Consider the following 113,326-nt stretch of genomic DNA (forward strand, 5'->3'; position numbering starts at 1 on the left):
TTGCAAGATGATCGACCTGTTCAGCGACACCCAGACGCGGCCCACGGCGGGGATGCGGGACGCCATGGCGCGGGCCGAGGTGGGGGATGAGCAGTCCGATTCCGACCCGACCACCCTGGCGCTCTGCGAACGGGTAGCGGACCTCCTTGGACAGGAGGCGGGCGTCTTCATGCCGTCCGGCACGATGTGCAACCTGGTGTCGATCCTGGTGCAGACCCGACCCGGCGACGAGATCATCGTCGACGACCAGTCCCACATCTACAACACGGAGGCCGCCGGCTCGGCCGCCATCGGGGGCGTCTCGGTGATGGCCCTCAGGACCCCGGCGGGCGTCTACACGCCCGAGGCCTTCGCGGCGGCCATCCGCCCGCCCGCCCGCACGGCGCCGCGTTCCGCCCTGGTCTCGATCGAGCAGACCACGAGCTTCTCCGGCGGTTCGGTCTGGGCGCTCCCGGACATGCGGCGCATCCGCGACATCGCCCACGAGAAGGGTCTGCGGGCGCATATCGACGGGGCCCGGCTGCTCAACGCGGTGGCGGCCACCGGCATCGCCGCGAAGGACTACGCCCAGGGCTTCGACAGCGCCTGGATCGATCTGAGCAAGGGGCTCGGCTGCCCGGTCGGCGCCGTCCTGTGCGGGACGCAGGCGTTCGTCACCGAGGCCTGGCGCTGGAAGTACCGCCTCGGCGGGGCCATGCGCCAGTCCGGGATCCTGGCGGCGGCCGGCCTCTACGCCCTCGATCACCACAGCGAACAGCTCGTCCGCGACAACGCCCACGCGGCCCTGCTCCGCGACCGGATCGCGGGGGCGCCCGGCCTCGCCATCGACGCCGGTGCGGCGCAGTCCAACATCCTGTGCTTCTCGGTCGAGCCCCTCGGCGTCACGGCCGCGGCCTTCGCCAAGGCCTGCCTCGCCCAGGATGTCCGGGTGCGGGCGATCGGGGCCCATCAGATCCGCGCCACGACCCATCTCGAGGTGGACGAAGCCGGCATCCTGCGGGCGGCCGAGGTAATCCGCGCCGAGGCCGAGCGCCTGTCGGGACGCCTCGCCTGAGCCGTTTCGCCAAGATTCGGGTGGCCCAGGTTCGCGTGGCCCAGTTTCGCTTTGGGACGATTCGGAGCGGACCCCATCGCGGCCATCAGGCGCCGGCCGCCGCGGTCTCCCGCACGGCGGCCGCCCGGCGCTTGTTGCGCAGGTGACGGAACAGGATGTCGCTGAGTTCCGAGCCGGCCCGGCGCCGCAGGGCGTCGAGGATCTCCTCGTGCTCCCGCATGGCCTCGCCCCAGCGGTCGCGGTCCTTGTCGAGATTGGCGGCGTACCGCACCCGGCGCAGGCGCCCGGCGAAATTGGCGTAGGTCGTCCGCAGGGGCTCATTGTCGGCGGCCTCGACGATGCGGTCATGGATCGCCTGATTGCCGGTGAAGTAGCCGTGCAGGTCGCGGCGGAGGTAGGCCGCGTACATCGCGTGGTGCAGGCGCTCGATCTCGGAGAAGCCCGCCTCGGTGATCTTCTCGCAGGCGAGGCGCCCGGCCAGGGCTTCGAGACCGCCCATGACGTCGAACAGCGCCACCATCTCGTCGGGCCCGAGCTGGCGGACCCAGGCGCCCCGGTTCGGCAGCAGGTCGATCAGCCCCTCGGAGGCCAGCACCTTGAGGGCTTCCCGCAGGGGCGTGCGCGAGATGCCGAAGCGTTCGCAGAGGAGGCGTTCCGGCACCCGGGCACCGGGGGCGAGGTTGCCTTCCACGACGTAGTCGCGCAGCTGCGCCAGCAGGGTCCCGTGGAGCGAGGCGGCCCCCGTGCCGGCGATCCGGGGCAGGGACGCGGCCTCCGGTTCGACCGCGGAATCCGGGACGGAATCGAGCATCATCATTCCAGAATTATCAGCCGCCGCGGCCGCGGTCGAGGGTGATCGAGCGCAAAATAATGCTTGTGTCTTCCAAAAATGAATGCAAATTTTTGGTCGACTGAACCGGATGCGGATCGTATCGACGACAATCCAGCGCCGTTCGCCACCGTAGGCCGTGGCGCTGCCCTTGTCCCGCGACCTGCCAGCGTCGCCTGGCGCACCCGCCCGCCAGCTTCGCCTGGCACACCTGAAACGCCTGCGAGGCCCCCGATGACGACACGGACCGGACGCCACTTCCTGCACATCCCGGGCCCGAGCCCGGTGCCCGAGCGCGTGCTGCGCGCCATGGACATGCCGGTGATCGACCATCGCGGTCCGGATTTCGCCAAGCTCGGACGGGCGGTGCTGGAAGGCGCGCAGGCCGTGTTCCAGACCCGCGCGCCGGTGATCCTGTATCCCGGCTCGGGCACCGGGGCCTGGGAAGCCGCCATCGTCAACACGCTCTCGGCCGGCGACCGGGTCCTGATGTTCGAGACCGGCCACTTCGCCACCCTGTGGCGCCAGATGGCGGCCCGCTGGGGGATCGAGGTCGAGTTCGTCCCCGGCGATTGGCGCCGGGGCGTCGATCCGGCCAAGGTCGAGGCCATCCTGGCCGAGGACCGCGCGAAGGCGATCAAGGCCGTGATGGTGGTCCATAACGAGACCTCCACCGGCGTCACCAGCCGCATCGCCGAGATCCGCAAGGCCATCGACCGGGCCAACCACCCGGCCCTGTTCCTGGTCGACACCATCTCGGGCCTCGGCTCGGCCGAGTATGCCCACGACGCCTGGGGCGTCGACGTCTCGGTGAGCTGCTCGCAGAAGGGCCTGATGCTGCCGCCGGGCCTCGGCCTCGTCGCCCTCTCGGACAAGGCGCTCGCCGCCACCAAGACCGCGACCCTGCCGCGTTCCTACTGGGACTGGCAGGAGATGCTGAAGCCGAACGCGGCGGGCTACTTCCCTTACACGCCGGCGACCAACCTGCTCTACGGCCTGCGCGAGGCCATCGCCATCCTGATGGAGGAGGGCCTGCCCCAGGTCTTCGCCCGTCACCAACGCCTCGCCGCGGCCACCCGCGCCGCCGTGGAGGCCTGGGGCCTGGAGGTCCTGTGCCAGGAGCCGTCCGAGTACTCACCCGTGCTCACCGCCGTGGTGATGCCGGAGGGCCATGACGCCGACGCCCTGCGCACCCTCATCCTCGAGAAGTACGACCTTTCCCTCGGCACCGGCCTCGCGAAGGTCGCCGGCAAGGTCTTCCGCATCGGCCATCTCGGCGAGACCAACGACCTCATGCTGATGGCCGCGCTCTCCGGCGTCGAGATGGGCCTCAAGGCGGGCCGCGTGCCGCACAAGGCCGGCGGCGTCCTGGCGGCCATGGAGACCCTGCGCTCCGGCCTCGACGACTGAGCGATCCCTCCGGCGGACCCGACGGATCGGGTCCGACACGCCGTCGTTCCGGGACGCCGCCGGCGCGCCCCGGATCCCGATCCGCCGACGGTGCCGGACGCGATGAGACCGATGGTCCCGAATCCCGGGCTCCGCTGCGCGGCCCCGGGCTGACGGAGGGCCTAGGACGACGAAGACCTCGAAGAAACCAAAGCCCGTCACGTCAGCCGATCACACCGATCCTGCGTGCCCCCGCAAAGAAGCCCGGCGATCAGACCGGGCGGGGTGTCGCGTTCAACTGGAGGAAACCCCGATGACGCCAGCAAGTGGACGCGTCTCCGCGTCAGGCCCTGCCAAACGACGCGTCTCCGCGTCGAACATGGTCCTGTTCCTGCTCTGCCTGATGTACTTCGTCACCTATCTCGACCGGGTGAACATCGCCACGGCGGGCGGCGAGATCATGAAGGATCTCGGCATGTCGAACACCCAGTTCGGCCTGATCCTGTCCGCCTTCGCCTACCCCTACGCCATCTTCCAGGTCATCGGCGGCTCGGTGGGCGACAAGTTCGGCGCCCGGCGCACGCTCCTGGTCTGCGGCCTAATCTGGGCCTCGGCCACGATCCTGACCGGTCTCGTCGGCGGCTTGGTCAGCCTGTTCCTCGCCCGCGTCCTGCTCGGCTTCGGCGAGGGCGCAACCTTCCCCACCGCCACCCGCGCCATGCAGAACTGGACGGCGCCGGGCAAGCGCGGCTTCGCGCAAGGCATCACGCACGCCTTCGCGCGACTCGGCAACGCGGTGGCGCCGCCCATCGTCGCCGTCCTGATCTACCACGTCGGCTGGCGCATCGGCTTCGTCGTCCTGGGGGTCGCGAGCTTCGCCTGGGTGGTGGTCTGGTACCTGTATTTCCGCGATGACCCCAAGGACCACCCCGCCATCACGCCGGAGGAACTCGCGGTGCTGCCCGAGCCGCGCAAGGTCGGCGCCAAGCAGAACATCCCCTGGAGCCGCCTGACGATGCGGATCCTGCCCGTGACCCTGACGTACTTCTGCTACGGCTGGACGCTGTGGCTGTTCCTCGGCTGGCTGCCGAGCTTCTTCAAGCTCAATTACGGCCTCGACCTGAAGAACTCGGCGCTGTTCGCCTCCGGCGTGTTCTTCGCCGGCGTCGTCGGCGACACCCTGGGCGGCGTCTTCAGCGACCGCATCCTCAAGAAGACCGGCAACCTCAAGCTCGCCCGGCTCAGCGTGATCGTGGTCGGCTTCCTCGGGGCGGCCGCGAGCCTGACGGGCGTGTTCTTCACCAAGGACCTGACCCTGGTGGCGCTGCTGCTGAGCTCGGGCTTCTTCTTCGCGGAGCTCGTCATCGGGCCGATCTGGTCGGTGCCGATGGACATCGCGCCGACCTACTCGGGCACGGCGGCCGGGCTGATGAACACCGGCTCGGCGGTGGCGGCGATCATCTCGCCGATCGTCTTCGGGATGATCGTCGACATGACGGGGAGTTGGACCCTGCCCTTCGTCGGCTCGATCGGCCTCTGCCTGCTGGGCGCCGGCCTCGCCTTCACCATGCACCCCGAGCGCCCCTTCGTGGAGGAGCCCGCGGTGCCGCTGGGGCGGGCCGTTCCGGCCGAGTGAGGCGTTTACCCCCCCCTCCCCCGTGCGGGGAGGGGTCCGGGGGGTGAGCCTCCCTCGCGGTACCGAGGCCGGCGGAGCCGCCCCCACCTTCCATGCCTCCCCGCGAGGGGGAGGAGAGCTGCGTAGCGCAAGACACAGGGAACCGCGCACGATGGACGAAGCCGTGCAGGACACGACCGACCCCCGGTCCCGCCCCCCGACCGGCCCCCTGCCCCTCGCGGGCCTGCGCGTCCTCGACGTGACGCAGGTGATGGCGGGGCCGGTCTGCAGCATGCTGCTCGCCGATCTCGGGGCGGACGTGATCAAGATCGAGCCGCCCGGCACCGGCGACCAGACCCGGGGCGCCATGGGGTTCAAGATGAAGGGGCCCGACAGCATGGGCTTCCTCAACATGAACCGGAACAAGCGCAGCCTCGCCCTCAACCTGAAGAGCCCGGCCGGGCGCGATCTCCTCCTCGACATGGCCGAGACCGCCGACATCGTGGTCGAGAACTACCGCCCCGGCGTGATGGCCCGGCTCGGCCTCGGCTACGAGGCGATGCGGGCGCGCAACCGCGGCCTGATCTACGCCAGCATCTCGGGCTTCGGGCAGACCGGCCCCTGGGCCAAGCGCCCGGGCTACGACCTCATGGCCCAGGCCATGTCGGGCGTCATGAGCGTCACCGGCCATCCGGGCGGTCCGCCCGTGAAGGCCGGCGTGCCGGTGGCCGACATCGGCTGCGCGCTGTTCGCGGTCTACGGAATCCTCAGCGCCTATATCGGCCGGCAGGCCAGCGGCGAGGGCCAGTACATCGACGCCTCGCTGTTCGATTCGGCGCTGGCCTTCTCGATCTGGGATACGAGTGAGTACTGGGGTACCGGCCGGATCCCCGAGCCGCTCGGGACCGCCAACCGCATGAGCGCGCCCTATCAGGCGGTTCAGGCGGCGGACGGCTACTTCGTCATGGGCGCGACGAACCAGAAGCTCTGGCGCCTGCTCTGCGACGTGCTCGGGCGGGAGGACCTGCTGGCGGACGCGCGCTTCCAGGACATCGCCGGGCGCCTCGCCCACCGCGAGGCCCTGATCGCCGAGCTGGAGACGAGCTTCGCCGCCAAGAACGCGGAGGACTGGGTGACCGATCTGCTGGCCGCCGGCATCCCGGCCGGGCGCATGAACACCTATCCGGAAGCCTTCGAGAGCGAGCACGGCCGGCACCGGGCGATGCGCATCGAGGTGCCCCATCCCATCGAGGGCAGCGTGCCCAACATCGGCTTCCCGGTGAAGCTCTCGGGCACCCCCGCCCAGGTCCGCCGCCACGCGCCGCTGCTCGGCGAGCATGCCGACGAGATCCTGGCGGAGCTCGGCCTGTCCGAGGCGGCGATCGAGCGCCTGCGCGCGGAGGGGGCCTTCGCCGCATGAGCGAGACCCAGGATACGGGCGCCGTCCGCTACCGGGTCGAGGGCGGCGTCGCGCACCTGACCTTCGACCGGCCGGCCGCCCGCAACGCCCTCACCTTCGCGATGTACGAGGCGCTGGCGGAGAGCCTGGCGCGGATCGAGGCCGACCCCTCCGTGCGCGTCGCCGTCCTGCGGGGCGCCGGCGGCAAGGCCTTCGTGGCCGGAACGGATATCGAGCAGTTCGTCGGCTTCACGGGCGCGGACGGCGTCGCCTACGAGGCCCGCATCGAGGGCTACGTCGCCGGGCTGGAGCGCTGCCGCGTGCCGACCGTGGCGGTGATCGAGGGCTGGGCGGTGGGCGGCGGCCTCGCCATCGCCAATGCCTGCGACATCCGGGTGGCGCAGGCCGGAGCCCGCTTCGGGGTGCCGATCGCCCGGACCCTGGGCAATTGCCTCTCGCCGGCCAACCTGCGCCGCCTGACCGCGACGCTGGGCCAGGGCCTCGTCACCCGCATGATGCTGCTCGCCGAGATGCCGACCGCCGAGACCCTGGCGCCGCTCGGCTACCTCGCCGCCGTGGCCGAGGCCGATCGGCTCGACGCCGAGGTGGCGGCAATCTGCGAGCGCCTCCTCGGCCATGCCCCCGTGACCATGCGGGTCACCCGCGCGATGCTGCGCCGGCTGGAACTGGACCCGCAGGCCGAGGCGACGGACCTCATCGCGGAATGCTATGGCAGCCGGGACTTCGCGGAAGGCGTCGAGGCCTTCCTGGCCAAGCGCCCCGCGGCCTGGACCGGCACCTGAGCGAGGACGCCGCATGACCCTCTACGCCCTCGGCCCGCACCACCCGCAGCTCGCGGACCCGGACAGCACCTGGATCGCCCCGGGTGCCCACGTGGTCGGGCGCGTCCATCTCGGCCGGGATGTCTCGATCTGGTTCGGCGCCGTCCTGCGCGGCGACAACGACGAGATCCGGATCGGGGACCGGACCAACATCCAGGACGGGGCCGTGCTGCATGCCGATCCCGGCTTCCCCCTGCACCTGGGAGACGATGTCACCGTCGGGCATCGGGCCATCGTGCATGGCTGCACCATCGGGGCCGGCAGCCTCGTCGGCATGGGCGCCACCATCCTCAACGGCGCCCGCATCGGCCGCAACTGCCTGATCGGGGCCAATGCGCTCGTCACCGAGGGCAAGGCGTTTCCCGACAACAGCCTCATCGTCGGTGCGCCCGCCCGGGCCGTCCGTACCCTCGACCCGGAGAGTGCGGAGCGCCTGACGCAGACCGCCGGGAATTACGTCGCCAACGGCCGCCGCTTCCGCCAGGATCTGCACGCGCTCCCCGAAGACGCCTGACCGAGACCGGCGCCGGCACGGGGGGCCTGGTCGTCGTCACCCACGGTTCGCGGGTGGCAGGCCCTCGCGAAACCCACGAGGGCCCTGCCCCGCCCGGTCCTCGCCACCCTGGGCGATCACGGGGCCAAAATCCGACGCTCGGGATCGTCCGCGCGCGACCCTGGGCGCTTGCTCAGACCGGCATCGACGCTTCCCGGGAGCGCTCCTTCCTCGACCGTCTGCGTTCCGATACGCCCGCGGCGCCGAGCATCACCCCCGGTCTCGCGCCGTCACAGGTCGGGAAACTCTCTCGCCAGGTGGTCGATCAGCGCGCGGACGGCGGGTGGCAGACCGCGGCGGGTCGTGAACACGATATGGACGATGCCGTCCTTGCTCCGCCAGTCCCGGAACACGCGGACGAGCTTGCCCGCGTTCATGTACGCCGCGCATGCGTGATCAGGCAGGAAGGCGACGCCCAGTCCGTTTGCCGCGGCATCGCAGAGAACGGTGTAGTCCGCGCAGGTCAGCCGCGGCTCATGGCGCAGCACCTGCGTCGTCCCGTCCTCGCGTTCAAGCCTCCAGGTGGTTTCGCCCGCCTCGTCGCTCGTACTCATGGTCGGAACGGTGGCGAGGTCGGCAAGATCGGCACCGAGGCCGCTCGCAACCTGCGGACTGGCGACGAGGATCCAACGGGAACGTCCGAGCGACCGCATCGTGAGGGACGCATCGCTCGTCAACTCGTGGCGAACGCGGAGCGCGACGTCGATCCGCTCACCGATCAGGTCGACGGCGCGGTTCGAGACGACGAGTTGGAGCTGGACCTTCGGGAAGCGGTCGAGAAAGCCGCGCACGATGGCTGACACCACCTTCACCAGATTCGGCGGACAACTCATCCGGATGCGCCCGTGCGGCTCGGCCTGCGCTTCCGCAACGAGCGCTTCCGCCCGCTCCGCTTCCAGCATCATGGCCCGGCAGCGCTCGTAAAAGGTCTGCCCGATCTCGGTCACGCGGAAACGTCGGCTTGAGCGCTCGATCAGCCGCACCCCGAGCCGCGCCTCCAGCGCCGAGACGCGGCGGCTCAGCTTCGATTTCGGCTCGTGAAGCACCCGACCTGCGGCGGTGAAGCCGCCATGGGCGACGACCTCGGCGAAGGTGACGTAGTCGTTGAGGTCTGAGCGCATCATCGTTCCTCGATTGGAACGCTACGTGCCAGATTTGCGACCTATCCGCATCATCGTTCTGCGGCCATCTCTCTTGGCAACGGCTCACACGCCGCTGGAATCGGGAGAACGACGATGACCGGTAGGTTTCAAGACAAAGTGGTGGTGGTGACAGGCGGCACCAGCGGCATCGGCCTCGCCGCCGCCAAGGCGTTCGCGCGGGAGGGCGCCTCGGTGTTCGTCACCGGGCGGCGCCAGGATGTGCTCGACGCCGCAGTGACGGAGATCGGCGGCCAGGTCACGGGTCTGCGCGCCGACATGTCCGACCTCGCCGACATCGACCGGGTCTACGAAGCCGTCCGGCAGCGGCACGCTCAGATCGACGTCCTGTTTGCGAATGCCGGTGGCGGCGACATGCGTCCGCTCGGGGCCATCACCGAGGCGCATTACCAGCGGACGTTCGACACCAACGTGAAGGGCACGATCTTCACCGTGCAGAAGGCGCTCCCTTTGCTGAAGGACGGCGCGTCGATCGTTCTCAACGGTTCCAACGCCGGCTCGTCGGGAACCCCCGCGTTCAGCGTCTACAGCGCGAGCAAGGCCGCAGTGCGCAACCTGGCGCGTAGCTGGATCCTCGACCTCAAGGATCGTCGCATCAGGGTGAACGTCGTCAGCCCGGGGCCGACCGAGACGAACGGGCTGAACGATGTGTTCGGCGGCGGCGATCAGGCGCGGGGCATCAAGGATTTCCTCGCCACGCAGATCCCGGCCGGCCGGATCGGCCGGCCCGAGGAGATCGCCAAGGCCGTGCTGTTCCTGGCCTCGGACGATGCCAGCTTCATCAACGGAGCGGAATTGTTCGTCGACGGCGGACTGACCCAGATCTGATCACACCGGCCGACAGCCCGAGCCCCTTGAGCCGTCGGCTTCGGACGACGCGGGCGGCACCCTCGCCTGAGAGGGCTTGATCCGAGCTCCAACCGCATCGGCGGTTTTCTGGAACGGTCGCGCTTGGATTGCGGGACCGCACGCCCAGTCTGGCTCAGCCTGTGTGCTGAGCGAAGCTCCGGAAGCTCAAGCGTTACACATGAAACCGAAACATTCAACTTCATAATCGATACGCAAGACAGCATGCATAGCGTCATGCTCTAAGCAAAAGGCGGAGATCACGATGTCGGAACTCAGCATCAATGGCATGAAGATGGTCTATGACGAAGTCGGAAGTGGGTCGAACCCGCCTGTTCTGCTGGTACACGGATGGGGGTGCAACCGCTCATTCATGAAACGCCAACAGGAATTCTTCGGACAGACCCGGAGGGCCATCGCGGTTGATCTTCGTGGTCATGGAGAAAGCGATGCTCCAACCGAAGACTACACCGTCAGTAACTTCGCCAACGACCTCGCGTGGGTTTGCCTTAAGCTCGACATTGAAAAGCCGATTGTCGTTGGACATAGCATGGGTGGGACAATCGCGCTCGAATTTGGAGCAAGTCACCCGGACATCGCGGCGGCCGTTGTCATGGTCGACAGCTATGTCTGCCTGCCAACGCCATTCCGAGATGCGATGGAGATATTCAGCGAACAGCTGAAGGGGGAGGACTACCTCAAGGCCATCGAAGTGAGCCTTGCAGGTTTGTACATACCGGGAGAAGATCCAAGTATTCGAGATGCGTTCTTTCGCTCGCTTCGCAGGACACAACAGCGTGTTCTCACACAAGCTTTTGACGAACACATTCTGAACTACGATGCGGAGCCGGTTGCCGCGCGCTGCACAGTGCCAATCGTCTATATTGGCGCAGACACTTCGAGCGCGAACGTCGGCCGTTTGCGCGAAGTCCAGCCTCAGATCAAGGTCGGGCAGACGATCGGGTCAGGTCACTTCTCAACACTTCTCGTTCCCGATCAGATCAACGCCATGATCCGTGACTTTGCCCAGGCCTATGTGAGGGGCTGGTGACATGAGGCGCCGCTGAGCAAGGCATCGTCGCCGAGATTGCGGAAGGCGAAGAGCAGTTCAGCCTGGCTCTGAGCGGACTGCATCGTTCTGCCCTTGGCAGGCTCGGTGTCTCGCTTGCAGCCGAAGCTCCGGTTCTGTTCATCGAACCATTGTCCCTCTGCCACCTCGCGCTGGGTCGCCGGATGGTCGACGTCTTTTGGGCTGGGGCAACGGCCGTCCGAGCGGCCGGGTTGGGTCGAGGACACGCTTAAGGCCTGCGATGCTCGCAAGCGGACGGGCAGCCATCCAGCCGCAGCGGGCCCACACCAATCGGTACCAAGCGCCGGATTCCGACCACGCGGGGCTATGGACCGGCCGAGACACCCCGCTGGCCGCGTTGGCCGGTCCGTGATCCGTCGTCCAACCGGCGCTCGGGCTTCGCCAGGCATCGCTCCGGACCGTTCCGGCGGTTGCCCCTGCCGGTAGGTCCTGTACGCGAGCGTCCAGGTGTGCTGGTGCAGGGGTCCGGCCCCTCGCGAAAACGTCCGGAGATCGCAGGGTTCTGGTCATCTTCAATCCTGCGATCCAGTAGGACTGTCAGGATAGATCAGTATCCGTGGATCTGTGGACGTATTGACCACACGCGAATATTGCCTAACGTAACCCGACACGGTCGCTGCGCCGGGCTGGCATCGGGAGAGGTATGTCGCGACCATGCTTGTCGGGATGCCATTCTTGCGGGTCTTCGACCGAATGGGTTACGGCGGGCTCGTGCTCTCGACGCATGGGCATGTGCTGGCCCTCAACGACAGCGCGCGCCGCATCTTCCAGGCCATGTTCTGTCTCAGCCGGTCCGAGGTTGAGGTCGATGTGCTGGACGGCCTCGGGCGCGGGATCGTCAAGCGATTGCTCAATCAGGGCCGGGCCCGCTTTCAGCTGGATAGCGAGAACTGGATCCTGGTGGAGCGCCCCGACCAGCGCCCCCTGATCATGAATGCGGTGCCGCTCCCGATCGATGAGGTCGACGGGTCGCACTCCGTCCTCCTGCTGATCGACCTCGACGCAACGCCGATCCTCAATCACGGCGCCCTGGAACAGGTCTTCGGATTGACCCGCACCGAGGCGAAACTCGCCACCCTGATGGCGCAGGGCGCGACCCTCGCGGAAGCGGCGGCCCTCCAGGGTGTCCGCGTCGCCACCGTCCGGGCCCAGCTTCGGGCGATCTTCGCCAAGACGCACACCCATCGGCAGGCCGAACTGGTGATGCTGGTGTCCCGGCTCTCCAGCCTGCCCTGATCGGCGATCCGGCTCACGCGCGCACGGCGCGGCCGAATGCAATTCATGATCATGGCCTGCTGGCCGATGAGCATCCTAAGTGTCCGTCAAATCCCGCACTGTGAGATATTGTATGCCAGCATGGCCAGAATAATCATAGCAAGCATATGTCGTCGCAGAGGGGCGCGAATATTGATGGATCGTAGTCAGTTTAGGGGATGACGGCGTCTCGGTTTGGACGATCCTCGTGGCGTCGTAGAATCGACGGGAGGAAACAATGAAACATGTCATTCCTGTGCTCGTCTTGGCCGGCCTGTCCCTGACGGTGATGGCCGCCGCACCGGCCACGGCTGCCGCGAAACAGCAGCGTCTCTCCGCGAAGTACACATCCCTGAACGCAGCGAAGCCGATCCCGACCGTGCCGGTCCAGCCCACTGCCGCGCGTCAGGATTTCGACGGAGACGGAACCGACATCGCCATCCGCCTCCAGGACGGTCATCACGGCGACGGCAGCCTCTGAGTCCGGCGATCCGGCGCGACCGGGACGCGGCCTGTTCCCGGGGGCTCGGGGCTGGGCCTTCGGATCCGGTCCTGTCTCCGCCGCGCCTCGGACGACCCGATCGACCCATGCGATCACGGCCGGCGCCCCATCGGTGCGCGCCGGTCCCCGATGGGACCGCGTCCGCGGCATGCGACCGTTTCGTGAGCGTGTCTTGCCGCGGGGTCGTCCTGCCGCGGGATCGTTTTGGCCCCGGGTTTCACGCCGGCCCGGACCGGTGCGGGAACCGTCGCCCTCAGCGACGTCCGACGGCGATGACGCCGCCGTCCAGGACGGAGAATTGAATTCCGACGGTCCGCAGCGTCTCCACGGCCTTGTGCCGCGATCGCTGGGCCGTGCCGTCCGGGTGTTCCTCCATGCGCTTCACGGTCGACAGGGACAGGCCGGCGGCCCTGGCGAGATCGGACATCGACCAGTCCAGCAGGGCGCGGGCGGCGCGCAGGTGATGTCCGCCGATCGCCTGTTCGAGACCCTTCAGCAGCATGCCGAGGGGCGGACTTCCCCGTGTTCCGAGGGGCCGCGCGAGGTTGCCCCAATCCACGACCTGGCCGCTTGCATCGGTGATCGGCACCGTGAAGATCTCGAAGCGCTCCCGCTTCCGGCCGGCGATGTAGAGGACGGGCTTCATCGTATAGACACGCCCGACCTGATGCGCCGCGAGGCTCACGGCGCGCCAGTGCTCCCGCTCCTCGGTCACCACCGCCAGGAACGCGTCATCGGCCGTCTCGTCCGGCGAGAGGCCGGTCAACTCGTAGGCCTCCTCCGAGAAGGTGTAGGCGTAGTCCGGATCGTTGGAGAAGGTCAGGGTCCGGGTGCGGTCGAACAGCGCCCGCCGGCGGCGCCGCTCCGCCGCCACGGCCCGTCTCAGGCTTTCCCGTTCGGTCACGTCGAGGACGCTTCCGGCAATTCCCAGGGGTCGGCCGTCGGGGGCAAGGTCGAGCTCGCTGCGCACCGACAGGGCGCGGTGCGACCCGTCCGGCCGGATCACGCGAATCGTCTGCTTCCCCTGCGACACGTCCCGGATCAGGCCGGCGCCGCTCGCCATCCGGCCGCGATCCTCCGGATGCACCAGCCCGACCAACAGGTCGTAGCTCGGCCGGGTCGTCTGGGGATCGAGCCCGAGGATGCGGAACAAGCCGGGCGACCAGACATGCTGATCGGTGGCGAAGCGCCATCCCCACGTGCCGCTGATGCCGCGGCTCTCGAGAAGATGCAGGAAATGCCGCGACGAGAATTGCAGGCTGTCGACATCCATCGCCGGGTCGGATCTCCTGGTCGAGAAAATATCATAAGTTATTTTTGCTCCTACAGCACTTGAGCAGAGCGACGGAAACCCTGCGCGAAATCAAATAAAAGTGAGTACAGACCAACCTGGAATTGTAGTTGTAGTGCGAGAAAAACCTCTTCGTGTACGCTCCGGCCTGCCGAAGGCCGGTCGCATTGCTGCCGCGGACGCGATCGGAGGCGCGTCTGGGTGGCGTGACGGTCGCGCCGTCCTCGGCGCCTGGCACCGGTGCCCGAACGCGCTGTCCGGGCGCGCCCGTGGGCTGGCCCGGCTCCAGGAACCTTCGTCCGGCGTTTACCCGTCCGTTAACCTGCGATAGGGTTTCGGCGTATTCCGAAGGTCGCCGGATCGTCCCGCCGGCCGCGATCGTCGCCGCTTGCTTCACCCGTCGGGATGACCGCGCGGACGGTGCACCCCGTCGTGAACCTCTGCCTTCACGCCAGGGAGGCGGCCGTGCGCGGCCGTGGGAACTCATGCGCCGCAACCGCCACGCCAAGATCGTCGCCACCGTCGGGCCCGCCTCGTCGTCGCCCGACATGCTGCACCGGCTCTTCGTGACCGGGGTCGACACCTTCCGCCTGAATTTCAGTCACGGCACGCAGGACGACCATGCCCGGGTCCACGCGGCGATCCGCACCCTGGAGCGGGAGACCGGGCGGCCCATCGGCATCCTGCAGGACCTGCAGGGACCCAAGATCCGCCTCGGCACCCTGGCGGGCGGGCGCCTCGACGTCGCGCCCGGCGAGACGCTGCGCTTCGTGCTCGAGGGCGCCGAGGGCGACCGGCATGCCATCCCCCTGCCCCATCGGGAGATCTTCCTGGCGGTGGCCCCGGGCCAGGACCTGCTCATCGACGACGGACGGGTGCGCGTCCGGGTCACCGGCCTGACCGGCGACAGCCTCACCGCCGAGGTGATCACCGGCGGGACGCTCTCGAACCGCAAGGGCGTGAACCTGCCCGGCACCCTGCTCGACCTCTCGCCGCTCACCGCCAAGGACCGGGCCGACCTCGCCTTCGGGCTGGAGCTCGGGGTGGACTGGGTCGCGCTCTCCTTCGTCCAGAAGCCCGCCGACCTCATCGAGGCCCGCGCCCTGATCGGCGACCGGGCCGGGCTGATGACCAAGGTCGAGAAGCCCCAGGCCCTGGAGCGGATCGACGACATCATCCGCCTGTCCGACGCCGTCATGGTGGCGCGGGGCGATCTCGGGGTCGAGATCCCGCACGAGGATGTGCCCGGACGGCAGAAGGAGCTGATCCGGGCCTGCCGGCTGGCGGTCAAGCCGGTGATCGTCGCCACCCAGATGCTCGATTCCATGGTCTCGGCCCCGACGCCGACCCGGGCCGAAGCCTCGGACGTGGCCACCGCGATCTATGACGGGGCGGACGCGGTGATGCTCTCGGCCGAATCCGCCACGGGGCAGTTCCCGGTGGAGACCGTGGCGATGATGGCGCGCATCATCCACCGGACCGAGACGCACAAGCTCTACCGCTCGCTGATCACCGCCACCGATCCGGGCGAGGAGGAGACGCCGCCCCACGCCGTCGCCAGCGCCACCGCGACCCTCGCCGATGCGGTGGGGGCGGCCGCCATCGTCGCCTACACCTTGAGCGGCACCACCGCGGCCCGGATCGCCCGGCGCCGGCCGCAGGTGCCGATCCTGGCCCTGACGCCGGATCTCGCGACCTCGCGCCGCCTGTGCCTGCTCTGGGGGGCGCATAGCCTGCGGGCCGACGAGGTCGATTCCTACGAGGCGATGGTGGCCAACGCCCTGGCTCACGCGGTGGAGGAGGGTTTCGCGCTGCCCCACGCCCGCGTGGTGATCACCGCCGGCATCCCCTTCGCGGTGGCCGGCACCACCAACAACATCCGCGTCGCGCAGGTGCCGCCCGCCTGAACCGGTCCGGCCTCGGCGCCGCGACGGGCGGGGGTGGGCGACAACCCGATTCCTGTGCACAACGTCGCCAGAAACGCAGCAACCGGGCCGTGTCTCGTGGGTCGTCGACGGTTTAGGCGAGTTCCGGCAAGAAGAGGCGCGGGCCCGGCCCGGCGATCCAGGCTATTTAGCGATGCCTTAAGACCGCAGGCGTAGAACCCGGGAACGTGTACCGGTGCCTTGCCGTCGTTCAACCTGAGCGGACGTTCGCGTCCCCGTCCACGTGCCTGCTCTCCCGCCCTGCCACGTGGACGATGACCGTGATCCTGAAAACCGTCGGCGCCTTCGCTACCCTCTTCCTCGTCGGCGTCGCGCCGGCCGTCGCCGCGCCCCAGCAGGTCGGCGTGGTCGTCAAGGTCGACCGCCAGGCCGTCGCCTCCCAGTCCGGCCAGGCCCGCGACATGGCTCCGCAGGGGCCGGTGTTCTTCAAGGACATGATCCGCACCGGCGTCGAGTCGCGCCTGGAAGCCAAGCTCGCCGACGACACCGTCCTGACCCTCGGCGAGAGCGGCAAGATCACCGTGGACGAGTTCGTCTACAAGCCCGGCGCCCAGGGCGGGAAGCTCGCCCTCTCGGTGGCGCGCGGCGCCTTCCTCTTCGTCGGCGGCAAGATCGAGGGTCCGACCGGCGGCAACGTCGCGATCAAGACCGCGGTCGGCACCCTCGGGGTGCGCGGGACGACGGTCTGGGGCGGCGCCATCGACGGGGGCTTCGGCGTGCTCGTGCTCGACGGCGAGGTGATGCTGCGGACGAAGCGCGGCAGCGTCCTCATGCGCAAGGGCCAGGGCACGATGGTCTACAAGGGCCGCGCCCCCGAGGCGGCCGCGCCCTGGCCGGAGGACCGCACCAAGCGGGCCGTGGCGACGGTCACGATCAGCGACCAGGCGCGCTTCGTCCCCACGCTCGGCCGCTGACAGACTCGCGAGCGGAGGTCGAACCGGTGGGCTTCCGCGCGCCGTTCCGCTAGCGTCCGCCGCCACCGCACCCGGGTGACCCCGCAACGCCCGGGCGGGACCGCGGTCCCGCGCCGCCCGATCTTCTGGAGACCGCCCTGGTGCAGGCCCTCGACACGCCCGTCCCCCTGTCGACCCTGGCGGCTCTCATGGTTGCGATGGCGGCCAAGCACTACCTGATCGACTTCGTCGTCCAGACCGACTGGATGGCCCGCGGCAAGGAGCGGGTCGCGGGCTGGGCGGCGCCGCTCGCCGTCCATGCCGGGACGCATGCCCTCGGCACCCTGGCGATCGCCCTGCTCTACAAGCCCGGCCTGTGGTGGCTCGCGTTCGTCGACTTCGTGGTCCACGGGCTGATCGACCGGGCCAAGACCCTGGTCGCCCACCGCACCCGCTGGCCCATGACCGACCCGCGTTTCTGGTGGCTGATGGGCTTCGACCAGTTCCTGCACCAGCTCACGAACGTCGCCCTGGTGGTGCTCCTCGTCCTCGCCTGAGATCGTCCCGGCGGCTCCGCCTCAGGCCGCCATGCTGACGGAACGCTCGCCCGCCCGGATGCGGCGGGCATGGAGTGCCAGGATCGGGTCGTCCGGGTTCGCCGCGTGCAGGCGCAGCAGCGCCTCGGCCGCGCCGGCCTCCCCCGAGACCAGCCGTCCGAAGGCCTCGCGATAGGCGTCCAGCGTGTCGCTGGCCTGTCCCGTCGGCTCGAACACCTCGACGCCCACGGATTTGCCCTTCAGCATCAGCGTCCCGATCGGCCGGAAGCTGACGCCGGACACCTGGTCGCAGGTGGTGCGGGCGATGCAGATGCGGGTGCCGAGGGCCTTGTTGGCGGATTCGAGCCGCGCCGCCGTGTTGATCGCGTCCCCGTGCGCCGTGTAGTCGAAGCGGCGCGTCCCGCCGAAATTGCCGACCACGGCGCGTCCGGTGTTGATGCCGATGCGGGTGGCGCCGAACGGCACGCCCTTGGCCCGCTGCCGCTGCCGAAAGGCTTCCGCGAAGCCGTCGAGGGCGAGGGCGCAGGCCACCGCCCGCTCGGCGTGGTCGGGCTGGTCGAGGGGCGCGTTGAACATGACGTGCACGGCGTCGCCGACGATCTTGTCGACGGTGCCGCCATGGGCCATCGCGATGGAGCACATGCCGTCCAGATAGGCGTTCAGCAGGTTGACCAGGGCCTCGGCACCCGAGGCCTCGGTCATCGCCGTGAAGCCTTCGAGGTCGGTGAAGAGGAACGTCATCTCGCGGCTCTCGCCGCCGAGCTTCAGCCGACCGGGATCGCTGGCCAGCACCGCCACCAGATCCGGCGACAGGTAGTGCGTGAACGCGGCGCGCAGGCGCTGGGCCGAGCGCTCCGAGCCGGCGTAGCGGGCGAGGCTCCCGCCCGCATGGGCGACGAGGAGGCCGAAGGTCGGCAGGGTCGGGTCGAGGAGGAGGCCGCCCCGGGCGAACAGCGCCAGGGTGGCGAAGGTCGGCACGGGCGCCAGGAAGGCCATGGCGAGCCCGGCGCTGCGCAGCCGCACGAAGCCGCAGGCCAGGGCGGCGGCGAGGCCGAGCAGCAGTGCCGCCACGATCTCCGCACCGAGGGCCCAGGCCGGACGACTGAGCGCCTGTCCGTTGACCGCCTGATCGAGGGCCATGGCGTGCAGGTTCACGCCGGGCTCGAACGGGGTCATCGGCGTCGGACGCAGATCCGACAACCCGACCGCGCTGGTCCCGAGGAAGATCGCACGGCCCTGGATCTCCGCGCGCAGGCCGGGACGCTGTTCGGGATCCAGCAGCCGCCAAGCCGGGATCGTCGGCGTCGAGCGGGCCGTCGGGTAGTGCAGGGCCAGAGCGCCGGAGCGATCGACGGAGAGGTCGACCGCTCCGACGCGGATCGTGTAGCCGGTCAGCGTCCCGCCGTCGCGCTCCGCCCGTACCGTGTAGCTCTCCTCGTCCTGCAGCACCCGCAGGGCGTCGAGGGCGAGCGAGGGCACCAGGCGGTCGCCGATCGTTGCGAGGAGCGGCAGGCGCCGGATGATCTCGTCGCTGCCGGCCGCGATGGCGAAGTTGCCGTGACCGGCGGCGGCCGCGTCGAGCACGGGCAGGTTCAGGACCGTGCCCTCGAAGTTCGGGACCGTTCCGGCGGGATCGCCGTCGATCGTCGCGAAGCCGGCACTGCGCGTCACGGGCGCGCCTTGCGCGTTCCGCGTCAGCGCGAAGCCCGCGACGACGCGGCCCCGTGCGAACACCGCCGCCAGGGCGGCGTCGTGGTCCGGCAGGGGCGTCGCGGATTCCACCGCGCGGAAGCCGAAGCGTCGCGTCCAGTCCGGAACGAGGAGCGCGGGCGAGGTGCGGTCGGGCTCGGCGAAGACCATGTCGAGGGCGACGACGCCGGCGTCGAGGTCCTGCAGGGCCGCGACGAGGTCCGCCACCACGTGACGGGGCCACGGCCACTGGCCGTGCCGCTTCAGGCTCTCCTCGTCGATATCGACGACCCGCACCGCGGCGCCGTCGGTCTGGCGGGGGTTGATCCGCTGGAAGCTGTCGAAGGCCGCCTGCCGCAGGCGCTCGAACGGCTCCGGAACGGCGGTTCGCACGGCCAGCAGGGTGAGCACCAGGCCAAGGCCCACGCCCACCGGGACCAGGCGTCGTAACAGGAACATCGGGACTGGGCTCCGCGCGGGGCGTCTTCGCGAACAGTCTCGCGCCGGCGTGCTGAGATCTCGTTAAGGATAGGACTCGGCCCGCGAAAGAAAGCGGTTGTCGTTCGCCAGCCCTTAACCGGCCCCCGCCACGCTTCGGCCCGGGCCATCACTGTGCCCAGCCTGGAACGTTCCGTGCCGAGTTCCCAAGCGACGACCCTGGACCATCATCACCTCCCGGCGGGTGCGCGCCTGTTCTCGGCCGGCGACGTGGGCGATGCCGCCTACCTCATCGTCAGCGGCCGGCTGGAGATCGTGCTCGAGCGTCCGGAGGGGGACCTCATCCTGGCGCATCGCGGGCCCGGCGAGATCGTCGGGGAAATGGCGATCCTCGATCACCAGCCGCGCTCCGCCGCGGTGCGGGCCCTGGAGGACAGCGAACTCGTCGTCATCACGGAGGAGCAACTCTCCCACCGCATCGCTCAGACCGATCCGATCCTGCGGATGTGCCTCGGCGTGGTGCTGGCGCGGTACCGGCAGACGGTGGCCATCCTCGAGCAGATGAAGGGCACTGCGCCGCCGCCGGTCCTCGGCGCCGATACACCCCCGTCCGAGACCTTCGCGGCCGCCCTCGGCGCCCTGTCGCTGGAGCGCGAGATCCGCGCCGGCCTGCGCAACGGCGAGTTCGAACTGTTCTTCCAGCCCATCGTGCGGCTGTCGTCGCGGCGGCTGGCCGGCTTCGAGGCCCTGATGCGCTGGCGCCACCCGACCCGGGGCCTGGTGCCGCCCATCGAATTCATCCCCGCCGCCGAGGCGTCCGGTCTCATCATCGACCTGACCGCGCATGCCTTCGCGGAAGTCGGGCGGGTCTTCCCCGAACTCATCCTCGCCGCCCAGGCCAATCCCGACGCGCTGGATGGTCCCCTCTTCATGACCGTCAACGTCTCGGGCCGCGACCTCGCCGGCGCCTCGTTCCCCGAGATGATCGCCGACTTCCTGGCCCGGACCCAGATCGCGCCCTCCAGCCTCAAGATCGAGGTCACGGAGAGCATGCTGATGGACAATCCCGAGCGCGCCGCCGCCACCCTCATGCAGTGCCGCAACGCCGGGCTCGGGATCGCGATCGACGACTTCGGAACGGGGTATTCCTCGCTGAGCTATCTCAGCACCCTGCCGGTGACGACCCTGAAGATCGACCGTGCCTTCGTGCGCACCCTCCTGGCCGATCAGACCAGCCGGGGCATCGTCCAGACGATCCTCCGGCTGGCCGACGATCTGGCCGTGTCCGTGGTGGCCGAGGGCATCGAGCAGGCCGCGGAGGCCGATCTTCTCGCCGGCATGGGCTGCGCCTTCGGGCAGGGGTATCATTTCGGGCGCCCCGCGCCCCTGGCCGGCGCGGTACAGGCGATCCGGACCTGGCCGGCGCCGGAGCCGGAGCGTCCCGGGCTTCGCCTGATCGCCAGAAAGCCCGACCGGTCGACCCGGCCGGGCTCGTCGGCGTTTCGTCCGGGAGGGCCGCGGCGGCCCTCAGCCGAACAGGATCATCGCCTTCGAGACGGTGCTCCAGATCCCCCAGGCGATCGGAAGGCCGACGGCGACCCAGGCGAGGATCGAGAGGGGCGTGACGCCGCCCCGGCCGATGCCGGCATCGCCGGTGCGGCCCAGCGCCGTGGCGTTTCCGCCCTTCGCGCTGGCGGCGAGTTCGGCGTCGCTCATGAACCAGCGCGCCGCGAGCGGCCGGACCAGGAGGTTGGCGACGAAGCCGGCCGCGAGGAAGGCCGCCAGGATATACATCGTGCGGGTATAGAGCGCCGCACCCTGGATGCCGGCATCGACCTGCGCCTGCCGGATCGCCGTCACCACGAAGGGTCCGACGACGCCGGCGGTCGACCAGGCGGTCAGGATCCGCCCGTGGATGGCGCCGACGAACTGCGTGCCGAAGATGTCGGCGAGGTAGGCCGGGATCGTGGCGAAGCCGCCGCCGTACATCGACAGGATCACGCAGAAGAAGGTCACGAACAGCGCCTTCGAGCCGATCGACGCCGCCCAGGGCGCGCCGGCATAGAGCAGGCATCCGAGGGCGAAGAAGGTGGCGTAGGTCACCTTGCGGCCGATCTTGTCGGACATGGAGGCCCAGAAGAAGCGTCCGAGGATGTTGAACAGCGACAGGAGGCCGACGAACCCGGCCGCCACCGCCGCGATCTGGGTCTTCTGGCCGGCATCGAGCTGTCCGAAGCCGACACCCGGCTGACCGATCAGGGCGCCGCCGAAGATCTCCTGCAGCATCGGCGATGCGAGGGCGAGCACGCCGATCCCGGCCGAGACGTTGAGGCAGAGAACCGCCCAGAGCAGCCAGAACTGCGGGGTCTTGTGGGCCCGGTCGAGGTGGACGTGGCCCGAGGTGATCATCGCGCTCTTGGCCGCCGGCGCGGTCCAGCCGTCCGGCTGCCAGCCGGCCGGGGGCACGCGGTAGCCGAAGGCGCCGCAGAGCATCGCCACGCTGTAGAGCCCGCCCATCACCGCGAGGGTCTGCCAGACGCCGGGGGAATCGGGGGTCTTGAAGGTGTTGATCATCAGGGTGGCGAGCGGCGAGCCGATCATGGCGCCGCCGCCGAAGCCCATGATGGCCATGCCGGTGGCCATGCCGCGGCGGTCGGGGAACCACTTCACCAGGGTCGAGACCGGGGAGATGTAGCCGAGCCCGAGGCCGATGCCGCCGATTAGCCCCATGCCGAGCCAGATCAGCCAGAGCTGATGCCCGTAGACGCCGAGTGCACCGATCAGGAACCCGCCGCCCCAGCAGAGCGCCGCCACCAGGCCGGCCTTGCGCGGGCCCGCCCGCTCCAGCCAGCCGCCGAACACGGCCGCGGAGAGACCGAGCATGACGATGCCGATCGAGAAGACGATGACGAGGTCGCTGACGCGCCAGTCGCAGGTGGTGGTGAACAGGGCCGTGGCGAGGCTCATGTCCGGGCAGGCCGCCGGCGCGGGCTGGCCGACGCTCAGCGCCCTGGACAAGGGCAGCCAGAACACGGACAGACCGTAGGACATTCCGATGCAGAGATGGATGGCGAGGGCCGCCGGCGGGACCAGCCACCGGTTGAAGCCGGGCTTCGCGACGATCGCCTCGCGGGACAGCCACCCGGGCGTGTGTGCGTCCGACAGGGACGCGTCAGAAACGCGAAGGTCCATTCCAGGCATTGCTCCCCCGATACGCCGCGGTGCAGCGATTTTTCGGGATTAAAGCATGGCGAGAAACGTCGTGCGACGGCGCTGGAGGCAAGCGTCGAACGTTTTGCTTGCCCTGCCAGGCGCTCCACGGTGTTTGCCAGCGCCTGATCGCAGGTCTCACTTCAATCCGGCGCGGCTGACGCTCGCATCGTCTGGTCCGACCGGTCCTGCCGGCGGTCTCACCCTCGGCATCCCGCGCGCCGACGCCGGCCATCGGTGGGTCGCCGGTCCGGATGGCCGGGTGAGCGGCGGTCAGGGCAAGGACGCAGCGTGGTGGGACGGGCGCCCGAGCCGCGGGATCAACCGCACGTAAACCAGCTCGCTCATCAGTTCGACCAGCGTCTGCGTGACGATGACGGCCGGCAGCAGGGGCGCTCCGCCCGGAACCGCGAAGGCGAGGGGCAGGACCACGAGCGAGTTTCGCGTCGCGGCGCTGAAGGCCAGGGTCCGCCCGGTGGGCGCGTCGAGCCGGAACACCCGCCCGGCGCCCCAGCCGATCAGTGGAGCGATCGCGGCGAAGGCCAGGTAGACGGGGACCGCCTGTGCGGCCGCCGCCCAGCTCGGTCCGAGCTGCGGCAGCACCGCGGCGATCACCACGAAGAGGACCAGGGCGGTCGCCGGGACCGGCAGCAGCCCGAGCCCGGCCGCGGCCCGTTCTCCGCGGTGGCTCCGCCCGCTCCAGACCTGCACGGCCCCAGCGGCGGCCAAAGGCAGGGCGATCAGCCAGCCGAAGGCGTGAAGGAAGGGGCCGACCTGCACGAACCGCCCCGCATCCGCGCCGAGAAGAAGACGCAGGTAGAGCGGCAACAGCGCCATCTGGGCGAGGAGAAGCGCCGGGGTCGCGGCCAGCAGGATCCTGGCATCCGCCCGTCCGAGATGGGCGAAGGTCACCACGTAGTCGACGCACGGCGTCAGCAGCACCAGCAGCACGCCCAGGCGCAGCATCGGGTCGGCGGGGAGCAGGAGCGTGAGCCCGGCGACCAGCAGCGGGATCGCGAGGAAATTCACGGCCATCAGCGCCGCCAGGAATCGGGCGCGGGTGAAGGCGTGGCCCAACTCCCGCAGGGGCACCTGCAGGAACGTCGCGAACAGCATCAGCGCCAGGGCCGGATTGATCCCCCGTTCCAGGGCCGCCGTTCCCGGCACCGTCAGAGCCGTCGCGGTCGCGGCGGCGACGGCCGCGAGGTAGAGCGCGATCTGACGGGCTTCGAGGCTGTCGCGCAGGGTTGCGATTCGGTTGCCCGGGCGATGGTCCTGGGCGTCGGCGGCCATCAGGCCGGGGCCGCCGATGCCGGGCGGCGGAAGACCAAGCCGAGGTTGTTCGCCGGCAGGACGATGCGGGTCTCGTGCCGCAGGCCGCGCCGCGCGGCCGCCTCCGCCACCGTCTCGAGATCGCGCACGCCCCAGCGCGGGTCCCGGGCACGCAGGTCCGCGTCGAAGGCCGCGTTGCTCTCGGAGGTGTGGCGGCCGCCCTCGCGAAAGGCGCCGTAGAGGAACAGGATGCCGCCCGGCGCGAGCGTGCGGGCGGCGCCGTCCATCAGCCCTTCCGTGGCCGACCACGGCGCGATGTGGACCATGTTGATGCAGAGGATGGCGTCGGCCCGCGCGATCGGCCAGGCGGCGTCGGCGGCGTCGAGCGCCAGGGGCGGCCGAAGGTTGGTGAGACCCGCGGCCTCCGCATGCGCCGCGATGCTGCGGCGATAGGCCGGCTCCGGGTCGCTCGGCTGCCAGGTCAGCGCCGGAAGGGCGGCCGCGAAATGCACCACGTGCTCGCCCGATCCGCTGGCGATCTCCAGGATCGTGCCGGTCTCGGGCAGGACGTCCCTCAGCACGCCGAGGATCGCCGCACGATTGCGCGCCACCGCCGGCGCGACCAGCGCCTCACGCCCCACATCCCAGTCCTTCATCGTCCATCCGTTCCTGTCGCGTCGCGGCGACCGTCATTCCAAATTCGCAACCCTGGCGCAAACGACGGAGCACGGCTGTTGCATCTCGACGCCGGAGGCATCAAACACCGAGCAGATTTTCGGGCCGTTCGGCTTGCCACCCCCCGGGTGCAGCGAGGCGAAGCGCCGGCATCCATCGCCGCCGTCCGTGATCATCACAGCTTTAAGGACAACGCTATGAAGACGCGCGCTGCGGTCGCGTGGGAGGCCAAGAAGCCTCTCACGATCGAGACCATCGACATCGAGGGACCCAAGGCCGGCGAAGTGCTCGTCGAGCTGATGGCCACCGGCATCTGCCACACCGACGCCTACACCCTCTCGGGCCTGGATTCCGAGGGCAAGTTCCCGGCGATCCTCGGCCACGAAGGCGCAGGCATCGTGCGCGAGGTCGGCGCCGGCGTCACCGCGCTGAAGCCCGGCGACCACGTCATCCCGCTCTACACCCCGGAATGCCGCAACTGTAAGTCCTGCCTGTCGCAGCGCACGAACCTCTGCACCGCCATCCGGGCGACGCAGGGCCAGGGCGTGATGCCGGACGGCACCAGCCGCTTCTCCTGCGTCTCCACGGGCGGAAGCCCGGGCGGGTCCAACACCCTGTTCCACTACATGGGCTGCTCGACCTTCTCGAACTTCACGGTCCTGCCCGCGATCGCGCTGGCCAAGATCCGCGAAGACGCGCCCTTCGACAAGATCTGCTACATCGGCTGCGGCGTCACCACCGGCATCGGTGCGGTGATCTACACCGCCAAGGTCTGGCCCGGCGCCAACGTCGTGGTGTTCGGCCTCGGCGGCATCGGCCTCAACGTGCTTCAGGCCGCCCGCATGGTCGGCGCCGACAAGATCATCGGTGTCGACATCAATCCGGACAAGCAGGAGATGGCCCGCAAGTTCGGCATGACCCACTTCATCAACCCGAAGGAGGTCGGCAACGATCACGTGGTCCAGGCGATCCTCGACGTGACCGGCGGCGGCGCGGACTTCTCGTTCGACTGCACCGGCAACGTCAACGTCATGCGCCAGGCCCTCGAGTGCTGCCACCGCGGCTGGGGCGAGTCGATCGTCATCGGCGTGGCCGAGGCCGGCAAGGAAATCGCGACCCGTCCGTTCCAGCTCGTCACCGGCCGCGTCTGGAAGGGCTCGGCCTTCGGCGGCGCCCGCGGCCGCACCGACGTGCCAAAGATCGTCGACTGGTACATGGAGGGGAAGATCAACATCGACGACCTGATCACCCACACCATGCCGCTCGAGCAGATCAACCACGGCTTCGACCTCATGCACGAGGGCAAGTCGATCCGCTCGGTGGTGGTTTACTAAGGATCGGGCTCGATCCGCCCCCTCTCCCCTCCGCGGGTGAGGGGGCGACCGCTCCGACGGTCGCGCTCCCGCGCCCGACCCGCCGACGCGGGGGAGCGGGACGCGCATCGGCACAATCCCTCGGTGACCCTACCTATGCCCCGAAGCGGGGCCAGCCCCCGGACAGGAGATCACGGCCCATGGAAACCATCTCGAAGGCCCGCGCCCATGGCGGCACGCAGGGCGTCTACAAGCACGATGCGCAGACCACGGGCTGCCCGATGACCTTCGCGGTGTTCGTACCGCCCCAGGCCGAGGCCGGTCCGGTGCCCGTGCTGTGGTACCTGTCGGGCCTGACCTGCACGCACGCCAACGTCATGGACAAGGGCGAGTACCGGAAGGCCGCGGCCGAGCACGGCGTCATCATCGTGGCGCCCGACACCAGCCCGCGCGGTGCCGGCATCCCCGACGAGGAGGGCAACTGGCAGTTCGGCTCCGGCGCCGGCTTCTACCTCGACGCCACCCAGGCGCCCTACGCCGCGAACTACCGGATGTGGAGCTACGTGACGGAGGAGCTGCCGGCGCTGATCGCCAAGGAGTTTCCGGCCGACATGTCCCGCCAGGGCATCTTCGGCCATTCCATGGGGGGCCACGGCGCGCTGACCATCGCCCTGACCTACCCCGACCGCTTCAAGTCCTGCTCGGCCTTCGCGCCGATCGCTCAGCCCTCCACCGCGGGTTGGTCGAAGCCGGCCTTCGAGAAGTATCTCGGACCGGATGCGAGCACCTGGCGCGCCCACGACGCCACCGCGCTGATCGCCGACGGCCACCGCTTCTCCGAGTTCCTGGTCGATCAGGGCACCGCCGACAGCTTCCTCGACGACGGCCTGCGTCCCTGGCTCCTGGAAGAGGCCTGCAAAACCGCCGGCATTCCCCTGACCCTGAACATGCGCGAGGGGTACGACCACTCGTACTACTTCATCTCGACCTTCATGGCCGACCACATCGCCTGGGCGGCGGCGCGCCTGAAGTAGGTCTTCTCACCCGGATGCGGCGACGAGGCGATCGAGCCGCATCCGGGTGATCAGCGCGATCTCGTCGAGGGCGGCCTGTTCCTCCTCGGCGGGCGCGCCCCGCAGGCGTGCCGCGAAGATCGCCAGGATCTCGGACCGCGCCCGGCCGCGCACCGCGATGATGAAGGGAAAGCCGAAGCGCCGGCGATAGGCGGCGTTGAGGCGGTCGAAGGCCTCCGCGTCCTCGGGCGGCATGTGGTCGAGCCCGGCGCTGCCCTGTTCGCTCGCCGAATCCGCCGTCATGCTGCGGGCCCGCGCCTCGGGGCCGGCGAGCTCCGGGTGGCCGTTGAGGAAGGCGATGCGGGTCTCGGCCGGCGCGGCGCGCACGGTCCGCATCATGGCGCCGTGCAACGCGTCGACGCTGGCGAAGGGCCCATGCGCATGGGCGCGCTCGGCGACCCAGGCCGCATGCTCGAATACGCCGCCGAACCGGACGACGAAGCCGGCGGCATCGAGCCGGTTGATGGCGGCGAGGTCGAGCTTCCCGGGATCGGCCATGGCGGTCAGCTGCCTCGGTAGGTGGCGCAGGTGCCCGGCGCGCACAGCATCGGCACATGGTAGTGCTGCCCCGCATCGAAGACCGCGAAGCGCACCACCGGATTATCGACGAAGATGTCGGCCTCGGTCACGCCGGGCTTGGCCTTCAGGTAGGCGTCGATGTGGAATTCGAGCTGGTACTGGCCGATCCGGGCCTCCGCGGCGGGTAGGATCGGCGCGTCGGTGCGCCCGTCCGCATTGGTGACGACGCTCTTCACGAGGCGCCAGGCTCCGCCCTCCATCACGGAAAAGTCGATGCGCACCCCGGGCGCCGGGCGGCCGCGATCCGCGTCGAGGACGTGTGTGGTGATGCCGGCCATGTGCAATCGGGCTCCGGACTGTGTCTCGCTCAAGGGTGGCCGAGGGGGCGTCAGCTGCCGCGATAGTAGGAGTAGCCCCACGGGGTGAACAGCACCGGCAGGTGGTAGCGCTGCCCGGCATCGCGGATCACGAAGCGGACCGGCACGAGGCTGAGGAAATTCGGTTGCGGCAGCGCCACGCCGAACCGCGCGAAGTAGGCCTCGAAATGCAGCAGCAGCTCGTACTGGCCGACCTTCAGGGCCTCGTCGACCAGGAGCGGCTCGGCCGGGCGGCCGTTGGCGGCGGTCGTCACGGTCTTGAGCGTGCGATAGGTGTCGCCGTCCCGGATCGCGAGGTCGCAGACCATGCCGGCACCGGGCGTGCCGTGGAAGTTGTCGATGGCGTGCAGGGTCAGGCGTGGGCCGAGGCCGGCCTGGGATTTCGGCGTCGTGGCCAGGGCGCTCGGCGGGGCCGGAGGGGCTTGCGCCAGGGCGCCGGTGGCGGCGACGGCACCGAGGCCGGCGCCGACGAGGCCGCGGCGCGTGAGGGCCGGACGCGGGAGAACCGATGGATCCATGGCGTGAGCTGCTCCAGGTCAGGCGGGTTCGTGCGCGGCGCGCGCCGCGGCCCGGCGGACCAGGGCGGCCGGCGCAGGCGGGATGAAGAGGAGGATGAGGAGGAGCGTGGCCACCTCGAAACCCGCGACGATCCAGAGTCCGGCGGCGGCCGAGCCGGTCTGCTCCCGCAGGGCTCCCATCACCGCCGGCGCGCCGAACCCGGCGAGGTTCGCCACCGCGTTGATCAGCGCGATGCCGGCCGCCGCGGCCGAACCGGCGAGGAACCGCCCCGGGATCTGCCAGAAGACCGGAATGGCGCTCATGGTGCCGGCGATCGCCACCGTGAGGGCGACGATCGACAGCGCCGGACTGATCGGGACGAGCACGCCGAGCAGCGCGATCGCCACGGCGCCGATCAGGGCCGGGATGCCGCAATGGAAGCGGGCCTCGCCCGAGCGGTCGGAATGGCGTCCGTTGAGGATCATCCCGGCTGCGCCGCAGAGATAGGCGCCGGACATGATCCAGCCGATGGTGAGCGGGTCGGTGTATCCCGCCTCGCCGACCACGCTCGGCCCGAAGAACGTCAGGGCCGAGTTGGCGGTGATGATGCAGAAGAAGATCGCGATGCACTGCCAGACCCGGACATCCCGCAACGACGCCAGGATGCGGTGCTCGCGCGGTCCCAAAGCCGCCGCGTCGCGCGCGAGGTCCGCAGCGACCAGGGCGCGCTGCTCGGGCGTCAGCCAGCCGGCCTTCTCCGGACGGTCGGTCAGGTAGAACAGCGTGACGATGCCGGCGAGGATCGACGGGATGCCTTCGAGGAGGAAGACCCACTGCCAGCCGGACCAGCCGTTCACCCCGTCGAGCCCGGTCATGATCGTGCCGGCGAGCGGTCCGCCGATCACCCCGGCGATGGCGGAGGCCGACATGAACAGTCCGAAGACCTTCGCGCGTCGCTCGGTGGGGTACCAGTAGGTCAGGAACAGGATCACGCCCGGATAGAAGCCCGCCTCGAACACCCCCAGGAGGAAACGCAGCAGGTAGAACAGGCCTGCGGTGGTGACGAACATCATCGCCACGCAGCAGAGACCCCACAGCAGGGTGATGCGCGCGATGGTCTTGCGGGCGCCGATATGCTCGAGGAGGAGGTTGCTCGGCACCTCGCAGAGGAAGTAGCCGATGAAGAAGATCCCGGCGCCGATGCCGTAGACGGTCTCGCTGAACTTCAGGTCGGCGAGCATCTGGAGTTTGGCGAAGCCGATGTTGACCCGGTCGATCCAGGAGAGGACCCAGAGGAACATCAGGAACGGCAGCAGCCGCCAGGTGATCCGGCGATAGGTCTTGTCGAGGCCGGCCGGCGAGGGCTGTTCGGGCGCCATCAGTCAATCCGCAGCCCCGGCGATTCGAACCGGGATGATGCATCAAAATGATGCAAATCGGGGGCCAAGGCGACGCGTCCGACCGGGTGCTCGGCCACGAACCTGGGGATGGACGCGCCCTGCCGCGCGGGGAACGCCTCGGCTCGGTACACGTCCCCGATCCACCTCGCGTACAGACGGCCCTCGTCCCACGCGAGTCGCGAACCATGCCCCTGTCGAACGCTGCCGGTCCCGGCGTCTCCCGGCCCACCGCGTGACCGCGACGGTCATCCTCGCCCTGGTGCCGATCGCGCTGCTGATCGGCCTCGGCATGCTGCTGCGCCGCCATGGCTTCCTGGCCGAGGCCTTCTGGGGTCAGGCGGAGCGCCTCGGCTACTACGTGCTTCTCCCGGCGCTGTTCATCCACGGGCTGGCCACGGCACGTCTCGACGGCGTGCCCGTCCTCACCCTGGCGGGCGTCCTCGTGGCATCGACCCTCGCGGTGGCGCTCGTGCTGCTCGCGATCCGGCCGCGTCTCGGCCTCGACGGCGCGGCCTTCACCTCGGTGTTCCAGGGCGGCGTGCGCTTCAACAACTACGTCGGGGTCTCGGCGGCGGCGGGGCTGTTCGGCCTGCAGGGCATCGCCCTCGCGGCGGTCGCCAACGCGGCCATCGTGCCCACGGTGAACATCCTCTGCGTCCTCGTCTTCGCGCGCTTCGGATCGGGCGGCCGGCGCGCGCCGCGGGCGATCGTCCGCCAGCTCCTCCTGAATCCCCTGGTGGTCGCCTGCGGCCTCGGCATCGCCCTGCAGGCGACGGGCCTCGGGCTGCCGCCGGGCCTGGAGCCCACGCTGAGGGCCCTGGGGCAGGCCTCCCTTCCCCTCGGTCTCCTCTGCGTCGGCGCCGCCCTCGATCCCCGTACGGTCCGGACCTGGCTGCGTCCGGTGGTCATCGCGTCGGTCGCCAAGTTCGTGCTGATGCCGGCGGTGACGATCCTGGCCTGCCGCGCCGCCGGCCTGTACGGGCCGGCCGCCGCCACCGCCCTGCTGTTCCAAGCGCTGCCGACGGCGTCATCGTCCTACATCATGGCCCGGCAGCTCGGGGGCGACGCGCCGCTGATGGCCGGGATCCTCGCCTTGCAGACCCTGCTCGCCGGGCTCGCCATCCCCCTGGTCATGCTCCTCCTGGAGGGGTTCACCGCCTGACGGCCTCAGGCGGCGTAGCGGGCGAGCGCCAGGTCGGCATGGTCGATGTCGGGCGTGCGCCCGGACATCAGGTCGGCCAGCATCCGCCCGGAGCCGCAGGCCATCGTCCAGCCCAGGGTGCCGTGCCCGGTGTTGGTGTAGAGGTTGCCATAGCGCGTGGCGCCGACGATGGGCGTGCCGTCCGGCGTCATCGGCCGCAGGCCGGTCCAGAACTTGGCCGCCGCGAGGTCGCCGCCGTTCGGGAACAGATCCCGGACGCAGCGCTCCAGGGTCGCCCGGCGCGGGGCGCGGAGGACATCGCTGAAGCCCGCGAGCTCGGCCGTGCCACCCACCCGGATCCGGTCCCCGAGGCGCGTGAGCGCGACCTTGAAGGTCTCGTCCATGACGGTGGAGACCGGCGCCTGGTCCGGGTCGGTGACCGGCAGGGTGAGCGAGTAGCCCTTCACGGGGTAGATCGGCAGCCGAAGCCCGAGGGGCTGGAGAAGACGGGGCGTGAAGGAGCCCATGGCGGCGACGTAGGCATCGGCCCGCAGCGTCTCGGATCCGCAGACCACCCCCGTCACCGTGTCGCCCGCAGTTTCGAGGCGATCGATCCGCGTCCCGTAGCGGAAACGGACGCCCATCCGCTCGCACAGGTCCGCGAGGCTCTGCGTGAACAGGTGGGCGTCCCCGGTCTCGTCACCAGTCAGGCGAAGGCCCCCGACGATCGTGCCGCGAACGCCGGCCAGCGCTGGCTCGGCCGCGATGCATCCGGCCGGGTCCAGCACCGCGTAGGCGACACCGTAGGTATCGAGGACGCGGGTGTCGTCGCCGACATGGTCGAGCTGTTTCTGCGTGCGGAAGAGCTGGAGGGTGCCGCGCGTGCGGTGGTCGTAGGCGATCGCGGTCTCGGTCCGCAGGTCGCGCAGGACGTCCCGGCTGTACTCGGCGAGCCGGACCATGCGGCCCTTGTTGCGGATATACGCCTCCTCGGTGCAGTTCGCGAGCATCCGCGCAAGCCAGCCATAGAAGCGCGGCTCGACGGTCGGCCACAACACCAGCGGCCGGTGGCGCATCATCAGCCACTTCATCGCCTTGATCGGAATGCCGGGGGCCGCCCAGGGGGCCGAGTAGCCCGGCGAGACCTGGCCCGCATTGGCGAAGCTGGTCTCCATGCCGGCGGCGGGCTGCCGGTCGATCACCGTGACGGCATGGCCGGCCTTGGCGAGGTAATAGGCCGTGCTGACGCCGACCACGCCGCTTCCGAGAACCAGGACCCGCATCGCACGTCTCCACGTAGGCCGGGAACGCCAAGCATAGGCGGGGCCACGCCGCTCGCCGCCCCGATCGCTCCGGTCCCACCGCCACAGAAACACCCGATCGTGCGAGCGGTGCAGCGAAGATCGTGCAGGTTCTGCCATCGAAGCGTGGATGGACGCACGATCCTGCGATACGATGCACGATCATGGGACACACCGCCCGAGGATGCCGATGCCGCTCGACGCGATCGATCACGCGATCATCCGGGTTCTTCGGGAGGATGCGCGGATCCCGAACGCCGCGCTGGCGCAGCGCGTCGGTCTGTCGGCCTCCGCCTGCCTGCGGCGCCTGCGGATGCTGGAGCGCGAGGGCACGATCCGCGGCTACACCGTGCTTCTCGACGGGCCCGGCTCCGCCGGCCTGGTGGTGATGACCCGGATCGCCCTGGAGCGGCAGACCGAGGACTGCCTCAACCGGTTCGAGGCGGCCGTGCGGCGCTGCCCGGACATTCAGGATTGCTACCTGATGACCGGCGATTCCGATTATCTCCTGAAGATCCGCGTCGCCGACATGGCGGAATACGAGCAACTGCATCGGTCGGTGCTCTCGAAGCTGCCCGGCGTCGCCCGCATCCAGTCGAGCTTCACCATCCGCAGCGTCGTCGGCGGGTGATCGCCCCGGCGTCGAGCCGAGGCAAAGCCCGCGAGGGCTCTGGTCACGCGAGCTCAAGAACTCTAGTTGGCTAATGAAGCAGGGTGAGGCCGGAGTCGGGGATGCTGGGTTGGTTCAAGGCGTTGATGCCGCGCGAGGACCGGTTCTTCGACCTGTTCGAGCGGCATTCGCGCACCCTCGTGGCCGGCGCCGAGGCGCTGCAGGGTGTGCTCCAGGGCGGCGACGCCGTTCCGCGCTACTGCCAGCAGGTGGTGGAGCACGAGCATGAGGCCGACACCATCACCGCCGAGGTCCTGCTCGCGGTGCGCCGGAGCTTCATCACACCGTTCGACCGGGGCGACATCAAGGATCTGATCCAATCGATGGACGACGCCATCGACCAGATGAACAAGACGGTGAAGACGATCGCCCTCTACGAGGTCCGCAGCTTCGAACCCCTGATGCAGGAGATGGGCGGCACCGTGATCGAGGCGGCCCGGCTCACCGCCGAGGCCATCCCCCTGCTCACGGCCGTCGGAACCCATGCCGGGCGCATCAACACCCTGACCGAGCAGATCACCCGGGTGGAGGGACGCTCGGACGAGATGCAGGAGCGCGGTCTCAGGGCGCTCTACCAGGCCCACCGCAAGGATGGCGGGGACGGCGATACGATGGCCTACCTGATCGGCGCGGAGATCTACGGTCACCTCGAGGACGTGGTGGATCGCTTCGAGGACGTCGCCAACGAGATCAGCGGCATCGTGATCGAGAACGTGTAGGCGCCCCGATGACCGACGCCGCCGCGCTCGCCCTGCCCGCCCTCGTCGGCCTGATCGCCGTCGCACTGTTCTTCGATTTCCTCAACGGGCTGCACGATGCGGCCAACTCCATCGCCACCATCGTGTCGACGCGGGTGCTGAGGCCGCAATTCGCGGTGCTGTGGGCGGCGTTCTTCAACTTCATCGCGTTCCTGTTCTTCGGCCTGCACGTGGCCCAGACCCTCGGCACCGGGATCGTCGATGCGGGGATCATCGATCCCCGGGTGATCTTCAGCGCGCTGATGGGCGCCATCACCTGGAACATCGTCACCTGGGTCTTCGGGATTCCGTCGAGCAGCTCGCACGCCCTGGTGGGCGGCCTCATCGGCGCGGGCGTCGCCAAGGCCGGGTTCAGTGCGGTGGTCTGGAGCGGGCTGACGAAGACGGCCGCCGCCATCGTCCTCTCCCCCCTCCTCGGCTTCCTGCTCGCGCTCCTCCTGGTGCTCGTGGTCTCCTGGCTCTGCGTGCGTGCCACGCCGTTCGCGGTCGACCGGCGCTTCCGCGCCCTGCAGTTCGTCTCGGCCTCGCTGTACTCCCTCGGCCACGGCGGCAACGATGCGCAGAAGACCATGGGGATCATCGCGGTGCTGCTCTACTCGCAGGGCCACCTCGGCGCATCCTTTCACATCCCCCTGTGGGTGGTGATCTCCTGCCAGTCCGCGATGGCGCTGGGCACGCTGCTCGGCGGCTGGCGCATCGTGCACACCATGGGCTCGAAGATCACGCGCCTGAACCCGATGCAGGGCTTCTGTGCCGAGACCGGGGGCGCGATCACCCTGTTTGCCGCCACCTGGCTCGGGGTACCGGTCTCCACGACCCACACCATCACGGGTGCGATCATCGGCGTCGGCGCGGCGCGGCGGACCTCGGCGGTTCGCTGGGGCGTCGCCAGCAACATCGTGGTGGCCTGGGTTCTGACGCTGCCGGCCGCCGCCCTGATCGCCGCGGCCTGCTACGCCGTGACCGCCCTGGTCGGCTGAAGCCCGGTCCGGCCGGCACGTGACATCGGGATGGGAGGTGACCCGGGGATGCTGGGTAACGTCGAGATCGTCTGGCGCCTGCTCCTGGCCGCGATCCTGAGCGGGCTGATCGGCATCGAACGCGAGCGCCTGCTCTGGGCCGCGGGCATGCGCACGCACATGCTGGTCGGCGTCGGCGCCTGCCTGATCATGATCGTCTCGGCCTTCGGCTTCGCCGACGTGCTGGGAACGCAGAACGTCAGCCTCGATCCCTCGCGCATGGCCGCCCAGGTCGTCTCCGGCATCGGCTTTCTCGGGGCGGGAACGATTCTCCTCCGCGGCGAAGTGGTGAAGGGGCTCACCACCGCCGCGAGCCTCTGGGCCGTGGCGGCCGTCGGCCTGGCGGTCGGCGGTGGCCTCTACGTGGCGGGCATCGCCACCACGGTGATCCTGCTGGTGATCCTGGTGGGGATGAAGCCCCTGCAGGCGCGCTACCACGACCGGATGCACGTCCGGCCGCTCCGCGTGGTGGCCAAGCCCGGCTGCATCTCGATGGAGGCGGTCCAGGCCGTGTCCGGCGTGCGCCCCTCCCGAATCCGTCAATTCGTGACGCGGCGCGGGTCCGACGCTGAATTCGACGAGACACGGATCACCTTCGTCCGGCTGTCGCGCGGCTCCGTGGAAGACATCGCACAGAAACTTCGGAGTCATCCCGGGGTGATCACGGTCGATGATCTTCCCGAATCCGGCTAGGCATGCATGATGACCCGCAACCCTCGCGGCATGACCGCGCCGGGATGTTGGGTTGGGAAACGATTGCGGTTCAAGGTCCGTGAAACGCGCTCTTCGACGGCGGATCTTGCGGCGCCATTCGGGCGTTTGGGACCACGAACGCGCGTCGCCCTCCCCCCGGTCCGGGACGTCGTCGGGACCGTGAAACGACGGAGGGAGGACGAGATCGTGATCAGCGCAAGCGAGGCCACCTGCGCCGTGCCGGCCGCTTGTCTCCAGCGGATGCCGGTCCGTCCTTGAGCCGGCGTCGTTCATCCGCCGAGGCCGTTTCCGACGACAAGGGCAAGCGGGCCAAGAGCCACGTCTTTCTGGTCGCCGTGAAGCAGCGCCGCGAGGCCTTGCGCGTCTACGCGGTGCTGACCTCCGCGCAGGACGCGGCCCTGGCGATCGTCGCGGCCGAGAATGCGGAGGGTGCGGCGGTCGAAGCGGCCGGGCGCCTCTCCAAGAAACTGGCGCGGCCCCTGAAGCTGAAGCCCGAGGTGCCGCACCCCATCTGACCGAAGCCGCCCCTAGCGGGACCGGCAGATCGCCCGATCCGTATAGAGCACGATGTCGCCCGGCTTCGGATTGTTGACGGTGAACGGCTCGATGCTGTCCCGGGGCAGGAACCCGCGCCCGAGCTCCCGGTCGAAGAAATCGTGGCCGATCTCCATGTAGCAGCGATCGAGGACGGCGGTGTATCGCAGCGACGTCTGCACCGCGGCACCTCCGACCCCGTCACCACCTCGGGCTCCATAGGCATCGCAGTAGCCCGACAGCTCGAGGCTGCCGGGGCCCGAGAGCCGGATCGCGCGCGACGTGCCGGGTCTGACCACGAAGGACGGGCCGCCCTGCTGCGCGCCCACCAGCGTCAGGGGCGAACGGTTATAGACGTGCCGGATGCAGTCGGCGCTCGCGGCGCCCGCGCTCGCGGCCAGCGCGAGGACGGGCAACGCCGCCCGGCCGAACCACCGAAATCCCTTTTGCATCACGCACCTTTGCCAAGAAGACTGAATTGCCAAGAAAGCTGAATTGCCGAGACGATCGGATGAGACGGCCTGCGCCAACAGCTAGGGCATCGGGTCGCCCGCGGCGAGACCGCCTCAAGGCGTCAGCAGGGGCGACAGCGTGCGGATGTCGGCGACGGTTTCCAGGGCGTTCAGGCGGCCGATGAGATCGTCGGCTTTGCCGGCGCCGATGACCGGGACGATGAGATCCCGGACCTTCGCGCTGACCCGCTCGGTGCTCAGGGGATTCTCCTTCGTACCGGGTGGATACTTGGTCATGTGTTCGACGGTGCGGCCGTCGGACAGGGTGAGCGCCACCCGTGCGCTGCGCGGGGCCTCGGGCATCATCAGGGTGGGATCGCCGACGAGCTCGATCCGGTCGCGGACCGCCCGGATCGCCGGATCCTGCATCAGGGTGGCGTCGTGGCTGTCGGCGAAGGAAACGCCGCCGCGCACCAGCGCGAGGGCGACGAGGTGCTGGCAGCTCACGTCCGGCATGGCGCTGTGCCCGACGATGCCGATGGCGTCCGTGGGCAGGCTGACGCGGACGTGCCGGACGTCCTCGGCGCTCAGGCCATGCTCCGTCTGCAGGGTCAGCACCGCATCGAGGGGCGACTGGATCGGGTAGCCGACGGAGTACGTCTTGATGGCCGTCTCGGCGACGTAGAAGCGCGTCCCGAGATCCGCCACCATCGCTTCGGGCTTTGGGGCGCTCGACAGGGCGATGAACAGGTTGTGGGTCCCGTCGAGGACGTCGGCGACGCCGGTGAGACCCGCCTCGACCATGCTGACGGCGGTCACGCCGTTGCGGGCGCCCATGCCGGCGAAGTCGAACGCCTTCTCGATGTGGTCCTCGTCCTTGACCCAGCTCCAGAGTCCCGAGACCTGCTGGGCCGCGTAGGAGAGGGCGAACCGCGTGCGTTGCTCGTCGAGGCAGGCCAGGGACGAAGCCGCCCCGAGGGCGCCGAAGGTGGAACTCGTGCCCTCGGCACTGCGATGGCTGCCGCGCACGAGGTCCGGGCCGAGCGCCATCAGCAGGCGGCAGCAGAGGTCGTAGCCCAGCGCGACGGCGCGCAGCATCTCCTCGCCGGACCGGCCGTCCCGCTCGGCGATGGCCAGCGCCGCCGGGACCGTCGCCGAACCCGGATGTGCCTTGGTCACGGGCTCGAAATCATCGGTCTCGTCCGCATGGGCGCACATGGCATTGGCCAGGGCGGCGTTGATCGCGCTGGTCCGCAGATCGGTGCCGACGACGCTGCACTGCGCGACGCCGCCCTGCCCGCGGACATAGCCGGCGGCCATCGTGCCGGGTCGCATCCGGGCACCCGAGAGCATGGCTCCGAAGGTGTCGAGGATGCGATGCTTGCAGGCGGTCATCACCTCCGGTGGCAGCGGAGCCTCGCGGGCCGCCACCATGTAGCGGGCGAGGCGTCCGGTGATGTCCGTGCCCGGCACCGTCTCGGCCGCGCGAACCGGCCAGGTCATCGATGCCAGCGCGGCGCCGCTGCCCGACAGCAGCCGACGACGGTGCATCGTCATCCCGAGCGTGTTGCGGTCCATGGCGCCGGCCCCCTGCGTGTCGCGTTGGCCGCACACTGCGCCTGCTGGACACCGCTGCAAAGTCTCCTCCCGCAAGACGTCACCCGGCGCTCATCGTCGAGGCGAGGGCCAAGCGCTTCTTAAGTCCTCGCTGTGTCGCCCGGTCCTCTCGTCGACGGCCCACGAAATCTCGCAGCCTGCCGCCGCTGACTGCGCAAGCAGCGGACGTCGAGCCTTGCGACCTCTCGAGGTGTTCGGGCGCACACGAAGGTTCACGTCTTCCCACTCTGGAGAAATTCCAGGGACCGACGGCCCGAGTTCTGCGTTCTCGCTGAGCACTCCTCGCAGAAGGCAGGCGCACGTCTGGACGGATCCCGCGCGGTTCCGTGTCACGCCCTGGACCAAGATCGCCCCACCGAGCGTTCTCCTGGCCTGCGACGTAACCGGGCGCCCGTCCGCTGGCAGCCTCCTCCCGCTTCAGGTTCAGAGAACGCCATGCCAAGTTTCGGAGAGAATGAATTGAGTCGACGTGACGTCATGGCCGGAGCAACGGCCTGTGCGGCCTTGGCCGCAGTCCCCGCGCGGGCCGAGGGTCGGCCCGAGACTGCCGGTCCGGAACAGCCCGTGCTGGCGAAGGTGTCGCTGACGGTGAACGGTCAGCGCCGCGAGCTTGAACTCGACACCCGCACCAGCCTGCTCGACGCCGCGCGCGAGCACCTGCACCTGACCGGCTCCAAGAAGGGCTGCGACCACGGCCAGTGTGGCGCCTGCACGATGATCGTCGACGGCCGGCGCATCAATTCCTGCCTCACCCTCGCGGTGATGCACCAGGGGTCGGAGATCACCACCATCGAGGGGCTCGGCCAGCCCGACGCCCTGCACCCGATGCAGGCCGCCTTCATCAAGCATGACGGCTACCAGTGCGGCTACTGCACGCCGGGCCAGATCTGCTCCGGCGTCGCCGTGCTCGCCGAGATCAAGGCCGGGATTCCCAGCCACGTCACCGCCGATCTGAATGCGCCGATGCAGGTCACGGACGCCGAGATCCGCGAGCGCATGAGCGGCAACATCTGCCGCTGCGGCGCCTATTCCAACATCGTCGAGGCGATGACCGAGGTTGCCGGGAGGCCCGCATGAAGTCTTTCACCTACGAGCGCCCGAACTCGCCCGCGGACGCCGCCGCCGCCGTGTCCCGCAACCCGAACGCCAAGTTCATCGCGGGGGGCACGAACCTCCTCGACCTGATGAAGCTGCAGATCGAGACGCCGACGCACCTCGTCGACGTCAACGGCCTCGGGCTCGACACGATCGAGGCCACGCCGGAGGGCGGCCTGCGCGTCGGAGCCCTCGTCCGCAACACCGACCTCGCCGCTGACGCCCGGGTCCGGAAGGACTACGGCGTCCTGAGCCGCGCCCTGCTCGCGGGGGCCTCCGGTCAGCTGCGCAACAAGGCGACGACGGCCGGCAACCTCCTGCAGCGCACCCGGTGCCCGTATTTCTACGACACCGCCCAGGCCTGCAATAAGCGCCAGCCGGGATCCGGCTGCTCGGCCCTCGACGGCGTCTCGCGCCAGCTCGCCGTCATCGGTGCCAGCGAGGCCTGCATCGCCACGCACCCGGGCGACATGGCCGTCGCCATGCGCGTGCTCGATGCGACCGTCGAGACCGTAGATGCCAAGGGCGCTTCGCGAAAAATCCCGATCGCCGACTTCCACCGCCTGCCGGGCGACCGGCCGGAGGTCGACACCACGCTGGCGCCGGGCGAGCTGATCACGGCGGTGACGTTGCCGAAGCCCCTGGGCGGCGCGCACATCTACCGCAAGGTCCGGGATCGCGCCTCCTACGCCTACGCCCTGGTTTCCGTGGCGGCGGTGGTCCAGCCGGACGGCAGCGGCCGGGCGGCCTTCGGCGGCGTGGCACACAAGCCCTGGCGGGTGGAGGCGGCGGAGGGCGAGATGGCCCTGGGCGCCAAGGCGGTGACCGCACAGGTCTTCGCCGGTGCCAAGCCGACCCACGACAACGCCTACAAGCTGACGCTGGCCGAGCGCACGCTCGGCGCCGCGCTGAACGAAGCGAGGGCCTGATCCATGAAGTTCGATACCCCCGCGGGCCAGAATCCGATCGACCAGCTCAAGGTCGTCGGCAAGGCCACCGATCGCATCGACGGCAAGTTCAAGACCACCGGAACGGCGCCCTACGCCTATGAGCGCCACGACGTGGTGGCGAACCAGGCCTACGGCTACGTGCTCGGCGCCGGCATCGCCAAGGGCCGCATCCGCGCCATCGACACGGCGGCCGCCAAGGCGTCGCCCGGTGTCGTCGCCATCGTCACCACCCTGGACATGCCGGCCCTCGGTCTCGGCCGGATGAACGCCGCGAACCTCTTCGGCGGACCGCAGATCCAGCATTACCATCAGGCCATCGCGGTCGTCGTGGCCGAGACGTTCGAGCAGGCGCGGGCCGCGGCGTTCCTCGTCAAGGTCGACTATGCCCGCGAGGCCGGTCAGTTCGACCTCGAGGCCGTGGCGTCGTCCGCCAAGCCGGTTCCCGGCGACAGCGGCGAGGGCAGCGGCGGCGGTAGCGAAGACCGCGCAGGCGACTTCGAGGGGGCCTTCGCGTCGGCGCCCGTCACGTTCGACGAGACCTACACGACCCCCGACGAGAGCCATGCGATGATGGAGCCGCACGCGACCATCGCCGCCTGGGAGGGCGACAAGCTCACCCTCTGGACCTCCAACCAGATGATCGCCTGGACCAAGGGCAGCATCGCCAAGATTCTCAGCATTCCGGAGGCCTCGATCCGCGTCGACTCGCCCTATATCGGCGGCGGCTTCGGGGGTAAGCTGTTCGTGCGCTCGGATGCCGTGGTGGCGGCCCTCGCCGCCAAGGCCGCCGGCCGGCCGGTCAAGGTCGCCCTCACCCGGCCGCTGGTGGCCAACAACACCACGCACCGGCCGGCCACGATCCAGCGCATCCGCATCGGTGCGACCCCGGACGGGACGATCACCGCCATCGCGCACGAGAGCACCTCGGGCAACCTGCCGAAGGGCAAGCCGGAGACGGCGGTGGATCAGACCAAGCTCCTCTACGCCGGCGCCAATCGCCTGACGGCGATGAAGCTCGCCCATCTCGACCTGCCCGAGGGCAATTCGATGCGGGCCCCGGGCGAGGCGCCCGGCCTGATGGCCCTCGAGATCGCCATGGACGAGATGGCCGAGAAGCTGGGTATGGACCCGGTCGCCTTCCGTGTCCGCAACGACACCCAGGTCGATCCGGGTCATCCGGAGCGCCCGTTCTCCCACCGCAACCTCGTCGGCTGCCTCAAGCTCGGCGCAGAGACGTTCAACTGGTCGGCCCGCAACCCGAAGCCCGGCCAGGTTCGCGACGGGCGCTGGCTCGTCGGCATCGGCATGGCGGCGGGCTTCCGCAACAACCTGCTGATGAAGTCGGGCGCCCGCGTCCGCCTCGGGCGCGACGGCATCGTCACGGTCGAGACCGACATGACCGACATCGGCACCGGCTCCTACACGATCATCGCCCAGACCGCCGCCGAGATGATGGGCGTGGGCCTGGACAAGGTTGTGGTCCGCCTCGGCGATTCGTCCTTCCCGGTCTCGGCCGGCTCGGGCGGACAGTTCGGTGCGAACAACTCCACCGCCGGCGTTTATGCCGCCTGCGTCCAGCTCCGCGAGGCGGTGGCCCAGCGCCTCGGCTTCAACTCGGCCGACGTGGCGTTCGAGGACGGACAGGTCCGCTCCGGCAACCGCACTGAGACCCTGGCCAAGGCGGCCAGCGACGGCGAACTGGTGGCCGAGGATTCGATCGAGTACGGCGACCTCGCCAAGAAGCAGCAGCAATCGACCTTCGCGGGCCACTTCGTCGAGGTCGGCGTCGATATCGACACGGCGGAGATCCGGGTGCGTCGCATGTTGGCGGTCTGCGCGGCCGGGCGCATCCTCAACCCGAAATCGGCACGCAGCCAGGTCATCGGCGGCATGACGATGGGCGTCGGCGGCGCGCTGATGGAGGAACTCGCCGTCGACACCAAGCGCGGCTTCTTCGTGAACCACGATCTGGCCGGCTACGAGGTGCCGGTGCATGCCGACATCCCGCATCAGGAGGTGATCTTCCTCGACGAGGTCGATCCGCAATCCTCGCCGATGAAGGCGAAGGGGGTGGGCGAGCTCGGTATCTGCGGTGTCGGCGCGGCGGTGGCCAACGCGGTCTACAACGCCACCGGCGTGCGGGTGCGAAGCTACCCGATCACCCTCGACAAGCTCCTCGGCCAGATGCCGGACGCCGCCTGAGATCGGGCGGGCGACGGCCGCGGCGGTGATCCTGCCGCGGCCCGCGCGACCTGCCGCGACCCCCGATGGCCCGAGGCCGCCGGGGGTCGTTCGCGTTCAGCTGTGCGCCAGCACGGCCAGCAGCAGCAGGGCGATGATGTTGGTGATCTTGATCGCCGGGTTCACGGCGGGGCCGGCCGTGTCCTTGTAGGGGTCGCCGACGGTGTCGCCGGTCACCGCCGCCTTGTGGGCCTCCGAGCCCTTGCCGCCGTGATGCCCGTCCTCGATGTACTTCTTGGCGTTGTCCCAGGCGCCGCCGCCCGAGGTCATCGAGACCGCGACGTACAGGCCGGTGAGGATGACGCCGAGGAGCATCGCCCCCACCGTGGCGAAGGCCTGGCTCTTGCCGGCGATCGCCTGGATCACGAAGAACAGCACGATCGGCGACAGCACCGGCAGCAGCGACGGCACGATCATCTCCTTGATCGCCGCCCGGGTGAGCATGTCGACGGCGCGGCCGTAATCCGGCCGGTCGGTCCCCTGCATGATGCCGGGCTTCTCCCGGAATTGCCGGCGGACCTCCTCCACCACGGCGCCGGCCGCGCGGCCGACCGCGGTCATCGCCATGCCGCCGAACAGGAACGGGATCAGGCCGCCCAGCAGCAGGCCAACGACGACGTAGGGGTTAGAGAGTGAGAAATCGACCGTCACGCCCTGGAAGAAGCGGTACTGAATCGGGCTCGCATTGGCGATGAAGTAGTTCAGGTCGGAGGTGTAGGCAGCGAAGAGCACCAGGGCACCGAGACCGGCCGAGCCGATGGCGTAGCCCTTGGTCACGGCCTTGGTGGTGTTACCGACCGCGTCGAGAGCATCGGTGGACTTGCGCACGTCCGGCGGCAGGCCCGCCATCTCGGCGATGCCGCCGGCATTGTCGGTCACCGGCCCGAAGGCATCGAGGGCCACGATGAAGCCGGCGAGCGCCAGCATGGCGGTGACCGCGATGGCGATGCCGAAGAGCCCAGCCAGCGAGTAGGTGCTGATGATGCCCGCGACGATGACGAGCGCGGGCAGCGCGGTGGATTCGAGCGAGATGGCCAGGCCCTGGATCACGTTGGTGCCGTGGCCGGTGACGGAGGCGTCCGCGATGGACTTCACCGGCCGGAAGTTGGTGCCGGTGTAGTACTCGGTGATGACGACGATCAGCGCCGTGATGACGAGGCCGATCACGGCGCAGCCGAGGAGGCCGCCGGAGGTGAAGGTGACGCCCGCATTGGTGGTGAAGGCGGTGCCGAAGCCACCGAACAGGGCGTAGTTCACGCCCGCGATGGCCACGATCGACAGGGCGCCGGCGGTGACCAGGCCCTTGTAGAGCGCGCCCATGATCGACTGGTTGGCGCCGAGCCGCACCGCGTAGGTGCCGGCGATCGAGGTGAGGATGCACGAGGAGCCGATGGCCAGCGGATAGAGCAGCATCGCCTCGAGGACGTTGCGTCCGGCGACGTCGGTCTGGCCGGAGAAGAAGATCGCCGCGAGCACCATGGTGGCGACCACGGTCACCGCGTAGGTCTCGAACAGGTCCGCCGCCATGCCGGCGCAGTCACCGACGTTGTCGCCGACATTGTCCGCGATGGTGGCGGGGTTGCGCGGATCGTCCTCCGGGATCCCGGCCTCGACCTTGCCGACTAGATCGCCGCCGACATCGGCACCCTTGGTGAAGATGCCGCCGCCGAGCCGGGCGAAGATCGAGATCAGCGAGGCACCGAAGCCCAAAGCCACCAGGGCGTCGATGACGTCGCGGCTGGCGGGCGACAGGCCGGCGACGCGGGTGAGATAGCCGTAGTAGAGCGCCACCCCGAGGAGCGCGAGGCCGGCCACGAACATGCCGGTGACGGCGCCCGACTTGAAGGCGACGTCGAGGCCGCCGCCGAGGGACGTGGAGGCCGCCTGCGCGGTGCGGACATTGGCGCGCACGGAGACGTTCATGCCGATGAAGCCGGCCGCCCCCGACAGGACTGCGCCGATCAGGAAGCCGATCCCCACTTTCAGCCCGAGGAAGTAGGCGAGGGCCACGAACAGCACGAGACCGACGATCGCGATGGTGGCGTATTGGCGCCGGAGATAGGCCTGCGCACCCTCGGCGATCGCCCCCGCGATCTCCTGCATGCGCTGCGTGCCGGCGTCCCGCTTCATCACGTCGTTGATCGTGAGGATGCCATAGGCGACGGCGCACAGCCCGCCCAGGATGATAAGCAACAAAGCTGTCATTCGACCGTCCTTGATTGGCGATGCCCGTGCGGGTCTGTCGTGGCGTTGTTAGACTTCGTGGCCGTGGTTTCCGTGCGTGCGCAGCGCTTCGTGCGTGCGAAGGTCATCGTTCGCGCCAGCGTCTCCGCTGCGCGTCATGTTGCTGTTGTTGTGCATCTCCTCCCAAGGAATGCCTCCTCTGAGTGCCAAACTTCACCGGCGCTGGCAAATGCTGCTTAGCTTTTTCAGGCGCGAATAGTTGTGCGTCGCAGCATTCGCGGCGATCGGCATCAGTTGTCGCGGGAGTAGCAGTCCGCTCGCGACCGTCGGGACCGGCGCCGCGCGGAGGCGCCGGCGTCTCAGAAGTGGCTGAAGGAGCCGGTTCCGAGCGCGTGCGGCGTGCCGTCGGCGTCGTGGAAGACCGGCGCCGCGGAATCGGCCGTGACCGTGCCGATGCAGGTCAGGGGCGTTCCGGCGGCGGCGGCTGCCGCCAGGCAGGCGTCCAGGTTCCCGGGTGCGACGGCGCAGAGGATCTCGTAATCATCGCCGCCCGTCACGATCGGGGTCAGGAGGGCCGGCTCCCGTGCCAGGGCCCTCGCGGCGGCCGGCGAGAGCGGGACGCGGGCGAGTTCGATCCGTGCGGAGCGCCCCTCCCCCTTCAGCATCTTGGTCAGATCCCCGGCGAGACCGTCGGAAACGTCCATCGCGGCCCGGGCGTAGCGGCGCAGGACCGTCGCGAGGCCGATGCGCGGGCGGGGATGCCAGTAGCGATCGATGAGCGCGTCGCGATCCGCCGCGCCGAGTGCGCCCGCCCAGGCCGGCGCATCGGGTCGGCGCAGGATCAGGCCCAGGGCCGCATCCCCGATGGTGCCGCTGACGCAGATCCGGTCACCGACCTGCGCCGTCCCGCGCCGGACGATCCCGCCCGCCGGGACTTCGCCGATCGCCGTCACACCGATGAGCGCCGGGCCGGCGGCCCGCACGGTATCGCCGCCGAGGAGGTCGAGGCCGAACGCCGCGAGGCCATCGGCGAGGCCGGCCGCGAAGGCGGCCAGCCAGGCCTCGGTCCAATCATCGGGCAGGGCCAGGGTCAGCAGGATGCCGCGCGGACGTGCGCCCTTGGCGGCGAGGTCCGAGACGTTGACGCCGAGGGCCTTGCGCGCGATCGAACCCGGTGGATCGTCGGGAAAGTAGTGCACCCCGGCCACGATGGCGTCGGCCGTCAGCACGAGGTCGCAGCCGGGACTGGGCGACAGGGTGGCGGCGTCGTCGCGCAGGCCGTCCGCTCCGGGGCCGGCCAGGGGCGCGAAGTAGCGTGCGATCAGCCCGTCCTCGTCGGGCCGAGCCACGGGGCTCAGGCCCGGCCGGAAGCCGGCAGGCCGGCGAATTCGTTGCCGCGCACGTCCCGGGCCACCTTGTCGAGGACGCCGTTGACCATGCCGGGCTCGTCGCCGCCGTAGAAGCTGTGGGCGACGTCGACATATTCGGAGATGACGACCCGGGCCGGCACGTCGCGGCGCGACATGAGCTCGTAGGCACCCGCCCGCAGGATGGCACGCAGCACCGCCTCGATGCGCTTGAGCGGCCAGCCCGCGGCCAGTGCCCCGTCCAGGATCGGATCGATGGCGCGCTGCTCATCGACGACACCGCGCAGGAGGTCGCGGAAGAAGGCGATCTCGGCGGCGGGATGCTCGATGCCGTCCACCTCGCGGCCGATCCAGAAGGTCTCGAACTCGGCGAGCGCCTCGATCACGCCCTTGCCCGAGATCTCCATGTCGTAGAGCGCCTGCACGACGGAGAGGCGCGCGCCGCTGCGTTCGGCGGTCTTCATCCCGGGGTCGTTGGCCATGATGCTCAATCCTCTCCGACCGACGCCGCCGACGCGTCGCGCTTCAGCGACAGCACCGCGAGCGCGGCCTCGGCGGCACCGCCGCCCTTGTTCAGTTCGGCGACCCGGGCGCGGGCCTGGGCCTGCGCTTCCGTCTCCACCGTCAGGATGCCGTTGCCCAGCGGCAGGCGCAGGGTGACGGACAGGTCCATCAGGGCCCGTGCGCTCTCGCCCGCGACGATGTCGTAATGCCCGGTCTCGCCGCGGATGACGCAGCCGAGCGCCACGACGGCGTCGTAGGGCTGGCCGGCGCGGGCCGCGGCCTCGACCAGGATCGCGATGGCGGCGGGAATCTCCAGGGCGCCCGGCACGGTCACCACCGTGGCCACGGCTTCGGCTGCCGCCAAGGCGCCCTCCGCACCGGCCAGGAGCTCGTCCGCGAGATCTTCGTAGTAGCGGGCCTCGACCACGAGGACGCGCGCGCCCTTGACGTTGGCGGGAGCGTGGCGGGAAGCGTAGGCGAGCGAAACCATCGAGGGGCCTTCACGGGACACGGTCGGCGGACGGCACAGCGGCCGGGACCGGGCGCGCCCGCCGGGACCCCGGGGGATCCGTCGGCGCGCAAGGCTCGACCGGCCGGACGTGTCCTGCGCCCGCAGGCGCGAGCGATAGACCCTGGGCGGCTTGGCGACAAGCACGGCCCCCGCGAATCGGGGCTCCGGGCCGCGGCTGCGTTCAGGCCTCGACCGCGGCCCGGCTCTCGGACAGGCGCGCGGCGTAGCGGGCGATGAGGTCGACCTCGAGGTTGAGCCCGTCCCCGGCCCGCCGCTCGCCCCAGGTGGTCACCGCCAGGGTGTGCGGGATGAGGAGCACCGAGAACAGGGCGCCATCCACCGTGTTCACCGTCAGCGAGGTCCCATCGAGGCAGACGGAGCCCTTCTCGGCGATGAAGCGTGCGAGCGGGGCCGGGGCCCGCAGCGTGAACCGGTCCGAGGGGGCCCATTGCGGATCCCCCGCGCCGCCCGTGACGGGATCGCGGGCAACCAGTTCGGCGAGGCCGTCGACGTGGCCGGTGACGAGGTGCCCGCCGAGCTCGTCGCCGATCTTCAGGGAGCGCTCGAGATTCACGCGACGTCCCTCGCGCCAGGTCCCCACATGGGTCCGAGCCAGCGTCTCGGCCGCGGCATCGACGGCGAAGATGCAGCCCTCCGCCGTCGGCTCGACCGCGACCGCCGTGAGGCAGGGACCCGAGCAGGCGATGGAGGCGCCCAGCGCGATCGTGGCCGGATCGTAGTGGGAGCGGATGCGGATGCGGCGCAGGCGATCGTCGCCGGCGACCGACACGACCTCTCCGACATCCGTGACGAGACCGGTGAACATCTCAGGCGCTCCGCTCGTAGGTGACGGCCCGGTCGGGACCGAACAACCGGGATTCGACGATCCCGAGATGGTGTTCGTCGAGCCGATTCTGAAGCACCGGGCCGATGGCCGGCAGGCCGCCGGTGTCTCCGAGCCGCCCCGGGCCGGTGATGAGGGTGAAGACGTCGACGAGGTCGGCGCCCGCCAGAGCATCGGCGAGGTGCGGGCCGCCTTCGCAGCAAAGCCGCGTCACGCCCCGCTCGGCCAGCGCCCGCAGGGCGGCGTGCAGGTCGACCTGTCCCGCGCCGTCGGCATCGACGCCGATCACCTCGACGCCGAAGGACGTCAGCATGCGCTTGGCGTGGACCGGCGCGCGACGCGTGGTGAGGATCAGGGTCTCCACGTCGCGGGCGCTGCGCACGAGCGTGGTGGAGGGCAGCAGGCGCAGGCTCGAATCGAGCACGACGCGCAGGGGCGAGCGATCCGACAGGCCGGGCAGCCGGACCGTGAGGGAGGGATCATCGGCTCGCGCAGTGCCGATGCCGACCAGGATCGCATCCGCGTGCGCCCGCCAGAGATGCACGGCGCCGTCGGCGATGGGCCCGGTGATCCGCAGGCGCTCGGCCGGCGCGCCTGCAAAACCATCCTGGGTCTGGGCGAGCTTGAGGTGCAGGCTGGGCCGACCCCGCGTCACGCGGGTGACGTGCCCGCGATGATCGCGGGCGGCCTCTTCCGCCAGGACGCCCGTGGTCACCGCGATGCCGGCGGCGGCCAGGAGGCTGTGGCCGCGTCCGGCGACCCGCGGATCGGGATCTTCCAGGGCCGTGACGACGCGGGCGATGCCGGCCGCCACGATGGCGTCGGTGCAGGGCGGGGTACGGCCGTGGTGGGAGCACGGCTCGAGGCTGACGTAGAGCGTTGCGCCGCGGGCCACCTCCCCCGCCATGGCGAGGGCGATCGGCTCCGCGTGCGGGCGACCGCCGGGGGCCGTCGTGCCCTGCCCGACGATCCGCTCCGCGCCGGGCGGACCCGCCACCACCACGGCGCCCACGGAGGGGTTCGGCCAGGTGCGTCCGAGATTGCGGTGCCCGAGGGCGAGCGCGAGGCGCATGTAGCGGCGGTCGGTCTCGCCCCGGCCCAGGGTCTTCACCCCGGCGGTCTCCATCCCGGCGGTCTCCATCCCGACGGTCTCCATGCCTTCGTCCCTCACGCCCGCGACTTCGGCTGGCGCTTCGGCCGGAGCGGCGTGACCATCGCGGAGAGATCCTCGGCCGGCTCCTCGGTCGCGGTTCCGCCCTCCCCGCGCGGTGCCCCCGTGCCCGTCGCGGCGGCCGGATCGGACAGGGTCCCGAGCAACGCCTTGAAGTCGCTGGCCTCGCGGAAATTCTTGTAGACCGAAGCGAAGCGCACGTAGGCGACGTCGTCGAGCCCCTTCAGGCCCTCCATCACGAGTTCGCCGATGGCCTCGCTGCCGATCTCGGCCTCGCCGCTGCTCTCCAGCTGCCGGGTGATGCCGCTGACGAGGCGCTCGATCCGCTCGGGGTCCACCGGGCGCTTGCGCAGGGCGACGCCGATCGAGCGCTGGAGCTTGTCGCGGTCGAAGGGCACGCGCTTGCCCGAGCGCTTCAGCACGGTGAGTTCCCGCAGCTGCACGCGCTCGAAGGTGGTGAAGCGCCCGCCGCAATCCGGGCAGACCCGGCGCCGGCGGATCGCCGCCGCGTCGTCGCTCGGCCGCGAATCCTTCACCTGGGTGTCGGGACCGCCGCAATAGGGACACCGCATCGGACGGACACCTGGGAAGAAGGAGCGTTGGAAAAGGCAACGGCCGCGGACCCGATGGTCCGCGGCCGTTGCATGGCATGGTGGGGGGCGCCGGTTCAAGCGTCCCCGAGCGCCCGTGGGCGGGGCGTTGCGCCTCAGCCGTAGATCGGGAACCGGTCGGTCAGGGCGTGCACCCGCTGCTTCACGCTCGCCTCGACCGCGGCATCGCCCTCATCGCCCTTGGCCACGAGGCCATCGAGAACCTCGACGATGAGGCTGCCGATCTGCTTGAACTCGGCGACGCCGAAGCCGCGCGAGGTGCCGGCCGGGGTGCCGAGGCGGATGCCCGAGGTGATGGTGGGCTTCTGCGTGTCGAACGGCACGCCGTTCTTGTTGCAGGTGATGTCGGCGCGGCTGAGGGCCGCTTCCGCCGCCTTGCCGGTCAAGCCCTTGCTGGTGAGGTCGACCAGCATGAGGTGGTTGTCGGTGCCGCCCGAGGTGATGTTGTAGCCGCTCGTCATCAGGGTGTCGGCCAGCGCCTTGGCGTTCTCGATCACCTGCTTGGCGTAGATCTTGAACTCGGGCTTGAGCGCCTCGCCGAAGGCCACGGCCTTGCCGGCGATGACGTGCATGAGCGGGCCGCCCTGGATGCCGGGGAAGATCGCCGAGTTGAACTTCTTGGCCAGCGCCTCGTCGTTCGTCAGGATCATGCCGCCGCGCGGGCCGCGCAGGGTCTTGTGGGTCGTCGTGGTGACGACGTGGGCGTGCGGGAACGGCGACGGATGCACGCCGGCCGCGATCAGGCCCGCGAAGTGGGCCGCGTCGACGAAGAAGTAGGCGCCGACGGCGTCGGCGATCTCACGGAACTTGGCGAAGTCCCAGTGGCGCGGGTAGCCGGAGCCGCCGGCGATGATCACCTTGGGCTTGTGCTCGTGGGCGAGGGCCTCGACCTGCTCCATGTCGATGCGCTGGTCGTCCCGGCGCACGGTGTAGGAGACCGGCTTGAACCACTTGCCGGAGACGTTCGGGGGGGCGCCGTGGGTGAGGTGGCCGCCGGCCGCGAGGTCGAGGCCGAGGAAGGTGTCGCCCGGCTGCATCAGGGCCAGGAACACGCCCTGGTTCGCCTGGCTGCCGGAGTTCGGCTGCACGTTGGCGAAGCCGCAGTTGAACAGGCGCTTGGCGCGATCGATGGCCAGGTTCTCAGCGATGTCGACGAACTGGCAGCCGCCGTAGTAGCGACGGCCCGGATAGCCCTCGGCGTACTTGTTCGTCAGCACCGAGCCCTGCGCCTCGAGAACCGCGCGCGAGACGATGTTCTCGGAGGCGATCAGCTCGATCTCGTGCTGCTGGCGGCCGAGTTCCTGGGCCACCGCCTGGGCGATCTCCGGATCCGCGTCCGCGAGGGGAGCAGCGAAGAAGGTGTTGGAGAAGTGCTTGTCGGCAGCAGTACCGGCGCTCATGGAAAGCCTCGATTGTTGAACGGGCGGACGCACCCGTAATCCGCTGGCGTTGGCGGGCGGGCGTTCGAAGGCTGGATTACTACACGCGACGAGTTCCGAGGCCAAGCACAGGCATTTTTTTGCGTGTGCTCAAAAAAATTCAGCACAGAGCGCGGCACGCGGAGTCGACGCGACAACAACCCGTGTCGTGGCGTCGCATACACGAGGCGAAAAGGACCGCATGACGCAACACAGCCCGCAGAATGCAAGGAGGCCCGCAGAATGCAAGGAGGCCCGCACAATGCAAGGAGGCCCGCACCTGGGGGTGCGGGCCTCGAGCGTCAGCGGATGCGAAACCGGTGAGGAAACTCAGTTCTCCTCGTCGCCCGGCTCGAAGCTCTGGACCTGCTCGGCGCTGGCGACCGGGGTCGGGGCCGAGAGGGTCGAGGGCACGTTCACGCCGTCACGCTTGTAGATGTCGTCGCGGAACTGGACGAGGCCGTCCGGGGTCGACCAAGCGGTGATGTAGGTCCAGTAGACCGGCACCGGGGTCGACAGGGTGGCGTCGACGCGCTTGCCGCTCTCGATGGCCTGCTCGACCTGCTCGCGGCCCCAGCCGGGCGTGTCCTTGAGAAGCCAGGTGATGTACTCGCGCACGTTCTGCACGCGGACGCAGCCCGAGGAGATGAAGCGGAAGTCGTCGCCGAACACGCCCTTGGTGTTCGTGTCGTGCATGAACACGCCGTAGGGATTCGGAATGTTGATGCGCACGATGCCCATCGAGTTGAAGTCGGCGCCCGAATCCTGGCGGTAGCGGTAGCGCGTGCCCTCATCCGAGTTCCAGTTCACCGAAGCCGGCGAAATCTCGGTCTCACCCGAGAAGATGCGGATCTTGTTCTCGGTGAGGTAGGTCGGGTCCTTCTGCATCTTGGGGATGAGGTCCTTCTTCACGATGGAAGCCGGGACCGTCCAGAAGGGATTGAAATTGATCTGCGTCGCCTTGGTGTTCATGATCGGCGACTGGCGGTCGATCTTGCCGACGCCGGCGGCGTGCAGGGTCACGACCTGGCCGTTCTCCACCGTCTGAACCAGGGCGGCGGGGATGTTGGTGATGACGAAGCGGTTGCCGAGGTTGCCGGCATAGGAGCGCAGGCGGACCACGTTGATCTCGAGCTGGTGCAGGCGCACGTCCGCCGGCACGTTCATGGCTTGCTGCGTGGTGAGGCTCATGGCGCCGGTCTGGCTCAGCCCGTGCCGGGCCTGGAAGCGCTTCACGCCGGCCGCCACGTAGGAATCATAGACGCCCGAACCGCCGGAGGCCGGGTCGAGATCGCCCGTGACGATCAGGCGCTGGCGCAGGGCGGCCACGGCCGGTCCCTTAGCGCCGACGCGCAGGCGATCCGCGCCCGAGACGGGCTTCCAGCCGCCGCGATTGACGATGTCCCGGTAGCGCTCGATCATCTGCTCCGTCGCCGCCACGGTCTGGGGCGACAGGATCGGGGTCGAGGAGCGCTGCACCTGCATGGCGGCGGGCGAGGCGTAGTCCTGCGCCCACTCGGCCTGGGCGAAGCCGCCGGCCTCGCGCGCCGTCGCCGACTGGCCGATGACGGCCGCCGATGCGAGCAGCGCGAAGCCGAGCGCGCGAGTGTGGAAAGCCTGATTCAGCATCGGACGTGAACTCTGATCTGATTTACGAAGTGACGTGCGGTGTCGTCGGTCCCGGCGATGCGCGCCGAGGTCTTGGAACACCCCCTGTCACGACCGTGTCGGGGTACGGTTAAGAACTCATGGGGACCCGGCCACATTGTGGCACGGCGCGGCTTATCCCCGTGATCCCCCGACACATCCTCTCGACTGCGGCTCGTGTGCCACAGCACTGTGTCGCACCGTGTAATCGGCATGGCGAAACGATGGCCGATGGCGTAAGCCGAACGACGATGACGCTTCCGGCGAAACAAGCTGGCCACGGAGGGTGGGCCCCGCTGCGCGCGATCACTGCGGTGGTCGCGCTCTATGCGTTCGTTCTCCACGCCGTCCTCAGTGGACTCGTTCCCCTGCCCGTCTCCACCGCGCACGGCATCCTCTGCCTTGGGCCGATCGACGAGTCCGGTCCCGGCGCGCCCGATTCGACCCACGCCCATCACCAGCCCTGCTGCACCGTGGCCGGGTCGATGCTGCACGCGGCATTGCCGGAGGTGTCGGCCCGCACCATCGTCTGGCCGGTCCGCGCGACGCGCCGGGTCGCCTGGCAGCGCGAGGCATCCGTGTCCGCACGCGGACCGCCGGGCACGATTCCCCATCCTCGAGGTCCACCCGCCGTCTGATTCGATCGCCGATTCCCGATCCCGTCAGACCTGGACCTTTCGATGAACCGCATCCCCCGGGCCGAGCTCTTCGCAGGCCTTCTCCTCACCCTGTCCGCCACCGCCTCCCTCGCGCACGCCACCCTGGAGCGCAAGGAAGCGAGTCCGAATGCCGGTTACCGCGGCGTCGTGCAGATCACCCATGGCTGCGACGGCCAGCCGACAAACCGCGTCAGCGTCACCATTCCGGAGGGCGTGATCGGTGCCAAGCCGATGCCGAAGCCCGGCTGGACCGTGACGACCGAGAAGGGCCCCTACGCCCGGGCCTATCCGTATTACCACGGGGATATCCGTGAGGGCGTGAAGACCATCACCTGGACCGGCGGCAGCCTGCCCGACGAGCAGGTCGACGAGTTCACCTTCCTGGCGCGGGTCAGCGACGCCTTCACACCCGGCAGCACGGTCTACTTCCCCGTCGAGCAGGATTGCACCGCGGGGCAGTACCGCTGGCGCGAGATCCCGGCCGCGGGGCAGGATGCCCATGCGCTGAAGTCCCCCGCCCCCGGCGTCCGTATCGTGGCCGCGGCTTCCAGCCCGGCCCGGGCGGAGGCATCGAGCGTGAAGGCCGGCGATCTCAACATCGAGACGCCGTGGATGCGCGCGACGCCCGGCGGCGCCAAGGTGGCGGGCGGCTATGTCCGCGTCACCAACACCGGCAGCCAGGCCGACCGTCTCGTCGGCGCCTCGATCCCCCTGGCGGGACGTGCCTCGATCCACTCCATGACCATGGAGGGCGGCGTGATGAAGATGGCTCCCGTCGAGGGTGGCCTCGTGATCAAGCCGGGCGAGACGGTGGAGCTGAAGCCCGGCGGCCTGCACCTCATGTTCGAGGATCTCGCGAGTGGCCCCAAGGCCGGCGAGACGGTCCCGGGTACGTTGCGCTTCGAGCGGGCCGGCACCGTGCCCGTCAGCTTCAGCGTGGCGCCGATCGGCGCCATGAAGCCGGGTGCACCCGCGGCCGCCGCAACGGCACCGGGCCCTCACGAGCACTGACGTCGCGGATTCCCGGATCCCGGGACATCCAGGGCGGAGCTGATCCCGCTGACGGCGACCGGACCGACGCCGAGCCGCGTCCGTCGTCAGACCGTCCCGACCCGCTTGATCCGCCGCGCACGCTTCCGCGCGGCGTCCCCCACCCCACCCCATCCTTCTCCCATCGGGATCATGCCCGGCCCCTTCGCGCAAAGGCGAAGCGCGGGCCCATGGTCCGGAGCCTGTCCCATGCCCGCTCCCCAAAGTGTGTCTGCCTCCCCCGATCTGTCCGCATGCCCTTCACCGCGGCGCGAGGGCTGCGCCCTCGCTCTCCTGGGGGGCGCCTCGCTCCTGACCCTCGTCGTCTGCGCGACGCCGGCCGCCGCCGAGGAGACGGCCGCCGCGACCTTGTCCGAACTCAGTATCGAGGGGGCCTCGGCCGGCTCCCTCACGGTGCCGAGCGTTGAAGCGCAGCGCGCCGCGGTGAACGCCACCGTCGGCTCCGTCGCGTTCGTCGATGCCAAGGACTTCCAGGACCGCTACGCCAATACGCTGCGCGACACCCTCAAGGACGTGCCCGGCGTCTACGTGCAGGAGCGCTACGGCCAGGAGCTCCGCCTGTCGGTGCGCGGCTCGGGCATCGCGCGCGGCTTCCACCTGCGCGGCCTCGAGTTGCTTCAGGACGGCATCCCCCTGAACCTCGCGGACGGCAGCGGCGACTTCTACCAGGTCGATCCCCTGGGGCTGCGCTCGATCGAGGTCTATAAGGGCGGCAACGCCCTGACGTTCGGGGCGACGACCCTGGGCGGGGCGATCAACGTCGTCACGCCCACGGCCCAGACCGCCTTCGCGCCGAATATCCTGCGCATCGACGGCGGCGCCTTCAACACGATCCGCGAGAACTTCCAGGTCTCGCGGATCTCCGGCCCGGTCGACCTTCTCGTCAACGGTACGATCACCAATTCCGACGGCTATCGGGACCACGAGACCCAGCGGACGCAGAACTTCAACGCCAATCTCGGCTACCAGCTCGCGCCGGGCGTCGAGACCCGCTTCTATGCCGGCATCTACCTGACCGACCAGAAGCTCCCCGGTACGCTCAGCCTCTTCAATGCCCTGAACAATCCGACGCTCGCCAACCCGTCGGCGATTTCCGGCAACCAGTCCCGGAAAGTCGAGACCGAGCGGATCGCCAACCGCACCTCGTTCCTGCTCGATGTCGGCAAGCTCGACATCGACACCTGGGCGATTCACAAATCGCTCTACCATCCGATCTTCCAGGTCATCGACCAGGACGGCTGGACCTACGGGATCGCCCCGCACTGGGCCGGGACCTTCGACATCGCCGGCTATCGGAACGACCTGATCCTCGGCCTGCGCGCCTTCGCCGGCCAGAACTCGGCGCTCCAGTTCGTCAACGTCGCCGGCCAGCGCGGCGCCCAGACGCTGCGCGCGGTGCAGAGTGCCTCGAACTACGAAGCCTATGGCGAGAACCGGTTCTGGTTCCTGCCGGACGTCGCGCTGATGGCGGGCGCCAAGGCATTCTCCTCGAACCGGACCTACAGCAACAAGGGCGGCTTCTCGGGCACCAATGCGTTCCCGTCCTCGGCCAACGAGACCTATGCGGGCATCAACCCCAAGGTCGGCCTGCTCTGGCAACCCCTACCGGACCTGCAGGTTTTCGGCGACATCACCGGCTCGCGCGACGTGCCGGATTTCTCCGACCTCGTGCAGCAGAACACCTTCAACACCACCTTCGTGCCGCTGCGGGCCCAGCGCGCCGTGACCTACGAGGCGGGAACCCGCGGCCGGATCGACCGGCTTTCCTGGGATGTGACCCTCTATCGCTCGGAGATCCGCGACGAGCTCATCAACTTCTCGATCAATCCTGGCCTCAACATCCCGGCCGCGACCTTCAACGCACCCCGAACTCGCCACCAAGGTGTCGAAGCTGCCGTCTCCCTCGACTTGGCCCGCGACCTGATCGGATCCGGCGACAACGTCGTGGTCTCGCAGATCTGGACCCACAACGACTTCCGCTTCATCGCCGACCCGATCTTCGGCGACAATCAGATCGCCGGCATCCCCCGCGACGTGCTGCGCACCGTCCTGACCTATCGCAACCGCGAGGGCTTCCATGTCAGCCCTTCCGTGGATTGGGTGCCTCAGGGTGCCTTCGCCGACCATGCCAACAGCCTGAAGGTGCCGGGCTATGCCCTGCTCAACATCCAGGCTGGGTACGACTTCCAGAACGGCGTCTCGGTCTTCGTCGATGCCCGAAACCTGACCGACGCCCGCTACGTCTCGGACATCTCCGTCGTCACCGACGCCCGGACCGTCGCGGGCGGCGCGGCGGCGTTCTATCCGGGCGTCGGCCGCAGCATCTTCGGCGGCATCCGCGCCGGGTTCTGATCGGGGAAGCGGGTCGCCGGATGAGGGTGCGCCTTTCCTGCGCGCCCGCTAGAAGCGCGCGATGACTGAGGGTTTCCCCAATGCATGCCCCCCCGGCGTGCCGGCACCGGAGCAGCACCCGGATGTGCATGTCGGCCGAGACGGCACGCTCTTCCTGACCGGCGGCACCAATTCCGTGCTGTGCCAGTATCGCGATCCGGGGCTGCCCCGTGCCACCCTCTGGCGCTGGCGCCGCATCCTGGAGGCGCGGGTGCGGCGCTGCGCCGGTCTCGGCACCCGCTACGCCCACGTGGTGGCGCCGGAGAAGCTCACGATCGACCCGCAGGCCTGCGAGGCGCTCGCCCTCGATCCCGCGCGTGCGCCGGTCCTGCGCCTGGAGCGCTGGCTCCGTTTCTCGCCGGCCCGGCGCCACTGGATCGACCTGGTACGGCCGTTCCGGGCCCGCGTCGCCGAGGTGCCGCTCTATTGCAGGACCGACAGCCACTGGACCTTCGCCGGGTATCTCCTTGCCTACGGTGAGATCTGCCGGCATCTCGGCCTCGCCCCGCGCCAGGATATCCTCCAGCGCCGGATCGGCTCACCTGCGCCCTATGCCGGCGATCTCGGCCTGAAGTTCGATCCGATCCGCAGCGAGACGGTGGACTCGTGCCTGTTCGAGACCGCGGCGCGGCGCATCCATGCCAACAGCCTCGTGACGGCGTTCGAGGCCGAGGGCCGGGGCCAGGCGGCCCATATCGGCGCCCACGTGATCTACCGAAACGACTCGTCCGAGGCCGACCCGCGCCGGCTGGTGTTGTTCGCCGATTCCTACGGCCACCACACGTCGACCCCGCATACGGGCAGCCTGACGCCGCTCCTCGCCGACACCTTTCGCGAAGTTCACGTCCTGTGGTCGACGAGCATCGACTGGGGCTACCTCGCGCGGGTGAAGCCGGATTTCGTGGTCTCGGAGATCGCCGAGCGCTTCATGATCGAGCTGCCCCAGACCGGCTTCAACATCGAGAAGCTCGCGGATCTCGCCCTGGCGCGTAAAGCGGGCTGAAACGACGAACGCCCCGGAGAAGTCTCCGGGGCGCGCTGTCGATCGATGGCGGTTCGCGAAGGGTGTGTGGGCCTAGTAGAGCCCGCCGGCCTGGGCGGCACGATCGGCGTCCGGCGGAACCGCGGCCGGGGCGCCGGAGGACTGTGCCGGGGCGGCGACATAGGCGTCGGGCGGGGCGGTGCCGGGCTTGAAGGCTTCGAGGATGGTACCACCACCCTCGCCCGAGCCGGCGCGCATGCCCGAGGCGGCCGAGACGCGGATCAGCTTGATGCCCGGGGGCACGCGGAACGGCGTCGGCGGCTTGTCCTTGAGGGCCTGCTTCAGGAAGTCGAGGGCGATGGGGGCTGCGAGACCGCCGCCGGTGGCCCGATCGCCCAGGGAGCGCGGCTTGTCGAAGCCGAGATAGACGCCCACCGCAAGGTCCGGCGAGAAGCCGACGAACCAGGCATCCTTCGCGTCGTTCGTCGTCCCGGTCTTGCCGGCGAGCGGCTTGCCGACCTGCTTGAGGATGGTGGCGGTGCCGCGCTGGACCACGCCTTCCATGATCGAGACCATCTGGTAGGCGGTCAGCGGGTCGAGGACCTGCTCGGAATCGTCCACCAGCTTGGGCTCGTCCTGGCCCGACCACTTGTCCGCGTCGCAGCCGAGGCATTTGCGGGTGTCATGCTTGTAGATGGTCTCGCCGACGCGATCCTGGATGCGGTCGATGAGGGTCGGGCGGATGCGCCGACCACCATTGGCGAGCATCGAGTAGGCGGTGACCATGCGCATGACGGTGGTCTCGCCGGCACCGAGCGACATCGGCAGCACGGGGAGCATATCGTCGTAGACACCGAAGCGGCGGGCATATTCGGCGATCAGCGGCATGCCGACATCCTTGGCCAGCCGAACCGTCATCAGGTTCTTCGAGTGCTCGATGCCGTAGCGCAGCGTGTGCGGGCCGCCCGACTTGCCGTCGTAGTTCGACGGCGTCCAGGCCTCCTGTCCGGGGCCCGCCTCGATGGTGATCGGCGAATCCTGCACAATGGAGGACGGGGTGTAGCCGTTATCCAGGGCTGCCGAGTAGACGATCGGCTTGAAGGACGAGCCGGGCTGGCGCATCGCCTGGGTGGCCCGGTTGAACTGGCTCTCGTCATAGGAGAAGCCGCCCACCATCGCGTGCACGCGACCGGTATAGGGGTCCATCGCCACGATGGCCCCGGAGACCTCGGGCCGCTGGCGCAGGCGGTACTGGTTGCGGCTCGTATCCGTCGCCTCGACGTAGACGACGTCGCCGGCATTGAGCGCCGCGGCGGGCGAGCGCCCGGTCCAGCGGGTGCCCTCGGCCGTGATCGTCCCGGTCTCGCGGTCCTTCGAGACCTGCCCCGAGGCTTCGCGGCGCGGCTGCAGCCCGATCTGGGCGGAGCCGCCATTGGTGTTCAGCACCACGGCGAGCCGCCACGGCGCGACGTCGCCGAGACCGGGCACTTCGGCCACGGCGAGGCCCCAGTCGCGACCGACGAGATCAACCTTGGCCTGCGCGCCGCGCCAGCCGTGCGACTGGTCGTAGCGAACCAGGCCGTCCACCAGGGCCTTGCGGGCCCAGGACTGCATCTTCGGATCCAGGGTGGCGCGGACCGAGAGGCCGCCCTCGTAGAGCTTCTTCTCGCCGTAGCGCTCGGCGATCTCGCGCCGGACCTCTTCCGTGAAGTAGTTCGCGTTGGCCGCGTTCGCGAACGCGACGCGCGGATTGACGCCGAGGGGCATCTTGCGGGCCGCCTCGGCCTCTTCCTTGGTGATGTACCCGTTCTGGGCCATCAGGCCGATGATCTCGTTGCGCCGATCAAGCGCCTTCTGGGTCTGACGATAGGGGTGGTAGTTATTCGGCCCCTTCGGCAGGGCGGCGAGGTAGGCCGCCTCGTTGATCGTCAGTTCGTGAACCGACTTGCCGAAATAATCGAGCGCCGCCGCCGCGACGCCGTGCAGGTTGCGCCCCGGCACGATCGTCCCGAGGAAGATCTCGTTCAGGTAAAGTTCGAGGATCTTGTCCTTCGAGTAGGCGGCCTCGATCCGGAAGGCGATCAGCGCCTCCTTGGCCTTGCGCTCGAAGGTCTGCTCCGGGGACAGGAGGAAGTTCTTGGCGACCTGCTGGGTGATGGTCGAGGCGCCCTGCTTCTTGCCGCTCTTAAAGTTCGTCAGCGCGGCGCGCACCAGACCCTCGGGATCGACGCCGCCGTGCTTGTAGAAGTTCTTGTCCTCGGCCGAGAGGAAGGCCGCGACGACGATCTTCGGCATGGCCTGGATCGGCAGGTAGAGCCGCCGCTCGCTGGCGTACTCGGCCAGCAGCGAGCCGTCCGCCGCATGGACGCGGCTCATCACGGGCGGCTCGTAATTGGCGAGCGCGGCGTGATCCGGCAGGTCCTGGCTGAATTTCCAGTAGAAGAACGCGGCCGCCGCGGCGGCGATCACGAAGACCATCGCGCCGACGCTGAACAGGAAGCCGAAGAAACGAAGGATGAAGCGCATCCGGGTCCCGTCCGTCGATGATCCACCGCCGCCGGCCGGCCGCGACAGCACCCGCCATGATGGCGCGAGCCTCTTCGGACCGTGTCCCATTCCGAAATGCAAGAGTCCCGCCGCGTGAAATGCGGTCGAGCCCACGATGTCGGCGGCGTTCGCTCAAGCGCGCCGCGATCAATCCTGCCGAGACCATCGGCATCGGTGTGACCGGAGCGCTGTGAGCCCCGGTTTCACACGCATTCTATGGTGAAACTGGGGCGATTGCGGCCGAGCGACGGGGCGGCTGCGGACGGGTCAGCGACGTCCGGCTGCCGAAGAACGCATCGATCGCCTTGGCCATGCCTCCGGTCACCTCGGCGCGCCAACCCTCCGATTGCAGCAGGTCGAGGTCGTGTTTGCTGGACAGGTAGCCGAGTTCCACCAGCACCGAGGGAACGTCGGGCGAGCGAAGAACCTGGAAGCCGGCCTCGCGGTGGGGCTTGGCACTCATCTCCATGACCGGACCGAGATGGGTCATCAGCCGCTTGGCGAACCCCGACGAGAACGTCCGGGTCTCGCGCAGGGTGAGTTCCTGGAGGATGTCGGCGACATGGCCGGGCCCCTCGTTCGATTCGGTGCCAGCCGCCGCGTCCGCGCGGTTCTCGCGCTCGGCGAGCTTGGCCGATTCGGCGTCGGTGGCCTTCTCGGAGCCCGTGTAGATGGTGGCACCGCGCACCTGGGGCGCCGACGAGATCGAGTCCGCATGGATCGAGACGAAGAGGTCGGCCTTCGCCTCGCGGGCTAGGCGGACGCGCTCCGAGAGCGGTACGAAGACGTCACGATCCCGGGTCATCCGCACCCGATAGCGGCCGCTCGATTCGAGGCGGGTCACCAGGGCCTGGGCGAAGCCGAACACGATGTCCTTCTCGAAGACGCCGGTGGCCGCGATGGCGCCGGGATCGGTGCCGCCGTGGCCGGCATCGACCATGATCAGGGGGCGGGCGTCCGTCGGTTCCGGGAGGGTCGCGACCTTGCGCTGGGCCGGTGCCGGATCGCTCGCCACCGAGGCGCGGCGGAAGCCTTCACGATCGCTGCGCTGGAACTCGATGCTGAGCAGCACGGCGCCGTCGCGCGGTCGCGTCACGGTCTCGATCCGGCCGACCGTCGCCGGCTGGGCGAGGTCGACGACGATGCGCGACCGTCCCGGGGCGAAGAGCCCGTAGCGGAAGGAGGCGACCACGCCGTCGCGCTTCCGGCCGGTTTCCGGTCCGAGCTGAAAATTCACTTCCGCCAGATCGATGACCGCCCGATCGGGACGCTCCATCACGAAAGCCTTCGCCTCGATGGCCTTCGAGAGGGTCAGGGTCAGCTTCGTGGTGCCGCTGCTCGTCGCGAGGTCCGCCGCGATGGCGACGGCGGCCTGGGAGGCGGTGCCATGAGCCTTGTCGGTGTCCTGTGCCCGTGCGCCGGTCCCGACGAACGGGCTCGCTCCGGCGCAGGCCAGCGCGAGAAGGACGGAGCGGAGAAGGCGGGCGCGTCTCGGCATCGTTCCGGCAATCATCCCCGTGAGCACGGTCACGCCCCGGGGGAGCGTGTCCGCGAGCGGGCTACGGCGTCCGCCAGCCTCTACGGGATACCGACGGGATGGTTAACCGTTCCTCAAAGGCCGCGCTCCACTTCGCCGCCGCTTGTGTCCCGCGGGCGACAGGTCCCGTCGCGGCTGGCGCCGGGGCGATCCCCGGGCCGAGGTCCCGTGTGGGCATGTCAGGTCGCGGCGGCCGATCAAAGATTAAGGACCTTGCCAAAACGTCGCGACGCTCTGTAATGATACGGTCCCCTTCCCGGTGCCGTGCGGTTTGCTCCGCGGCCCGCGGGCGCGGTTCGGCATTGCGTCGAGTCGCCTTCGCAGTCGGTTCCCCGCGTCAGACATGGCGGCATAGCAAGGCCGGGTGGGAGTCGGTTAATTCGGTGGCCTTTTCGGCCGCCGCACCGTTCTGCACATGGCGGCCTGTCCTCGGATGGGCCCATACAGTCTTCGCGAGGTCAGGGAGAGAATGAGCGGACACACAGCATCGGTTGCCGTTGCTCGTGTTCAACGCCTGCGCGTTTCGCGTGGCGGCGCCTTCTCGTCGACCCTGGCCAGGATCAACCCCACGCGCGCCGAGATCCGGCGCCCAACGGCGGTTGGCGGCAATCCCTTCCCCACAGCTTCCGCGACCCCCTTCCCCGGGTCGTCACGGGCACCGATCCGCTGGGCCATAGCGCCCGGACCGGTCGGTGCCCCATCGGGACCGCGCGGTTCGAGGAGAACGACGTCGACCGCCATGTCGAAAGTTCGTCATGGCCAACAACAACAAGATGCTCATCGACGCGATGCACCCGGAGGAGACCCGGGTCGTCACGGTTCACGGGTCTAGAGTCGAGGAATTCGACTTCGAGGCCGCCAACAGGCGCCAGCTTCGCGGCAATATCTATCTCGCCAAGGTGACCCGCGTGGAGCCCTCGCTCCAGGCCGCCTTCATCGAGTACGGCGGCAACCGCCACGGCTTCCTCGCCTTCAGCGAGATCCACCCGGACTACTACCAGATCCCCCTCGCGGACCGTCAGGCCCTGCTCGAGGACGAGGCCCGCGAGGCCGAGGAGCACCGGGAGCGCGAGGAGCGCAAGCCCCGTCGCCGCTCGCGTGGCCGTCGCGATGGGACCTCCGCCAAGAAGGCCCGGACGTCCGAGACCGTGACGTCCGAGGACGTCGGCGCACCGACGCCCGGCGAGGCGCACGACGCCGCGTTCTCCACCGGTGAGACCTCCTTCGACGCGACCTCGTTCGACGCCACCCCGTCCAACGATCCGGCGATCGGCGTCGCCGACGCGCTGCTCGAGGGTGGCCTCGGAAATGCGTCGCCGGCGATCCTGCCCGGCAGCGACGAATCCGCCGATCTGCCGCAGGCCGCCCTGGCGAGCGGCGAGACCTCCGAGGGCGCCGAGCCGTCCGCGCCGGAAGGCCAGTCCTCCGACGAGGCCGGTCCTGTCGGCGCGACCGCCGAGGCACCGGTCGAGCCGGCTGCCGAGCTGGCGCTGGAAGCCGCGCCCATGGGCGAAGCTGTCGCCTCCGAGGATGACGCACCCGTCACCGAGACCCCGTCCGAGGACGAGTCCGAGGAGGACGATGCGGACGAAAGCGACGAGGATTCGGAGGACGACGATTCGGACGACGAGTCCGAAGAGGACGACGACGATTCCGACGAGGATGACGAGGAAGACGACGAGGAGAGCGAGGGCGAGGACGGCGAGCGGCCGCAGAAGATCGCTCAGGTCGGCGGCGATGCCCTGGCCGAGATCCCGGAGCGCCCGCGCACCTATCGTCGCCATTACAAGATCCAGGAAGTCATCAAGCGCCGCCAGATCATCCTGGTGCAGGTCGTCAAGGAAGAGCGCGGTACCAAGGGCGCGGCGCTGACCACCTACCTGTCCCTGGCGGGGCGCTACTCGGTGCTGATGCCGAACACCGGCCGTGGCGGCGGCATCTCCCGCAAGATCACCTCGGCTGCCGATCGCAAGCGCCTGAAGGAAGTCGCCCAGGACCTCGAGGTGCCGGAAGGCATGGGCGTCATCCTGCGCACGGCCGGCGCCTCGCGCACCAAGCCCGAGATCAAGCGCGACTTCGAATATCTGATGCGCCTGTGGGAGAGCGTGCGCGAGCTGACGCTGTCTTCCTCCGCGCCGGCCCTGGTCTACGAGGAAGGATCGCTCATCAAGCGCGCCATCCGCGACCTCTACAACAAGGACATCGACGACATTCTGGTGGCGGGCGATGAGGCCTACCGCGAGGCCCGCGACTTCATGCGCATGCTGATGCCGGGCCAGTCGAAGGTCGTGCAGCCCTACCGGGACTCGACGCCGATCTTCGCGCGCTACGGGGTCGAGCAGCAACTCGACGCGATGTTCTCCACCCACGTCACCCTGAAATCGGGCGGCTACCTCGTCATCAACCCGACGGAAGCCCTCGTCTCCATCGACGTCAACTCGGGGCGCTCCACCCGCGAGCATGACATCGAGGATACCGCCCTGCGCACCAACCTGGAGGCGGCCGAGGAGGTCGCCCGCCAGCTGCGCCTGCGCGATCTTGCCGGCCTCGTCGTGATCGACTTCATCGACATGGAGGAGAAGCGCAACAATCGCGCCGTCGAGAAGAAGCTCAACGAGTGCCTCAAGAACGACCGCGCCCGCATCCAGGTCGGCCGGATCTCGCCCTTCGGCCTCCTGGAGATGAGCCGCCAGCGCATCCGCACCGGCATGCTGGAGAGCTCGTCCCTGCCCTGCACCCATTGCGGCGGCTCGGGCTACGTGCGCGCGACCTCGTCGGTGGCGCTGCAGATCCTGCGGGCGATCGAGGAGTCGCTCCTCAAGAGCACGACCCACAACCTCATCCTGCGCACCCGCACGGAGGTGGCGCTCTACATTCTGAACCAGAAGCGGGCGCACCTGCGCGAGCTCGAAGTCCGCTTCGGCGTCTCCCTGACCATCGCCGCTGACGAGCGCCTCGCCGCCACCTCCGCCTTCCAGCTGGACCGCGGCGAGCCCGCGGTCCGTGCCGAGGGGCCGGTGACGGGCGTGCGTGCCGTGGCGATCAACTCGGCCCTGGAGCCCGAGGAGGATTTCGATCCGGAGATCGAGGAGGAGACCGTCGAGGCGGAGGCCGAGACCGAGGAGTCCGAGGCCGGGGCTTCTGCCGAGGAGACGCGTGAGAAGGCCGCCGATGGCGGCGAGGGCCGCGGTGGACGGCGCCGTCGTCGTCGTCGTCGGGGGGGGCGCCAGGACGCAGGCGAGCAGACCGGGGGCGAGTCGGCGTCGGAGGGCGACGAGGACGGCGAGGGCGACGGCGAGGAGTCCGAGGACATCGCCGCGCAGGCCGAGGGCGACGAGACGGTGGCATCCGCTGAGATCCCCGCGTCCGGCGACGAGGATGGCAGCGGCCGCCGCCGCCGTCGGGGTCGCCGCGGCGGTCGGGGTCGTGACCGCGACGGTCGCGGACGCGACGGCGAGGGGGCTGGCCAGGAGGCCGGGCACCACGGGTCGGAGCATCAGGACCCTGCCCACCAGAGCGGTGATGAGCCGTCCATGGACGATCGGCCGGTCGCTTCGGTCGAGGGCGACGAAGGGGCCGCCGACGCCCCATCCGCGTTCCTCGGCGGCGAGGAGCCGGTGAGTGCCGCGGCTGTGTCCGAGGCGGTATCGCCCGCGGCAACTGAGACTGCTGCGCCGGTCGCCCTGGAAGCACCGGTGGCGATGGAGCCGCAGGCCGAAGCCCCTCGGACGATGGAGCCGGCGCCCGCGCCGAAGCCGGTGCCTGAGCCGGTGGCGGTGGTGCTCACGCCTCCGTCCGATCCGGATCGTCCCAAGCGGGCCGGCTGGTGGTCCCGGACCAAGGCGGCCCTGACGGGCGAGTGATCGTCCGCAACGGATGAATGCGAGCGGGGTGGGTGTCGAGCCCACCCCGTTTCGCGTTTCAGCGCAGCCAAGCCTTGAGGCGCCGCACCGCATCGACGCAATCGGCGTTCGAGCCGGCGAACGAGAAGCGGACGTGGTGGCCGCCGTCCTGCCCGTCGAAATCGAGACCCGGCGTCGCGGCGACCCCCGCCTCGTCGAGCATGCGGCGGCAGAATGCGACCGAGTCATGGGTGAGGTTCGCAACGTCGGCGTAGAGGTAGAAGGCGCCGTCGGCCGGATGCGTCCGGCCGAGGCCCAGCCCCGGGAAGGCGTCGAGGAGCAGCGCTCGGTTGGCGGCGTAGCCCGCGCGCACCGCCTCGACCTCCTCCACGGCGTCGAAGGCCGCCAGTGCTGCGACTTGCGAGAGATAGGGCGCCGAGATGTAGAGGTTCTGTGCCAGTCGCTCGACGGGTCGCGCGAGCCAGTCCGGCACCACCATCCAGCCGATGCGCCAGCCGGTCATGCACCAGGTCTTCGAGAACGAGTTGATGACGATCGCCTCGTCGTCGTAGCGCAGGGCCGTCTCGGTCGGCACGCCGTAGGCGAGCCCGTGATAGATCTCGTCGGAGATGAAGCGCAGGTTGAGCTCGCGGGCCGTGGCACAGAGGTCGGCGAGGCGCGCCGGCTCGATCACGGTGCCGGAAGGGTTGGCCGGGCTCATCACCAGGATGCCGGATAAGTCTTCCCGCTCGTGCAGCGCCCGCAGGGCGGCGCCGGTGGGGGCGAAGCGGTCCGCGTCCTGCAGCACCAGGGGCGCCGGGACGAGGTCGAGGGCGTTGAGCAGGCTGCGATAGGCCGGGTAGCCCGGTTGCGGAACCGCGACGCGGGCGCCGGCATCGAACAGGCCGAGGAAGGCGAGGACGAAACCGGCCGAAGAGCCGGTCGTCACGACGATCCGGCTCGGGGAGACCGTGACCCCGTAGGTCTCGGCATAGTGGCGCGCGATGCGCTCGCGCAGGGCCGGCAGTCCGAGCGCCTGGGTGTAGGGCAACGCGCCGGTCGCCAGGGCGGCCTGTGCGGCCGCGATCACCGCGCGCGGGGCCGGCGCCGAGGGCTGGCCGACCTCCATGTGCACGACGCCCTCCCCGCGCGCCTCGCGGGCGGCGGCGGCCGACATCACGTCCATGGCGAGGAACGGGGCGACGCGAGCGGCGCGTTCGGAGGGCTGGTTCGGGGAGAGGATCAGGGGCTGGCTCATCGACCTCGTCATAGCGGCTGCGCCCCGCCAGGACCAAACCTGCCATTCGGTGATTGACCGCCCGCCGCGAAAACGCCTAACCCGACCGCTAACCGCATGTCGCATCGACGACATGACCCCCGATGGCCGGCCTACGTCTGACCGGTCCCGCCCCGCGAGGACGTATGCCCCCCTTCCGTTCCCTGCTCTCCGCCACGATTTTGGCCAGCACGATTTTCGCCGGCTCGATCCTGGCCGGTACTCCCGGCGCGGCGGTGGCCCAGACCACCCCGAGCCAGCCCGCCCCGGCCGCCGCCTTCACCGATGCGCAGCGGCAGGCGATCGAGGGGATCATCAAGGACTACCTCGTGAAGAACCCCGAGGTTCTGCAGGAGGCGATCGCCGAGGGCGAGCGCCGCCAGCAGGAGACGCAGAAGCTGGCCCAGTCGGCGGCCCTGAAGGAATCCCGCGAGGCTCTGGTCAACTCGCCCCACGGCGTCGTCGCGGGCAATCCCACGGGCGATGTCACCCTGGTCGAGTTCTTCGACTACAATTGCGGGTATTGCCGCAAGGCACTCTCCGACATCCAGGCCCTGATCAAGGGAGACCCGAAGCTGCGCGTCGTCCTCAAGGACTTCCCCGTGCTGGGCGCCGAGTCCCTGGAGGCCAGCAAGATCGCGCTCGCGGCCAAGCAGCAACTTAAGAGCGACAAGATCTTCGAATTCCACACCAAACTCCTGGAATCCAAGGGCCGGGTGAACGGCGAACGCGCCGTGGCCGTGGCGAAGGAGATGGGCCTTGACGTCACCCGGCTGATGAAGGACGCGCAGGGCCCCGAGGTGAAGGCCGCCCTGTCCGAGAATGTCGGCCTCGGCGACAAGCTCGGCCTGTCGGGCACGCCCGCCTTCATCATCGGCGACGAGATCATTCCCGGCGCGGTCGGCCTTGAGCCGATCCGCAAGACCATCAGCGACGTGCGCCAGTGCGGCCACGCCAGCTGCTGAGCCGTCGACGTCCCGAACCGAGTCGTCGATGCCGGGCGCGCTTCGCCCGGCCTTGGCATCCGCCAGCGACCCGAACCGCACTCACCGCCTGACCTGAAGACGACCGAGCCGATGCCCAAGGAGCCGATGTCCAAGAACGACCCCTTCGATCCGGAGCTCGTCCGCGAGCTCGCCAAGCTCATCAACGAGACCGATCTCAGTGAGATCGAGGTCGAGAAGGGGGATCTGCGCATTCGCGTCGCCCGCCGCATCGAGGCGGTTCAGGTGCAGGTCGCGGCTCCCGCGCTGGCTCCGGCGCCCGCGATCGCTGCCGTCGCCGCTCCGATGCCGCTGGCGGGTCCCGGGGGCGGCCTCGACCGCAAGGCCGGTGCGGGCCATCCCGGATCGGTCCCCTCCCCCATGGTGGGCACCGCGTATCGCCGGCCCTCGCCCGAGGCGAAGCTGTTCGTCGATGTCGGCTCGAAGGTCGAGGCGGGTGACAAGCTCCTGCTCATCGAGGCGATGAAGACGTTCAACGAGATCGTCGCGCCCCGCGCCGGTACCGTCACCGCCGTCTTCGTCGAGGACGGCCAGCCGGTCGAGTTCGGCGAACCCCTCCTCGTCATCGAGTGAGCAGCGCCGCACCCATGTTCGACAAGATCCTGATTGCCAACCGGGGCGAAATTGCCCTGCGCATCCTGCGTGCGGCCAAGGAGCTCGGGATCGCCACCGTGGCGGTCCACTCCACCGCCGATGCCGATGCCATGCACGTGCGCCTCGCCGACGAGAGCGTCTGCATCGGCCCGCCGGCGGCGCGCGACAGCTACCTGAACATTCCGTCGATCATCGCCGCCTGCGAGATCACCGGGGCCGACGCCGTCCATCCGGGCTACGGCTTCCTCTCCGAGAATGCGCGCTTCGCCGAGGTGCTGGCTCACCACAATATCGGTTTCATCGGCCCCAAGGCGGAGCACATCCGCATCATGGGTGACAAGATCGAGGCCAAGCGGACCGCCAAGCGGTTGGGAATTCCCTGCGTGCCCGGGTCCGAGGGTGGCGTCGAGGATCCGGAAGAGGCCAAGCGGATCGCCGCCGAGATCGGCTACCCGGTCCTGGTCAAGGCGGCCTCCGGCGGAGGCGGCCGCGGCATGAAGGTCGCCCGGTCCGAGGCCGATCTGGAGCAGGCACTCGGCATGGCTCGCACCGAGGCCAAGGCGGCCTTCGGCGATGACGCGGTCTACCTGGAAAAGTATTTGGAGAAGCCGCGCCACATCGAGGTTCAGGTGCTCGGAGACGGGCGCGGCAAGGCCGTTCACCTCGCCGAGCGCGACTGCTCGCTGCAGCGTCGGCACCAGAAGGTCTGGGAGGAAGGCGGCTCGCCGGCCCTCAACGCCGACATGCGGGCCGAGATCGGCGGCATCTGCGCCCGCGCGATGCAGGAACTGCAATACCTCGGCGCCGGAACCGTGGAGTTTCTCTATGAGGACGGGAAGTTCTACTTCATCGAGATGAACACGCGCATCCAGGTCGAGCATCCCGTCACTGAGATGATCACCGGCATCGACCTCGTGAACGAGCAGATCCGCGTCGCCGCCGGTCTGCCCCTGTCAATGACGCAGGACGAGATCAAGGTGGAGGGGCACGCCATCGAGTGCCGCATCAATGCCGAGCATCCGGCGACCTTCCGGCCCTCGCCGGGTCTCATCACCTACTTCCATCCGCCCGGCGGCCTCGGCGTGCGCGTGGATTCGGCCGTGTTCCAGGGGTATCGCATCCCGCCGAACTACGACTCGTTGATCGGCAAGCTGATCGTGCACGGACGCACGCGCAACGAGTGCCTCATGCGCCTGCGTCGCGCGCTCGACGAGTTCGTGGTCGACGGTGTCGACACCACGCTGCCGCTCTTCCGGACCCTGGTGCGCAATCCGGATGTTCAGAACGGCGAGTACGACATCCACTGGCTCGAGAAGTTCCTGGCCGATGGCGGCCTCGACGAACCGTCGACGCCGTAGGCCCGGGGGAACAGGGACGGCGCAGACTCGTTCTTCAGCGTCTGCCCAGGCTTGGCGGCAGGTGTTGTCGTCGAGCCGCTCTGCAAGGAATACCCCTCCCGTGCGCCTGACCATCCCGCTTCTCGCCGGCCTTCTCCTCGCCGGTCCTGCCCTCGCCCAATCGCCTTCGGGCAACGTCGGACAGCCCGAGCGAGCCGTCCCGCAGGCAGGCGGAACCACCCGCGGGCCCATCGACAACCCCTCGACCCGCGACATGGCGCCGGTCCCGGGCGCAACGACCGCTCCGGTCGGTGAGCGCGGCATGAGCCCCGGCGCCGGCGCGATCGATTCGGCCAAGGGCGGCAATGCGAACGACACCAACCGCGGCGTCCCGAACACCGGAAGCACTTCGGGCGGCCCTGCCCGCTGATTGCGCAACCCTCGACGCCGGGTTTCCCCGGACCGTTCGACCTTGAGCCGGCCCCGAAACGGGCCGGCTTTTTCATGCCTCTGCAAGACTCTCCAGATCATCGTCGTCGCATGTGCGTTCACGCACAATCGAATTGCGCGCTAGCGACCTCTGGCGTGAGCTGGATCATCTCTTTCGGCCGGCGCTGGCTGTACGGACTGACCTGAACTGAGCCGTCCGAACCCCTTTTGCTGACCCATGGGAATGAACGCGTTCCCTTCCAGAGCCGCCGGCTGCGACAGATTGCCAGCAAAGGAACGGCCGGAACGCTTTGATCCGTCACGACTTCTTCCCCCACACCAGCCGGACGGAGACGGAGCGGGCCTTTCGCGCCCCGAAGCCATCTGCCTTGCTGGAGACCGTTTTCCTATCGACCGACCGTCCGAAAGACCGCCATGCGCACCTTCAGCCTTACCTTCGTCGCCGCCTCCCTGATCGCCTCCGCCGCCCTGGCCCAGTCGCCGTCCGGCAATGTCGGCCAGCCCGAGCGGGCGGTTCCGCAGGCCGGCAACACCACTCGCGGCCCGATCGACAATCCGTCGGCCTACGGCGCCTACCGCAATGCCGACGGCCGCACCGACATGGACGTCACCGGTTCGGTCGTCGAGGCGCCCTACACCACCAACCGCGAGGCGATCTTCGAGGATTCCGCGAAGGGTGGTAACGCCGAGCAGCCGAACCGCACCGTTCCGAATCTCGGCACCACCTCGGGTGGCCCGAACTTCTAAGCAGCAGCGCCGTCCGGCATGAGAGGGTGGAACCGAGAGGTTCCGCCCTTTTTCATGGGTTCGAGCCCCCGTGCGGCGAGCCTTCCTCTGGTCTTCCGTGCGGCACCGCTTCAAAATCATCCCATGTACGATGGCGACCGCGTCGAGATCACGCCCGAGATCCTGCTGAAGGCGTATGCGGCGGGCATCTTCCCCATGGCGGAAGATGCCGACGATCCGGCCATCTACTGGGTCGAGCCCCGGGCCCGCGGCGTCCTGCCCCTCGATGCCTTCCACGTCGGCAAGCGTCTCGCTCGCACCGTACGCTCGGACGTCTTCGAGGTTCGAACCGATCAGGATTTCGGGGCGGTCATCGCCGGGTGTGCGGCGCCGCGGGGTGACGCGGAGCGGACTTGGATCAACGGCCGGATTCGCGAACTCTACGGCGCCCTGTTCGACGCCGGGCACGCTCACACCGTTGAGGTTTTCCTCGACGGTCAGCGGGTCGGCGGTCTCTATGGGGTTTCCCTCGGAGCGGCGTTCTTCGGCGAGAGCATGTTCCACACCGTCCGCGACGCCTCGAAGGTCGCCCTGGTGCATCTGGTGGCCCGTCTGCGCGCGGGCGGCTACCGCCTGGCCGACACGCAATTCGTGACCGACCACCTCACGCAGTTCGGCGCCGAGGAACTCCCGCGCCACATCTACAAGCGACGCTTGGCCGAGGCGATCAACCTTCCGGCCGATTGGACCATCTGGCCCGGGGACGGTTCGGTACGCGGGCACCAGATCCTGGACGCCTTGGCCCGGGACTGAAACGCGTCGACCGCATCCTACCGGAAGAGGGCGTCGAAGAGCGTTTGGGGCTGCTGCGGCGGCGGCGCCGGGGCAGGCCCCTCGTTCGACGGGAAGAACTTACGCGACGGCTTCTGCCTGGGCTGGACCGGCACCCCGCGCGGCGCTTCCACATCCACCTGCCCGTTCGGATTCACCTGCTGGGCGGTCCGGGTGGCGTCCTGGCCAGTCTTCGGACGCCGTGTCTTTTCCGGCTTCGACGCCATGGCAGGAACGTCCTCCTGCTCGCGCGCCTCGGCGATCACGTCGGCGCCGCCCTTACAATCGACGAGCCAGACATCGTAGATCGGATGCTCGATGGCGTGCAGGCCGGGGCTCGACGCGAACATCCAGCCGGTGAAGATGCGGCGGTACTTGTTGTCGAGCGTGACCTCGTCGACCTCGAGGAAGCCCGTGGTCTTCGGGCTCTCGGTCGGAGGCCGGCTGTAGCAGACCCGCGGTGTCAGCTGCAGCGCGCCGAACTGAACCGTCTCGTCAACCGCCACCTCGAAGGAGACGATCCGCCCGGTGATCTTGTCGAGGCCCGAGAACACCGCGGTGGGGTTCTTGATCTTGTCGGCGGCGGCCGGAAGGCTGCAGAGGCCGATCGCGACCGACGCGAGGAGGAGACGCTTGACCACGGAGCGAGACGATCCTGCTGTGCTGCGGCTCACGGGCGACCCTCCTCGCAGGCGCCCCGGGCGGGCGCGACGACGCGAGGTCTTCTTAAGCGCGCGAAGATTGGTGGAAAAAGGGCCGGCGCCCGATCGGGCGCCCTGCCCTCAGTTGCCCGGGCTCCAGGGCACGTAGTCGCCGGTGGCGGCGGGGCGCTGGCCGACATTCAGCTGCGAGCCGCGCGGGCGGTAGGCGCCGCTGGTGCCGGTCAGGTTCTCCACATAGGGCTTCTGCCAGGCGCGCGGCGTGTAGTCCTGTTCGCTCGGGGGCACGTCGCCGTTGTGGCAGAGCCAGGCACGCCAGCCCGGGGGCACCTTCGAGGCGTCGGCATACCCGTTGTAGACCACCCAGCGCCGCTCCGTGCCGACGGAACGGTCGATCAGCGCGCCCTGCGCCCGGTAGTAGACGTTGCCGAGATCGTCGGTGCCGACGCGTTGCCCCTTGCGCGCCGTGTAGAGCGCGAGCGACATCGTCTGCCCGTTCCACCAGGTGAAGATCCGCAGGAGCGTGTCCTTGAGAGCCATCGCGTTCGCCTGAATGGGGCGCCCGTGCCCCGTCATCGTGTTCCGGCGCGGACTATGGTGAGGCGCATCCGCGAAGTCCAGTCGCGAGGCGGCACCTGCGAAGCGCGGGATTGGTGCCCCATGCGGCGGAAATCCCACACCCGGCGCCGTTAACCATCCGGGCACCCCATCCGAGCACGGAACCGCCTGTGGGCGGAAAATTTTTCGCGGCTGAATCCGCCAAGCCGAAAGGGCACTTACGGATCCGCCCGCGATATCCACAGCTTTAAGACGTGACCCACTACATCTAGCCAGGAACAGGCAGCCGGCACACTAGTTATTGACGTGAGGCCCCCGGCCGGCATACCTTCGGATCATCGCCGAGGCTGTCGCGTCACCGGCGGATCACCGAATTTTCGATATCGATTCTAGCGCTCCGCGGCGTCCGCGGTCGCTCGCCTTCATCATTCTTCGACACGGCGCCGCACTTCTTCAGGCGGCTCGGGAGACAGGTTCCATGCGGTTCGAGCGGCGCCATACTACGGCCGGACAATCCCCCTACGCGACGATCCCCTTTCGCAAGACCCTGAGCGAGATCCGCAACCCGGACGGCTCGACGGTCTTCCGCCTCGATGGGATCGAGGTGCCGGAAAGCTGGTCCCAGGTGGCCAGCGACGTCCTCGCACAGAAGTACTTCCGCAAGGCCGGGGTGCCGGCGGCGCTGAAGAAGGTCGAGGAGAACGACGTGCCGTCGTTCCTGTGGCGCTCGGAGGCGGATCTCGCGGCCCTGGCCGAGCTGCCGGAAGCGGAGCGCTACGTCTCGGAGATCTCCTCGACGCAGGTCTTCGACCGTCTGGCAGGCTGCTGGACCTACTGGGGCTGGAAGGGCGGCTACTTCACCTCTGAAGAGGATGCTTCGGCGTTCCTCGACGAGCTGCGCTTCATGCTGGCGCGCCAGATGGTGGCGCCGAACTCGCCGCAATGGTTCAACACCGGCCTGCACTGGGCCTACGGCATCGATGGCCCGGCGCAAGGCCACTACTACGTCGATTATCGCACCGGTGAGCTGACGAAGTCCGCCTCGTCCTACGAGCACCCGCAGCCGCATGCCTGCTTCATCCAGGGCGTGCAGGACGACCTCGTCAACGAGGGCGGCATCATGGACCTCTGGGTCCGCGAGGCGCGCCTGTTCAAGTACGGCTCGGGCACCGGCTCGAACTTCTCCATGCTGCGCGGCGAGAACGAGAAGCTCGGTGGCGGTGGCAAATCCTCCGGCCTGATGTCCTTCCTCAAAATCGGAGACCGGGCCGCCGGCGCGATCAAGTCGGGCGGCACCACGCGCCGCGCGGCCAAGATGGTCATCGTCGACATCGACCATCCGGATATCGAGCAATACATCGATTGGAAGGTGAAGGAGGAGCAGAAGGTCGCCGCCCTCGTCACCGGTTCCAAGATCGTCTCCAAGCACCTCACCGCCGTGATGAAGGCCTGCACCCAGTGCGAGGCCGAGGGCGATGCCTGCTTCGACCCCGAGCGCAATCCCGTCCTCAAGAAGGCCGTGAAGGCGGCGCGCAAGGATGCGGTGCCGGATTCCTACACCAAGCGGGTGATCCAGTTCGCCCGCCAGGGCTTCACCAAGATCGACTTCCCCGTCTACGACACCGACTGGGATTCCGAGGCCTACCTCACCGTCGCCGGCCAGAACTCCAACAACTCGGTCTCCCTGACCGACGACTTCCTGCGCGCGGTCGAGTCGGATGCCGACTGGAACCTGACGGCCCGCACCACCGGCAAGACCACGAAGACGCTGAAGGCGCGCGACCTGTGGGAGAAGATCGGTGAGGCCGCCTGGGCCTCGGCCGATCCGGGCCTGCACTTCAATACGACGATGAACGACTGGCACACCTGCCCGGCCGGCGGCCGGATCCGGGCGTCGAACCCGTGCTCCGAGTACATGTTCCTCGACGACACCGCCTGCAACCTGGCCTCGGCCAACCTGCTGACGATGTATGACCGCGCCACGAACCACTTCGACGTCGCCGCCTTCGAGCACCTGAACCGCCTCTGGACGGTGGTGCTCGAGATCTCGGTGATGATGGCGCAGTTCCCCTCGAAGGAAATCGCCGAGCTCTCCTACCGCTACCGCACCCTCGGCCTCGGCTATGCCAATATCGGCGGCCTCCTGATGAGCATGGGCCTGCCCTACGACTCCGAGAAGGGTCGTGCGCTGGCCGGCGCCCTGACGGCGATCATGACCGGCGTGGCCTACGCCACCTCCGCCGAGATGGCCGGCGAACTCGGGGCGTTCCCGGCCTACGAGGAGAACGCGGACGCCATGCTCAAGGTGATCCGGAACCACCGCCGGGCCGCCTACGGCGAGGCAGAGGGCTACGAGTTCCTCTCGATCGCCCCCGTGCCCCTCGACCTCGCCAACGTGCCACAGACCGACATCGTCGAGCGGGCGAAGCATGCCTGGGACCGCGCCCTGGCGCTGGGCGAGGAGCACGGCTACCGCAACGCCCAGGCCACCGTCATCGCGCCCACCGGCACGATCGGCCTGGTGATGGATTGCGACACCACCGGCATCGAGCCCGACTTCGCCCTGGTGAAGTTCAAGAAGCTCGCCGGCGGCGGCTACTTCAAGATCATCAACCGCGCGGTGCCGGACGCCCTGCGCACCCTCGGCTACCGCGAATCCGAGATCGCCGAGATCGAGGCCTACGCGGTTGGCCATGGCTCCATGGGACAAGCTCCGGCGATCAATCCCGGGTCGCTCCGCGCCAAGGGCTTCACCGACGACAAGCTCGCAGCGGTCGAGGCGGGCCTGAAATCGGCCTTCGACATCAAGTTCGTCTTCAACCGCTGGACCCTGGGCGACGACTTCCTGAAGGATGTCCTCAAGGTCCCGGCCGAGAAGCTCGCGGATCCGACCTTCGAGATCCTGCCCTTCCTTGGGTACTCCAAGAAGGACATCGAGGCGGCGAACACCCACATCTGCGGTGCGATGACCCTTGAGGTAGCCCCATTCCTCAAGACGGAGCACTACGCGGTGTTCGACTGCGCCAACCCGTGCGGACGCATCGGCAAGCGCTACCTCTCGGTGGAGAGCCACATCCGGATGATGGCGGCGGCGCAGCCCTTCATCTCGGGCGCCATCTCCAAGACGATCAACATGCCCAACGACGCGACGGTCGAGGACTGCAAGAACGCCTACAAGCTGTCCTGGACCCTGGCCCTCAAGGCCAATGCGCTCTACCGCGATGGCTCGAAGCTCTCGCAGCCCCTGAACTCGGCCCTGATCGCCGACGAAGACGACGAGGCCGAGGATCTGGTGGAGGCGCTGATCGCGGCTCCGGCCGCCGCCAAGGCCGCGCAGGTCGCGGAGAAGATCGTCGAGCGGGTGATCGAGCGCGTCGAGCGCATCCGCTCCCGCGAGAAGATGCCCCATCGCCGCAAGGGCTACACCCAGAAGGCGGTCGTAGGCGGGCACAAGGTCTATCTGCGGACTGGTGAGTACGACGACGGTCGCCTCGGCGAGATCTTCATCGACATGCACAAGGAGGGGGCCACCTTCCGCAGCCTGATGAACAACTTCGCCATCGCGATCTCGCTCGGGCTCCAGTACGGCGTGCCGCTGGAAGAGTACGTCGAGGCCTTCACCTTCACCCGCTTCGAACCCGCGGGCTTCGTGCAGGGCAACGACGCGATCAAGAACGCGACCTCGCTCCTCGACTACGTGTTCCGCGAGCTGGCCGTGTCCTATCTCGGCCGCGCCGACCTCGCCCATGTCAGCCCGTCCGAGATCGGCGGCACGGTGATCGGCGGCGGTGAGACGGAGACCACCCGCGAGCCCGGAAAGACCGAGACCACGGCGGCCAGTGTCGTCTCCCGTGGCCTCCTGCGCGGCTCGGCCGACCGCCTGACCCTGATCCAGGGCGGACCGGCCGGTGGTACCGTCGGAATCGGCGCGGCCAGCTCCGGCCAGACCGCCCCGGCGGGCGGCGTGGTCCATGCCCTGCGCGGTGCCACGGCGCTGAAGGCCGAGCCGGTCCAGGCCGGCCAGGCCGAAGCCCTGGTCGATGCCCTCCCCTTCGCCAAGCCCGATCCGATCAAGCCGGAGCGTACGGTCTCCGATCGCCGCGCCGAAGCGAAGATGAAGGGCTACGTCGGTGAGGCCTGTCCGGAATGCGCGAACTTTACGCTGGTCCGGAATGGCACCTGCCTGAAGTGCGACACCTGCGGAAGCACAACGGGGTGCTCATAGTTATTCGGTAGTGCGTTAGGCCGAGATCCAAAGTTTCGCCTTCAGACGCCAAGGTTTGGCATCGAACCAACCTAGAGTGATTAGGACATTTGGGCAGCCGTGTACCGGCTGCCCAAATCACCAACGGAACAAAACAGGCACGGGTTTTTCACCCCGTCGGGGACGGCTACGTAACCCTTGCGGACTTCACGGCGATCAGCAAATTCAGACGTAACACGCCCCAAGAGGCGATGGGATCGCGTTGGCCCTGCCCATTCATGTCCTGAGACCTATCAGTCTTTCGGCCAAACTCGCCGACGCGAAGTCGCCGCGATTGAGGATCTGGCTCGCGCCGCGAAGCTTGCTTCGATCCTCTGCCGAGAATTCTCGGCCCGTCAGGACAATCACCGGGATGTCCGAGCAGCCGGGCACGGCCCGAACGCCCTCCAAGAAGCCAAAGCCATCCATGATCGGCATGTTCAGATCCACGATCACGACATCCGGCTTGGTCTCGCTTGCCTGCCGCAGGCCTTCCCTGCCGTTCATGGCCTCCACGACCGTCCAGCCGTCCTCCTCCAGGGTGGAACGCATCGCCATGCGGGTAACGGCCTCGTCCTCGACCAGAAGCACGGTGCCGCGCCGGTCCGGCTCCGCCAGCCTGAACTGGTTCACGATCTTGCCGAACCGAGTCCAGTCGACGGGCTTCAGCATGTAATCCGAGGCACCAAGCGAGGCCGCGAGGTTGCGCTGATCGATGGAGGTCACCATCACGACCGGGATGGGCGCCAGCATCTCATCCGCCTTGATCTGGCTCAGCACCGACCAGCCGTCCACGCCCGGCATCATCACGTCCAACAGAATGGCCCGTGGCCGCAGCTTCCGGGCGAGATCGAGCCCGCTCCTGCCGCTCGTGGCGGTCTGGACTCGGAAGCCCTCACGATGAAGAAACCTCGTGGTGAGCGCGAGTTGGTCCGTATCGTCGTCGATCACGAGGATGACGTCGCCTCCCACCGCATCGTCGGCGATCACATCCGGATCGGGAGAGGCTTTCTCGTCGCTTGGAGAAAGGAAGGTTGCCGGGACGGTGAACGTAAAGGTGCTGCCCTGGCCAGGAATGCTGGACACCGTAATGGTCCCCGCGAGCATGTCGGCGAAGGCACGCGTGAGCGAGAGGCCAAGCCCGGTGCCCCCGAAGTTCCGGGTCGTGGAGGCATCAGCCTGCTCGAAACGCCGGAACAGGCGCGACACCTGCTCGGCCGTCATGCCTATGCCCGTGTCGGAGACGGCGAACGAAAGCCGATCGGTACCCGAGCCGTCCGTGATGCGCGAAGCGGAAAGCGTGATCACCCCAGTTTCGGTGAACTTCGCTGCGTTGCTCAGGAAGTTGAAGAGCACTTGCCGCGTCTTGGTGAGGTCGGAATGCATCCGGCCCAGCTCAGGTGGGAGCCGCATTTCCAGGGTATTGCCCTTCTTGCCGACCAGGGTCGCAACCGAACTCGCGACATCGCGCAGCATGTCCTCCACTGCGAAGTCCTCGACGTAGACCTCCATCTTGCCGCTCTCGACCTTGGAAAGGTCCAGCACGTCGTTGATGAGCCCGAGCAGGTGACGGGCATTGCGCTCGACCTTGCCGATGTCGGCGACCAAGTCCGACGCCGCACAACCGTCCGAAATCTCCTCCCCCATCATCTCGCTATAGCCAATGATGGCGGAGAGCGGCGTGCGGAGTTCATGGCTCATGTTGGCCAGGAAATCGCTCTTCGCCGCGTTGGCTAGCTCCGCCGCTTCCTTGGCGGCCTCCGCGACGGCGTTCGCGCTGGTCAACGCCGTCTCTCTGTCGACGAGGATGTGGTTCGCGGCGTTAAGCCGTTCCAGCGTGGCTTCGTTCTGCGCCACGGATCGACGTAAGGCGTGGCAGATCCACACCATGGTCGCGCCGACCAGAACGTACTGACACAGCAGGGCAGCATCGACGCCATCGAGGGACCCGTCCCGCGTGTAGAACCACGCGGCAATCAGGGTGGACAACGACAGTGCCAGCGTTCCTGCACCCGAGCCAAAGGCTAGGCTTACAACGAGCAGGACTGGGATGTACAAGAGGAACGGTGCGACATAGGCCGGAGCTAGGAACCGAACGAACGTCATGATGCCGATCAGCAGCAGCGTGACGCCGTAGTCGATGACGGGCGAAGGACGTCGGAGGGCGACCGTCCCGATCAGTTTGTGCAATCTACTCATAGGATGTGAGTGTCACGACCGAGATGCTTTGGGAAGCGAAGGGTTACCCCACTGCCCGGTTAAAATACGACATTGATCTTTTCGGTAGTTGTGTCTGGTGTTCGATTGTTTCCCTGACGCTCGTGACTGCAGAAGCCAAGGCCCGACAAGGCGGATTTCTGCCAGTACGGTTTTGAGTTCAAGACTCGAAGTCGTGGTATTCGCTGCACAAGCGGCGCTCGGCCGCCTCTCGCCTTCAACGGACTTTCAGGTTCGAGTTCCCGAAGATCTCCTGTCGTGAGATCAGACCAGACCTGGGAAGGGTCCAACGGTCACCGCAGTTTCGGGCCGTGCTCTGCAATTGCCGAGCCCGGCTCCGCCAAACTACTCGGCGATGCATGGAAGGGAGACGGCCTTCACGCGCCGAGGTCCGGTCGAGGATCTGGTCGACGCCGAATTCCGCATGAAGGCACCGGCACCGGTTGCGCTCAGGCCGGGCGCAACGGCCAGACCAGCGCAATCATAGGGATCCCGACCGCCACGACAATGAGCGAAAGCGGCAGTCCAAGCCGGGCATAATCGCCGAAGCGATACCCTCCCGGACCCATGACCAAGGTGTTGCACTGGTGGCCGATGGGCGTGAGGAAGTCGCATGCGGCCCCCAGTGCCACGGCCATAAGGAACGGGTCCGGCGCCAAGCCGAGCTTCGTCGCGAGCTTGGCGGCGATGGGACCCATGACCAGCACCGTCGCAGCGTTGTTGAGGAACGGCGTCACAGCCATGGCCAGCACCAGGATGGTGCCCATCGCCGCGATGGGCGGCAGGTCCTGCACCAACGTCGTCAGATGCGCCGCAATGAGGTCCGCGCCACCTGTGCTGGTTACGGTCTCCGAGATGGGGATGAGGGCACCGAGCAGCACGAGCACGGGCCACTCGACGGCTTGGTAGGCCTCGTGCGGTGTCATGCTGCGAAGGAGAAGCACGGCGACGACGGCCCCGAAGAAGGCCACAGCCACGGGCACCACGTGCAGGGCCACCAGGCCCATGGCAACGGCCAGGATCGCGGCCGGGATCCAGCTCCGGTCGTTCCGGCCGAGCGCGATCTCACGCGCGGCAAGGGGGAGCACGCCGAGCGCGCCCAAACTTGGACCGAGAGCGGCCGTGCGCCCGCGCATCACCACGACATCCCCTGCACGGAACCGCACGGCCGAGAGGCGTTGTTCGATGCGGCGACCGCGTCGACTGACGGCGAGGATGAGGACGCCCTGGCGTTGCTCCAGATCGAGCTGGGCTGCGGTGTGCCCGACGAGCCCGGACTCGGCGGTAACCACCCCCTCCATGACTACGGCTTCGGCCTCCGGCAGCGCCCCGGCCAGCACAAGGTCCGCGCGCGCCACGAAGCGCTCAAGGGCGTCCGGCTCTCCGCTCAGGAGCAACACGTCATCGGCTTGAAGCCGGAAGTCCGGGCTGGCGGGATACCGACGGAAGCGCTCGCGCAGGACGGTCGCGATCCGGACATCGCCATCGGCCAGGGCCTCGAGCTGCCCTAGGGTGCCGCCTATCCCCGGATGGCCGGCCGGCAGGCTTGCCTCGGTGGTGTAGCGTTCGAGGTTGAACGCCGCGTCCATGGCGCGTGCCCCGCTGTCGCGGCGTGGCAGCAGCCGCCAGCCCAGGCACAGGAAGAGGAAGCCGACACCCGCCACGCACAGCCCGACCGGCGCGTAGTCGAACATGCCGAAAGGCTGCCCGGTCATATCGGCCCGGACCTTGGAGACGATGACGTTGGGCGATGTGCCCACCAGGGTGACGATGCCGCCGATCAGGGACGCGAATGCCATCGGCATCAGGAGGGTGGAAGGCGATGTGCCGGTGCGGCGGGCGAGTTGCAGGGCGATGGGCATGAAGATCGCCAGCGCGCCGACGTTCTTCGTGACCATGGAGAGGAGCAGGACCCCGCCCGCGAGGGCGGTGACCTGCCGTTGTGCGCTCGTCAGATGCGGCAGGATGGGACGCATCAGCGTCTCGACCGCACCGGAGCGCGCAATCGCCGTCGACAGGACGAGCGCGCCCCCGACGATGATGACGATGTCGTCGGAGAAGCCCGAGAACGCCTTCTCGGCCGGCACCAGGCCGAGCGCGATCCCAGCGGCCAGGGCAGTGAGCGCAATGAGATCGTAGGGCAGCCGGTCCCAGATGAAGGCGGCCACGGTGATGCCGATCAGGCCGAAGGCGAGCACTTGATCGAGGGTCATCGCGTGAGCACCTGGGAAGACCGCAGTGGCGGGAGGCATGGAATGGAGACGGGCATGCGGCGATCCGATGGGTGGTACGGCCCCCAACCCGCCGGAGGCTCGGGCGTTCACTCGGCGAGGCATCCGCGATGAACCTTCGCATCAACACGCCTTACGCATCTCCCGATGCACAGGAGGAACTCGAGCCCCAGTCGCCTGACAGGGGCGTGGACCGCCGCCAGCGCGAAGTCGCGCCGGCGCAGCGGCAGATCGCCGAGGTGATCGGTCAGAAGGTGCTGCACGGCTGGCTTCAGAACCGGCACCAGACCGCCATTCCCCTGAACATCAACCTCGGCCGCCTTCAGCAATCGGAGGCGGAGGCCGTCGTGCGCTTCGCCGCCGTTGCAGCCCTCGCCGGCGGCGAGGCATCGGTGCACGGCGCGGTCAGGTCCTGGCTTGCCGGGGCCGGGACCGCACCCGACCTGCTCGCCACCTACGACGCGGCGCTGCAATCACCGCCCGCCCTGGACAAGGCACTGGCCACTATCGCGAATGCGGACCTCGCGCTCGTCGCCTTCGTGCTGGCGCTGGTCGCCGCTCGTGACGCCGGTCCGGCGGCGCGGGCCTTCGCCGATTACGTCGCAGCACACCGGTCCATACCAACCGCGACCGTGCGCGCAGCCTTGCGCCGCCACCGTTCCTGATCAGGGTCCCTCGGCCCCCTCGGTCAGCGCCTGAAGCACCGATTGAAGCGCGGCGTCCTCCACGAGGAGGTGGCGGGAGATGTCGGCCAGCGTCAGCCATCCGACCACCGCGCCCGCGCCGTCCACGACCGGAAGGCGCCGGACGTAGTTGGCGATCATCAGATCCATGGCGACGCGAAGCGTGTCTTCGGGGCCGCAGGTCAGGACGGGCCGAGACGCAACCTCCTTCACGGAAACCGTCGACGGGTCCCGGCCCCGTGCCACCACGCGGTAGAGCAGGTCGCGGTCGGTCACGATGCCATCGAGCCGCTCGGCGGTGCCCACCGGCAGGGCCCCGACTTCGATCTCACCCATCAGAATGGCCGCGTCCTGCGCGCTCGCATGCGCTTCGATGAACTCCACGTCCCGTGACATCACGTCGACGACGCGCAGGTGTTCGGCGGACAGCTTCGTCATCGGACCTCGGATCGTACACGGGAAGACGGGGCGGCCTCGTGGGACCAAACGCCGTGCCCCGCCAGCTGGAGCACGTCCGCGATGCCCCCAAGGCCATCTTGAGGGGACCGACCTGTCGTCGGTCGGCCGGGGACATCGACGTACGATGTCCATACGAGTGCCCGTCCTGGCCGTCCATGCGGATGACCAGGCTGCCGATGATCTCGTACGTCTTCGTCGCGATCCGTATGCCTCACCGCCGCCGCCAGCGAGATCTTCTCGGCGACCTCCAGATCCGAGCCATACCGGATCGAAATCGACCGCTCCTCCCCGCGGTAAGCGACACCGTTTGCGACCGTCAGCTTCGCGAGCCCCTACCTGGTCTTGCAGGCTGGCCCGGTATCGGTCGCGTCGATGTCAGCGCCCACCGGTGATGGCGCGCATCGGCGCGCCAGCGAGATCGGCGCCGGAGCCCGCGGTGTCGCGCAGGCCGGAACCGACGTTCGACAGGTGCTCACCGTAAGTCTCGCGCGTCTGCGGGTCGATGAGCGCCACCGGCGCGGCCACGGCCAAAGCTGCTCCCGTCGCCACCGTCGAGGCCGCGCCAGCAGCGGTGCGCACGAGATGGTCGCCGATGCCCACTTGTCCGTCGGAGATCGGCTGGCCATCGGCGAGGCGCTTGCCGAGAAGGGCGACCACGTCACCGCTGGCGAACTTGCCGTGGTTCAGGGCGTCCACGGACTTCACGGTGGTCAGGTTCAGGACGCCGATGTTCTCCCGCTCCAACTCTGAGCGGTAGGGCTCGACGTTCGGATCGATGGCCCCCAGCCGCACGCTGTCGCCCCAGACGAGACGGGAGACGGCCAGTGCTTGGTCGTCGTTCGAGACCATCAGGGTCAGCCGCGGCCGGTCCTTGCCCATGTCGTGGAAGGCCGCCCGGGCGAGATCCATGTCGACGTCGGGCGCGGCCAGGATGACGTTGCGGATCTTCGGGGCAACGCGCCGGTCGCGGATGGCCATCTGGCGCAGGCTCTCCAGCGTGAGCCAGTTGCCCATCGAGTGTGCCAGGACGGTGACCTCGCCGACGTTCGAATCCTGAGCGAGGTCTCGCAGCAGTGTTTCCAGGCCATTGCGCGAGAAGTTGGTGCTCTCGCGGTCGTAGCCGTAGGCGAGTACAGAGCCGCGGGACGGCCACGTGAACAGCACCGGGGCGACCTCGGCGCCGGAATCGTGCACGATTTGCGCGAAGCGGAAGACGGCGTCCTCGAACTTGTTGTTGAACCCGTGCACGAACACGAGGACATGGCGTTTGGCCCCGCGTCGGACGGCGCGGCCGGTCCAGGCGGCGACCTTCGAGCGGTCGACGGGCTCGGCCCGAAGCGCGACGAAATCCGTGGCCGGGTTACCCGGCAGGGATTTGGGCCACTGCACCGAACCCGGCTGGCGGGTAGCGTCCGGGGGTATCGAGATGGCGAGGTCGGTGTAGGTCACGGCGTCGCCGCGCTCGCCCGAGAACAGGACGCCTCGGTCGGTCGCCGACTTGCGGGTCGTGGCGACGAGCATGTCCACCCGGGACGTACCCGGAATCTGATCGATCTGGGCGATGGGCAACAGCACCCCGCTCGGGCGCCCCGAACAGGCGGGAAGCGCCAGGATCAGCAAGGCGGCCAGCATGCCGCGAGAGCTTCGCATCTTCTGCACCGACACCCGCACCAATCGTCCGATATCCTCGTAATGGCCGTGACGGGCAACGGTTTACGAACCGTCAAGGCTGAGACGGACTACGAGGCGATTGCGGCGCGAGGCAGGCTCATGCGAGCACCCGGCGGGAGCCCACAATGCCCGTTACCTTGCCGTGCGGGATGCGAGAGACGCACGGACGTCCTCGGTCGGCGACGCTTTTGATAGCGGAGACAACCGCGGACGGAACAAGACAGGACGACCGGCCTTGGATCTGCGATGCCGAGCCCGGTCGGCTCCGACGACTGACCGAGGTATGGGAGCGAGACCGCATTGGAAGTCATCCACGACGACCCGCCCATGCCGCAGGAGATCGCCCGCGGGTTCTACCCGGCGTTCGAGGACGGGTGGCGCAAGGCCGAGGTCGCGGGGCGCCTGGTCATGCTCGCCTTCGTGCTGGTCTGCGCCTTCGGCCTGCTTGGGCACGGGCCGTTCAGCGAGCGAAGCATCACCAACGCCGATGGATCGATCAGCATCCGATACGAGCCGGTGGTGCGCTTCGGCGCCCCCACCATCGTTCGCTTCGACACCCGCGTGCCCCCGGGCGGGGACAAGGTGGCAGTGACCATTGCCAAGGATCTGGTCGACCAGTTCGGCCTCGAGAGCATCACGCCCAGGCCCGCGACTTGGGAAGTCGTCGGCGGCGGCATCCGCCTCGTGTTCCCGGTGCAGGCGGGCGAAAGCCACGCCCTGATCCGCTTCACGGGTTCGCCGGCCTTCCGCGGCGGCGTCGATCTCACCGCCCGCCTCGATGCGGGCGAAACCTTGTCTTGGTCACAGTACGCGGTGCCTTAGCCATGAACACCGTCCTCAAGGCTGCGGCGGCCTACGTCATCGTTCTGTTCGTGATCCGGCTGATTGGGCGGCGCACCGCCAGCCAGCAAGCCCCCATCGACATGGTGGTGCTGTTTCTCTTCGGCGGCATGAGCGTCAGCGCCATCCTGGGCGACGACCACTCCTTTACAGGCGCGATGAGCGCCCTGTTCACCGTCGGACTGATGCACGTCGCCGTGTCGTGGCTGAAGCTGCGCTACGTCTGGTTCGAGCGCATCTGCGACGGCACACCCATCGTCGTTTACCGTGACGGCGACTGGGACGAGATCCACATGCGGCGCTTGCGCATGCAGCAGGCCGACGTGCGCACCGCCGCGCGCCAGCAGGGCCTCGACGACATGGATAAGGTCGCCGTCGCCATCGTTGAGCGCGACGGCAAAGTCTCGCTGATTGAAAAGGCGTGACCCCCTTGGAATCGGTCCCGGTTCACCGATTCGCGAGGCACGTCCCTGCGCCCTAGGGGGGCGGCAACCACTTGGCGTGGGCCGTGTTGTCGACGGCACCCAGCAGTCCGCAGCGCGTCACCCCGTGGCCTTGCGTCGGCGAGCGCATCCGCACCCGACCGCGAGCCGATGATGACTGATCCGACGACGTTTCCGCCCAAGGTCCGCGATAGACGCCGCCTCGACGCACTCCTGGACCACGACATCCTCGACACGCCACCCGAGAAGGGCTTTGACGACATCGTCACGCTGGCCCGGATGACCTGCGACGCCCCGGTCGCCCTAGTCAGTCTCGTTGCCGGAGACCGGCAATGGTTCAAGGCACGCTCCGGTTTCGCCCCCTGCGAGACGACGCTGGACAAGTCCATCTGCGCGCACGCCCTGGGCGCCCCGGACCTGCTGGTGATCCCGGACCTAACGCAGGATCCCCGTACCAGCAGCAACCCCCTCGTCACCGGCGAGCCGTACCTGCGTTTCTACGCGGGGGCCCCGCTCGCGGCGACCGGTGGCGAACACCTGGGTAGCTTGTGCGTGATCGACCTCGTCCCTCGACCGATGGGGCTCGACGACCGGCAAGCGGAGGCGCTGCGTGCGCTCGCCGGGCAGGTTATGTCTCAGTTAGAGCTCCGTCGCTCGGGGTTCGAGCGCGAACGCATCCTCGTGGGCCAGGCCGCGCTGATCACCCAGCAGGACGCGTTGATCGCCGCTCAGGCCGCAGTGACGCGCGCGGCCGGTGACAGGGACGCCATCCTCGACGCCCTCGTCGCGGGAGTCATGGAAACCGTCCCCCAGGCGGAGGGCGGCGTCATCGAACTGCGCGAGGGGGACGCACTGGTCTATCGCTCGGGCCGCGGGGCGCTCGCCGCCCATGTCGGTCGCCGCTTACCCCTCGACGGCAGCCTCTCCGGCCACTGCCTGACCACCGGCAAGCCGGTACTCTGCCCGGACGTACTCACCGACCCGCGGGTCGACCGGGACGCCATTTCCGCCCTGGGGATGCGATCGGCCATCTACGTGCCGATCGCCAGGGGCAGCGCGCACATCGGCGTGCTCAAGCTGCAGTCGAGCCAACCAGACGCGTTCTCGGGTCGGGACCTGCGCAATGCGACGCTGTTCGCCGGGATCATCCCGGCCGGGCTCGCCGAGGCCGGCGAGGCAGAAGCACGGCGCGGCATGCGCCTTGGCGAGGCAACGCTCCGGACCGTCATGGAGACGCTGCCCGTCGGCGTCATCATCGCCGAGGCACCGTCCGGTCGCATTGTCGGCCATAACGTCCGGACCACCGCCATCCTGGGCCATGAGGTGATGCCCGACGCGGTCCAAGGCGAGCCCGAGCGCTGGGTCGGCTTCCACGCGGACGGACACCCGGTCGAGGCGGACGAATGGCCCGTCCCCAAGGTCGCCCGCGACGGCGGGCAGCAGGACGCGTTGGAGGTCGAATACCAACGGGGTGACGGCACGCGCGCCTGGGTCGAGTTCCTGGCCGCCCCGTTGCTCGACGTCGACGATCGACGGATCGGAGCCGTCATCGTTGTCACGGACATCGACGGGCGCAAGCGGGGGGAGCTCCAATTGGCCGCTGCCAAGGTCGCCGCAGAGGAGGCCAATCGGGCCAAGAGCGAGTTCCTCGCGAACATGAGCCACGAACTCCGCACCCCGCTCTCGGCGGTCATCGGCTATTCCGAGATGCTGCAGGAAGACATGGAGGATGTCGGCCAAGCCGACCTCTTGCCCGACGTGAGGAAGATCGAGGCGAACGCGCGCCACCTGCTCGGACTGATCAACGACGTCCTGGACCTCTCGAAGATCGAGGCCGAGCGGATGGAAACCTACGTCGAGGCGTTCAGCGTCGATGCCGTCGTCCGCGACGTAGCCTCGACGGTCGAATCCCTCGTCGCCGCCAAGGACAATGTCCTGGCTCTGAATCTTGGCCCGGACCTCGGCGAGGCGCGCACAGACGCGACCAAGCTGCGCCAGTGCCTCATCAACCTGCTCAGCAACGCTGCCAAGTTCACGGAAGGCGGGCGGATCACCCTCGAGGCCGAACGGGGCGCCCGTGATGGCGTCGATTGGCTGACCTTCCAGGTGAGCGACACCGGCATCGGCATGAACTCGGAGCAGCAGGCGCGGCTGTTCGAGCGCTTCACCCAGGCCGATGCCTCGACGACCCGGAAGTTCGGCGGCACGGGGCTCGGCCTGTCCATTACCAGGGCGTTCGCTGCCATGCTCGGCGGTGACATCGCGGTGGCGAGCGAGGAGGGCCGCGGCACCACCTTCACCATGTCGGTCCCAGCGTGCATCGCCGGGACCAACGACGAAGCGGAGCCGAACGGGAGCGCGGGCTTTGCGATTTCGGACGAGGCGTCTCGGCAAGGCGTCGTCCTTGTCGTGGACGACGATCCGGCGACGCGCGAACTCCTCACCCGCTTCCTGGAGCGCGACGGCTTCGAGGTCGTGGCCGCCCTTGACGGGCGCGAAGGCCTCGACATGGCGCGGGCGATCCGCCCCCGCGTGATGCTTCTCGATGTCACGATGCCCCAGATGGACGGCTGGTCGGTTCTGCGTGCCCTCAGGGGTGACCCGGATCTCGGCGACACCCCCGTGATCATGGTCACCGTGCTGGACGAGCAGAACTTGGCCTTTTCCCTGGGTGCCACCGACTATCTGCAGAAGCCCATCGACTGGGACGAGCTTCACGCAGTGATGGAGCGCTTCCGCCCCCGGGAGCACGAGGGACCGTTGCTCGTGATTGACGACGATGCCGACACGCGTGTGCGGATGTCCACGCGGCTTGCCCGGGAAGGTTGGCGGGTCGCGACAGCCGAGAACGGCAAGGCCGGGCTTGCGGCGGTGGCGGCCGAGCGCCCCGGCTTGATCTTGCTGGACCTGATGATGCCGGAGATGGACGGGTTCGCGTTCCTCAGGACGCTCCGTGCCAAGCCAGAATGGGGTTCGATCCCCGTCGTCGTGTTGACGGCGAAAGACGTCGACGGCGAGGACCGACGACGGCTCGCGGGACGAGCCGACTGCCTCCTTCGAAAGGGCCAAGTCGGCATCGACGACCTACCCGACTTGCTGCGCCCGTTCGTCTCGCCGAAGCGGTAAGCTGCCGATCCCGAGGCACGTGTCCTGTGAAGCCGCTAGCCCTGGGCGTCCTAGTCTGATGGAAGAAAGTCTACCGGCGGGCTCATGCTGCGGGACGGGAAAGGGTCAGGTCGAGATGCGCGCGCTCCGTGTCCCGTCCCATCCGCCGATCCAGGCGAAAACTCGACGGTCCAGTCCAGCATGGCAGTGACGCCTCGACGAGGCGCAGAACCCCGTCACGCATCCCCGATGGCGCTGTCAGCCATGCGTTACGCCCCGAGTCGATCAGCGCGAAACGTGTGGCCCAAGCCCTGCCGCTGGCTTGCGGCCTCGCATGGCTCAGGACTGCACATTGGTACCCGTACCGACCCCTGAGGTCTCGAAGCCGTGGATCGTCGCCCATTTCACCGATTGCTCGATCAACCGTCGTCGCTCTGCCGTGGCTTCCCTTCGTCATCCACGGCCACGTAGGTGAAGAGGCCCTCGGTCACCTTCTCGGCGTCCCCTCCGGTACGATCGCGGACCCAGACTTCGACCTTCACGCCGAACGACGTCCCACTTTCGTCCTGAACGGTACAGTAGCAACTCACCTCGTCGCCCACCGCGATGGGACGGAGGAAGCGCATCGCGTCGATACTGACGGTTGCAACGCGTCCCTTCGCTCGCTGGGCGGCGAGGGTGCCGCCGGCCAGATCCATCTGGGATACCGTCCAGCCACCGAAGATCGCACCCGCCGCGTTCGTGTCGCGCGGCATGGCGATCGTGCGCAGATGCGGACCGTCCGAGAGCCTTGATGCCATGTCGCTCATGATGAATTTCGTGCTCCGCTTCCCTGGTCGCACCGACCGACCAAACGTATTTCGCTAGTCCGGTTTACCCGGGGTCATTCCGCGGCTTCCCTGCGTCCCTCGTCCACGTCGGCCTCCTCATCGGCGTCGACACCGTCCTCCAACTGCTCCTCATCGTCCGTCGCTTCCTGTGGGGTAATCCCGAACCCGGCGGCGACGTCGGGTGCGAAGCGAAGCAGATCGGGGTTCGGGGCGTTCAGCAGCACGTACTGCGAGGGATGGAACGAGAGCCGGATGTCGTAGGCCCGAGCCTTGGCGCCGAACGCCCGCAACTCGGCATCGCTCTCCGCTACCATGTTGTGGAACTGAGGCATGTCCGGGTGGGTCGCGTAGGGCGCGATGTCCGACGACATGCGGTACATGTCGAGGTTGTTGGATTTGAGGTAGTCCAGGACATGATCGAGCAGTTCGAGCGAGCACTTGAGGTGCGGGTCCTTCTGCCAGCGCCGGGTGTCCTGTGACTTCAGGTCGGGCCGCCCCATCACCTTGACGGGAAAACCCAGCCGAAGGGGACGATCATCGGCGGTCATGCCTGCACCTGTGCCTGGGGAAACCCGAGTTTCCGTATGAAGTCGTTCCAGTCGGCGTTGCGTAGTGCGCCGCCGGTCGCCTGGGCGTGACCGTTGCCGTAGCGCCCGTCGGCGTTCTCCGGGCGGTGCTCCGCGAGAAAGGCGATGAGGTCGCGCCCGCTGGCCGACCTAGCGGCGAAATGCACCCAGCCGGGGCGATAGCCCGCGTTGGCGGCGATGACGATCTTGTCCTTGAGACGCCCACGCCATTGCTGGGCGATCAGGGGGTGGATCTGGCATGGGGAGTCGAGCGCGATCAGCGCAACGTCGCCACCGATGGCGGGCGGGACGCGCTTCGCGACGTCCATGGCGGCGCGGACCTCCGCCTTGGCCGCGTGCAAGGCGAGCGCATCGGCATCGTCGCCCTTGGTGATGCGTTTGGGGCCGTCCGATGCCAGCAGAAGGCGTAACGCCGGCCCTGCATCGGCCGCCGCGGTCCGGCGGGGAGCGTTGACGAGCGACGTGGCATCGCGAAGGGCCGTCTTGCCCCAGCGAACCTGGGCCTCGGCGATCTCGGGGAAATCGAGGCCCTCGGCCATGTCGCCGATCAGGCCCACCGCCGCCAGCCACAGAAGGTCGGCCTGATCTCCCAGGGCACCGGCGGCCCACCAGGCCAGCAAGGCGGTGGTCGGCTCGGGGTCGAGGCCGTTGCCGCTGATCGTGATGGCGTCCCTCGGTTCGCCGGTTGGCACGTGGTGGTCGATGACGAGCGTCGGGCAACCCGACAACACGGGATCGGCTCGGGTGCCGAGGTCGGCGACGATCAGGCCGCCGGGCTCGTGCGCGCCGAGCCGGTGGGTCACCTCCGGGTCCCACGGCGACTCTCCCTTGCCCACAACCACGGACACCGCTTCCCTTCCCGCCTGCCGAAGGGCGCGGATCAGGATGGCGGCCGCGGTCAGACCGTCCGCATCGAAGTGACTGACGACCAGGACGGGTCGACCTCGCTTGAACGTGGCGAGCGCAGCCGTCATCGCGTCTCGCGCAGCCCCCCGTACCTCGCCGTCAGGTGACAGGCTTCCGACGATCTGCGCCTCGGCGATCTTGCCCATTCGACACCTTGGTTTGTGTTGGCCGAGCGAACGCCACCTCGAACTCGTGCAACGCTCGAACCCTCTCATCCGCCGACGAACCGAGGCGGAAACCTGTGGGCTTCCTTCAGAACAGGGCGGATGCGCGGGAATCGATCCCGACGACCGAACTCTCATGGGCTGCGTTGCGGACCTTGTGCGGCCCGAGCCAGGAAGGGGATCGAGACCACCTGTCCGGCCATCGGCAAACCGTTCAGCGCGTAGATCGTCCGGCACCAGGTTCGCAGGACGCTGCCCGATGAGACGCAGCCAGAGCCATTGAGGTGATAACCGCCGGGAGTGGGCGGACATGACCCCGATGGCCTTCATTCGGTCTGGAGAAGCGATCCTTTTTGGAAGCCGAGGGTCCGATCTTGCAAGGGGGCATCGAAGCGGTCCGATACCCCCTTGATAACCTCCAAGCCTAGGCGGCCCTGGCTGTGACCTTCTGGAACGTGCCGGTCGCGATCTGCTCTTCGAGCTGCGCCTTGAAATCCGCGATACCGAGCACCTGGACGGGATTGCCCGCGTCGTCGAGGAACTCGTAGAGCGCATCCTCGATGTTGCGGTTACTGAAGAACACGATGGCGTCCTCGTCGCCACCCCCCTCCATGTGCGGGTCACCGTTCGCCACACCCGAGACGTAGCTGCCCGTCGGGCGCGTCTCCTTGTGGGTGCCGTCCTCGCGGTAGAACCTGAGCTCGCCCTGCATCACGAGCGTCACGTAGGGGCTCTTGTGCCGGTGCAGCATCACCTTCTGGTTCGCTGCGAATTTGAACACGACGTCGACGATGCGATTCTGCTCGTCGACTTTGTAGACGAAGAAGGCGATGTGCGGCAGCCAGTCCAAGGTCCGCCAAGTGATGTTCGTCTGGTCGAACGTATGTTCGGACATCTCGTTTCCTTCCGTTCCCCCATCCCGCGACATCTGGCGGAAGCGCTGTTCTCAGCTGCTGTGGACGGTTCGACGTCAAGGCAACGTTCTTTACGGTGAATCGATACGGGGCTTTTTCGCCGATCCGCGATGTGGCTGTCGTCACCGCGCGATGATGACCGCCCGGCGCATCGGCGACTGGTCAGCCTCTTCCGCTGCGCCGTGGGACTGCCATGACCTCGATGAAGTTGCGGATCTCCGTCTGCCGCTTATCGTCGTCCGTGACCTGGTCGTCGAGACCGAGGCGCCACGCAAGGTCCCGTCGAGTCGGCTCGCGGTGCAAGGCCTCGACGAGGTCGGCCTGATCCTCGACCTCGCGACGGGACAACGCCAAGCCAGCCTCCACCAGGTCGTCCGCCTGCCGACGCAGCGCCCCAGTCACCTCGTCGAGGCCGATCTCCGGATGGTATTGCACGCCCCAGAACGTTCCGCTTTCGTGCCGTATCTCCGCAGCTTGGACGACAGTGGATCGGTTCACCGCGATCAGGGTCGCTCCGTCTGGCAGGGTCTCCACCTCGTCGGTGTGGATGCTCGGGGCGTCGAACGCAGCGGGCCGCCCTCTCAAGAGGGGATGGGATCGACCCCTTTCTGTCGCGACGATGCGCCTGGCGAAGCCGGCCTCGGGACCATTGCGGTTCTGTCGGACCGTGCCGCCCGCCGCGACCGTCGCGAGTTGCAGGCCGGCGCACGAACCGAATGACGGCGTGCCGGAGGCGAACAGGGCGCCCATGAAGGCAAGCGAGCGCCGGACCTCTGGGGTCTCCTCGTACAGGGACAACGGCGATCCGCTCAGGAATACAGCGTCGTAGTCGGCCAGAGACGTGCGCATCGGCAGCGCGCCGTCCGCGTCGGCAGGCTTGACCCTATCGCAGGTCGACCCCGGCGCCAGACGTTCGAGGATATTTAGGTAGGTCTCGCCAGACGACCGCCCGACACTCTCACGGCGCTTCTCACGGGCATCCGGGGGCTCGCTCTCCGCGACCAAGAAGCGAAGACCGGATGACGATGGTTGCAAGGTTTCGATGTCCTCTGCGATGATCCACGAGGAGCGAACCGGAGCAGTCGGGCGGAGTTCCCGAGCGGGCGGTCCTGACGCAGGTCCGGGTAGCCACCGCACTGCTTGGCATCTCATCCCGGTTCGGGGCGGGACGACCTGCGTCGAAGCGTGTTCGTGCCGCCCTCGATCGTCGGGCGGATGCGCGCCGCAAGGTTGTCCATCGCGAACGGCTTGGTCAGCATCGCTATCCCGGGCGGAAGCGGGCCGTTACCCAGGATCGCATTCTCCGCGTCGCCGGTGATCGACGACACCTTGAGACCCGTCGTTCTGTCGCCGACCGCGATGACCGTGTGCCGAAATTTTCCAAGATGTCGGTGATGAGCCTGCGGACCGTCGGCTCATCGTCCACCACGGGCACGGTCTTGCCTGACCTGGTGCCGTGTCGTTTGCTAAGTGCCCGATGTCGGCGGCCGCAGAAGCGGAGAGCCTTGGCACGTCATACGCTCTCGACGACCATCTCGAAGCGCAGACCGTCGGCATCGATGGTGCGTTCGAATCGGCCTCCGAGACTGCGCTCGATGGTCTGCTTGAGGAGACGCGAGCCGAACCCCGTCCCCTCGGCCTTCGTAGCGCTGGACGGAGCGGCCCCTTCCTCCCATGTCAGCCTGGCCACGCCGTCCTCCATTCGTCCCCGCAGCGTGAGCGTGCCCCCACCTGACAGGGCGCCGTACTTCGCCGAGTTGGTCGCGAGCTCGTGGAAGATCATCGCGTAGTCGTTGACCTTGCCTGGAGGGGCGACCACCGCGTCCGCGATGTCGACGTCGATGTTGGCGCCGTTGCGGTAGGGCGCCAGGATGCGCTCGGCGAGCGTGCCCATCGGGACGTTTCCGTGATCGCCGTGCTGCGAGCGCGTCGCGAGCGCAGTCGCCTCGTGCAGCACCCCGAAGCGTCGCGACAGATCCTCGGCGAAGAGCGGCATGGACTTGGCGTCCCGCGCGACGATGGAGGTGAGCGCCCGGGCTACCGCGAACATGTTCGACACCCGGTGGGCGAGCTCGGCTGTGAGGAGCCGCTCGGCCTCTTCGGCCCGCTTGGTGTACGTGACGTCGAGGAAGATGGCCTGGATCCACGCGCCGACGCGGCTGGCCTCCCCGCCGACGCCGCGCGCGGAGATCCAGCGGGCCCCTGCACCGTCGCCGATGCGGAAGTCGAAGCTGTAGGCCTGCGGCTCCCGCTCGCTGGCCCACCAGTTCTCCACCATCTCTGCCCGATCCTCTACGTTCACCCGGGCGAACAACTCATCGATGGAAACGACGGACTCGGACACGCCCCAGAACTCGCGGCAAAGGCCGTCGAGCCGGGCCACGCGCTGGGTCGGCGACCAGGCCCACATGGCGACGCCGCCACGGTGGATCGCGGCAGTGAAGTTGGCGAGGGTCCACCCGTCGCCAGTTGGTTCGAAGCCCTCGGCCATGCTCATCCCGGATTGCGTGCCATTGGGGACGCGGTCGCTCCACGGTCCCGGGACATAACCCGCCAAGGTCGTCTCGGCTCCGGTCGCGCTTCAATCGCTGTCTTCAGGCCGGCGTCGCGCGACGCTTCGGCCTGAGGATGCCTCATCGCAACACAAGAGCAGTAACGCGGAATTGAAATATTGAAACAGGATTAAAGCAATCAACTACTGAACTAGTTTCCGCGTACGAACGGAAACAGTTTCTCGACCGGGCGCAGGTTAAGCAAGCCGTCTGAACGCTGTATGCCAGTGCATTCATGTTCGCGCGTTCCGCCTCACGATCCTGCGATCGTAAAGTGGCAGTGCCATCGGTATCCAGGGCCCGACGCAGATCGAAACGCCGCAGTCTCAACTATAGTACGCTCGACATCGCATAAACACGTACCAAGTACCGAAGCATCAAACCACAGTCACCCGGCCCTTTGCTTTGGAAACCAGTTCCCGTGAAAGCCCGGCGGGATGCGGTGCACAAGGTGGACCGCGGCGACAGGCGCGGCCTCGAACGCGTGCGCGTCAAGGATCATGAAATCGGTCGTGTCACTCACCGTGTCAACGACGAGCCCGACGAGCCAGCCCTCGTCTTCTTCGGCCTCGGGCCGCGCCGGCACGAACACGAACTCGCCCGGGACGCGGTCGGGGCCGAACTCGTGCACGCGCCGCTCCCCCGTCTCCAGATCGTGCTTGTAGAGCTGCGTCGCACCCGCGAGCTGGGTGTTGCCGTCGGCAGGAACTGAGCCCGTGTAGATGTACCGATGGTGTTGTCCAAAGCGACGCTCGTCAACACGCGGGAACTCCTGCGCCGCGGGATCAATCACTCGACGGTCGACCCGCCCCGTCGTGGGGTCGGCGGTCCAGCGCTCCAGCCAGCCCGGTGCGTCGAGACCGCCGCCGGCGGAGGCGAACACCCTCTCGTAGGCGACGACATCGAGGACCACGCGCCCGTCAGCGTCATCGTAGGCGTTGGCGATGTGGAAGGCGAAGCACGGCTCGACCGCGCACCAAACGATGTCGGCGGCCATGCCGTGACGAGGAAGAAGGCCGACGCGGGCGCGGTGGGCCGGGTTCCAGCGGAACGGGAAGCGGTGTCCAGCCAAGACCGCGCGCATTGAGAAGGTGACGGGTAGGTCCAGCACGACGACGAATCGCGTCGTGATCGCACAATCGTGGATGCAGGGACCGTGCTCGACTAGGATTGCTACGTCACGCACGACCCGGCCCAGGGGCGAGATGACGACGTGGCGCACACTGTCCCAGATGCGGCCGTCATAGGCGATGGCATGTGTCTCACCGGTCGCCGGGTCGCGATGCGGGTGCCCTGTGAAGGAGCCGGCAAGCGTTCCGTCGAACGAATCGTAGCACTGCATTTCTAAATCATCGGACAGCGCGACGGGAAAGCTGCCGGCTTCGACCACGGCGAAGGCGCGGCCGCGGATCGCGACGACGTTGGTGTTAACGGTGTCGTCGCCGCGGCGCGGCCCCGGGGCAGCGGGCCGGCCGAGCGCTGCAGACGCCGCACGCGAGCCGATCCAACGGTTACGGTACCACAAGGCCTTTCCGTTCTCGATGCAGAGACCGTGCACCATGCCATCGCCCAGGAACCAGTCGTGGCCGCGCGTCGTCGGGTGGGCGGGGTTGGCGCCCATCTTGAGGTAGCGGCCCTCCAGCCCGGCCGGGATCGTTCCGGTCACGCGTAGATCCCGTAAGGTCAGCTCCTCGCGCATCGGCGCGTGGACGCCGACGACGAAGGGGTGCTGCGTCCCTGGAAGGCGCATCCGGTTGCAGGCCGCCACCAGCGCGACAAGGCCCTCGGCGGCGGCACGCAGGCTAGACTCGATCAAGTTCGGCATCTGGCGCTGGCTCGGGGCGGTGGGAGGGAAAGCGAGGACCCTTGTGATGGGTGCGTTCCCGTTTCCGGGCAAGACTGACAGCTCTGTTCGCTTGGGACCGCTGGGCAGGGTTACGAAGTGGGCTGCCCCCTATAAAGTGGTCCTTCCTCAGGCATGGCTTCGCGCCATGTGGAGGAAGTTGTGATGCATCGGAAGACGCATCCAGCCGAAGGGATCGTTGACAAGCTGCGCTCGGTTGATGGTTTGGTCTCTCCGGATGCGAGGTTCGCGGAAGCAATCCGCTCCATCGCGGTGACGGAGATCACATCTTCTTGTTGGCGTTCCGAGTACGGCGGCCTGAAGAGTGATCAGGTCAAGCGGCTGAGGTCTCTGGAGACTGAGAACCGGCCCCTCCGCCGGGCGATCTCCGACCTGAAACTGGAGAAGCGGATCCTGAAGGAGGCGGCCTCGGGAAACTTCCGAGCCTGGCTCGCCGCTGGCCGTATGTCGACTCCGTCGTGGCCGAGCATGGCATATCGGAGCGGTTCGCTGGCGCGTCCTGGGCCAGAACCGCTCGACCCAGCGCGCCTGCGCCGTGGTGGTCGAGGATGAAGCCGCCCTGACCGCCGCCATCGTCGCCCCGGCTCTGCAGTACGGGCACGACGGCGCGTGCGTGCGCCCGCGGCCGCAGCGGCTCGACCACGTCGGGTTCTACGATGTCGTCGAGGATCGCACGCACAACGGGCGCAAGCCTCAAGGGCGAGGTGTTCAACACCCTCGAGGAGGCCAGCGTCGTGATCGAGCGAGGGCGGAGGCACTTGAACACCGTCCGCCCGCACACCGCGGTCGGCTCCCAGCCGCCTGCACCGGGGGACGTCATCTGGCCAACCGAACCGAGCCGCGCAACGCCGCTCCTACGCCCGGCCATCGTCACGCGACCGACGATGCACTAACTTCGAACCCGGGCCGCCAAATGGGGGCAGGCCGTACGAGGATCATCCATGCCTTCTTCGCCGCCCAGCGCCGTGGTGATCGGCGCCTCCGGCGGCATCGGTCGAGCCCTCGTTGCCGATCTCGTGGCGCGGGGGACCTACGGATCGGTCTTCGCCCTCTCGCGATCGGGGGGTGTCGCGCCCGCGCCCGCGCAGTCGGGACGGATTGATCTGACCGATGAGGACTCCATCCGCGCGACCGCGGAGCACGTCGGGCGTCACGGTCCGGTGGGCCTCGTCCTGGTCGCCACGGGGATTCTGCATGGGCCGGGCGTCTCCCCCGAGAAGGCGATCCGGACCCTCGATCCGGCGGCCATGGGCGCGGTGTTCGCAGTGAACACGATCGGTCCCGCGCTGGCGGCCAAGCACTTCCTGCCGCTGATGCCGCGCGCCGGGCGCAGCGTCTTCGCCGCCCTGTCGGCGCGGGTCGGCTCGATCGAGGACAACCGGCTGGGCGGCTGGTATGCCTACCGCGCGTCGAAGGCGGCCCTGAACCAGATCCTGCGTACCCTCGCGATCGAGGCGCGACGCACCCACCCGGGCGCGATCATCGTGGGGCTCCACCCCGGCACGGTGACGACGGCCCTGTCCGAACCCTTTCGCCCCGACCCGAAGGCCCTCGGTCTGTTCACGCCTGAGACGAGCGCGGCGCACCTGCTGCGGGTGGTCGAGGGCCTCGGTCCCGAGGATACGGGCCGTGTCTTCGCCTGGGATGGAACGCGGATTCCGGCCTGACCTGCGCGCGACCACACAATCTCGGCGCGCCCGTTCGACTTCGCAGACACAGGTCCGCACCATCTCGAAGAACCGGGATGTTCGAAGTCGGACGAACCGTGTCGCCCCGCACAGGATGGTGTTAGACCGGACGGCGGTCCTGTCGGCCGGGCGATCCGCCCTCGGCGCGCGGCCGGGAGCCACATCGTGCCGGAACTCGCTGGCCCTTCAGGCCTCTCGACCTTGGCGGATGCCGGGACGACTCCCTCGCAGAGGCGATTCGCGGTTGCGGTCGCCGCGGCGTTCGGCCTCCTGACGCTCGCCCTCCTGCCCATCGTGGCTGACCCGGTGCGTGCGATGCCGGGATTCGTCCCGAGCTACCAAGCCGCGCTCACCACGGTCTACGCGGTCACCACCTACCTGTTCTTCGCGCAGTATCGGCGCACCCGTTCGGTTCCGCTGCTGGTCCTGGCCGCCGGCAGCCTGTTCACGACGCTCGTCGTGGCGGTCCAGCTCCTCAGCTTCCCGGGCCTGTTCGGACCGGGACGGATCGTCGGCTCCGGGCCGGGCACCACCACCTGGCTCTGGACCCTGTGGCATGTCGGGCCGCCGCTCTTCGCCCTGCCCTATGCGATCATGGAGGGCGATCAGCGCCCGCGCCTCGTGCGGCGCGCCCGCGTGGGAGCCGTCGGTTGGCTGACGGCCCTCGCCGTCGCTGCCGGCGCCGGCGCCTTGAGCTGGATCGTCATCGCCTATGTCGAGTACCTGCCCCGCAGCGTCGAGGGCGACAATTACTGGCTGCTGACCACGTCGGGAGTGGGTCCGGCCGTCGTGCTGCTCACGGTGGCGGCCCTCGCGACGCTGTGCTGGCGCACGCGCCTGCGCACCGTGCTGCAGCTCTGGCTCGCGGTCTCGCTGCTGCTCCTCGTCTTCGACAACCTCATCACCCTGCCGGGCGCAGCCCGGGGCACGGTGGGCTGGTTCGCCGGGCGGCTGGAGGCTCTGGCGGCCGGCATCGTCGTGCTGGCCGTCTACCTGCGTGAGGTCGACGTCCTGTACGGCGCCGCGGAGGCGGCCGCCATCCAGAGCGAGCGCCAGCGGATAGAGCTGGAGATTGCGCGCGACAACGTCGCGATCGCCCTCGAGGCGGCCGATATGGGCAATTGGACCCTCGACCTTCAGACCGGAACCTCCGTTCGCACGCTGCGGCACGACCGCATCTTCGGCTACGACAGCCTGCTTCCGCGCTGGGGCCTCGCCGACTTCCTGGAGCATGTGGTCGTCGACGACCGGGCGGTCGCCGAAGCCGCCATGGCCCGGGCGCAGGACGAGAACACCCTCTGTTTCCAGTGCCGAATCACCCGGGCCGGGGACGGGGCCGAGCGTTGGATCGACGTGCGCGGCAGACTCTATCGGGACCCGGATGGGAGCCCCACCAGCATGGCCGGCGTGGTGATCGATACCACCGATCGGCGCGAGGCCGAGCAGCGGCTCAGCCAAGCGCAGAAGATGGAAGCGATCGGCCAGCTCACGGGTGGCGTCGCCCACGACTTCAACAATCTTCTCACGGTCATCGTCGGAAACCTCGACATGATCGTACGCCGGCCTGACAATGCGCAGCGGGTCGAGCGCCTGGCCACCTCGGCGATGACGGCGGCCCGGCGCGGTGCTGAGGTCACGGAAAAGCTGCTGTCCTTCTCGCGCCGGCAGGTCCTGCGGCCCGAGACCGTCAATCCCAATCACCTCCTCAAGGACTTCCAGGGCCTGCTGCAGCGTGCGGTGGGCGAGACCGTCGGCATCGTCCTCGACCTCGACGCGGCCCTGGATCCCGTCCGCCTGGATCCCGGTCAATTCGAGAGCGCCATCCTGAACCTTGCGGTCAATGCCCGCGATGCCATGCCGAATGGCGGAACCCTGACGATCCGGACCGAGAACCTGTCCCTCACGCCGGAGCGCCGGGCGGCCTGGCCCGATCTGACACCCGGCGATTACGTCCGCGTCTCGGTCAGCGACACCGGCCTCGGCATGGATGCGGCGACGGTCGCCCGGGCATTCGAGCCGTTCTTCACCACCAAGGATGTCGGCAAGGGCACCGGTCTCGGTCTGAGTCAGGTCTACGGCTTCGCGCGCCAGGGCGGCGGTCAGGTCCGGGTCGCAAGCGCGCCGGGCGAAGGCACCACCATCACCATCGATCTTCCGCGCTCGGCCGAACCCGTGCTCCAGGCCGCCCGGGCGGACGTGCTCCTGCCCCTGCGTCGGGCCGCGGAGGGTGAGGTCGTCCTGGTGGTGGAGGACGAGGCCGCGGTGCTGGAAATGGCCGTCGAGAGCCTGTCGGAGCTCGGCTATCGGACCCTCACCGCCACCCATGCGGCCGAGGCGCTGCAACGCCTGAAGGGGCCGGAGCGCATCGACATCCTGTTCTCCGACGTGGTCATGCCAGGCGGGATGAACGGCGTCGAACTCGCGACCCATGCCCGGGCTCTGCGCACCGGTCTGCGGGTGCTGCTTGCCTCGGGCTATACCGGCTCGGCCCTGGGCGAACAGGGCGTCCCCGTCGACCTGCCGCTCCTGAGCAAGCCTTACCGCCGTGAGGATCTCGCCGACAAGCTTCGGGTGGTCATGGGCGGGCGCTGAGGACCACCGGCATCCCTCAGGGTTTCGGCAACATCCTGTCGCTGATGATCCGACGCTGGATCTCGCTCGTCCCCTCGAAGATCGTGGTCAGGCGTGCGTCGCGCCAGTAGCGCTCCACCCGCCGCTCGGTGGTGTAGCCGTTGCCGCCGTGCAGCTGCATCGCCTGGTTCGTCACCCGCACCGCCATCTCGGTGGCGACGAGTTTAACCATGGCCGACTCGCTCTCTGCGGGTTCGCCCGCGTCGAGGAGATGGGCCACCTGATTCCAGAAGGCGCGGGCCTGGGCGACATCGGCCGCCATGTCGGCCAGGGCGAAGCGCAGGGCCTGAAAGTCGCCGATCGGGTGGCCGAATTGCTCACGTTCCTGCAGATAGGCCTGGCAATCCTCGAGGGCGGCCCGGGCGACCCCGACCGCGCGTGCCGCCGTATGCACCCGTGCGATGTTGAGGCCCCGTTGGACCGAGGCGAAGCCGCCGGAATCCGCATCCGCGCCCTGGTCGCCGTAGAGCCCGGTCAGGCGATCGCTCTCCGGCACCCGTACGCCGTCGAGCGCGAGCTCGAAGGTCAGGAATCCGTGATAGCCGATCTTGTCGATGACCCGGCCTGTCATGCCCGGCGGGAAGGTTCCTGGATCCTTGACCACGAGGAAGGGTTCGAGCCCGGCCGAGCGCGGTTCACCCGGCTCCGGATCGCGGGTCCGGGCCAAGACCTCGACGAAATCCGCGGCCTTGGCGAAGCCCGCCCAGCGCTTGGTTCCCGTCAGCACCCAGGTGTCGCCCTCGCGCACCGCCCGGGTCTGCACGCCGGCGAGGTCGGAGCCGGCAGTGGGCTCCGAGAGCGCGATCCCGCCGATCCATTGTCCCTTCGCCGACTTTTCGAGAAGCGCCTTCCGCCGCTCCGGATCGAGGGTCTGGGTGCCGAGACCCTGACCCCGCGCCAGGATGCTGCCCACCGAGAGCCAGGCCCGCGCGAGTTCCTCCGAGACGAGGCAGTACTCGAACACGCCGAGGCCGAGGCCGCCCTGCTCGGCCGGGATGGTGATGCCGAACCAGCCCTTGGCAGCCATTTGATCGATGAGGCTGCGGGGCATCTCCGCCTTCTGCGGATCGAGTTCGTCCGCCAGCGGCATCACAACGTCCCGGGCGAAGGCGCGCGCTTCGGCCTGGAGCGTCGCCCGGGCTTCGCTGCGCCATGGGCTCAGCAGCTCTGGCGGAACGGCCTCCTTCAATGCGCGCTTCGCCATGCCGCCCTCCCTCGCGATTGCGCCCGATTCTTCCGACCTGGTGTCCGGGTCAGCCGTGGCAGCTTGCGTGTCGCGCAGGGAAGCTAGAGCGATCGTCGGTGATGTCGACCATTCCGCTCGGGACGGTCCCGCACCGTCCCACGGGGTGCCGCGCCGGACCGCTGGAGGGAGCGGCGAAATGTTTCGTATCGAACATAAGGCAGCGCGTTGCGCGACCCGCGCGATCCGCGTAGGCACCGCACTGGAGATCGCGGCGGGGGCTGTCAGCGAGGAGCGAACGACTTGAGCTTAACCTCAGGGTCGCCACCGGCCGAGGCTCTGACCGCCTGCGACCGAGAGCCGATTCACCGCCTCGGCGCGCTGCAGCCCCATGGGTTCCTTGTGGCCCTCCGGGGCGCGGAACGGCGGATCGTGCAGGCGAGCGCCAACGTTCCGGGCGGGACGGACGGGGTTCTCGGCCGACCCTTCGCCGATCTCTTTCCGGACCTCGACGGGCTTCTCCCGCCGGACCTGGGCGAGGCGGAGCGCGACGGCGCGCAGTACCTGCGCACGGTCACGCTGGCGACGGCGGATGGGCCTCGGGCTTACGATCTGGCGGTCCATCGCTCGGACCCGATCACCATCCTGGAATTCGAGGCGGTGGAGAGTGCCCTCGCCTCCGACCACAGTCTCGACGCGCTCTATCCGCGTCTGAGCCGCTTCGTCGAGGGCCTGCACGACGCCGCCTCCGTCGCCGACCTGTGCCATCTCGTGGCCGTCGACATCCGCCACATCACCGGCTTCGACCGCACCCTCGTCTATCGGTTCGACCGGGACTGGCACGGCACCGTTATTGCCGAGGATGGCAACGGAGTCCTGCCCTCCTACCTCGACCTCCGTTTTCCGGCGAGCGACATTCCGGCCCAGGCCCGCGAACTCTACCGCCGCAACCGCCTGCGGATCATTCCCGATGCCGCGTACGATCCGGTCCCGATCCTGCGCGCGGCCGGTGAGAGCGCGGAGCCCCTCGACCTCAGCCAGTCGATCCTGCGCAGCGTTTCGCCGGTGCATGTCGAGTACATGCGCAACATGGGCACGATGGCCTCGATGTCGGTGTCGATCCTCGTCGACGGCGCCCTGTGGGGCCTGATCTCCTGCCACAACGCGGAGGCCCGCCGGGTGCCGCTGCAGGCGCGGAACGCCTGCGACTTCCTCACGCGCATCTTCGCCCTGCAACTCGCCGCCAAGGAGCGCGGCGCCGAAGCCGAACAACGCCTGCGCCTCGGGGCGATCCAGTCGCGGCTGCTCGGCTTCATGGCCGAGGAGGAGAACTTCCTCGACGGCTTGCTCAAGCATCCCGACGATGTCCTGGCCCTCGCCGGAGCGTCGGGCGCGGCGGTGATCACCTCGGACAGCTGCCGGCTCCTCGGCGCCACGCCGCGGGAATCCGAGGTGCGGGCAATCTACCACTGGCTCTCCAGTGGCCCGGGTGGTGCCGACCTCGTGGTCACGGATGCCCTGAGCGAGGCCTATCCGCCGGCACGCGCCTTCGCCGAACGGGCCAGCGGCCTCCTGGCGATCTCGATCTCGCAGAAATATGCCAGCTACGTGCTCTGGTTCCGACCTGAGGTTGTGCGTACGGTGAAGTGGGGTGGCGACCCGACCAAGGCCGCCGTGCCCGATCCGGCCGGCGGCCCCGAGCGATTGCACCCTCGGCAATCCTTCGCCACCTGGAAGGAGACGCTGCAGAACCGCTCCCTCCCCTGGACGCGGGCCGAAACCGAATCGGTGAAGGACCTGAGGGCGTCCGTGCTCGGGATCGTTCTGCGGCGGGCGGAGGAGCTCGCCTCCCTCAGTGAGGAATTGCAGCGCTCCAACAAGGAGCTGGAAGCCTTCTCCTACTCGGTCAGCCACGACCTCCGCGCGCCCTTTCGGCATATCGTCGGGTATTCGGAACTGTTGCGCTCGCGCGAGGGCAGCCGCCTGTCGGAAAAGGGGCGGCACTACATCAACACGATCATCGAGGCGGCCTTCTCGGCGGGCACCCTGGTCGACAACCTGCTGCGCTTCTCCCAGATGGGCCGCAATGCCCTGAACCCCGTCGCCGGTGATCTCAATGCCCTGGTCGAGGAGGTCCGCCGCGGCGTCCTGCGCGATGTTCCGGCCGAGCGGACGATCCACTGGACCATCGGACAGCTTGGACGGGTCAACGCCGATCCGGTGATGTTGCGGCTCGTTATCGAGAATCTGCTCTCGAACGCAATCAAGTACACCCGGGATCGGGCGGAGACCACGATCGAGATCGGTCGTCTGGATGGTCGGAGCGCTGATAGCGGACAGGAGGACGATGCGGCGGAGCAGGCCGTCTTCTTCGTGCGCGACAACGGCGTCGGGTTCGACATGGCCTATGTCGACAAGCTGTTCGGCGTGTTCCAGCGCCTGCACCGGGTAGAGGAATTCGAGGGGACCGGCATCGGCCTTGCGAACGTCCGGCGCATCGTCGAGCGCCACGGTGGGCGCACCTGGGCCGAGGGCGCCGTGGGACGGGGCGCAACCTTCTATTTCACGCTGCCGACGCCGAGGGCGGTGCCCAATCCGAATCCCGCGAATCGAGCTCGATCGTCGCGGAACCCCAGGGAAGCCCGCTGATCCATGCCCGATCTGAAGCCGATCCTCCTCGTCGAGGATAATCCAAACGATATCGAGCTCACCCTCGCCGCCCTGGACAAGAGCCAGCTCGCGAATGAAATCGTGATCTGCCGCGACGGTGCCGAGGCCCTCGACTTCCTTTATCGCCGCGGCGATTTCGCGGACCGGGATGCGCGCGACCCGGCCGTCGTCCTGCTCGACCTCAAGCTGCCCAAAGTCGACGGGTTGGAGGTCCTTGCGCAGGTCAAGGGCGATGTCCGGACCCGTGCGATCCCGGTTGTGATGCTGACGTCGTCGCGAGAGGAAACCGACCTCGTGCGGTCCTACGACCTCGGCGTGAACGCTTTTGTGGTCAAGCCCGTTGGGTTCACGGAATTCTTCGAGGCGATCCAGGATCTCGGCGTTTTCTGGGCGGTGCTGAACGAGCCGCCGCCGCATCGGGGAGGAGGTTGGCCATCAAACACGTGACACAGCCCGAGCCCGATCAGGCGATGCTGGACACCTCCGGGCCCGCCCTCCTGAAGATCCTGCTCCTCGAAGACAGCGACCTCGATACGGAGCTCCTGGGTGCGGTCCTCGATGATCTCGGGCATCCCTATCGGATCGACCGCGTGATGACAGCGCCGGACTTCACTGCCGCGGCGGCGTCCTGCGGACATAATCTCATCCTCGCCGACTACGTTTTGCCGACCTTCGACGGCCTCAGCGCCCTGGCGATCGCGCGTGCCCAATGTCCAGGAACGCCGTTCGTCTTCGTTTCGGGTACCCTCGGCGAGGATGTCGCGGTGGAGGCCCTGAAGCGGGGTGCGACGGATTACGTGACGAAGCAGCGCCTCGACCGCCTACCTCGGACCATCATGCGTGCCCTCGCCGAGGCGCGCGCCCATGCCGAGCGCGAGCGCGCACTCCAGGAGTTGCGGGACCTCAATGCCACCCTGGAAGCGCGTGTCCGGACTCGCACGGGCGATCTCGCCGCCGCCAACGCAGAACTGCACCGCCAGATTGCCGAGCGCGAGCGCGTCGAGGAGGCTCTGCGCCAGGCTCAGCGCCTTGAAGCCGTGGGACAGCTAACCAGCGGCGTCGCTCACGATTTCAACAATCTGCTGACGGTGATCTCCGGCAACATCGAATTCCTCGAACGGGCCGTCCCCGACGAGCGTTCTCAGCGTCGGCTGCAGATGATGCGCGGCGCGGCCGACCGCGGTGCGCGCCTGACGGCGCAACTCCTCGCCTTCTCGCGCCGGCAGCGCCTGGAGCCGACGCCGGTGGAACTGAACCAGACCGTCGCCTCCATGCGCGATCTTCTGCAGAGTTCGATCGGCGGCGCGGTGCGCATCGAGATGATGCTCCAAGCCGATCTTTGGTCGGCCCTCGTCGATGCCACACAGATCGAACTGGTGATCCTGAACCTCGCGATCAACGCGCGCGATGCCATGGCGGTCGGCGGCTGCCTCACCATCGAGACCGCGAACGTCACCCTCACGCAGCCCCCTGCCCGTCCGGAGGAGCCGGCCCCGGGCGAGTATGTGATGCTCGCGGTGAGTGACACAGGCACCGGTATCGCGCCGGAAGTCCTGGCGCGCGTATTCGAGCCGTTCTTCACAACGAAGGCGGTCGACAAGGGGTCGGGCCTCGGCCTCGCTCAGGTCTATGGTTTCGTGAAGCAGTCCGGCGGTGGCGTTCGCATCGACACCCGGATCGGCGAAGGCACCTCCGTGCGGATCTACCTGCCGCGGGCGGAAGGCGCCGCCTCGGTTCGCGAGGCATCCCAACCGGTCATCGACTGCGCCGAGCAGCGTCGGACGGGAGATCGACCCGTGGTCCTCGTCGTGGACGACGATAGCGCCGTTCGCGAGATCACCACCTCGATCCTGTCCGAGAATGGCTATCGCATCCGCGAGGCCGGATCTGGACTTGCCGCGCTGACGGCTCTCGATTCCGACGCTTGTGTCGACCTGATCGTTCTGGATTTCGCCATGCCGGGCATGAACGGGGCTGAGGCCGCGTGCGAGATCCGCAGTCGCTGGCCGCATCTTCCCGTGATGTTCGTGACGGGATATGCCGACACCGCCGCGCTGATGGTGGCAGGCGAGGTTGGAGCCGAGCGCATCGTCCAGAAACCGTTTCAGCGCGGCGAGCTCGAGCGCAAGGCCGCCGCCATCCTCGCCGAATCGACCCTCGGCCAAGCCGGATTGCGCCTCGTGGTCAGCCAGCGCCACTCCGCCTGAGGCTGTCGAGGACCCGGCTGGGTCTCACGCGACTGCCGCGAGGGTCGTTCGGGCACCGATCCACGGCATCTGGCCGTAGCGATCATTGTCGAGCGGCAACAATCGACCTCGTCCGCTGGCCATGTCGCGCAGGTATTGCATGCCCTGCCAAGCCGGGAAGACGGCGTCGCTCGCCGGCGTCACGGCGCGAGCGATCCGGATCAACAGGCTGAGCCGCTTCAGGCCGCCCGCCCGCCACAGGCCGAAGGGACGACCCGTCAGGTCGGTCATGAGGGTCGCCAGGACGCGCGGCGTGACGGTATCGCCGGCGATGCGCAGGATGCGCGGCGCTTCGGAGTCGAGGGCGGCCGCCGCGGTGTAGCGCGCGACGTCGTCCTTGGCGGTGAAATCGAGGGGCTGGTCGGCATCGCCCCAGTAAAGGATGCGCCGCGGCCTCTGCAGGACGATCGGCGCCTCACCTGTGAGCAGATCGGCGAAGGCCCCGTTGAGGATCGAGGTTGCACGGATCGGTGTCCGGTCGACCCGGTCCATGAAGTGCCGGCGCAGGTCGAGATTGCGGTTGTCCCCTGGCCGCGTGCGCGTGAAGTCGAGGGAGAAGTCCGAAGGGATGAAGCGCGGCACACCTGCGGCGACCGTTGCATCGAGCAACCGACCCTGCGCTTCGAGGATGACGGGCTCTAATCCGTTCAGGGCCGAGACGACGCAGGCAGCACCATGACAGGCGTTCGCAAGCGAACGTGGATCGCCATAGTCGACGGTGACCGGTGTCACGCCGGGCGGAAGGTTCCCCGGCTTGACGCCGGCACGCACGAGAGCCCTGACGTCTGCGCCCCGCGCCACGAGTGCTCTCGCAATGCGGCCCCCGAGATCGCCTCCGACGCCCGCAAGCAGGACGGTTTGCGCGGACGGGCGGGTCGAATCCATGGGCAATCGCGGTCCTGATTGTTCCGGCTTCTGATCGGGAACACCCCGGAGGCCGCTTCGCCCTTAAGGTAGGTCGGACGACCGAAAGTCCAGGCCTGCGCCCATGAGCGAGGCACGGTTCTCAGAAGCCGATCGCCAGGATGAGGCGTGCGGCAAGGGCAGCGCCGACGGCCGGGTCAGGCACCAGGGTCAGGGCATAGCCCCAATCCGAGTCGCCCTTAGCGGAGATGGGCAGGACCGCATGGGCGCGTCGAGGCCCGAGGTCTCGGGCTCGGTTGATCGCGTCGCCCGTGGCGCCGCCCAACGACAGTCCGATACCTCAGACGACCATGCCGACGCGGTCGGGTGCGAGACCAGTGGGGATGGTGCGCGCTGCGCCTACGGTCCGCGACAGCAATGCGCGGATGATGAGGATCAGCAGGACCGTGCCGATGATTTCGCGCATCCAGTTCGCAGAGGTGTTTTGGATTGCCGGATCGATGCGGAAGCAGGCCCGTTTCGTCTCCGGGTCCTCGGTGATGGCCCAAGGCGGCAGGTCGTGTGGCCAAACGACAATCGCTCGGAGGAAGGCGCCGATCGTCTGGGCCGTCACGTAGACGAAGAGTTTGCTCACGCTGCCGGCGGTGATCGCGATCCAGCCCGCGCCTTCCGCCTTCGAGCCGCGCAGCAGGGCGCCGGCCCCCACACCACGGCCCAGCATAATCACCACCATCGTGCCGAGACGTTCGCCCGGGAAGGGCGACGTCATCGCATATCCTTCGATGTTTCCTTGCGGTTCCGGGGTGATCGACGCCGTTGAGGGTTTCAGTCGTCCTGCATGTCCCAGTCGAAGGAGCGCTTCACTGCTCGGCCCCAGGCCGCGGTGATGCGCTGGCGCTGCGCCGCGTCCATATTGGGCTCCCAACGCCGGTCGACGCCCCAGTTGCGCACGAGGTCGTCCGTGCTCTTCCAGTAGCCGGTCGCGAGACCGGCGGCGTAGGCGGCTCCCAGGGCAGTGGTCTCCGTCACCTTCGGCCGCACGACGGGAACGTCGAGAATATCGGCCTGGAATTGCATGAGGGTCAGGTTGGCGACCATGCCGCCATCCGAGCGTAGCTCGCGCACCGGAATGCCGGAATCCTTCTCCATTGCCTCCAACACCTCGTGGGTCTGAAACGCTGTGGCTTCCAGGCAGGCGCGGGCGATGTGACCGCGATTGGCATAGCGGGTGAGGCCGATGATCAGGCCGCGGGCGCCCTCGTTCCAGTGCGGCGCGTAGAGCCCCGAAAAGGCGGGTACGAAGTAGACGCCGCCATTGTCCTCCACCGTGGTGGCGAGGCGCTCGACCTCGGCGCTGTCTTGGATCATCTGCAGGTTGTCGCGCAGCCACTGTACCAGCGCGCCCGTGATCGCGATGGACCCTTCCAACGCGTAGACCGCCGGCTTGCCATCGAGCTTGTAGCCCAGCGTCGTCACGAGGCCACAGGTTGAGGGCACCGGCGTCGCGCCGGTGTTCATCAACGCGAAGCATCCCGTGCCGTAGGTGTTCTTCGCCTCGCCGGGCTGAAAGCAGGTCTGGCCGAACAGGGCGGCTTGCTGATCTCCGAGAATTCCGGCGATCGCCACCCCGGCGAAGGGTACGCGGGTCTCGCCGTAGACCTGGGACGACGAGACGATCTCCGGCAGCATTGCGCGGGGGATCCCGAACGTGGCGAGCATGCCGTTGTCCCAGACCAGGGTCTCCAGGGACATGAGCTGGGTGCGACTGGCATTGGTCACATCGGTGACGTGGAGGCCGCCATTCGGGCCGCCGGTGAGATTCCAGACGAGCCAGGAATCGATGTTGCCGAAGAGGACGTCGCCGGCTTCCGCCTTCTCGCGCGCGCCGTCGACGTGGTCGAGGAGCCAGCGCAGCTTCAGGCCCGAGAAGTAGCTCGCCAATGGAAGGCCGGTGAGTGCCCGGAACCGATCGCGGCCACCGTCGCGCGCGAACTCGGTCACCAGGCGGTCGTTCCGCGTGTCCTGCCAGACCAGCGCGTTGTGAAGCGGGACACCCGTGCGGCGATCCCAGATCAGCGTGGTCTCACGCTGGTTCGTGATGCCGATCGAGACCAGGTCCTTCGGGGTCAGGCCGGCGCCCGCGAGGGCATCCTGCATGACGGCCTGCGTGTTGCGCCAGATCTCCATCGGATCGTGCTCGACGTGACCGGGCCGCGGATAGACCTGCGCATGTTCCCGCTGCTTGCAGGAAACGATCTGTCCTGCGCGATCGAAGACGATGAAGCGGCTGCTGGTGGTACCTTGGTCGATGGCGCCAACATACTGAGACATGGCTGTCGTCCTCCCTTGGAAGGTTCGTCGAAGATGCCTGGGCCGGTCTTCACGCCAGGTTCGGTGCAGAGGAATTCCCTGGCGTCACGCGGCTTCGGCCTTCGACGAGACGGAGGCGGCGCGGCGGACAGCGCCTTCCGGGGTCGTGCGCAGGACGAGCTTCGAGCGCCGCCAGAGGACGTCCTCAGCGGTCCGCGCCCATTCGGCGCGATCGAGACAGTCGACCTCGGCCGCCGTCAAGCCGCCGTTGAAGGCTTCGCAGAGACCCGCGAGAGCGCTGGAGCCACCAACGAGGGCGTGTGCTTCGGTCCCAGAGGCCTGCGCCGGGCGCCGCAGGGTCTCGGCCAGGAGGAACGGAGCCTCACGGAGGAACTGCGCTGGGAAGGCCTCGAGCTCTGCCTCTGGGACCGCGTCGCCGGGTCGGATCGCATGGCCGGACCAGACGTTCCTGAGACCCGGGAAGTGATGCATGAATTTCTCGATCGCGTGCTCGGCAAGGCGACTGTAGGTGCTGATTTCGCCGCCGAAAACCGAGAGGCCGGGGCCTGACCGCCGGCATCATCAAAGCCGGGCACACAGTCTCGGGTGAAGGCCGAGGCGTGAGCTATCGCATCGTCGTAGAGCGGGCGCACGCCGGAAGAGCTCGAGACCATGTCCAGCAACTTGCTCGACCGCGTCATCGTCGGCACCTGCGTGCCCCAGGCGGGTTTCGTCGGCTGCAACGACGGCGAGGGCCGGTGCATCACCGGCACCGTGAGCCACCGCTGGTAAGGCGTTCCCGGGTGCAGGCCGTGCGGGCCCGATCGGAGACGCGTACGGCCGAACGGTGCGTCGGAGCGTGTAGGGACAATGCGCTGTGGCGACCCCGGTTGGGGTGCCAAGATGTAGATGAAGCAAGCACTTACGCCGGAGTTGGACCGCAAACCGTTCAACGTAATTGCTAGGCTTTCCCGGGATCAGTCCAACAGGGTTAGCCCATCCAAGCCGTTCATTCCTGGCTTCAAGACCGTGCAGGAGGCCTTGGCTGCCGGCCAGAGCTTCTTCGCAAAGACGAACGGCGCGAAGGGTCGCTACCAACGCGACTTCCACATCGTCTCCAATGAGCACGGCCGGTTCCATTTCGCGGAAGGTCCGAAGCCTTCCCCCTCCACCACCAGCCCGCAGGAGTGAGACGATGGTAACGCCGCTGCACGTCCAGATCGCCATGCACTACCACTGCAAGACCGATCAGCACCCCATGCTCCACAATGAAGTTCATCGCCGCTACGCCGAGGACCTGAAGCGCGCCGGCCTTCTGCGCGACGAATGTAGGCTCACGGCCGGGCCAACGGCTGGCTACGTCGGGACTACCGGCCTCGGCGTCTGGATCGAAGCCATCTGCTCAGTGCCGTTCCCGGTTCAGCAATGGGTGATCCCCTCCCCGCCCTCTTCCACCACCCTGTCTGAAGGATGAAACGCCCGTGATGAACGAGAAGATGATTGAGGCGGTGGCCCGCGAGTATTGCCAGATCCTCGGGCTTGATCCGAACGCTGGGGTCGAGAACCAGACTGAGGGAGGTGCCATGACGGAGCAATGGCAGCGCGTTGCGCAAGATGTGCGTCAGCACGTAGCGATAGAGGCGGCCATTGCGCGGGTTCTCTACAGCGAAGGCGTTTGACGCAGAAAAAGCCCGGCACGCCATGACGGCGGCCGGGCTATAGTTCTCAATGGCAGAAGTAAGATGGCAGGCGATGGCAGCGATACACGAATACGGAATGATCTGGAAAGGCACATACCCTGGGGTATGGACGGCACTTGGAGAGGTGCTAGGCAAGCCCGTGATTTTCTACGCCGCTGAAGTTGTCATGGCTGATGATGAGCAAGCCGCAGAGACCGAGGCTGCAGAACGGATTGTCCGAGGGGTTCGTGAAATTGAGGGGCAGGAAACAAGACCACTCGGGACATTCCGCCTCGGGAATGCTGATTGCGTTCTGGCGATTAGCCTAAACTGAAACGCAAAAACCGCCCGACCGCCATGACGGCGGCCGGGCGAAATGCGTCAGGGGGTTAGGAGGCTAGGGCCGGTCGCGATCGTGTATCCGGTTCTCGAGAGCCTGTTCCCGCTCAATGGCTGCCAGCAGGGCGGTCTGCTTGATCGCCTCTTCCTTCGTTGCCCGAGCGCACTCGGCGATCCGGCTAGTGTCTTCAGTAGCTCGGCGGGCGAGGTCGCGCAGTTCGCGCATCAGGTCAACGGCCTCGCGAGGCCCCTGAAGGAACGGCTGCGGCACATCGGCGATGCTGGGGGTAGCAACGGCGGGGATGGCGTTCTTGTCCTTCGTCGCCCTCAAGATCATGTAGGCGATCAGCATGAACGTCCCCGCCCCGACGAAGACTTGCATCATAGGCTGCGATGTCAGCAGGTCCTTCAGAAACCCAAGCAGCGGCTCCATCAGCCTATTGTCTCCAGCTTAGACAGAGCTTGCCCGATCCTCGATTTCCGTGAGACCGCATCTAGGCAAGCAATATACACCGACAGGGCCTCGAACATGGCAAGCGTGCCAAGGACGGGGATGAAAAAACTGGGACTAGCTGCCTGGAAGGCATCGTAGACCAAGGCGAAGGTGAGCTGACCCATGACGAGGCAGCCACCACCCGCACAAGCAGCGCGGATGTATGCGCCTTTAGGACCGATGTTCGCGTTGTTGATGAAGCCGTTGAGGAACAGCGCCATCACTCGAATTGAGCCTGCCGCGGCGAAGAACGTCGCCAGATTGCTCTCGTTGAACCCGAGTTGCGCGATCGGCTTGAGTGCGGCGCGCTCCATCGTGTCGCCCGGCAGAGCCAATGTCGCGGCGATGCCGACGAACATCAGCGCCATGCACCACTCGAACAGTCGATAGGTGCTGTAGGGGCCTGCAGGATGCATGGGGAGCAGCGGTTTGCGTGGTTGGTGAAGGCCCATCATGCAGGCGCCGTATCTAAACGCCCGCTTCCATAGGGGCTCTCTATCGGCCCTTGCCAGCATGAGGGAAACTCGCGGATCGTGGCGTCAGCCATGTCGGGACGTCTCCTGTTGACGTTGCGGGATGGTCAGGGGGAGCGACCGTTCGGCGACCAAACTAAGCGGTCGTCCCCCGCTGCTTTTAGA

Annotated in this window: 96 protein-coding genes and 3 pseudogenes; 51 read left to right on the forward strand and 48 right to left on the reverse strand. The window is 68.4% G+C overall.

Annotation, left to right across the window (positions count from 1 at the left end):
• Nucleotides 1–7 precede the first annotated feature (7 nt).
• Nucleotides 8–1,054, forward strand: coding sequence for a threonine aldolase family protein (locus AC0IY1_RS06000; protein ID WP_471768420.1), 1,047 nt, complete (start codon nucleotides 8–10; stop codon nucleotides 1,052–1,054).
• 85 nt (nucleotides 1,055–1,139) lie between these two features.
• Here AC0IY1_RS06000 and AC0IY1_RS06005 read toward each other — a convergent pair whose 3' ends face one another.
• Nucleotides 1,140–1,868 (reverse strand): GntR family transcriptional regulator, encoded by a 729-nt coding sequence (locus AC0IY1_RS06005; protein WP_055953740.1) that lies wholly within the window; start codon nucleotides 1,866–1,868, stop codon nucleotides 1,140–1,142.
• A gap of 249 nt (nucleotides 1,869–2,117) precedes the next feature.
• Here AC0IY1_RS06005 and AC0IY1_RS06010 point away from each other — a divergent pair, with 249 nt between their 5' ends.
• The 5 genes from AC0IY1_RS06010 to AC0IY1_RS06030 all read left to right on the forward strand — a co-directional run bounded on the left by AC0IY1_RS06010 (nucleotide 2,118) and on the right by AC0IY1_RS06030 (nucleotide 7,642).
• Nucleotides 2,118–3,293: a pyridoxal-phosphate-dependent aminotransferase family protein gene (locus AC0IY1_RS06010; RefSeq protein WP_103709132.1), complete on the forward strand. Its 1,176-nt coding sequence runs from the start codon at nucleotides 2,118–2,120 to the stop codon at nucleotides 3,291–3,293.
• 292 nt (nucleotides 3,294–3,585) lie between these two features.
• Entirely contained in the window at nucleotides 3,586–4,908 is a 1,323-nt protein-coding gene (locus AC0IY1_RS06015; RefSeq protein ID WP_245436021.1) for an MFS transporter, read from the forward strand.
• A 151-nt stretch (nucleotides 4,909–5,059) separates the two neighbouring features.
• A complete protein-coding gene (locus AC0IY1_RS06020) occupies nucleotides 5,060–6,307 on the forward strand; it encodes a CaiB/BaiF CoA transferase family protein (protein WP_055952532.1) in 1,248 nt (415 codons plus the stop codon).
• Nucleotides 6,304–7,089 (forward strand): enoyl-CoA hydratase, encoded by a 786-nt coding sequence (locus tag AC0IY1_RS06025; protein WP_055952530.1) that lies wholly within the window; start codon nucleotides 6,304–6,306, stop codon nucleotides 7,087–7,089. The genes AC0IY1_RS06020 and AC0IY1_RS06025 overlap by 4 nt, the downstream gene beginning before the upstream one ends.
• A gap of 13 nt (nucleotides 7,090–7,102) precedes the next feature.
• Nucleotides 7,103–7,642, forward strand: a complete 540-nt coding sequence (locus AC0IY1_RS06030) for a gamma carbonic anhydrase family protein (protein WP_471768424.1) — start codon at nucleotides 7,103–7,105, stop codon at nucleotides 7,640–7,642.
• A gap of 269 nt (nucleotides 7,643–7,911) precedes the next feature.
• Here AC0IY1_RS06030 and AC0IY1_RS06035 read toward each other — a convergent pair whose 3' ends face one another.
• Nucleotides 7,912–8,805 carry a LysR substrate-binding domain-containing protein gene (locus tag AC0IY1_RS06035; RefSeq protein ID WP_471768426.1) on the reverse strand — a complete coding sequence of 298 codons (894 nt, stop codon included), beginning with the start codon at nucleotides 8,803–8,805 and terminating at the stop codon, nucleotides 7,912–7,914.
• 111 nt (nucleotides 8,806–8,916) lie between these two features.
• Between AC0IY1_RS06035 and AC0IY1_RS06040 the strand changes: the two genes are divergently transcribed.
• From AC0IY1_RS06040 to AC0IY1_RS06055, 4 genes are all read left to right on the forward strand, one after another.
• A complete protein-coding gene (locus tag AC0IY1_RS06040; RefSeq protein ID WP_471768428.1) occupies nucleotides 8,917–9,669 on the forward strand; it encodes an SDR family NAD(P)-dependent oxidoreductase in 753 nt (250 codons plus the stop codon).
• A gap of 283 nt (nucleotides 9,670–9,952) precedes the next feature.
• Nucleotides 9,953–10,738: an alpha/beta fold hydrolase gene (locus AC0IY1_RS06045; protein WP_471768430.1), complete on the forward strand. Its 786-nt coding sequence runs from the start codon at nucleotides 9,953–9,955 to the stop codon at nucleotides 10,736–10,738.
• A 705-nt stretch (nucleotides 10,739–11,443) separates the two neighbouring features.
• Nucleotides 11,444–12,013, forward strand: coding sequence for a helix-turn-helix transcriptional regulator (locus AC0IY1_RS06050; RefSeq protein ID WP_244477308.1), 570 nt, complete (start codon nucleotides 11,444–11,446; stop codon nucleotides 12,011–12,013).
• A gap of 256 nt (nucleotides 12,014–12,269) precedes the next feature.
• Nucleotides 12,270–12,512 carry a hypothetical protein gene (locus tag AC0IY1_RS06055; protein WP_471768432.1) on the forward strand — a complete coding sequence of 81 codons (243 nt, stop codon included), beginning with the start codon at nucleotides 12,270–12,272 and terminating at the stop codon, nucleotides 12,510–12,512.
• Nucleotides 12,513–12,786: 274 nt separating this feature from the next.
• On the opposite strand, the gene AC0IY1_RS06060 is transcribed toward AC0IY1_RS06055, so the two are convergent.
• Entirely contained in the window at nucleotides 12,787–13,806 is a 1,020-nt protein-coding gene (locus AC0IY1_RS06060; RefSeq protein ID WP_471768433.1) for a PAS domain-containing protein, read from the reverse strand.
• Between the two features lie 503 nt (nucleotides 13,807–14,309).
• On the opposite strand from AC0IY1_RS06060, the gene pyk reads away from it, so the two are divergent.
• The 3 genes from pyk to AC0IY1_RS06075 all read left to right on the forward strand — a co-directional run bounded on the left by pyk (nucleotide 14,310) and on the right by AC0IY1_RS06075 (nucleotide 17,220).
• Nucleotides 14,310–15,731, forward strand: a complete 1,422-nt coding sequence (gene pyk, locus AC0IY1_RS06065) for a pyruvate kinase (protein ID WP_471768434.1) — start codon at nucleotides 14,310–14,312, stop codon at nucleotides 15,729–15,731.
• A gap of 299 nt (nucleotides 15,732–16,030) precedes the next feature.
• Nucleotides 16,031–16,684 carry a FecR family protein gene (locus tag AC0IY1_RS06070; RefSeq protein ID WP_471768436.1) on the forward strand — a complete coding sequence of 218 codons (654 nt, stop codon included), beginning with the start codon at nucleotides 16,031–16,033 and terminating at the stop codon, nucleotides 16,682–16,684.
• A gap of 140 nt (nucleotides 16,685–16,824) precedes the next feature.
• Nucleotides 16,825–17,220 (forward strand): DUF3307 domain-containing protein, encoded by a 396-nt coding sequence (locus AC0IY1_RS06075; RefSeq protein ID WP_471768437.1) that lies wholly within the window; start codon nucleotides 16,825–16,827, stop codon nucleotides 17,218–17,220.
• 21 nt (nucleotides 17,221–17,241) lie between these two features.
• Here the strand turns inward: AC0IY1_RS06075 and AC0IY1_RS06080 are convergent, their stop codons facing one another.
• Complete coding sequence (locus tag AC0IY1_RS06080) at nucleotides 17,242–19,368, reverse strand: CHASE2 domain-containing protein (RefSeq protein WP_471768439.1); 2,127 nt, start codon at nucleotides 19,366–19,368, stop codon at nucleotides 17,242–17,244.
• Between the two features lie 249 nt (nucleotides 19,369–19,617).
• On the opposite strand from AC0IY1_RS06080, the pseudogene AC0IY1_RS06085 reads away from it, so the two are divergent.
• Nucleotides 19,618–20,667, forward strand: a pseudogene (locus tag AC0IY1_RS06085) (EAL domain-containing protein); the annotation flags it as partial.
• A 207-nt stretch (nucleotides 20,668–20,874) separates the two neighbouring features.
• On the opposite strand, the gene AC0IY1_RS06090 reads toward AC0IY1_RS06085, so the two are convergent.
• From AC0IY1_RS06090 to AC0IY1_RS06100, 3 genes are all read right to left on the reverse strand, one after another.
• Nucleotides 20,875–22,539, reverse strand: a complete 1,665-nt coding sequence (locus AC0IY1_RS06090) for an OFA family MFS transporter (protein WP_471768440.1) — start codon at nucleotides 22,537–22,539, stop codon at nucleotides 20,875–20,877.
• Nucleotides 22,540–22,830: 291 nt separating this feature from the next.
• Complete coding sequence (locus AC0IY1_RS06095) at nucleotides 22,831–23,850, reverse strand: arsenic resistance protein (RefSeq protein ID WP_471768441.1); 1,020 nt, start codon at nucleotides 23,848–23,850, stop codon at nucleotides 22,831–22,833.
• Complete coding sequence (locus AC0IY1_RS06100; RefSeq protein ID WP_471768443.1) at nucleotides 23,850–24,485, reverse strand: DUF938 domain-containing protein; 636 nt, start codon at nucleotides 24,483–24,485, stop codon at nucleotides 23,850–23,852. Before AC0IY1_RS06100 ends, AC0IY1_RS06095 begins: the two co-directional genes overlap by 1 nt.
• A 216-nt stretch (nucleotides 24,486–24,701) precedes the next feature.
• Here AC0IY1_RS06100 and AC0IY1_RS06105 point away from each other — a divergent pair, with 216 nt between their 5' ends.
• Nucleotides 24,702–25,838 (forward strand): S-(hydroxymethyl)glutathione dehydrogenase/class III alcohol dehydrogenase, encoded by a 1,137-nt coding sequence (locus AC0IY1_RS06105; protein ID WP_055952486.1) that lies wholly within the window; start codon nucleotides 24,702–24,704, stop codon nucleotides 25,836–25,838.
• A 179-nt stretch (nucleotides 25,839–26,017) separates the two neighbouring features.
• Nucleotides 26,018–26,851, forward strand: a complete 834-nt coding sequence (gene fghA / locus AC0IY1_RS06110; RefSeq protein WP_471768444.1) for an S-formylglutathione hydrolase — start codon at nucleotides 26,018–26,020, stop codon at nucleotides 26,849–26,851.
• A 6-nt stretch (nucleotides 26,852–26,857) separates the two neighbouring features.
• Here fghA and uraD read toward each other — a convergent pair whose 3' ends face one another.
• From uraD to AC0IY1_RS06130, 4 genes are read right to left on the reverse strand one after another with little or no spacing between them, the layout of a single operon-like run.
• A complete protein-coding gene (gene uraD / locus AC0IY1_RS06115; RefSeq protein ID WP_471768446.1) occupies nucleotides 26,858–27,388 on the reverse strand; it encodes a 2-oxo-4-hydroxy-4-carboxy-5-ureidoimidazoline decarboxylase in 531 nt (176 codons plus the stop codon).
• A 5-nt stretch (nucleotides 27,389–27,393) separates the two neighbouring features.
• Entirely contained in the window at nucleotides 27,394–27,747 is a 354-nt protein-coding gene (gene uraH / locus AC0IY1_RS06120; RefSeq protein ID WP_471768447.1) for a hydroxyisourate hydrolase, read from the reverse strand.
• A 50-nt stretch (nucleotides 27,748–27,797) separates the two neighbouring features.
• Entirely contained in the window at nucleotides 27,798–28,304 is a 507-nt protein-coding gene (gene uraH / locus AC0IY1_RS06125) for a hydroxyisourate hydrolase (protein ID WP_471768449.1), read from the reverse strand.
• Nucleotides 28,305–28,322: 18 nt separating this feature from the next.
• Nucleotides 28,323–29,663, reverse strand: a complete 1,341-nt coding sequence (locus tag AC0IY1_RS06130; RefSeq protein ID WP_471768451.1) for an MFS transporter — start codon at nucleotides 29,661–29,663, stop codon at nucleotides 28,323–28,325.
• Between the two features lie 253 nt (nucleotides 29,664–29,916).
• On the opposite strand from AC0IY1_RS06130, the gene AC0IY1_RS06135 reads away from it, so the two are divergent.
• Nucleotides 29,917–30,846, forward strand: a complete 930-nt coding sequence (locus AC0IY1_RS06135; RefSeq protein WP_471768453.1) for an AEC family transporter — start codon at nucleotides 29,917–29,919, stop codon at nucleotides 30,844–30,846.
• A gap of 5 nt (nucleotides 30,847–30,851) precedes the next feature.
• On the opposite strand, the gene AC0IY1_RS06140 is transcribed toward AC0IY1_RS06135, so the two are convergent.
• Nucleotides 30,852–32,108, reverse strand: coding sequence for a D-amino acid dehydrogenase (locus AC0IY1_RS06140; RefSeq protein ID WP_471768455.1), 1,257 nt, complete (start codon nucleotides 32,106–32,108; stop codon nucleotides 30,852–30,854).
• A gap of 208 nt (nucleotides 32,109–32,316) precedes the next feature.
• On the opposite strand from AC0IY1_RS06140, the gene AC0IY1_RS06145 reads away from it, so the two are divergent.
• The 5 genes from AC0IY1_RS06145 (at nucleotide 32,317) to AC0IY1_RS06165 (ending at nucleotide 35,802) form a co-directional block, all read left to right on the forward strand.
• Nucleotides 32,317–32,757, forward strand: a complete 441-nt coding sequence (locus tag AC0IY1_RS06145) for an Lrp/AsnC family transcriptional regulator (RefSeq protein WP_471768457.1) — start codon at nucleotides 32,317–32,319, stop codon at nucleotides 32,755–32,757.
• A 101-nt stretch (nucleotides 32,758–32,858) separates the two neighbouring features.
• Nucleotides 32,859–33,515: a DUF47 domain-containing protein gene (locus AC0IY1_RS06150; RefSeq protein ID WP_055952464.1), complete on the forward strand. Its 657-nt coding sequence runs from the start codon at nucleotides 32,859–32,861 to the stop codon at nucleotides 33,513–33,515.
• A gap of 8 nt (nucleotides 33,516–33,523) precedes the next feature.
• Entirely contained in the window at nucleotides 33,524–34,534 is a 1,011-nt protein-coding gene (locus AC0IY1_RS06155; RefSeq protein ID WP_471768459.1) for an inorganic phosphate transporter, read from the forward strand.
• Nucleotides 34,535–34,582: 48 nt separating this feature from the next.
• Entirely contained in the window at nucleotides 34,583–35,266 is a 684-nt protein-coding gene (locus tag AC0IY1_RS06160; protein ID WP_471768460.1) for an MgtC/SapB family protein, read from the forward strand.
• 275 nt (nucleotides 35,267–35,541) lie between these two features.
• Nucleotides 35,542–35,802, forward strand: a complete 261-nt coding sequence (locus tag AC0IY1_RS06165; RefSeq protein ID WP_055952455.1) for a hypothetical protein — start codon at nucleotides 35,542–35,544, stop codon at nucleotides 35,800–35,802.
• A gap of 12 nt (nucleotides 35,803–35,814) precedes the next feature.
• Here AC0IY1_RS06165 and AC0IY1_RS06170 read toward each other — a convergent pair whose 3' ends face one another.
• Complete coding sequence (locus AC0IY1_RS06170; protein WP_471768462.1) at nucleotides 35,815–36,273, reverse strand: hypothetical protein; 459 nt, start codon at nucleotides 36,271–36,273, stop codon at nucleotides 35,815–35,817.
• Nucleotides 36,274–36,387: 114 nt separating this feature from the next.
• The gene (locus AC0IY1_RS06175; protein WP_471768463.1) at nucleotides 36,388–37,851 is read right to left on the reverse strand and encodes an MmgE/PrpD family protein; all 1,464 of its coding nucleotides are present in this window, start codon (nucleotides 37,849–37,851) and stop codon (nucleotides 36,388–36,390) included.
• A 516-nt stretch (nucleotides 37,852–38,367) separates the two neighbouring features.
• Between AC0IY1_RS06175 and paoA the strand changes: the two genes are divergently transcribed.
• From paoA to paoC, 3 genes are read left to right on the forward strand one after another with little or no spacing between them, the layout of a single operon-like run.
• Complete coding sequence (paoA, locus tag AC0IY1_RS06180; RefSeq protein ID WP_245436024.1) at nucleotides 38,368–38,967, forward strand: aldehyde dehydrogenase iron-sulfur subunit PaoA; 600 nt, start codon at nucleotides 38,368–38,370, stop codon at nucleotides 38,965–38,967.
• A complete protein-coding gene (locus tag AC0IY1_RS06185) occupies nucleotides 38,964–39,914 on the forward strand; it encodes an FAD binding domain-containing protein (protein ID WP_471768464.1) in 951 nt (316 codons plus the stop codon). Before paoA ends, AC0IY1_RS06185 begins: the two co-directional genes overlap by 4 nt.
• A 3-nt stretch (nucleotides 39,915–39,917) precedes the next feature.
• Nucleotides 39,918–42,137: an aldehyde oxidoreductase molybdenum-binding subunit PaoC gene (paoC, locus tag AC0IY1_RS06190; RefSeq protein WP_471768466.1), complete on the forward strand. Its 2,220-nt coding sequence runs from the start codon at nucleotides 39,918–39,920 to the stop codon at nucleotides 42,135–42,137.
• Nucleotides 42,138–42,233: 96 nt separating this feature from the next.
• Here the strand turns inward: paoC and AC0IY1_RS06195 are convergent, their stop codons facing one another.
• From AC0IY1_RS06195 to AC0IY1_RS06235, 9 genes are all read right to left on the reverse strand, one after another.
• Nucleotides 42,234–44,381, reverse strand: a complete 2,148-nt coding sequence (locus tag AC0IY1_RS06195; protein WP_471768467.1) for a sodium-translocating pyrophosphatase — start codon at nucleotides 44,379–44,381, stop codon at nucleotides 42,234–42,236.
• A gap of 338 nt (nucleotides 44,382–44,719) precedes the next feature.
• Nucleotides 44,720–45,709, reverse strand: coding sequence for a thiamine-phosphate kinase (gene thiL / locus AC0IY1_RS06200; RefSeq protein ID WP_471768469.1), 990 nt, complete (start codon nucleotides 45,707–45,709; stop codon nucleotides 44,720–44,722).
• A 5-nt stretch (nucleotides 45,710–45,714) separates the two neighbouring features.
• On the reverse strand, nucleotides 45,715–46,191 hold the full coding sequence (gene nusB, locus AC0IY1_RS06205; protein ID WP_055953722.1) for a transcription antitermination factor NusB: 477 nt from the start codon (nucleotides 46,189–46,191) through the stop codon (nucleotides 45,715–45,717).
• A gap of 23 nt (nucleotides 46,192–46,214) precedes the next feature.
• Nucleotides 46,215–46,721: a 6,7-dimethyl-8-ribityllumazine synthase gene (ribH, locus tag AC0IY1_RS06210; protein ID WP_471768470.1), complete on the reverse strand. Its 507-nt coding sequence runs from the start codon at nucleotides 46,719–46,721 to the stop codon at nucleotides 46,215–46,217.
• Between the two features lie 202 nt (nucleotides 46,722–46,923).
• Nucleotides 46,924–47,568 carry a riboflavin synthase gene (locus AC0IY1_RS06215; protein ID WP_471768472.1) on the reverse strand — a complete coding sequence of 215 codons (645 nt, stop codon included), beginning with the start codon at nucleotides 47,566–47,568 and terminating at the stop codon, nucleotides 46,924–46,926.
• Between the two features lies 1 nt (nucleotide 47,569).
• Entirely contained in the window at nucleotides 47,570–48,658 is a 1,089-nt protein-coding gene (gene ribD / locus AC0IY1_RS06220; RefSeq protein WP_471768677.1) for a bifunctional diaminohydroxyphosphoribosylaminopyrimidine deaminase/5-amino-6-(5-phosphoribosylamino)uracil reductase RibD, read from the reverse strand.
• 95 nt (nucleotides 48,659–48,753) lie between these two features.
• Nucleotides 48,754–49,329 carry a transcriptional regulator NrdR gene (gene nrdR, locus AC0IY1_RS06225; RefSeq protein ID WP_471768474.1) on the reverse strand — a complete coding sequence of 192 codons (576 nt, stop codon included), beginning with the start codon at nucleotides 49,327–49,329 and terminating at the stop codon, nucleotides 48,754–48,756.
• Between the two features lie 134 nt (nucleotides 49,330–49,463).
• A complete protein-coding gene (gene glyA / locus AC0IY1_RS06230) occupies nucleotides 49,464–50,768 on the reverse strand; it encodes a serine hydroxymethyltransferase (protein ID WP_055952431.1) in 1,305 nt (434 codons plus the stop codon).
• A gap of 348 nt (nucleotides 50,769–51,116) precedes the next feature.
• Nucleotides 51,117–52,415, reverse strand: a complete 1,299-nt coding sequence (locus AC0IY1_RS06235; RefSeq protein ID WP_055952428.1) for a L,D-transpeptidase family protein — start codon at nucleotides 52,413–52,415, stop codon at nucleotides 51,117–51,119.
• A 332-nt stretch (nucleotides 52,416–52,747) separates the two neighbouring features.
• On the opposite strand from AC0IY1_RS06235, the gene AC0IY1_RS06240 reads away from it, so the two are divergent.
• From AC0IY1_RS06240 to AC0IY1_RS06255, 4 genes are all read left to right on the forward strand, one after another.
• Nucleotides 52,748–53,071 carry a hypothetical protein gene (locus AC0IY1_RS06240; protein ID WP_471768475.1) on the forward strand — a complete coding sequence of 108 codons (324 nt, stop codon included), beginning with the start codon at nucleotides 52,748–52,750 and terminating at the stop codon, nucleotides 53,069–53,071.
• A 42-nt stretch (nucleotides 53,072–53,113) separates the two neighbouring features.
• On the forward strand, nucleotides 53,114–54,103 hold the full coding sequence (locus AC0IY1_RS06245; RefSeq protein ID WP_471768477.1) for a DUF1775 domain-containing protein: 990 nt from the start codon (nucleotides 53,114–53,116) through the stop codon (nucleotides 54,101–54,103).
• Between the two features lie 228 nt (nucleotides 54,104–54,331).
• Nucleotides 54,332–56,494 (forward strand): TonB-dependent receptor family protein, encoded by a 2,163-nt coding sequence (locus AC0IY1_RS06250; protein ID WP_471768478.1) that lies wholly within the window; start codon nucleotides 54,332–54,334, stop codon nucleotides 56,492–56,494.
• A 61-nt stretch (nucleotides 56,495–56,555) separates the two neighbouring features.
• Nucleotides 56,556–57,536 carry an alginate O-acetyltransferase AlgX-related protein gene (locus tag AC0IY1_RS06255; RefSeq protein ID WP_471768479.1) on the forward strand — a complete coding sequence of 327 codons (981 nt, stop codon included), beginning with the start codon at nucleotides 56,556–56,558 and terminating at the stop codon, nucleotides 57,534–57,536.
• Between the two features lie 72 nt (nucleotides 57,537–57,608).
• Here the strand turns inward: AC0IY1_RS06255 and AC0IY1_RS06260 are convergent, their stop codons facing one another.
• Together AC0IY1_RS06260 and AC0IY1_RS06265 are read right to left on the reverse strand one after the other, a co-directional pair.
• Nucleotides 57,609–60,041 (reverse strand): penicillin-binding protein 1A, encoded by a 2,433-nt coding sequence (locus tag AC0IY1_RS06260; RefSeq protein WP_055952417.1) that lies wholly within the window; start codon nucleotides 60,039–60,041, stop codon nucleotides 57,609–57,611.
• Between the two features lie 235 nt (nucleotides 60,042–60,276).
• Nucleotides 60,277–61,560, reverse strand: coding sequence for an N-acetylmuramoyl-L-alanine amidase (locus AC0IY1_RS06265; protein WP_471768480.1), 1,284 nt, complete (start codon nucleotides 61,558–61,560; stop codon nucleotides 60,277–60,279).
• Between the two features lie 794 nt (nucleotides 61,561–62,354).
• On the opposite strand from AC0IY1_RS06265, the gene AC0IY1_RS06270 reads away from it, so the two are divergent.
• Nucleotides 62,355–65,462 (forward strand): Rne/Rng family ribonuclease, encoded by a 3,108-nt coding sequence (locus AC0IY1_RS06270; RefSeq protein WP_471768481.1) that lies wholly within the window; start codon nucleotides 62,355–62,357, stop codon nucleotides 65,460–65,462.
• Between the two features lie 58 nt (nucleotides 65,463–65,520).
• Here the strand turns inward: AC0IY1_RS06270 and AC0IY1_RS06275 are convergent, their stop codons facing one another.
• The gene (locus AC0IY1_RS06275; RefSeq protein WP_471768482.1) at nucleotides 65,521–66,699 is read right to left on the reverse strand and encodes a pyridoxal phosphate-dependent aminotransferase; all 1,179 of its coding nucleotides are present in this window, start codon (nucleotides 66,697–66,699) and stop codon (nucleotides 65,521–65,523) included.
• A 164-nt stretch (nucleotides 66,700–66,863) separates the two neighbouring features.
• Between AC0IY1_RS06275 and AC0IY1_RS06280 the strand changes: the two genes are divergently transcribed.
• From AC0IY1_RS06280 to aat, 6 genes are all read left to right on the forward strand, one after another.
• Nucleotides 66,864–67,682 carry a DsbA family protein gene (locus AC0IY1_RS06280; protein ID WP_471768484.1) on the forward strand — a complete coding sequence of 273 codons (819 nt, stop codon included), beginning with the start codon at nucleotides 66,864–66,866 and terminating at the stop codon, nucleotides 67,680–67,682.
• Nucleotides 67,683–67,808: 126 nt separating this feature from the next.
• Complete coding sequence (accB, locus tag AC0IY1_RS06285; protein WP_471768485.1) at nucleotides 67,809–68,294, forward strand: acetyl-CoA carboxylase biotin carboxyl carrier protein; 486 nt, start codon at nucleotides 67,809–67,811, stop codon at nucleotides 68,292–68,294.
• A 14-nt stretch (nucleotides 68,295–68,308) separates the two neighbouring features.
• Nucleotides 68,309–69,673: an acetyl-CoA carboxylase biotin carboxylase subunit gene (gene accC / locus AC0IY1_RS06290; protein WP_055952406.1), complete on the forward strand. Its 1,365-nt coding sequence runs from the start codon at nucleotides 68,309–68,311 to the stop codon at nucleotides 69,671–69,673.
• A gap of 100 nt (nucleotides 69,674–69,773) precedes the next feature.
• Nucleotides 69,774–70,082 carry a hypothetical protein gene (locus AC0IY1_RS06295; protein ID WP_055952403.1) on the forward strand — a complete coding sequence of 103 codons (309 nt, stop codon included), beginning with the start codon at nucleotides 69,774–69,776 and terminating at the stop codon, nucleotides 70,080–70,082.
• A 434-nt stretch (nucleotides 70,083–70,516) separates the two neighbouring features.
• Nucleotides 70,517–70,849, forward strand: coding sequence for a hypothetical protein (locus tag AC0IY1_RS06300; RefSeq protein ID WP_103709177.1), 333 nt, complete (start codon nucleotides 70,517–70,519; stop codon nucleotides 70,847–70,849).
• Between the two features lie 123 nt (nucleotides 70,850–70,972).
• Nucleotides 70,973–71,641: a leucyl/phenylalanyl-tRNA--protein transferase gene (aat, locus tag AC0IY1_RS06305; RefSeq protein ID WP_471768487.1), complete on the forward strand. Its 669-nt coding sequence runs from the start codon at nucleotides 70,973–70,975 to the stop codon at nucleotides 71,639–71,641.
• 17 nt (nucleotides 71,642–71,658) lie between these two features.
• Here aat and AC0IY1_RS06310 read toward each other — a convergent pair whose 3' ends face one another.
• Together AC0IY1_RS06310 and AC0IY1_RS06315 are read right to left on the reverse strand one after the other, a co-directional pair.
• Nucleotides 71,659–72,300, reverse strand: coding sequence for a DUF2155 domain-containing protein (locus AC0IY1_RS06310; RefSeq protein ID WP_471768489.1), 642 nt, complete (start codon nucleotides 72,298–72,300; stop codon nucleotides 71,659–71,661).
• A gap of 141 nt (nucleotides 72,301–72,441) precedes the next feature.
• Nucleotides 72,442–72,858 carry an NADH:ubiquinone oxidoreductase subunit NDUFA12 gene (locus AC0IY1_RS06315; protein WP_103709220.1) on the reverse strand — a complete coding sequence of 139 codons (417 nt, stop codon included), beginning with the start codon at nucleotides 72,856–72,858 and terminating at the stop codon, nucleotides 72,442–72,444.
• Nucleotides 72,859–73,354: 496 nt separating this feature from the next.
• Here AC0IY1_RS06315 and AC0IY1_RS06320 point away from each other — a divergent pair, with 496 nt between their 5' ends.
• Nucleotides 73,355–77,101, forward strand: coding sequence for a vitamin B12-dependent ribonucleotide reductase (locus AC0IY1_RS06320; RefSeq protein WP_471768491.1), 3,747 nt, complete (start codon nucleotides 73,355–73,357; stop codon nucleotides 77,099–77,101).
• A gap of 255 nt (nucleotides 77,102–77,356) precedes the next feature.
• On the opposite strand, the gene AC0IY1_RS06325 is transcribed toward AC0IY1_RS06320, so the two are convergent.
• Both AC0IY1_RS06325 and AC0IY1_RS06330 read right to left on the reverse strand, forming a co-directional pair.
• Nucleotides 77,357–79,318 carry a response regulator gene (locus AC0IY1_RS06325; RefSeq protein ID WP_471768492.1) on the reverse strand — a complete coding sequence of 654 codons (1,962 nt, stop codon included), beginning with the start codon at nucleotides 79,316–79,318 and terminating at the stop codon, nucleotides 77,357–77,359.
• A 467-nt stretch (nucleotides 79,319–79,785) separates the two neighbouring features.
• The gene (locus AC0IY1_RS06330) at nucleotides 79,786–81,549 is read right to left on the reverse strand and encodes an SLC13 family permease (RefSeq protein ID WP_471768494.1); all 1,764 of its coding nucleotides are present in this window, start codon (nucleotides 81,547–81,549) and stop codon (nucleotides 79,786–79,788) included.
• Nucleotides 81,550–81,677: 128 nt separating this feature from the next.
• On the opposite strand from AC0IY1_RS06330, the gene AC0IY1_RS06335 reads away from it, so the two are divergent.
• Entirely contained in the window at nucleotides 81,678–82,232 is a 555-nt protein-coding gene (locus AC0IY1_RS06335) for a hypothetical protein (protein ID WP_471768495.1), read from the forward strand.
• Here AC0IY1_RS06335 and AC0IY1_RS06340 read toward each other — a convergent pair whose 3' ends face one another.
• On the reverse strand, nucleotides 82,233–82,688 hold the full coding sequence (locus AC0IY1_RS06340) for a CBS domain-containing protein (protein WP_471768496.1): 456 nt from the start codon (nucleotides 82,686–82,688) through the stop codon (nucleotides 82,233–82,235). It lies immediately after the preceding gene.
• 396 nt (nucleotides 82,689–83,084) lie between these two features.
• Nucleotides 83,085–84,359 (reverse strand): alpha/beta hydrolase, encoded by a 1,275-nt coding sequence (locus tag AC0IY1_RS06345; RefSeq protein ID WP_471768498.1) that lies wholly within the window; start codon nucleotides 84,357–84,359, stop codon nucleotides 83,085–83,087.
• Between the two features lie 348 nt (nucleotides 84,360–84,707).
• Here AC0IY1_RS06345 and AC0IY1_RS06350 point away from each other — a divergent pair, with 348 nt between their 5' ends.
• The 3 genes from AC0IY1_RS06350 to AC0IY1_RS06360 all read left to right on the forward strand — a co-directional run bounded on the left by AC0IY1_RS06350 (nucleotide 84,708) and on the right by AC0IY1_RS06360 (nucleotide 88,789).
• Complete coding sequence (locus AC0IY1_RS06350; RefSeq protein ID WP_471768499.1) at nucleotides 84,708–85,202, forward strand: hypothetical protein; 495 nt, start codon at nucleotides 84,708–84,710, stop codon at nucleotides 85,200–85,202.
• A 2-nt stretch (nucleotides 85,203–85,204) separates the two neighbouring features.
• Nucleotides 85,205–85,645, forward strand: coding sequence for a DUF421 domain-containing protein (locus AC0IY1_RS06355; protein ID WP_055952372.1), 441 nt, complete (start codon nucleotides 85,205–85,207; stop codon nucleotides 85,643–85,645).
• 171 nt (nucleotides 85,646–85,816) lie between these two features.
• Complete coding sequence (locus tag AC0IY1_RS06360) at nucleotides 85,817–88,789, forward strand: response regulator (RefSeq protein ID WP_471768678.1); 2,973 nt, start codon at nucleotides 85,817–85,819, stop codon at nucleotides 88,787–88,789.
• 398 nt (nucleotides 88,790–89,187) lie between these two features.
• Here AC0IY1_RS06360 and AC0IY1_RS06365 read toward each other — a convergent pair whose 3' ends face one another.
• From AC0IY1_RS06365 to AC0IY1_RS06400, 8 genes and pseudogenes are all read right to left on the reverse strand, one after another.
• Nucleotides 89,188–89,577, reverse strand: coding sequence for an acyl-CoA thioesterase (locus AC0IY1_RS06365; RefSeq protein WP_471768500.1), 390 nt, complete (start codon nucleotides 89,575–89,577; stop codon nucleotides 89,188–89,190).
• A gap of 74 nt (nucleotides 89,578–89,651) precedes the next feature.
• Nucleotides 89,652–90,146, reverse strand: coding sequence for a hypothetical protein (locus tag AC0IY1_RS06370; protein ID WP_471768501.1), 495 nt, complete (start codon nucleotides 90,144–90,146; stop codon nucleotides 89,652–89,654).
• The gene (locus tag AC0IY1_RS06375; RefSeq protein WP_471768503.1) at nucleotides 90,143–91,237 is read right to left on the reverse strand and encodes a DHH family phosphoesterase; all 1,095 of its coding nucleotides are present in this window, start codon (nucleotides 91,235–91,237) and stop codon (nucleotides 90,143–90,145) included. Before AC0IY1_RS06375 ends, AC0IY1_RS06370 begins: the two co-directional genes overlap by 4 nt.
• Before the next feature lie 442 nt (nucleotides 91,238–91,679).
• Complete coding sequence (locus AC0IY1_RS06380; RefSeq protein ID WP_055952368.1) at nucleotides 91,680–92,150, reverse strand: cupin domain-containing protein; 471 nt, start codon at nucleotides 92,148–92,150, stop codon at nucleotides 91,680–91,682.
• Nucleotides 92,151–92,331: 181 nt separating this feature from the next.
• A complete protein-coding gene (locus AC0IY1_RS06385) occupies nucleotides 92,332–93,174 on the reverse strand; it encodes a type 1 glutamine amidotransferase (protein ID WP_471768505.1) in 843 nt (280 codons plus the stop codon).
• Nucleotides 93,175–93,317: 143 nt separating this feature from the next.
• Nucleotides 93,318–93,622: pseudogene (locus AC0IY1_RS06390) on the reverse strand (response regulator); the annotation flags it as partial.
• 60 nt (nucleotides 93,623–93,682) lie between these two features.
• Complete coding sequence (locus tag AC0IY1_RS06395) at nucleotides 93,683–94,660, reverse strand: sensor histidine kinase (protein WP_471768506.1); 978 nt, start codon at nucleotides 94,658–94,660, stop codon at nucleotides 93,683–93,685.
• A gap of 449 nt (nucleotides 94,661–95,109) precedes the next feature.
• Nucleotides 95,110–96,546 (reverse strand): 8'-apo-carotenoid 13,14-cleaving dioxygenase, encoded by a 1,437-nt coding sequence (locus AC0IY1_RS06400; protein WP_471768507.1) that lies wholly within the window; start codon nucleotides 96,544–96,546, stop codon nucleotides 95,110–95,112.
• A gap of 183 nt (nucleotides 96,547–96,729) precedes the next feature.
• Here AC0IY1_RS06400 and AC0IY1_RS06405 point away from each other — a divergent pair.
• From AC0IY1_RS06405 to AC0IY1_RS06415, 3 genes and pseudogenes are all read left to right on the forward strand, one after another.
• A pseudogene (locus tag AC0IY1_RS06405) lies at nucleotides 96,730–97,478 on the forward strand (integrase core domain-containing protein).
• A gap of 48 nt (nucleotides 97,479–97,526) precedes the next feature.
• Nucleotides 97,527–98,252, forward strand: a complete 726-nt coding sequence (locus AC0IY1_RS06410; protein ID WP_471768508.1) for an SDR family NAD(P)-dependent oxidoreductase — start codon at nucleotides 97,527–97,529, stop codon at nucleotides 98,250–98,252.
• Between the two features lie 186 nt (nucleotides 98,253–98,438).
• Nucleotides 98,439–100,865, forward strand: a complete 2,427-nt coding sequence (locus AC0IY1_RS06415; RefSeq protein ID WP_471768509.1) for an MASE4 domain-containing protein — start codon at nucleotides 98,439–98,441, stop codon at nucleotides 100,863–100,865.
• Nucleotides 100,866–100,881: 16 nt separating this feature from the next.
• Here AC0IY1_RS06415 and AC0IY1_RS06420 read toward each other — a convergent pair whose 3' ends face one another.
• Nucleotides 100,882–102,108 (reverse strand): acyl-CoA dehydrogenase family protein, encoded by a 1,227-nt coding sequence (locus AC0IY1_RS06420; RefSeq protein ID WP_471768510.1) that lies wholly within the window; start codon nucleotides 102,106–102,108, stop codon nucleotides 100,882–100,884.
• Nucleotides 102,109–102,390: 282 nt separating this feature from the next.
• On the opposite strand from AC0IY1_RS06420, the gene AC0IY1_RS06425 reads away from it, so the two are divergent.
• From AC0IY1_RS06425 to AC0IY1_RS06435, 3 genes are read left to right on the forward strand one after another with little or no spacing between them, the layout of a single operon-like run.
• Nucleotides 102,391–104,736, forward strand: coding sequence for an ATP-binding protein (locus AC0IY1_RS06425; RefSeq protein ID WP_471768512.1), 2,346 nt, complete (start codon nucleotides 102,391–102,393; stop codon nucleotides 104,734–104,736).
• Nucleotides 104,737–104,739: 3 nt separating this feature from the next.
• Nucleotides 104,740–105,204 carry a response regulator gene (locus tag AC0IY1_RS06430; RefSeq protein WP_055952319.1) on the forward strand — a complete coding sequence of 155 codons (465 nt, stop codon included), beginning with the start codon at nucleotides 104,740–104,742 and terminating at the stop codon, nucleotides 105,202–105,204.
• A 23-nt stretch (nucleotides 105,205–105,227) separates the two neighbouring features.
• Nucleotides 105,228–106,964 (forward strand): response regulator, encoded by a 1,737-nt coding sequence (locus tag AC0IY1_RS06435; RefSeq protein WP_471768513.1) that lies wholly within the window; start codon nucleotides 105,228–105,230, stop codon nucleotides 106,962–106,964.
• 24 nt (nucleotides 106,965–106,988) lie between these two features.
• Here AC0IY1_RS06435 and AC0IY1_RS06440 read toward each other — a convergent pair whose 3' ends face one another.
• From AC0IY1_RS06440 to AC0IY1_RS06460, 5 genes are all read right to left on the reverse strand, one after another.
• Nucleotides 106,989–107,888, reverse strand: a complete 900-nt coding sequence (locus AC0IY1_RS06440; protein WP_471768514.1) for an NmrA family NAD(P)-binding protein — start codon at nucleotides 107,886–107,888, stop codon at nucleotides 106,989–106,991.
• Between the two features lie 121 nt (nucleotides 107,889–108,009).
• The gene (locus AC0IY1_RS06445) at nucleotides 108,010–108,192 is read right to left on the reverse strand and encodes a hypothetical protein (protein ID WP_471768516.1); all 183 of its coding nucleotides are present in this window, start codon (nucleotides 108,190–108,192) and stop codon (nucleotides 108,010–108,012) included.
• A gap of 15 nt (nucleotides 108,193–108,207) precedes the next feature.
• Nucleotides 108,208–108,636 (reverse strand): MIP/aquaporin family protein, encoded by a 429-nt coding sequence (locus AC0IY1_RS06450; RefSeq protein WP_471768517.1) that lies wholly within the window; start codon nucleotides 108,634–108,636, stop codon nucleotides 108,208–108,210.
• Between the two features lie 56 nt (nucleotides 108,637–108,692).
• A complete protein-coding gene (gene glpK, locus AC0IY1_RS06455) occupies nucleotides 108,693–110,198 on the reverse strand; it encodes a glycerol kinase GlpK (RefSeq protein ID WP_471768518.1) in 1,506 nt (501 codons plus the stop codon).
• An 84-nt stretch (nucleotides 110,199–110,282) separates the two neighbouring features.
• On the reverse strand, nucleotides 110,283–110,669 hold the full coding sequence (locus AC0IY1_RS06460) for a hypothetical protein (protein ID WP_471768519.1): 387 nt from the start codon (nucleotides 110,667–110,669) through the stop codon (nucleotides 110,283–110,285).
• A 417-nt stretch (nucleotides 110,670–111,086) separates the two neighbouring features.
• On the opposite strand from AC0IY1_RS06460, the gene AC0IY1_RS06465 reads away from it, so the two are divergent.
• The 4 genes from AC0IY1_RS06465 (at nucleotide 111,087) to AC0IY1_RS06480 (ending at nucleotide 112,190) form a co-directional block, all read left to right on the forward strand.
• Nucleotides 111,087–111,368 (forward strand): hypothetical protein, encoded by a 282-nt coding sequence (locus tag AC0IY1_RS06465; protein ID WP_471768521.1) that lies wholly within the window; start codon nucleotides 111,087–111,089, stop codon nucleotides 111,366–111,368.
• 4 nt (nucleotides 111,369–111,372) lie between these two features.
• Nucleotides 111,373–111,651, forward strand: a complete 279-nt coding sequence (locus AC0IY1_RS06470) for a hypothetical protein (RefSeq protein WP_471768522.1) — start codon at nucleotides 111,373–111,375, stop codon at nucleotides 111,649–111,651.
• Between the two features lie 10 nt (nucleotides 111,652–111,661).
• Nucleotides 111,662–111,856, forward strand: a complete 195-nt coding sequence (locus AC0IY1_RS06475; RefSeq protein ID WP_471768523.1) for a hypothetical protein — start codon at nucleotides 111,662–111,664, stop codon at nucleotides 111,854–111,856.
• 73 nt (nucleotides 111,857–111,929) lie between these two features.
• Entirely contained in the window at nucleotides 111,930–112,190 is a 261-nt protein-coding gene (locus tag AC0IY1_RS06480; protein WP_471768524.1) for a hypothetical protein, read from the forward strand.
• A gap of 63 nt (nucleotides 112,191–112,253) precedes the next feature.
• Here AC0IY1_RS06480 and AC0IY1_RS06485 read toward each other — a convergent pair whose 3' ends face one another.
• Together AC0IY1_RS06485 and AC0IY1_RS06490 are read right to left on the reverse strand one after the other, a co-directional pair.
• Entirely contained in the window at nucleotides 112,254–112,628 is a 375-nt protein-coding gene (locus AC0IY1_RS06485; RefSeq protein ID WP_471768526.1) for a hypothetical protein, read from the reverse strand.
• Nucleotides 112,628–113,056, reverse strand: a complete 429-nt coding sequence (locus AC0IY1_RS06490; RefSeq protein ID WP_471768527.1) for a hypothetical protein — start codon at nucleotides 113,054–113,056, stop codon at nucleotides 112,628–112,630. Before AC0IY1_RS06490 ends, AC0IY1_RS06485 begins: the two co-directional genes overlap by 1 nt.
• Between the last annotated feature and the right edge of the window lie 270 nt (nucleotides 113,057–113,326).

The sequence above is a fragment of the Methylobacterium sp. AC690 genome, from assembly GCF_979256535.1.

Coding starts and splice junctions, on each gene's coding strand:
- AC0IY1_RS06030 (WP_471768424.1), top strand. CDS start 7,103: ATGACCCTCTACGCCCTCGGCCCGCACCACCCGCAGCTCGCGGACCCG.
- AC0IY1_RS06185 (WP_471768464.1), top strand. CDS start 38,964: ATGAAGTCTTTCACCTACGAGCGCCCGAACTCGCCCGCGGACGCCGCC.
- AC0IY1_RS06010 (WP_103709132.1), top strand. CDS start 2,118: ATGACGACACGGACCGGACGCCACTTCCTGCACATCCCGGGCCCGAGC.
- AC0IY1_RS06485 (WP_471768526.1), bottom strand. CDS start 112,628: ATGGAGCCGCTGCTTGGGTTTCTGAAGGACCTGCTGACATCGCAGCCT.
- AC0IY1_RS06475 (WP_471768523.1), top strand. CDS start 111,662: ATGAACGAGAAGATGATTGAGGCGGTGGCCCGCGAGTATTGCCAGATC.
- glpK (WP_471768518.1), bottom strand. CDS start 110,198: ATGTCTCAGTATGTTGGCGCCATCGACCAAGGTACCACCAGCAGCCGC.
- AC0IY1_RS06155 (WP_471768459.1), top strand. CDS start 33,524: ATGACCGACGCCGCCGCGCTCGCCCTGCCCGCCCTCGTCGGCCTGATC.
- AC0IY1_RS06160 (WP_471768460.1), top strand. CDS start 34,583: ATGCTGGGTAACGTCGAGATCGTCTGGCGCCTGCTCCTGGCCGCGATC.
- AC0IY1_RS06215 (WP_471768472.1), bottom strand. CDS start 47,568: ATGTTCACCGGTCTCGTCACGGATGTCGGAGAGGTCGTGTCGGTCGCC.
- AC0IY1_RS06365 (WP_471768500.1), bottom strand. CDS start 89,577: ATGAGCGACATGGCATCAAGGCTCTCGGACGGTCCGCATCTGCGCACG.
- AC0IY1_RS06140 (WP_471768455.1), bottom strand. CDS start 32,108: ATGCGGGTCCTGGTTCTCGGAAGCGGCGTGGTCGGCGTCAGCACGGCC.
- accC (WP_055952406.1), top strand. CDS start 68,309: ATGTTCGACAAGATCCTGATTGCCAACCGGGGCGAAATTGCCCTGCGC.
- paoA (WP_245436024.1), top strand. CDS start 38,368: ATGGCCGGAGCAACGGCCTGTGCGGCCTTGGCCGCAGTCCCCGCGCGG.
- AC0IY1_RS06270 (WP_471768481.1), top strand. CDS start 62,355: ATGGCCAACAACAACAAGATGCTCATCGACGCGATGCACCCGGAGGAG.
- AC0IY1_RS06050 (WP_244477308.1), top strand. CDS start 11,444: ATGCCATTCTTGCGGGTCTTCGACCGAATGGGTTACGGCGGGCTCGTG.
- AC0IY1_RS06000 (WP_471768420.1), top strand. CDS start 8: ATGATCGACCTGTTCAGCGACACCCAGACGCGGCCCACGGCGGGGATG.
- AC0IY1_RS06105 (WP_055952486.1), top strand. CDS start 24,702: ATGAAGACGCGCGCTGCGGTCGCGTGGGAGGCCAAGAAGCCTCTCACG.
- AC0IY1_RS06280 (WP_471768484.1), top strand. CDS start 66,864: ATGCCCCCCTTCCGTTCCCTGCTCTCCGCCACGATTTTGGCCAGCACG.
- AC0IY1_RS06410 (WP_471768508.1), top strand. CDS start 97,527: ATGCCTTCTTCGCCGCCCAGCGCCGTGGTGATCGGCGCCTCCGGCGGC.
- AC0IY1_RS06040 (WP_471768428.1), top strand. CDS start 8,917: ATGACCGGTAGGTTTCAAGACAAAGTGGTGGTGGTGACAGGCGGCACC.
- AC0IY1_RS06395 (WP_471768506.1), bottom strand. CDS start 94,660: ATGGCCGAGGGCTTCGAACCAACTGGCGACGGGTGGACCCTCGCCAAC.
- AC0IY1_RS06195 (WP_471768467.1), bottom strand. CDS start 44,381: ATGACAGCTTTGTTGCTTATCATCCTGGGCGGGCTGTGCGCCGTCGCC.
- uraH (WP_471768449.1), bottom strand. CDS start 28,304: ATGGATCCATCGGTTCTCCCGCGTCCGGCCCTCACGCGCCGCGGCCTC.
- ribH (WP_471768470.1), bottom strand. CDS start 46,721: ATGGTTTCGCTCGCCTACGCTTCCCGCCACGCTCCCGCCAACGTCAAG.
- AC0IY1_RS06275 (WP_471768482.1), bottom strand. CDS start 66,699: ATGAGCCAGCCCCTGATCCTCTCCCCGAACCAGCCCTCCGAACGCGCC.
- fghA (WP_471768444.1), top strand. CDS start 26,018: ATGGAAACCATCTCGAAGGCCCGCGCCCATGGCGGCACGCAGGGCGTC.
- AC0IY1_RS06430 (WP_055952319.1), top strand. CDS start 104,740: ATGCCCGATCTGAAGCCGATCCTCCTCGTCGAGGATAATCCAAACGAT.
- uraH (WP_471768447.1), bottom strand. CDS start 27,747: ATGGCCGGCATCACCACACACGTCCTCGACGCGGATCGCGGCCGCCCG.
- AC0IY1_RS06245 (WP_471768477.1), top strand. CDS start 53,114: ATGAACCGCATCCCCCGGGCCGAGCTCTTCGCAGGCCTTCTCCTCACC.
- AC0IY1_RS06350 (WP_471768499.1), top strand. CDS start 84,708: ATGCCGCAGGAGATCGCCCGCGGGTTCTACCCGGCGTTCGAGGACGGG.
- AC0IY1_RS06450 (WP_471768517.1), bottom strand. CDS start 108,636: ATGACGTCGCCCTTCCCGGGCGAACGTCTCGGCACGATGGTGGTGATT.
- AC0IY1_RS06370 (WP_471768501.1), bottom strand. CDS start 90,146: ATGACCGCCGATGATCGTCCCCTTCGGCTGGGTTTTCCCGTCAAGGTG.
- ribD (WP_471768677.1), bottom strand. CDS start 48,658: ATGCGCCTCGCGCTCGCCCTCGGGCACCGCAATCTCGGACGCACCTGG.
- AC0IY1_RS06045 (WP_471768430.1), top strand. CDS start 9,953: ATGTCGGAACTCAGCATCAATGGCATGAAGATGGTCTATGACGAAGTC.
- glyA (WP_055952431.1), bottom strand. CDS start 50,768: ATGAGCGCCGGTACTGCTGCCGACAAGCACTTCTCCAACACCTTCTTC.
- AC0IY1_RS06265 (WP_471768480.1), bottom strand. CDS start 61,560: ATGCCGAGACGCGCCCGCCTTCTCCGCTCCGTCCTTCTCGCGCTGGCC.
- AC0IY1_RS06005 (WP_055953740.1), bottom strand. CDS start 1,868: ATGATGCTCGATTCCGTCCCGGATTCCGCGGTCGAACCGGAGGCCGCG.
- AC0IY1_RS06420 (WP_471768510.1), bottom strand. CDS start 102,108: ATGGCGAAGCGCGCATTGAAGGAGGCCGTTCCGCCAGAGCTGCTGAGC.
- pyk (WP_471768434.1), top strand. CDS start 14,310: ATGCGCCGCAACCGCCACGCCAAGATCGTCGCCACCGTCGGGCCCGCC.
- AC0IY1_RS06300 (WP_103709177.1), top strand. CDS start 70,517: ATGCGCACCTTCAGCCTTACCTTCGTCGCCGCCTCCCTGATCGCCTCC.
- AC0IY1_RS06330 (WP_471768494.1), bottom strand. CDS start 81,549: ATGACCCTCGATCAAGTGCTCGCCTTCGGCCTGATCGGCATCACCGTG.
- AC0IY1_RS06340 (WP_471768496.1), bottom strand. CDS start 82,688: ATGACGAAGCTGTCCGCCGAACACCTGCGCGTCGTCGACGTGATGTCA.
- AC0IY1_RS06090 (WP_471768440.1), bottom strand. CDS start 22,539: ATGGACCTTCGCGTTTCTGACGCGTCCCTGTCGGACGCACACACGCCC.
- AC0IY1_RS06470 (WP_471768522.1), top strand. CDS start 111,373: ATGGTAACGCCGCTGCACGTCCAGATCGCCATGCACTACCACTGCAAG.
- AC0IY1_RS06025 (WP_055952530.1), top strand. CDS start 6,304: ATGAGCGAGACCCAGGATACGGGCGCCGTCCGCTACCGGGTCGAGGGC.
- AC0IY1_RS06480 (WP_471768524.1), top strand. CDS start 111,930: ATGGCAGCGATACACGAATACGGAATGATCTGGAAAGGCACATACCCT.
- AC0IY1_RS06100 (WP_471768443.1), bottom strand. CDS start 24,485: ATGAAGGACTGGGATGTGGGGCGTGAGGCGCTGGTCGCGCCGGCGGTG.
- aat (WP_471768487.1), top strand. CDS start 70,973: ATGTACGATGGCGACCGCGTCGAGATCACGCCCGAGATCCTGCTGAAG.
- AC0IY1_RS06130 (WP_471768451.1), bottom strand. CDS start 29,663: ATGGCGCCCGAACAGCCCTCGCCGGCCGGCCTCGACAAGACCTATCGC.
- AC0IY1_RS06490 (WP_471768527.1), bottom strand. CDS start 113,056: ATGGCGCTGATGTTCGTCGGCATCGCCGCGACATTGGCTCTGCCGGGC.
- AC0IY1_RS06335 (WP_471768495.1), top strand. CDS start 81,678: ATGAACCTTCGCATCAACACGCCTTACGCATCTCCCGATGCACAGGAG.
- AC0IY1_RS06035 (WP_471768426.1), bottom strand. CDS start 8,805: ATGATGCGCTCAGACCTCAACGACTACGTCACCTTCGCCGAGGTCGTC.
- AC0IY1_RS06315 (WP_103709220.1), bottom strand. CDS start 72,858: ATGGCTCTCAAGGACACGCTCCTGCGGATCTTCACCTGGTGGAACGGG.
- AC0IY1_RS06345 (WP_471768498.1), bottom strand. CDS start 84,359: ATGCGAAGCTCTCGCGGCATGCTGGCCGCCTTGCTGATCCTGGCGCTT.
- accB (WP_471768485.1), top strand. CDS start 67,809: ATGTCCAAGAACGACCCCTTCGATCCGGAGCTCGTCCGCGAGCTCGCC.
- AC0IY1_RS06095 (WP_471768441.1), bottom strand. CDS start 23,850: ATGGCCGCCGACGCCCAGGACCATCGCCCGGGCAACCGAATCGCAACC.
- AC0IY1_RS06380 (WP_055952368.1), bottom strand. CDS start 92,150: ATGTCCGAACATACGTTCGACCAGACGAACATCACTTGGCGGACCTTG.
- AC0IY1_RS06435 (WP_471768513.1), top strand. CDS start 105,228: ATGCTGGACACCTCCGGGCCCGCCCTCCTGAAGATCCTGCTCCTCGAA.
- AC0IY1_RS06375 (WP_471768503.1), bottom strand. CDS start 91,237: ATGGGCAAGATCGCCGAGGCGCAGATCGTCGGAAGCCTGTCACCTGAC.
- paoC (WP_471768466.1), top strand. CDS start 39,918: ATGAAGTTCGATACCCCCGCGGGCCAGAATCCGATCGACCAGCTCAAG.
- AC0IY1_RS06020 (WP_055952532.1), top strand. CDS start 5,060: ATGGACGAAGCCGTGCAGGACACGACCGACCCCCGGTCCCGCCCCCCG.
- AC0IY1_RS06145 (WP_471768457.1), top strand. CDS start 32,317: ATGCCGCTCGACGCGATCGATCACGCGATCATCCGGGTTCTTCGGGAG.
- AC0IY1_RS06440 (WP_471768514.1), bottom strand. CDS start 107,888: ATGGATTCGACCCGCCCGTCCGCGCAAACCGTCCTGCTTGCGGGCGTC.
- AC0IY1_RS06250 (WP_471768478.1), top strand. CDS start 54,332: ATGCCCGCTCCCCAAAGTGTGTCTGCCTCCCCCGATCTGTCCGCATGC.
- AC0IY1_RS06460 (WP_471768519.1), bottom strand. CDS start 110,669: ATGCATCACTTCCCGGGTCTCAGGAACGTCTGGTCCGGCCATGCGATC.
- AC0IY1_RS06080 (WP_471768439.1), bottom strand. CDS start 19,368: ATGTTCCTGTTACGACGCCTGGTCCCGGTGGGCGTGGGCCTTGGCCTG.
- uraD (WP_471768446.1), bottom strand. CDS start 27,388: ATGGCCGATCCCGGGAAGCTCGACCTCGCCGCCATCAACCGGCTCGAT.
- AC0IY1_RS06150 (WP_055952464.1), top strand. CDS start 32,859: ATGCTGGGTTGGTTCAAGGCGTTGATGCCGCGCGAGGACCGGTTCTTC.
- AC0IY1_RS06055 (WP_471768432.1), top strand. CDS start 12,270: ATGAAACATGTCATTCCTGTGCTCGTCTTGGCCGGCCTGTCCCTGACG.
- AC0IY1_RS06400 (WP_471768507.1), bottom strand. CDS start 96,546: ATGCCGAACTTGATCGAGTCTAGCCTGCGTGCCGCCGCCGAGGGCCTT.
- AC0IY1_RS06015 (WP_245436021.1), top strand. CDS start 3,586: ATGACGCCAGCAAGTGGACGCGTCTCCGCGTCAGGCCCTGCCAAACGA.
- AC0IY1_RS06260 (WP_055952417.1), bottom strand. CDS start 60,041: ATGCGCTTCATCCTTCGTTTCTTCGGCTTCCTGTTCAGCGTCGGCGCG.
- AC0IY1_RS06360 (WP_471768678.1), top strand. CDS start 85,817: ATGACTGATCCGACGACGTTTCCGCCCAAGGTCCGCGATAGACGCCGC.
- AC0IY1_RS06255 (WP_471768479.1), top strand. CDS start 56,556: ATGACTGAGGGTTTCCCCAATGCATGCCCCCCCGGCGTGCCGGCACCG.
- nrdR (WP_471768474.1), bottom strand. CDS start 49,329: ATGCGGTGTCCCTATTGCGGCGGTCCCGACACCCAGGTGAAGGATTCG.
- AC0IY1_RS06465 (WP_471768521.1), top strand. CDS start 111,087: ATGAAGCAAGCACTTACGCCGGAGTTGGACCGCAAACCGTTCAACGTA.
- AC0IY1_RS06060 (WP_471768433.1), bottom strand. CDS start 13,806: ATGGATGTCGACAGCCTGCAATTCTCGTCGCGGCATTTCCTGCATCTT.
- AC0IY1_RS06355 (WP_055952372.1), top strand. CDS start 85,205: ATGAACACCGTCCTCAAGGCTGCGGCGGCCTACGTCATCGTTCTGTTC.
- AC0IY1_RS06170 (WP_471768462.1), bottom strand. CDS start 36,273: ATGCAAAAGGGATTTCGGTGGTTCGGCCGGGCGGCGTTGCCCGTCCTC.
- AC0IY1_RS06235 (WP_055952428.1), bottom strand. CDS start 52,415: ATGCTGAATCAGGCTTTCCACACTCGCGCGCTCGGCTTCGCGCTGCTC.
- AC0IY1_RS06320 (WP_471768491.1), top strand. CDS start 73,355: ATGCGGTTCGAGCGGCGCCATACTACGGCCGGACAATCCCCCTACGCG.
- nusB (WP_055953722.1), bottom strand. CDS start 46,191: ATGAAGACCGCCGAACGCAGCGGCGCGCGCCTCTCCGTCGTGCAGGCG.
- AC0IY1_RS06325 (WP_471768492.1), bottom strand. CDS start 79,318: ATGAGTAGATTGCACAAACTGATCGGGACGGTCGCCCTCCGACGTCCT.
- AC0IY1_RS06175 (WP_471768463.1), bottom strand. CDS start 37,851: ATGGACCGCAACACGCTCGGGATGACGATGCACCGTCGTCGGCTGCTG.